The organism is Pseudomonas arcuscaelestis (assembly GCF_016881005.1).
In the GTDB taxonomy this organism is placed as follows: Bacteria; Pseudomonadota; Gammaproteobacteria; order Pseudomonadales; family Pseudomonadaceae; genus Aquipseudomonas; species Aquipseudomonas arcuscaelestis.
Map to the genome: position 1 here is coordinate 1 of NZ_JACOPV010000022.1, position 99,228 is coordinate 99,228.

At 59.2% G+C, this 99,228-nt stretch carries 76 protein-coding genes and 1 other RNA gene; 40 read left to right on the forward strand and 37 right to left on the reverse strand.

Going from position 1 to position 99,228, the window contains the following annotated elements:
- Positions 1-26: 26 nt before the first annotated feature.
- Positions 27-380 carry a transposase gene (locus H8F21_RS26500; protein WP_203585653.1) on the reverse strand — a complete coding sequence of 118 codons (354 nt, stop codon included), beginning with the start codon at positions 378-380 and terminating at the stop codon, positions 27-29.
- Positions 381-1,123: 743 nt separating this feature from the next.
- Positions 1,124-2,473, reverse strand: coding sequence for an NCS2 family permease (locus H8F21_RS26505; RefSeq protein ID WP_203585654.1), 1,350 nt, complete (start codon positions 2,471-2,473; stop codon positions 1,124-1,126).
- Between the two features lie 358 nt (positions 2,474-2,831).
- On the opposite strand from H8F21_RS26505, the gene H8F21_RS26510 reads away from it, so the two are divergent.
- Both H8F21_RS26510 and aqpZ read left to right on the forward strand, forming a co-directional pair.
- Entirely contained in the window at positions 2,832-3,599 is a 768-nt protein-coding gene (locus H8F21_RS26510) for a GntR family transcriptional regulator (protein WP_203481671.1), read from the forward strand.
- A gap of 151 nt (positions 3,600-3,750) precedes the next feature.
- Complete coding sequence (aqpZ, locus tag H8F21_RS26515) at positions 3,751-4,488, forward strand: aquaporin Z (protein ID WP_203481673.1); 738 nt, start codon at positions 3,751-3,753, stop codon at positions 4,486-4,488.
- Here the strand turns inward: aqpZ and guaD are convergent.
- The 4 genes from guaD to xdhA all read right to left on the reverse strand — a co-directional run bounded on the left by guaD (position 4,445) and on the right by xdhA (position 10,524).
- Complete coding sequence (gene guaD, locus H8F21_RS26520; protein WP_203585655.1) at positions 4,445-5,749, reverse strand: guanine deaminase; 1,305 nt, start codon at positions 5,747-5,749, stop codon at positions 4,445-4,447. The two genes, aqpZ and guaD, sit on opposite strands and share 44 nt — an antisense overlap.
- A gap of 10 nt (positions 5,750-5,759) precedes the next feature.
- The gene (xdhC, locus tag H8F21_RS26525; protein WP_203481678.1) at positions 5,760-6,605 is read right to left on the reverse strand and encodes a xanthine dehydrogenase accessory protein XdhC; all 846 of its coding nucleotides are present in this window, start codon (positions 6,603-6,605) and stop codon (positions 5,760-5,762) included.
- 75 nt (positions 6,606-6,680) lie between these two features.
- Positions 6,681-9,077 carry a xanthine dehydrogenase molybdopterin binding subunit gene (gene xdhB / locus H8F21_RS26530; RefSeq protein WP_203481680.1) on the reverse strand — a complete coding sequence of 799 codons (2,397 nt, stop codon included), beginning with the start codon at positions 9,075-9,077 and terminating at the stop codon, positions 6,681-6,683.
- On the reverse strand, positions 9,070-10,524 hold the full coding sequence (gene xdhA / locus H8F21_RS26535; protein WP_203544144.1) for a xanthine dehydrogenase small subunit: 1,455 nt from the start codon (positions 10,522-10,524) through the stop codon (positions 9,070-9,072). Before xdhA ends, xdhB begins: the two co-directional genes overlap by 8 nt.
- 270 nt (positions 10,525-10,794) lie before the next feature.
- On the opposite strand from xdhA, the gene H8F21_RS26540 reads away from it, so the two are divergent.
- The 6 genes from H8F21_RS26540 (at position 10,795) to ffs (ending at position 19,948) form a co-directional block, all read left to right on the forward strand.
- Entirely contained in the window at positions 10,795-11,454 is a 660-nt protein-coding gene (locus H8F21_RS26540) for a GntR family transcriptional regulator (protein WP_203481683.1), read from the forward strand.
- A gap of 2 nt (positions 11,455-11,456) precedes the next feature.
- Positions 11,457-14,945, forward strand: coding sequence for a chromosome segregation protein SMC (gene smc / locus H8F21_RS26545; RefSeq protein WP_203585656.1), 3,489 nt, complete (start codon positions 11,457-11,459; stop codon positions 14,943-14,945).
- 203 nt (positions 14,946-15,148) lie between these two features.
- The gene (gene zipA, locus H8F21_RS26550; protein ID WP_203585657.1) at positions 15,149-16,024 is read left to right on the forward strand and encodes a cell division protein ZipA; all 876 of its coding nucleotides are present in this window, start codon (positions 15,149-15,151) and stop codon (positions 16,022-16,024) included.
- Between the two features lie 126 nt (positions 16,025-16,150).
- Positions 16,151-18,505 (forward strand): NAD-dependent DNA ligase LigA, encoded by a 2,355-nt coding sequence (ligA, locus tag H8F21_RS26555; protein ID WP_203585658.1) that lies wholly within the window; start codon positions 16,151-16,153, stop codon positions 18,503-18,505.
- A 59-nt stretch (positions 18,506-18,564) separates the two neighbouring features.
- The gene (locus tag H8F21_RS26560) at positions 18,565-19,704 is read left to right on the forward strand and encodes a zinc-binding metallopeptidase family protein (RefSeq protein ID WP_203585659.1); all 1,140 of its coding nucleotides are present in this window, start codon (positions 18,565-18,567) and stop codon (positions 19,702-19,704) included.
- 147 nt (positions 19,705-19,851) lie between these two features.
- An RNA gene (gene ffs, locus H8F21_RS26565) (signal recognition particle sRNA small type) lies at positions 19,852-19,948 on the forward strand.
- Positions 19,949-20,724: 776 nt separating this feature from the next.
- On the opposite strand, the gene H8F21_RS29880 is transcribed toward ffs, so the two are convergent.
- The 3 genes from H8F21_RS29880 to H8F21_RS26575 all read right to left on the reverse strand — a co-directional run bounded on the left by H8F21_RS29880 (position 20,725) and on the right by H8F21_RS26575 (position 22,937).
- Positions 20,725-21,456: a hypothetical protein gene (locus H8F21_RS29880; protein ID WP_328824542.1), complete on the reverse strand. Its 732-nt coding sequence runs from the start codon at positions 21,454-21,456 to the stop codon at positions 20,725-20,727.
- A 4-nt stretch (positions 21,457-21,460) separates the two neighbouring features.
- Positions 21,461-22,189 carry a hypothetical protein gene (locus H8F21_RS29885; protein WP_328824543.1) on the reverse strand — a complete coding sequence of 243 codons (729 nt, stop codon included), beginning with the start codon at positions 22,187-22,189 and terminating at the stop codon, positions 21,461-21,463.
- A 316-nt stretch (positions 22,190-22,505) separates the two neighbouring features.
- Positions 22,506-22,937, reverse strand: coding sequence for a helix-turn-helix domain-containing protein (locus H8F21_RS26575; protein ID WP_203585660.1), 432 nt, complete (start codon positions 22,935-22,937; stop codon positions 22,506-22,508).
- An 81-nt stretch (positions 22,938-23,018) separates the two neighbouring features.
- Here H8F21_RS26575 and H8F21_RS26580 point away from each other — a divergent pair, with 81 nt between their 5' ends.
- Positions 23,019-23,513: a DUF2938 domain-containing protein gene (locus H8F21_RS26580; RefSeq protein WP_203585661.1), complete on the forward strand. Its 495-nt coding sequence runs from the start codon at positions 23,019-23,021 to the stop codon at positions 23,511-23,513.
- Positions 23,514-23,519: 6 nt separating this feature from the next.
- Here H8F21_RS26580 and H8F21_RS26585 read toward each other — a convergent pair whose 3' ends face one another.
- Positions 23,520-24,281 carry a substrate-binding periplasmic protein gene (locus H8F21_RS26585; protein ID WP_203481700.1) on the reverse strand — a complete coding sequence of 254 codons (762 nt, stop codon included), beginning with the start codon at positions 24,279-24,281 and terminating at the stop codon, positions 23,520-23,522.
- 129 nt (positions 24,282-24,410) lie between these two features.
- Here H8F21_RS26585 and dnaX point away from each other — a divergent pair, with 129 nt between their 5' ends.
- From dnaX to recR, 3 genes are all read left to right on the forward strand, one after another.
- A complete protein-coding gene (gene dnaX, locus H8F21_RS26590) occupies positions 24,411-26,456 on the forward strand; it encodes a DNA polymerase III subunit gamma/tau (protein ID WP_203585662.1) in 2,046 nt (681 codons plus the stop codon).
- Positions 26,457-26,525: 69 nt separating this feature from the next.
- The gene (locus H8F21_RS26595; RefSeq protein ID WP_028945400.1) at positions 26,526-26,852 is read left to right on the forward strand and encodes a YbaB/EbfC family nucleoid-associated protein; all 327 of its coding nucleotides are present in this window, start codon (positions 26,526-26,528) and stop codon (positions 26,850-26,852) included.
- Positions 26,853-26,948: 96 nt separating this feature from the next.
- The gene (gene recR, locus H8F21_RS26600; RefSeq protein ID WP_136477434.1) at positions 26,949-27,551 is read left to right on the forward strand and encodes a recombination mediator RecR; all 603 of its coding nucleotides are present in this window, start codon (positions 26,949-26,951) and stop codon (positions 27,549-27,551) included.
- A gap of 91 nt (positions 27,552-27,642) precedes the next feature.
- On the opposite strand, the gene H8F21_RS26605 is transcribed toward recR, so the two are convergent.
- From H8F21_RS26605 to ccoN (H8F21_RS26680), 16 genes are all read right to left on the reverse strand, one after another.
- Entirely contained in the window at positions 27,643-28,191 is a 549-nt protein-coding gene (locus H8F21_RS26605) for an adenine phosphoribosyltransferase (RefSeq protein WP_136477433.1), read from the reverse strand.
- Positions 28,192-28,246: 55 nt separating this feature from the next.
- Positions 28,247-28,981, reverse strand: coding sequence for a Crp/Fnr family transcriptional regulator FnrA (gene fnrA / locus H8F21_RS26610; RefSeq protein ID WP_136477432.1), 735 nt, complete (start codon positions 28,979-28,981; stop codon positions 28,247-28,249).
- A 179-nt stretch (positions 28,982-29,160) separates the two neighbouring features.
- A complete protein-coding gene (gene hemN, locus H8F21_RS26615; RefSeq protein WP_203481705.1) occupies positions 29,161-30,543 on the reverse strand; it encodes an oxygen-independent coproporphyrinogen III oxidase in 1,383 nt (460 codons plus the stop codon).
- A gap of 105 nt (positions 30,544-30,648) precedes the next feature.
- A complete protein-coding gene (locus H8F21_RS26620) occupies positions 30,649-31,332 on the reverse strand; it encodes a sulfite exporter TauE/SafE family protein (RefSeq protein ID WP_203585663.1) in 684 nt (227 codons plus the stop codon).
- Complete coding sequence (gene ccoS / locus H8F21_RS26625) at positions 31,325-31,537, reverse strand: cbb3-type cytochrome oxidase assembly protein CcoS (RefSeq protein ID WP_203585664.1); 213 nt, start codon at positions 31,535-31,537, stop codon at positions 31,325-31,327. The genes H8F21_RS26620 and ccoS overlap by 8 nt, the downstream gene beginning before the upstream one ends.
- A gap of 12 nt (positions 31,538-31,549) precedes the next feature.
- A complete protein-coding gene (locus H8F21_RS26630) occupies positions 31,550-34,003 on the reverse strand; it encodes a heavy metal translocating P-type ATPase (RefSeq protein ID WP_203585665.1) in 2,454 nt (817 codons plus the stop codon).
- A 77-nt stretch (positions 34,004-34,080) separates the two neighbouring features.
- Positions 34,081-34,620 (reverse strand): FixH family protein, encoded by a 540-nt coding sequence (locus tag H8F21_RS26635; RefSeq protein ID WP_203481713.1) that lies wholly within the window; start codon positions 34,618-34,620, stop codon positions 34,081-34,083.
- Between the two features lie 12 nt (positions 34,621-34,632).
- Complete coding sequence (gene ccoG / locus H8F21_RS26640) at positions 34,633-36,048, reverse strand: cytochrome c oxidase accessory protein CcoG (protein ID WP_203481715.1); 1,416 nt, start codon at positions 36,046-36,048, stop codon at positions 34,633-34,635.
- A 274-nt stretch (positions 36,049-36,322) separates the two neighbouring features.
- Complete coding sequence (gene ccoP, locus H8F21_RS26645) at positions 36,323-37,303, reverse strand: cytochrome-c oxidase, cbb3-type subunit III (protein ID WP_136477425.1); 981 nt, start codon at positions 37,301-37,303, stop codon at positions 36,323-36,325.
- The gene (locus tag H8F21_RS26650) at positions 37,300-37,497 is read right to left on the reverse strand and encodes a CcoQ/FixQ family Cbb3-type cytochrome c oxidase assembly chaperone (protein ID WP_010225992.1); all 198 of its coding nucleotides are present in this window, start codon (positions 37,495-37,497) and stop codon (positions 37,300-37,302) included. Before H8F21_RS26650 ends, ccoP (H8F21_RS26645) begins: the two co-directional genes overlap by 4 nt.
- Before the next feature lie 5 nt (positions 37,498-37,502).
- Positions 37,503-38,111 carry a cytochrome-c oxidase, cbb3-type subunit II gene (ccoO, locus tag H8F21_RS26655; protein WP_136477424.1) on the reverse strand — a complete coding sequence of 203 codons (609 nt, stop codon included), beginning with the start codon at positions 38,109-38,111 and terminating at the stop codon, positions 37,503-37,505.
- Positions 38,111-39,553, reverse strand: coding sequence for a cytochrome-c oxidase, cbb3-type subunit I (ccoN, locus tag H8F21_RS26660; protein ID WP_136477423.1), 1,443 nt, complete (start codon positions 39,551-39,553; stop codon positions 38,111-38,113). Before ccoN (H8F21_RS26660) ends, ccoO (H8F21_RS26655) begins: the two co-directional genes overlap by 1 nt.
- A gap of 487 nt (positions 39,554-40,040) precedes the next feature.
- A complete protein-coding gene (gene ccoP / locus H8F21_RS26665) occupies positions 40,041-40,988 on the reverse strand; it encodes a cytochrome-c oxidase, cbb3-type subunit III (protein ID WP_203481717.1) in 948 nt (315 codons plus the stop codon).
- The gene (locus H8F21_RS26670; RefSeq protein WP_136477421.1) at positions 40,985-41,182 is read right to left on the reverse strand and encodes a cbb3-type cytochrome oxidase subunit 3; all 198 of its coding nucleotides are present in this window, start codon (positions 41,180-41,182) and stop codon (positions 40,985-40,987) included. The genes ccoP (H8F21_RS26665) and H8F21_RS26670 overlap by 4 nt, the downstream gene beginning before the upstream one ends.
- Before the next feature lie 5 nt (positions 41,183-41,187).
- Complete coding sequence (gene ccoO, locus H8F21_RS26675; RefSeq protein WP_203481719.1) at positions 41,188-41,796, reverse strand: cytochrome-c oxidase, cbb3-type subunit II; 609 nt, start codon at positions 41,794-41,796, stop codon at positions 41,188-41,190.
- Positions 41,797-41,806: 10 nt separating this feature from the next.
- Positions 41,807-43,231, reverse strand: coding sequence for a cytochrome-c oxidase, cbb3-type subunit I (gene ccoN / locus H8F21_RS26680; protein WP_136477419.1), 1,425 nt, complete (start codon positions 43,229-43,231; stop codon positions 41,807-41,809).
- Between the two features lie 49 nt (positions 43,232-43,280).
- On the opposite strand from ccoN (H8F21_RS26680), the gene H8F21_RS26685 reads away from it, so the two are divergent.
- Entirely contained in the window at positions 43,281-43,982 is a 702-nt protein-coding gene (locus H8F21_RS26685) for an alpha/beta family hydrolase (RefSeq protein ID WP_203585666.1), read from the forward strand.
- 105 nt (positions 43,983-44,087) lie between these two features.
- Here the strand turns inward: H8F21_RS26685 and ppnP are convergent, their stop codons facing one another.
- Positions 44,088-44,372, reverse strand: coding sequence for a pyrimidine/purine nucleoside phosphorylase (ppnP, locus tag H8F21_RS26690; RefSeq protein WP_136477417.1), 285 nt, complete (start codon positions 44,370-44,372; stop codon positions 44,088-44,090).
- Between the two features lie 70 nt (positions 44,373-44,442).
- The gene (locus tag H8F21_RS26695; protein WP_203481727.1) at positions 44,443-44,994 is read right to left on the reverse strand and encodes a 3'-5' exonuclease; all 552 of its coding nucleotides are present in this window, start codon (positions 44,992-44,994) and stop codon (positions 44,443-44,445) included.
- A gap of 169 nt (positions 44,995-45,163) precedes the next feature.
- Between H8F21_RS26695 and H8F21_RS26700 the strand changes: the two genes are divergently transcribed.
- On the forward strand, positions 45,164-45,967 hold the full coding sequence (locus H8F21_RS26700) for a substrate-binding periplasmic protein (RefSeq protein WP_203585667.1): 804 nt from the start codon (positions 45,164-45,166) through the stop codon (positions 45,965-45,967).
- 59 nt (positions 45,968-46,026) lie between these two features.
- A complete protein-coding gene (locus H8F21_RS26705; protein WP_203585668.1) occupies positions 46,027-47,037 on the forward strand; it encodes a GNAT family N-acetyltransferase in 1,011 nt (336 codons plus the stop codon).
- Positions 47,038-47,095: 58 nt separating this feature from the next.
- Here H8F21_RS26705 and H8F21_RS26710 read toward each other — a convergent pair whose 3' ends face one another.
- Entirely contained in the window at positions 47,096-47,626 is a 531-nt protein-coding gene (locus H8F21_RS26710; protein ID WP_203481731.1) for an RNA polymerase factor sigma-70, read from the reverse strand.
- 335 nt (positions 47,627-47,961) lie between these two features.
- On the opposite strand from H8F21_RS26710, the gene H8F21_RS26715 reads away from it, so the two are divergent.
- Positions 47,962-60,930, forward strand: coding sequence for a non-ribosomal peptide synthetase (locus H8F21_RS26715; protein ID WP_203585669.1), 12,969 nt, complete (start codon positions 47,962-47,964; stop codon positions 60,928-60,930).
- 57 nt (positions 60,931-60,987) lie between these two features.
- Here H8F21_RS26715 and dsbG read toward each other — a convergent pair whose 3' ends face one another.
- Genes dsbG through dsbD form a run of 3 tightly spaced genes read right to left on the reverse strand, consistent with a single transcriptional unit; the run spans position 60,988 to position 64,297 of the window.
- The gene (gene dsbG, locus H8F21_RS26720; RefSeq protein WP_203481733.1) at positions 60,988-61,752 is read right to left on the reverse strand and encodes a thiol:disulfide interchange protein DsbG; all 765 of its coding nucleotides are present in this window, start codon (positions 61,750-61,752) and stop codon (positions 60,988-60,990) included.
- Positions 61,737-62,594 carry a TlpA disulfide reductase family protein gene (locus tag H8F21_RS26725; RefSeq protein ID WP_203481735.1) on the reverse strand — a complete coding sequence of 286 codons (858 nt, stop codon included), beginning with the start codon at positions 62,592-62,594 and terminating at the stop codon, positions 61,737-61,739. Before H8F21_RS26725 ends, dsbG begins: the two co-directional genes overlap by 16 nt.
- A complete protein-coding gene (dsbD, locus tag H8F21_RS26730) occupies positions 62,594-64,297 on the reverse strand; it encodes a protein-disulfide reductase DsbD (RefSeq protein ID WP_203585670.1) in 1,704 nt (567 codons plus the stop codon). The genes H8F21_RS26725 and dsbD overlap by 1 nt, the downstream gene beginning before the upstream one ends.
- A 172-nt stretch (positions 64,298-64,469) precedes the next feature.
- On the opposite strand from dsbD, the gene H8F21_RS26735 reads away from it, so the two are divergent.
- The 4 genes from H8F21_RS26735 to pvdP all read left to right on the forward strand — a co-directional run bounded on the left by H8F21_RS26735 (position 64,470) and on the right by pvdP (position 69,919).
- A complete protein-coding gene (locus H8F21_RS26735) occupies positions 64,470-65,153 on the forward strand; it encodes a response regulator (RefSeq protein ID WP_203544025.1) in 684 nt (227 codons plus the stop codon).
- A complete protein-coding gene (locus H8F21_RS26740) occupies positions 65,150-66,472 on the forward strand; it encodes an ATP-binding protein (RefSeq protein ID WP_203585671.1) in 1,323 nt (440 codons plus the stop codon). Before H8F21_RS26735 ends, H8F21_RS26740 begins: the two co-directional genes overlap by 4 nt.
- A gap of 183 nt (positions 66,473-66,655) precedes the next feature.
- A complete protein-coding gene (locus H8F21_RS26745) occupies positions 66,656-68,068 on the forward strand; it encodes an aspartate aminotransferase family protein (RefSeq protein ID WP_203585672.1) in 1,413 nt (470 codons plus the stop codon).
- Positions 68,069-68,296: 228 nt separating this feature from the next.
- Entirely contained in the window at positions 68,297-69,919 is a 1,623-nt protein-coding gene (gene pvdP / locus H8F21_RS26750; RefSeq protein ID WP_203585673.1) for a pyoverdine maturation tyrosinase PvdP, read from the forward strand.
- Between the two features lie 39 nt (positions 69,920-69,958).
- Here the strand turns inward: pvdP and H8F21_RS26755 are convergent, their stop codons facing one another.
- Genes H8F21_RS26755 through H8F21_RS26765 form a run of 3 tightly spaced genes read right to left on the reverse strand, consistent with a single transcriptional unit; the run spans position 69,959 to position 74,515 of the window.
- Positions 69,959-71,365, reverse strand: a complete 1,407-nt coding sequence (locus H8F21_RS26755; RefSeq protein WP_203544027.1) for an efflux transporter outer membrane subunit — start codon at positions 71,363-71,365, stop codon at positions 69,959-69,961.
- 3 nt (positions 71,366-71,368) lie between these two features.
- Positions 71,369-73,336 (reverse strand): MacB family efflux pump subunit, encoded by a 1,968-nt coding sequence (locus H8F21_RS26760; RefSeq protein WP_203585674.1) that lies wholly within the window; start codon positions 73,334-73,336, stop codon positions 71,369-71,371.
- On the reverse strand, positions 73,337-74,515 hold the full coding sequence (locus H8F21_RS26765) for an efflux RND transporter periplasmic adaptor subunit (protein ID WP_203585675.1): 1,179 nt from the start codon (positions 74,513-74,515) through the stop codon (positions 73,337-73,339).
- A 338-nt stretch (positions 74,516-74,853) separates the two neighbouring features.
- Here H8F21_RS26765 and H8F21_RS26770 point away from each other — a divergent pair, with 338 nt between their 5' ends.
- Positions 74,854-75,333 carry an ANTAR domain-containing protein gene (locus tag H8F21_RS26770; RefSeq protein WP_203585676.1) on the forward strand — a complete coding sequence of 160 codons (480 nt, stop codon included), beginning with the start codon at positions 74,854-74,856 and terminating at the stop codon, positions 75,331-75,333.
- Between the two features lie 106 nt (positions 75,334-75,439).
- On the forward strand, positions 75,440-76,750 hold the full coding sequence (locus tag H8F21_RS26775; RefSeq protein WP_203481749.1) for an MFS transporter: 1,311 nt from the start codon (positions 75,440-75,442) through the stop codon (positions 76,748-76,750).
- Positions 76,751-76,825: 75 nt separating this feature from the next.
- Here the strand turns inward: H8F21_RS26775 and H8F21_RS26780 are convergent, their stop codons facing one another.
- Complete coding sequence (locus H8F21_RS26780; protein ID WP_203481750.1) at positions 76,826-78,490, reverse strand: electron transfer flavoprotein-ubiquinone oxidoreductase; 1,665 nt, start codon at positions 78,488-78,490, stop codon at positions 76,826-76,828.
- A gap of 545 nt (positions 78,491-79,035) precedes the next feature.
- Here H8F21_RS26780 and H8F21_RS26785 point away from each other — a divergent pair.
- The 9 genes from H8F21_RS26785 (at position 79,036) to H8F21_RS26825 (ending at position 85,975) form a co-directional block, all read left to right on the forward strand.
- The gene (locus H8F21_RS26785) at positions 79,036-79,785 is read left to right on the forward strand and encodes an electron transfer flavoprotein subunit beta/FixA family protein (RefSeq protein WP_009396278.1); all 750 of its coding nucleotides are present in this window, start codon (positions 79,036-79,038) and stop codon (positions 79,783-79,785) included.
- Positions 79,786-80,715, forward strand: coding sequence for an electron transfer flavoprotein subunit alpha/FixB family protein (locus H8F21_RS26790; protein WP_203585677.1), 930 nt, complete (start codon positions 79,786-79,788; stop codon positions 80,713-80,715).
- 114 nt (positions 80,716-80,829) lie between these two features.
- Positions 80,830-81,654 (forward strand): substrate-binding periplasmic protein, encoded by an 825-nt coding sequence (locus tag H8F21_RS26795; RefSeq protein WP_236043241.1) that lies wholly within the window; start codon positions 80,830-80,832, stop codon positions 81,652-81,654.
- Between the two features lie 9 nt (positions 81,655-81,663).
- Positions 81,664-82,017, forward strand: coding sequence for a DUF4398 domain-containing protein (locus H8F21_RS26800; RefSeq protein WP_136477396.1), 354 nt, complete (start codon positions 81,664-81,666; stop codon positions 82,015-82,017).
- Between the two features lie 14 nt (positions 82,018-82,031).
- The gene (locus H8F21_RS26805) at positions 82,032-82,823 is read left to right on the forward strand and encodes an OmpA family protein (RefSeq protein ID WP_203481783.1); all 792 of its coding nucleotides are present in this window, start codon (positions 82,032-82,034) and stop codon (positions 82,821-82,823) included.
- 200 nt (positions 82,824-83,023) lie between these two features.
- Positions 83,024-84,469: an aminotransferase-like domain-containing protein gene (locus H8F21_RS26810; protein WP_203481754.1), complete on the forward strand. Its 1,446-nt coding sequence runs from the start codon at positions 83,024-83,026 to the stop codon at positions 84,467-84,469.
- Positions 84,470-84,597: 128 nt separating this feature from the next.
- Positions 84,598-84,954 carry a translation initiation factor 2 gene (locus H8F21_RS26815; RefSeq protein ID WP_328824407.1) on the forward strand — a complete coding sequence of 119 codons (357 nt, stop codon included), beginning with the start codon at positions 84,598-84,600 and terminating at the stop codon, positions 84,952-84,954.
- Positions 84,955-85,082: 128 nt separating this feature from the next.
- Positions 85,083-85,337, forward strand: a complete 255-nt coding sequence (locus tag H8F21_RS26820) for a YkgJ family cysteine cluster protein (protein WP_203481757.1) — start codon at positions 85,083-85,085, stop codon at positions 85,335-85,337.
- Between the two features lie 32 nt (positions 85,338-85,369).
- Entirely contained in the window at positions 85,370-85,975 is a 606-nt protein-coding gene (locus H8F21_RS26825; protein WP_203585678.1) for an START domain-containing protein, read from the forward strand.
- A gap of 119 nt (positions 85,976-86,094) precedes the next feature.
- On the opposite strand, the gene gltA is transcribed toward H8F21_RS26825, so the two are convergent.
- On the reverse strand, positions 86,095-87,384 hold the full coding sequence (gltA, locus tag H8F21_RS26830; protein ID WP_136477389.1) for a citrate synthase: 1,290 nt from the start codon (positions 87,382-87,384) through the stop codon (positions 86,095-86,097).
- Between the two features lie 350 nt (positions 87,385-87,734).
- Here gltA and sdhC point away from each other — a divergent pair, with 350 nt between their 5' ends.
- From sdhC to sucD, 9 genes are all read left to right on the forward strand, one after another.
- Positions 87,735-88,121: a succinate dehydrogenase, cytochrome b556 subunit gene (gene sdhC, locus H8F21_RS26835; protein WP_203481762.1), complete on the forward strand. Its 387-nt coding sequence runs from the start codon at positions 87,735-87,737 to the stop codon at positions 88,119-88,121.
- Positions 88,115-88,483 (forward strand): succinate dehydrogenase, hydrophobic membrane anchor protein, encoded by a 369-nt coding sequence (gene sdhD / locus H8F21_RS26840; RefSeq protein WP_128324478.1) that lies wholly within the window; start codon positions 88,115-88,117, stop codon positions 88,481-88,483. The genes sdhC and sdhD overlap by 7 nt, the downstream gene beginning before the upstream one ends.
- Positions 88,484-88,486: 3 nt before the next feature.
- Positions 88,487-90,259 carry a succinate dehydrogenase flavoprotein subunit gene (gene sdhA / locus H8F21_RS26845; protein WP_203481763.1) on the forward strand — a complete coding sequence of 591 codons (1,773 nt, stop codon included), beginning with the start codon at positions 88,487-88,489 and terminating at the stop codon, positions 90,257-90,259.
- 12 nt (positions 90,260-90,271) lie between these two features.
- Entirely contained in the window at positions 90,272-90,976 is a 705-nt protein-coding gene (locus tag H8F21_RS26850; protein WP_045188779.1) for a succinate dehydrogenase iron-sulfur subunit, read from the forward strand.
- A 246-nt stretch (positions 90,977-91,222) separates the two neighbouring features.
- Entirely contained in the window at positions 91,223-94,054 is a 2,832-nt protein-coding gene (locus H8F21_RS26855; RefSeq protein WP_203481764.1) for a 2-oxoglutarate dehydrogenase E1 component, read from the forward strand.
- Between the two features lie 42 nt (positions 94,055-94,096).
- Positions 94,097-95,323, forward strand: coding sequence for a 2-oxoglutarate dehydrogenase complex dihydrolipoyllysine-residue succinyltransferase (gene odhB, locus H8F21_RS26860; RefSeq protein WP_203585679.1), 1,227 nt, complete (start codon positions 94,097-94,099; stop codon positions 95,321-95,323).
- A 105-nt stretch (positions 95,324-95,428) separates the two neighbouring features.
- Positions 95,429-96,865 carry a dihydrolipoyl dehydrogenase gene (gene lpdA / locus H8F21_RS26865; RefSeq protein ID WP_203481766.1) on the forward strand — a complete coding sequence of 479 codons (1,437 nt, stop codon included), beginning with the start codon at positions 95,429-95,431 and terminating at the stop codon, positions 96,863-96,865.
- Between the two features lie 175 nt (positions 96,866-97,040).
- Complete coding sequence (gene sucC, locus H8F21_RS26870; protein WP_010224674.1) at positions 97,041-98,207, forward strand: ADP-forming succinate--CoA ligase subunit beta; 1,167 nt, start codon at positions 97,041-97,043, stop codon at positions 98,205-98,207.
- Positions 98,207-99,091 (forward strand): succinate--CoA ligase subunit alpha, encoded by an 885-nt coding sequence (gene sucD / locus H8F21_RS26875; RefSeq protein ID WP_203585680.1) that lies wholly within the window; start codon positions 98,207-98,209, stop codon positions 99,089-99,091. The genes sucC and sucD overlap by 1 nt, the downstream gene beginning before the upstream one ends.
- Positions 99,092-99,228: the final 137 nt, after the last annotated feature.

The following is a 99,228-nucleotide window of genomic DNA, read 5'->3' on the forward strand; positions in this document are numbered from 1 at the left end:
CCTGGGTCAAGTTTTTTGACGGGGACTTAGCCTCCAAAAAGCCAGCGACCACTGTCCAGAAATGTAAGTGTAGTACGTAGTGTTTCTATCCCAATGGGCCGCGGAGCGCCGGGGAGGCGGTTTTTTAGGATTTCACGCTCCATTTTCAGCTCAGCGACCTCGGCTCGCAGGCGTGCCAGCTCGCTGTCTTGCTTGGTGATGGGTTTGCGTTCAGGTGAGCTTAGCGGCTCGCCCCTGCGCATGGCATCGACCCAGTTATCGAGCGTCTTGACGGACATTTCCAGTTGGCGAGCAGCTTCGGTTCTACCAACGCTTTCAGCTAGCGCAACCGCTTGAGCTTTGAACTCATCGGTGTAGTTACGGCGAGTAGATGGATACATGGCAACCTCCAAGAGAACGATATGAGTATCGCTTCTTGGCGTCCGTTGTCACGGTACAGGCCCAGCAAAACCCCCTGTCCCTGCATTCGGCCCTACGCTGCGCTCCGGGTTCCCTCATTCCACCCTTGCTCCCGCGGGGACCGCGCCGAAGGGCCGTCCTGGCCCTGCGGCGCTCGCCGGCCATCCATGGCCGTCGCCCCACTGCGCAAGGGTTCCATTCGGCCTGCTGAAGGGACGATTTGTGGCGTCTGCACGATTTTTGTAGGTAGAAGCACAGCAGCGGCAACAGCAACACCAACAACAGCGAGGTGCTGGTGTGCAGCTTTTGCTTTTGATCTGGCTCTTCGTACATCGCCAGCCCAGACACCCTGGATCGTCCCTTCAGTAGGCCGAATGGAACCCTTGCGCAGTGGGGCGACGGCCATGGATGGCCGGCGAGCGCCGTAGGGCCAGGACGGCCCTTCGGTGCGGTCCCGACGGGAGCAATGCCGGAGCGAAGGGACCCGGAGCGCAGCGTAGGGCCGAATGCAGGGGCACACGGTTTTGGTTCCTTTTGCCAAGACAAAAGGGACCCGCCGTAAGGGCGGAAGGGGCCAACAGCGGCGCCGCATTGAATGGATAAGCTCACAGACTCAAATCCCAGCCCAGCCTAGACCAGCCCCAAGATCATGCCCCCGGGACTCCGTGAAGAACCAATAAAAAGCCCCACCCGAAGGTGAGGCTCTGTGTGGCAATTGCGCTACTTACAGGAATACAAACTTGGCAATGAAGATCGCGGTCAACACCCACAGGCTCGCCGAGATTTCGCTGAAGCGACCCGTACCGGCCTTGAGCACCACGTAGGTGATAAAGCCCAAGGCGATACCATCGGCAACCGAGAAGGTCAGCGGCATCATGATCGCGGTGACGATCGCCGGGATGCTGTCGGTGGCTTCATCCCAATTGATGTGGGCCATGCTGCCCATCATCAGCATGGCCACATAAATCAGTGCACCTGCAGTGGCGTAGGCGGGGATCATGCCAGCCAGCGGTGCGAAGAACATTGCGGCAATGAAGAACAAGCCAACGACAACTGCAGTGAGACCGGTTCGCCCGCCTGCGGCCACACCGGCAGCACTTTCCACGTAGCTGGTGACGGGCGGAACACCCACCACGGCGCCGAACACACTAGAAGCACTATCAGCCTTCAGGGCCCGCGAAAGGTTTTCGATGCGCCCGTCAGCTTTCACCAGGTTGGCCCGTTGCGCTACACCCATCAGGGTGCCGGCGGTATCGAACATGTGCACGAAGAGAAACGCGAACACCACGGCAATCATGCTGACGTTGAATACGCCTGCCACATCCATTGCCATCCAGGTCGGCGCCAGGCTCGGAGGCAGTGAGAACACACCACCATACTCGACCAGGCCCAGGCCCCAACCCGCCAGGGTAACGCTGATGATGCTGATCAGGATCGCGCCGAATACACGGTGGTAACTGAGCACTGCAATCATCAGAAAGCAGATTGCCGCCAGCAGCGGACCAGGTTCATGCAGGGAGCCAAGCTTGATCAGGGTGGCAGGGCTGTCGACGACAATCCCGGCAGTTTTAAGACCGATCAGTCCGAGGAACAATCCGACGCCGGCACCCATTGCATGACGCAAGCTTACGGGAATGCTGTTGAGCAGCCATTCACGCACGCGCGACAGCGTCAGCAGCATGAACAGCACTCCGGAGACAAACACTGCGCCCAGCGCTGCTTCCCAGGTGTAGCCCATGGTGCCAACCACGGTATAGGTAAAGAAGGCGTTGAGCCCCATGCCCGGCGCCAGGCCCACCGGCCAGTTGGCATAAAGGCCCATCAACAGACAGCCGAGGGCGGCGGCAATACAGGTTGCGACGAATGCAGCTCCATGATCGATGCCGGCATCGGCCATGATGTTGGGGTTGACGAAAATGATGTAGGCCATGGTGATGAAGGTGGTCAACCCGGCGATCATTTCGGTTTTGACGGTAGTGCCATGTAGCTTGAGTTTGAAAATCCGCTCCAGCCAACTCGTTTCGAGTGGTGGGGCAAGATCCAGCGTAGGGGCGTCGGATTTGCGGCTTTCCACAGCATGTACTCCTCAAGTCTTTTCTTGTTTTTCAGAGCCAGTCCTGCGCACGCACTGGGAAGCTCTGTGAGGCGGATGGGATGGCAGGCTACCGGACCTTTTGTTGACTTCTGAGTCAGGAAGTTGCACGGATGGATTATGCGTTTGTATACAAAGAATGCAAATAATGTTTTCGTTGCTGTGCGCAAATAATTTGCTTGAGCAGCTATAAAGGCCATCACCCCTGCAGAAATCGTTGCGCCTGTGTACAATGTGCCCATACCTTAATCGTTTAATTTTCTTATCAAGACTTGCCTTCGCCCCACTGGCTGGTATTACAGTCAGGGTCCGACCGGCCGATCCCTGTGCTCGAGTGCCCATGAACGAACAGCTGCAACCTCTCAAGAAACCAGTGCGTACCGGCAAGGCTGGACGCAGCGGAACCCAGGACGACATCGTCTACGCGCATATTTTCGAGGCCATTCTCGAGCAGCGATTGGCGCCGGGTACCAAGTTGAGCGAGGAAGCGCTGGGCGAGATCTTTGGCGTCAGTCGCACCATTATTCGTCGTGCGCTATCGCGTTTGGCTCATGAGAGCGTGGTGCTGCTGCGACCGAACCGCGGTGCCGTGGTGGCCAGCCCTACCGTTGAAGAGGCGCGCCAGGTGTTCTTCTCCCGACGTATGGTCGAGCGTGCGATCACCGAGCTTGCGGTCGAGCACGCCACCGCCGAGCAATTGAACGAATTGCGCCAGATGGTGCGCGATGAGCGCGACAGTTTTTCCCGGGGCGACCGTGGTGCTGGCATTCGCCTGTCTGGCGAGTTCCACCTGAAGCTCGCCGAAGCCGCTGGCAATGCACCCTTGATCAGTTTCCAGCGCAGCCTGGTATCGCAAACTTCCCTGATCATCGCCCAGTACGAAAGCGGCAACCGCTCGCACTGCTCCTACGATGAACACATGCAACTTATCGACGCTATCGAAGCCCGTGACGTCAACCAGGCGGTAAGCCTGATGATGCACCACATGGATCACATCGACAGCAAGCTCAACCTCGACGAAGACAGCGCCTCGGATGATCTGCATGCGGTGTTCTCGCATTTGCTGCAGACCAAGAAGCGCGGTAGCCCGGCACCGGTCAAGGGCTGATTTTTTTTTGGGGCTGCAGCGCAGCCCCATTGGATACTGGCACTTCGTCCAACCTCTGCTAGATTCTCAGCTGATCCACCCCCGCAAACCTTCATCAAGCAGTTGGGCTTGCGCGCATTGCGTGAAACGTCAACGACTTGAGGATAGGCACATGTCATCACCTCTAGGTACACGTATGGGTGCTGAGTTATTCGGCACGTTCTGGTTGGTGTTGGGCGGTTGTGGGAGTGCGGTGCTGGCGGCGTCTTTGCCCGCCGGAATCGGGCTTGTCGGTGTGGCCATGGCTTTTGGTCTCACCGTTCTGACCATGGCGTTCGCTATTGGTCATATCTCCGGATGTCATCTCAATCCGGCCGTATCGCTCGGTCTGGTCGTGGGTGGACGCTTTCCGGCCAAGGAGCTGCTGCCTTACATTGTCGCCCAGGTGGCTGGGGCGATCATTGCCGCAGGCGTCATCTATTTCATCGCCAGTGGCAAGGCCGGGTTCGATATTGCTTCCGGGCTGGCCTCCAATGGCTATGCCGAGCATTCCCCGGCGGGTTATTCGCTGGCGGCAGGCTTTGCCAGTGAAGTCGTGATGACCGCGATGTTCATCCTGATCATCATGGGCGCTACCGACCGTCGTGCACCTGCTGGTTTTGCCCCGATTGCCATCGGCCTGGCTCTAACCCTTATTCACCTGATTTCGATTCCGGTGACCAATACCTCGGTCAACCCCGCGCGCAGTACAGGCCCGGCGTTGTTTGTCGGTGGTTGGGCGTTGCAGCAGTTGTGGCTGTTTTGGGTGGCGCCGCTGATCGGAGCAGTGATCGGCGGCGCGTTGTACAAGGGGCTTTTCGAGGGGCTTAGCGCTGATGAACGCAGCGGCCGGCAGCAAAGGTCTGCTTGACGGTCCGGTCATCGCCCAGGGTCATCAGCACGAACAGCGTCTCGTCGATGCTGTTCGACTGCTGGATGCGGTAGTCCATCAGTGGTGTGGCCTTGTAGTCCAGCACCACGAAGTCGGCGTCATTGCCGGGCTTGAGGTTGCCGATACGATCGTCGAGATACAGTGCCTGGGCGCCGCCCAGGGTGGCGAGGTACAGCGACTTGAACGGACTCAGTCGTGCGCCTTGTAGCTGCATGACCTTGTACGCTTCGTTGAGCGTATTGAGCAGCGAAAAGCTGGTGCCTGCACCCACGTCGGTACCCAGGCCCACCTTGACTTTGAACTTCTCGGCTTGCGGCAGGTTGAACAGGCCGCTGCCGAGAAACAGGTTGGAGGTGGGGCAGAAGGCGACCGCCGATCCGGTTTCAGCCAGACGCTGGCATTCCTCATCGCACAGGTGCACACCGTGGGCGAACACGGAGCGCTTGCCGAGCAATTTGTAGTGATCGTAGACGTCCAGGTAACCGTCGCGTTCTGGGAACAACGCTTTGACCCAGTCGATTTCCTTGAGGTTTTCGCTCAAGTGGGTGTGCATGTACAGGTCAGGGTACTCACCCAGCAGTTGGCCGGCCAGGGCCAGTTGCTCCGGGGTGCTGGTCGGTGCGAAACGGGGCGTGACCGCATAGTGCAGGCGAGCCTTGCCGTGCCAGTGTTCGATCAGCGCCTTGCTTTGGGTGTAGCTCGATTCGGCGGTGTCAGTCAGGTAGTCCGGGGCATTGCGGTCCATCATCACTTTGCCGGCGATCATGCGAAGATCGAGGCGCTCGGCTTCTTCAAAGAAGGCGTTGACCGATTCAGGATGCACGCTGCCAAACACAAGGGCAGTGGTGGTGCCGTTGCGCAGCAGTTCCTCGACGAAGATTTTCGCCACCTTATCGGCATGCGCCTTGTCGGCAAACTGCTTTTCGCAGGGGAAGGTATAGGTGTTGAGCCAATCCAGCAGTTGCTCGCCGTAGGAGCCGATCATGCCGGTCTGCGGAAAGTGAATATGGGTGTCGATAAAGCCAGGGGTGATCAGCGCATCCTGATAATGCTGCACGTCGATGTCGGCTGGCAGGGCCGGCAGCAAATCGCTGGCGTGGCCCAGGGCGCTGACCTTGCCGTTGTCGACCAACAGCAGGCCATCTTCGAAATACTCGTAAGACGCTTCGATGCCTACCTCGGCAGGGTCGGCGACACTGTGCAAAATGGCGGCACGGTAAGCTTTGCGGGTTGCGCTCATAGGGCTCTCGTCATATGGCTTGGCTGCGCCGAGAGGGCGGCAGCAATTGGGCAATGGGGCCGGCGTTGACAGCAGTATCGTGCTGGCCAAAGCTGGCGTTGTAGGTGGCGATGATTTCCGCGGCGATGGAGACAGCGATCTCGATCGGTAGCTTACCTTTGACCTCGGCCAAGCCCATCGGGCAGCGCATGCGTTGCATGCGCTCCTCGGTAAAGCCGCGGTCTCGCAGGCGGTGTTCGAACTTGACCCGTTTGGTTTTCGAGCCAATCAAACCGAACCAACTGAAATCATTGCGCTTGAGGATTGCAGCGGTCAGTTCCAGGTCCAGTTGGTGGTTGTGGGTCATGACGATGCAATAACTGCCCGCGGGCAGGTCGTCGACTTCATCGACCGGCTCTTCGCTGACAATCTTGCTGACCCCGGCTGGAATATTTTCGGGAAATTCCTGCTCGCGCGAATCGATCCAGCGCACCCGGCAGGGCAGCGCGGCGAGCAAGGGTACCAGAGCGCGGCCGACATGACCTGCACCGAACACGGCGATTTGTGCCTGCACCTGGCCCATCGGTTCAAACAGCAACACGGTGGCGCCGCCGCAGCACTGGCCCAGGCTGGCACCGAGGCTGAAACGTTCAAGATGTGGCGATTCGCGACGCTCGGCGAGCATTTCGCGGGCGATCTTCATCGCCTTGTACTCAAGGTGTCCGCCGCCAATGGTATCGAACAGTTGCTCGGCGCTGACCACCATCTTCGAACCGGCATTGCGCGGTGTAGAACCGCGCTCTTCGATGATGGTCACCAGCACGCAGGCTTCGCCACGGGCTTGCAGGTCGGCGAGGGCATTGATCCAAGTGTGCATAGCTGATTTGCCTCTTTGATCGCGGGGCAAGCCTGCTCCCACCAGGTGGGAGCTCAATTGCCCCGCGACGCCACCTTACGGTGTGACGGTCTCGACCTCGGTAGCCGGCTGCTGCGCCGCCACCACCTTGCGCATCTGCTCGCAGCCCCACAGCACCCGCTCAGGCGTGGCCGGGGCGTCGACCTTTGGCTGCACGCGGTAGTCAGCAAGGCTGGCCACGGCGTCCTTGATCGCGCACCAGGCAGCAATCCCGAGCATGAACGGGGGTTCGCCGACTGCCTTGGAATGGAACACGGTGTCTTCCGGGTTCTTGCGGTTCTCCACCAGCTTGACCCGCAGGTCTATTGGCATGTCGGCCACTGCCGGGATTTTGTAGCTGGCCGGGCCGTTGGTCATCAACTTGCCCTTGGCGTTCCACACCAGCTCTTCGGTGGTCAGCCAGCCCATGCCCTGAATAAAGCCACCTTCGACCTGGCCAATGTCGATGGCCGGGTTAAGCGAGGCGCCAACATCGTGGAGGATGTCGGTGCGCAGCATCTTGTATTCGCCCGTCAGGGTATCGACGATCACTTCGGCGCACGCGGCGCCAAAGGCGAAATAATAGAAGGGGCGGCCACGGGCCTGGCTGCGGTCGTAGAAGATTTTCGGGGTTTTGTAAAAACCGGTGCTGGACAACGATACCTGAGCGAAATAGGCCTGCTGTACCAGTGCTTCGAAGCTGAGAATTTCGTCACGAACGCGCACATGGCCGTTACGAAATTCGACGTCCTCTTCGCTGACCTTGTAGTGACGAGCGGCAAATTCAGTCAAGCGCTTCTTGAGAATTTCGGCAGCGTTCTGCGCCGCTTTGCCGTTCAGGTCGGCGCCACTGGAGGCCGCGGTGGGGGAGGTGTTGGGCACCTTGTCAGTGTTGGTCGCGGTGATCTGGATACGCTGGAAGTCGACCTGGAATACTTCGGCAACCACCTGGGCAACCTTGGTATTGAGGCCTTGGCCCATTTCGGTGCCGCCGTGGTTCAAGTGAATGCTGCCGTCGGTGTAAATGTGCACCAGTGCGCCGGCCTGGTTGAGAAAGCTGGCGGTGAACGAGATGCCGAATTTTACCGGTGTCAGCGCCAGGCCTTTTTTCAGGATCGGGCTGTTGGCATTGAAGCGGCGGATGGACTCGCGGCGCTGCTGGTAGTCACTGCTGGCTTCCAGCTCTGCGGTGATTTCCTCGAGCATGTTGTGCTCGACGGTCTGGTAGTAGTGGGTGACGTTGCGTTCGGTCTTGCCGTAGTAGTTGGCCTTGCGCACAGCCAGCGGATCAACGCCAAGCTGGCGAGCGATATGGTCCATCACCTCTTCGATGGCGACCATGCCTTGCGGGCCGCCAAAGCCACGATAGGCCGTGTTGGAGGCAGTATTGGTCTTGCAACGGTGGCCATGGATAGTGGCATCGCCGAGGTAGTAGGCGTTGTCTGAATGGAACATGGCGCGGTCGACGATCGAGGCCGACAGATCAGGTGAGCAACCGCAGTTGCCGGCCAGGTCGAAGTTGATCCCGTGCAGGCGGCCGCTGTCGTCAAAGCCGACGTCGTACTCGATGTAGAAAGGGTGACGCTTGCCGGTCATCAGCATGTCTTCGACCCGCGGCAGGCGCATTTTGGTTGGCTGGCCGGTCAGGTGGGCGATGACTGCACACAGGCAGGCCGGGCTTGCGGCTTGGGTTTCCTTGCCGCCGAAGCCGCCACCCATGCGGCGCATGTCGACGACGATCTTGTTCATCGACACGTCGAGTACTTCGGCAACCAGCTTCTGTACTTCGGTGGGGTTCTGGGTGGAGCAGTAAACGATCATTCCGCCGTCTTCGGTAGGCATCACCGAGGAAATCTGGGTTTCCAGGTAGAAGTGTTCCTGACCGCCAATGTGCAAGGTGCCTTGCACGCGGTGCGGGGCGCTGGCCAGGGCGCTCACCGAGTCGCCGCGCTGGTGGGTGTGACTGTCGAGCACGAAGTGCTTCTTGCGCAGCGCCTCAACGACATCCAGCACCGGCTCCAGGTCTTCGTATTCGATGATGGCGGCCATCGCCGCACGACGTGCGGTATCCAGGTCACGTGCGGCAACGGCAACTACCGGTTGCCCGACGAACTCGACCTTGTCGATAGCCAGCAATGGATCACCCGGCAGTAACGGGCCGATGTCCTTGAGGCCGGGTATATCCTCGTGAGTGATGGCGATTCGCACACCCTCGAAGGCATAGCACGGGCTGGTGTCGATGCTCAGGACCCGGGCATGGGCGCGATCGGACAAGCGCGCGTAGACGTGCAACTGGTTGGGGAATTCCAGGCGGTCGTCGATATACGTGGCTTCTCCCGACACATGTTTGTCGGCGCTGTCGTGCTTCAGGCTGCGACCGACACCGGTGGTCAGGTCCTGGCTGAACAGTTCGGCCATTTGCGCCTGGCTTTTGGCGACGTGATGGTTAGACATAAGCGGTCACCCGAGTCTCGATGTGCGGCGTTTGCAATTCGATGAAGTATTTACGCAGCAGGTTCTGTGCGCTGAGCAGGCGATATTCCTTGCTGGCGCGGAAGTCCGACAGCGGGGTGAAGTCTTCAGCCAGGGCCTGGCAGGCGCGCTCGATGCTGGACGAGTTCCAGGCTTTGCCGATCAGTGCGGCCTCACAGGCGCGGGCGCGTTTGGGGATAGCGGCCATGCCACCGAAAGCGATGCGCGCAGCTTCGACCACACCGTTGTCGATACGCAGATTGAACGCGGCGCAGACGGCAGAAATATCGTCATCCAGGCGCTTGGATACCTTGTAGGCACGGAACGTCCAGGCGCTGCGGGCGCGCGGCACAATGATCTTCTCAATGAACTCGCTTTCCTGGCGTGCGGTGATGCGGTAGTCGATGAAATAGTCTTCCAGCGCCAGGGTGCGAGTGCTGTCGCCCTTGCGCAAGACAATTTGCGCATCCAGGGCAATCAACAGAGGCGGGGAGTCGCCAATCGGCGAAGCATTGCCGATATTGCCACCCAAGGTGCCCTGGTTGCGGATTTGCAGGGAGGCAAAGCGGTGCAGCAGTTCACCGAAATCCGGGTATTCGCGACTCAAAGCGTCGTAACAGTCGGTTAGCGGAGTGGCAGCGCCGATCTCCAGGTGTTCGGCGAAGCTATCGATGCGCTTGAGTTCGGCGACGTTGCCAACATAGATCATCACCGGCAAGGTTTTGTGAAATTGAGTTACTTCCAGCGCCAGGTCGGTGCCGCCGGCGAGCAGTCGGGCTTCCGGGTGCGACCCGTAGAGGTCGGCGAGATCGGCCACGGTCAGTGGCACCAGGCAGCGCTTGTCGCCGCTGTTGAGCTCACCGGTTTCACTTGGTGCAATGGCTTTGAGGCGAGCGATGGTCTGGCTCTGGTTGTTGTCGAACTGGTCAGGCTTGGCCTGGCAGCATGATTGCTCGGCGGCGGCGAGAATTGGGCGGTAGCCAGTGCAGCGGCAAAGGTTGCCGGCCAGTGCTTCCTGGGCCTTGTGCAGATCCGGTGCATCGCTGTTCTTTTGCAGGGCAAACAGCGACATGACAAAACCAGGCGTACAGAAGCCGCACTGAGAGCCATGGCAATCGGCCATGGCCTGTTGCACGCTGTGCAATTGGCCTTGATGCTTGAGGCCCTCGACGCTGATCAGTTGTTTGCCGTGCAGGGACGAGACGAAGGTCAGGCACGAGTTCAGGCTGCGGTAGCGAATGAGTTCGCGGCCGCTGTCGTCCGCGGCCAATTCGCCCACTACCACGGTGCAAGCGCCGCAATCGCCGCTGGCGCAGCCTTCCTTGGTACCGGACTTGCCCAAGTGCTCGCGCAGGTATTGCAGCACCGTCAGGTTGGGATCCAGGGCATGCTCACTGCGCAGCTCCTGGTTAAGAAGAAACTGGATCACGGAAGGCCTCACACGCGGTTTATTGTTGTTGAGCGGACTGTAAGCAGACTTGTTTTTTAGGTCAACAATTTTCTGACTTTCGGGTCAGGAAAAATCACGCAATGTATCCGACCACCACAGGCGCTCCTCCATTGAGCATAGTTGCTTGTGACGTTGGACATTTTTTTGCTTCATTTATGCCAACTTCTCGCTGCAGGCCCCTGCGCGGCGCAGAGGCAAGTGCGCTACAATTGCGCCCTTTGCACAGTTCAATGATTTTGAAGGAAAACCATGACGTTCAAGGCTCCGGACAGCCTCTCCGAGCAAATTGCCCACTACCTCGCCGAGCGCATCATTCGCGGTGAGCTCAAGCCTGCCGAGCGTATTCAGGAGCAAAAGGTCACCCAGGCTTTGAACGTCAGTCGTGGTTCCGTGCGCGAAGCACTGCTGATCCTTGAACGACGGCACCTGGTGACTATTCTGCCGCGCCGTGGTGCCCACGTGACCGAACTCGATGAGCACGGGGTGCGCAGCCTGTGCAACCTCATGGGTGAACTGTACATTCTGCTGGGTAATGCGGTAGCGCAGAACTGGCGGGTAGAGCGCGACTTGCTGGCCTTTTTGAATATTCAGCAGCGCCTTACCGTTGCCCTGGAGCGTCAGGACATCAAGGTATTTGTCGAAGAAAGCTTTTCGGTCATGCGCGCTGCCTACCCGTTTGCCAACAATCCTTACCTGGAAGAAACCGTCGAGAACTTGCACCCGGCCATGAGCCGCGCCTATTACCTGGCGCTGGATCAGCGCAAGGCCGAGATGAACGACTTTCTTGCGTTGTTCGCCAGCCTGCTGGAAGCCGTCGTTGCGCGTGATCTGGTGCGTATCCGTACGGTGCTGACTGAGTATTGCCAGCGCAGCTGCGAGCTGGTGCTGGCGGCACTGGCGTCTGCCTGAGCATGCGCCTCAAGTGCATTCGCCTGGCCGGGTTCAAGTCGTTCGTCGACCCCACCACGGTCAACTTCCCCAGCAACATGGCGGCGGTCGTCGGGCCCAATGGCTGTGGCAAATCCAACATCATCGATGCGGTGCGCTGGGTGATGGGCGAAAGTTCGGCAAAAAACCTGCGTGGCGAGTCGATGACCGACGTCATCTTCAACGGCTCCACCAGCCGCAAGCCGGTGAGCCAGGCCAGCATCGAATTGGTGTTCGACAATTCCGACAGCACGTTGGTCGGGGAGTATGCCGCTTACGCGGAAATTTCCATTCGCCGCAAAGTAACCCGCGACGCACAGAACACTTACTACCTGAACGGTACCAAATGTCGGCGCCGCGATATCACCGACATCTTCCTCGGCACCGGCCTGGGTCCGCGAAGCTATTCGATCATCGAGCAGGGGATGATCTCCAAGCTGATCGAAGCCAAACCGGAAGACTTGCGCAACTTCATTGAAGAGGCAGCAGGGATTTCCAAGTACAAGGAGCGCCGGCGCGAGACCGAGAGCCGTATCCGTCGTACCCATGAAAACCTCGAGCGCCTGACCGACCTGCGTGAGGAGCTTCAGCGTCAGCTAGAACGCTTGCATCGCCAGGCTCAGGCCGCCGAGAAGTACAAAGAGTACAAAGCCGAGGAGCGCCAACTCAAGGCGCAACTGGCCGCCTTGCGCTGGCAGGCGCTGGATCAACAGGTCGCTCAACGTGAAGTGGTGATCGGTGATCAGGAAGTGGCGTTCGAGGCGTTGGTGGCAGAGCAGCGCAATGCCGATGCCAATATCGAGCGCTTGCGTGATGGCCATCATGAGTTGTCCGAACGCTTCGGTCAGGTGCAGGGGCGTTTTTATTCGGTGGGTGGCGATATCGCCCGCGTCGAGCAGAGCATCCAGCATGGCCAGCAACGTTTGCGGCAGTTGCAGGATGACTTCAAGGAGGCCGAGCGTTCGCGCCTGGAGACCGAGTCGCACCTGGGCCATGACCAAACGTTGCTGGCGACCTTGGGCGAAGAGATTCAAATGCTTGAGCCCGAGCAGGAAATGACGTTGGCCGCCGCTGAAGAGTCGGCGGCTACCCTGGAAGAAGCCGAAGCTACCATGCACGGCTGGCAGGAGCAGTGGGACACCTTCAACACCCGCTCAGCCGAGCCACGCCGACAAGCCGAAGTACAGCAAGCACGCATCCAGCAACTTGAGCAAGCCCTCGAGCGCCTGGCCGAGCGCCAGCGCAAATTGGCAGAAGAACGTGACGTGCTCAGTGCCGATCCCGAAGATGCCGCCATTATCGAGCTTGGCGAGCAAGTCGCTGTCAGTGAGCTGGTACTTGAAGACCTGCAACTGCAAGAGCAGCAGGTAATCGAGCAGTCTGAAACCCTGCGTGAGCACCTGCAACTGGCCACCCAGGCACAGCAACAGGCGCAGGGCGAGTTGCAGCGCCTGGGCGGTCGCCTGGCCTCGCTTGAGGCCTTGCAGCAAGCAGCGCTAGACCCAGGCACCGGTACCGCGCAATGGTTGCGCGAGCAAGGCCTGGAGCAGCGCCCGCGCCTGGCTGAGGGGCTGCGTGTAGCGCCGGGCTGGGAGTTGGCAGTCGAAACTGTGCTGGGCGCCGATTTGCAGGCTGTGCTGGTCGATGACTTCAGTGACCTTGATCTGGCAGCGTTCAATCAGGGTGAGCTGCGTTTGCTTGACGGGAGCACCGACACCACGCGCGCACCGGGCAGTTTGCTCGACAAGGTGGAAGGGCGGATCGATCTGGCACCCTGGCTGGGTCAGGTGTTGCCGGTGGAAAACCTGGAGCAGGCCCTGGCTCGGCGCGGCAGCTTGAAAGACGGACAGAGCCTGGTTAGCCGCGACGGCTATTGGCTTGGGCGTCACTTTTTGCGGGTCTGCCGCGCCAGCGATGCCCAGGGTGGTGTGCTGGCCCGGGGGCAAGAGCTGGAGCGATTGGCGCTTGAGCGTCTGGAGCAGGAGGCGGCGCTGGAACTGCTGGAAGCGCAACTTCAGACCCAGCGTGAACAACTGCAAGCACTGGAAGAGCGTCGCGAGCAGCTGCGGCGCGACACTCAGGGCGAAGCGCGTCAGCAGAGCGATCTCAATGCGCGCCTAAGCGCCGTAAAGGCGCGGGCCGAGCAGTTGAGCCTGCGGCGCTTGCGACTGGAAGAAGAACTGGCGGAAGTGCTCGAACAACGCGCATTGGAAAGCGAGAACCTCGGTGAGTCGCGCTTGCAACTGCAGGATGCCCTGGAGCTGATGGCCCAGGACACCGAGCAGCGAGAGCTGCTTCTGGCTCAGCGCGACAGCCTGCGCGAGCGCCTTGATCGGGTGCGTCAGGAAGCTCGCCAGCACAAGGATCACGCCCATCAGTTAGCCGTACGCCTGGGTTCATTGCGCGCCCAGCACGACTCTACTCGTCAGGCCCTGGAACGTCTGGAGCAGCAGTCGGAACGCCTGACGGAAAAGCGCGAGCAGCTCAGCCTGAACCTGGAGGAGGGTGAAGCGCCCTTGGAAGAGTTGCGCCTCAAGCTTGAGGAGTTGCTGGAAAAACGCATGAGCGTGGATGACGAAATGCGTTTGGCGCGCTTGCATATGGACGAGGCCGACCGCGAACTGCGCGACGTGGAAAAACGTCGAACCCAGGCCGAGCAGCAAGCGCAATTGCTGCGCGGTCAGTTGGAGCAGCACCGGCTGGAGTGGCAGGGTTTGAATGTACGGCGCAACACGCTTCAGGAGCAGCTGCAGGCCGATGGCTATGACCTGCAAGGGGTGTTGGCTACATTGAACGAAGCGGCCAGCGAGCAAGAGGCCGAGCAGGAGTTGGAGCGCATCGATGCGCGCATCCAGCGCTTGGGTGCGATCAACCTGGCGGCCATTGATGAGTATCAGCAGCAGTCAGAGCGCAAACGCTACCTGGATGCCCAGAATGACGATCTGGTCGAAGCCCTCGATACCCTGGAAAACGTTATTCGCAAGATCGACAAAGAAACCCGTAACCGCTTCAAAGATACCTTTGATCAGATAAATGCCGGATTACAGGCACTTTTCCCAAAAGTTTTCGGTGGCGGCAGCGCTTATCTGGAACTGACGGGCGAAGATCTACTCGATACAGGGGTAACAATTATGGCGCGGCCACCGGGCAAGAAGAACAGCACCATTCACCTGCTCTCGGGCGGGGAGAAAGCGCTGACGGCCCTGGCCCTGGTTTTTGCCATTTTCAAATTGAATCCGGCGCCGTTCTGCATGCTCGATGAAGTCGATGCGCCGCTGGACGATGCCAACGTCGGACGCTACGCCCGACTGGTCAAGGAAATGAGTGAGACGGTGCAGTTCATCTATATCACCCACAACAAGATCGCCATGGAAATGGCGGACCAGTTGATGGGGGTTACCATGCACGAACCGGGTTGCTCACGTCTCGTAGCTGTGGATGTGGAGGAGGCAATGGCTATGGTCGACGCCTGATTCGAGGCGATAAGGCGTTAACCTGAGGTAAATGGCCCTGTCAGTTGCGACAGACGGTGTAAAGTTATCTTTGGTCGTGCTAGCTTAATGTCACTTATTTTTTGCGTGGGTAAAACGCCTGTCAGAACATAGAGTTGGCGCCACGTTTTAAAGGGGTTTAAACCCTTTATTTTTCAGCATTTTTTACAGAGGCACAGGATTACATGGAAATCGGTCTGCGCGAGTGGCTGATCGTCATCGGCATAATTGTCATTGCCGGTATTCTTTTTGACGGCTGGCGCCGTATGCGCGGCGGCAAGGGCAAGCTGAAGTTTCGCCTGGATCGCAGTTTTTCCAATGCGCCGGATGACGACAGCAGCGCCGAGGTAATCGGCTCGCCACGGGTATTGGACACCCACCAGGAGCCTGAGCTGGATGAGCGCGACCTGCCGTCGATGAGCGCGGGTCGCGAGCGTGACACCAACAGCAAGCCCAAAGCCTCCAAGCGCAAGCGTGGTAGCGAACCGCAGCAGGGCGACCTGAACCTGGCCGCTGAGCCGCGTGAGCGCGAGCCCGATCTATTCGCCAGCGTCGACGATGACTTTCCCGATGAAACGCGCAGTACCGGGACTGCCTTTGGCACCAGTGAAGCGCGTGATTTGCCACCGGTTGAAGAAGTGCTGGTAATCAGCGTGATCTCCCGTGATGAAAGCGGCTTCAAAGGTCCGGCACTGCTGCAGAACATCCTGGAAAGCGGTTTGCGTTTTGGTGAAATGGATATTTTCCACCGTCACGAAAGCATGGCCGGTAATGGCGAAGTCCTGTTCTCGATGGCCAACGCCGTCAAGCCGGGCGTGTTCGACCTGGACGACATCGACCATTTCAGCACCCGCGCGGTTAGCTTTTTCCTGGGGCTGCCAGGCCCGCGTCATCCCAAGCAAGCCTTCGATGTCATGGTGGCTGCGGCGCGTAAGCTGGCCCACGAGCTCAATGGCGAGCTTAAAGATGATCAGCGCAGCGTAATGACTGCCCAGACCATTGAGCATTACCGCCAGCGCATCGTCGAGTTCGAGCGTCGCGCCCTGACCCAGAAACGCTAAGGCATCGCGGGGCCAGCCCGCTCCCACAGGTAGGCGCGGGCTTGCCCCGTGATGAGGCCCAAAGGCCTGCCCCGAACACGCAAGAGCAGCCCAGGCTGCTCTTTTGCTTTGCAAGAGAATACGAAAATGACCGCCGAATCCCGAATCCTTGAACTGCGCACTGAGCTCGACCAGCACAACCACCGCTACTACGTGCTTGATGAGCCCAGCGTACCGGACGCCGAGTATGACCGTCTGTTCAATGAACTCAAGGCGCTGGAGGCCGAGCACCCTGAGCTGGTAACGCCTGACTCGCCGACCCAGCGCGTCGGCGGTGCGCCATTGTCGGCATTCAGTCAGGTGCGCCACGAAGTACCGATGCTCAGCCTGGGCAACGCCTTCGAGGAGAACGACCTGCGTGAGTTCGACCGGCGCGTGGTCGAGGGGCTGGACCTGCCGGCAGGAGACCTGTTCGGTGATGTTGCGGCAGTGGACTACAGCTGTGAACCCAAACTCGACGGCCTGGCTGTCAGTCTGCTGTATCGCGACGGGCAATTGGTGCAGGGCGCCACCCGAGGTGATGGCACTACGGGCGAGGATATCAGCGTCAATGTTCGCACCGTGCGCAACATTCCCCTGAAGCTGCAAGGTGAGGGCTGGCCTGCCGTGTTGGAAGTGCGCGGTGAGGTGTACATGTCCAAGGCCGGGTTCGAGCGCCTGAATCTGGCGCAGATCGAGGCGGGTGCCAAGACCTTCGCTAACCCGCGCAACGCAGCGGCGGGTAGTCTGCGTCAGTTGGATTCGAAGATCACTGCCAGCCGCCCGCTGGAATTCTGCTGCTATGGCCTTGGCCAGGTTTCGGCGCCACTTGCCGATACTCACATCGGTACCCTTGAACAGCTCAAGGCCTGGGGCTTGCCAATCAGTCGCGAGCTGCGTCATGCCGCAGGCGTGGCCGAATGCTTGGCGTACTACCGCGATATCGGTGCACGTCGTAACGACCTGCCTTACGAGATCGATGGCGTCGTGTTCAAGGTCAACAGCCTGGCGTCCCAGCGCGAGTTGGGTTTTCGTGCCCGCGAACCGCGTTGGGCCATCGCCTACAAGTTTCCGGCAATGGAAGAGCTGACTGAAGTGCTGGATGTTGAATTCCAGGTAGGTCGTACCGGAGCGGTAACGCCGGTAGCTCGGCTAAAGCCGGTGAAAGTGGCTGGGGTTACGGTCTCCAACGCGACCTTGCATAACATGGACGAAGTGGCGCGCCTGGGCCTGATGATCGGCGACACCGTTATTATTCGCCGCGCTGGCGACGTGATCCCTCAGGTCATGCAGGTAGTGACCGATCGACGTCCGGACGATGCGCGTCCCGTACACATTCCCACGCAGTGCCCGGTGTGTGGTTCGCAGGTTGAGCGTACCCAACTGATCAAGCGCAGCAAGGGCAAGGAAACCGTCAGTGAAGGGGCGGTGTACCGTTGTGTGGGGCGCCTGGCCTGTGCCGCGCAACTCAAACAGGCGATCATTCACTACGTTTCGCGACGGGCCATGGATATTGAGGGTCTTGGCGAAAAAAGCGTCGAACAACTGGTGGATGAAGGCCTGATTCGTTCTCCGGCAGACCTCTATCAGCTGACGTTCGAGCAGATTGTCGATCTGGAAGGATTTGCCGAACTGTCGAGCAAGAATCTGCTGGCAGCCATAGCCGCCAGCAAGCAGCCTGGCCTGGCCCGTTTCATCTATGCCCTGGGCATCCCTGATGTAGGCGAAGAGACAGCCAAGGTGCTAGCGCGATCCCTGGGCTCGTTGCAGCGGGTTATGGCGGCGTTGCCGCAGGTACTCACTTACTTGCCGGATATTGGCCTGGAAGTGGCGCATGAGATCCACAGCTTCTTTGAAGACGAACACAACCGCACCGTCATTGCGCAATTGCTTGAGCGTGGACTGCAATTGCAGGATGAAGGCGATTTGGCTGCCGAGTTTGCTGCAAGCACTACCCTGGCAGGCTTGATCGCCAAGCTGGATATTCCTTCGGTTGGGCCGACGGGCGCCGAGAAGCTGGTGGCCAAGCTCGACAGCCTGGAGAAGATCATCGCTGCCGATGGCATCGATCTACGCCAGGCATTGGCTGCCAAGCAGGCAGACGCGGTGCGCAACTATTTCCAGGTGCCGGCAAACGCAGCGCTGGCCTTGGCAATCGAGGCGCAGTTGCGTGACTTTGGCATGCACTGGACGAGCGAGAAGAAGATTGCTGCCGGCTTGCCGCTGGCCGGTCAGACCTGGGTGTTGACCGGCTCGCTGGAGCGCATGAGCCGCGATATCGCCAAGGACAAGCTCGAAAGCCTGGGTGCCAAGGTGGCCGGTTCGGTGTCGGCCAAGACTCATTGTGTGGTGGCTGGGCCTGGTGCCGGCTCCAAGTTGGCCAAGGCCAACGAGCTGGGTCTGAAGGTGTTGGATGAAGATGCATTCGTTATCTTCCTGGCCGAGCAGGGAATTGCTGTGTAAGCGTAGAAACTCGTGGCGGTACCTGTGGTCTAGTCCTGGTAGAAGCCAGGAGGGCCATCATGTACCGTTTTTTCGAGCAATTGAGCGGCAGGATCGCCGCCGTACTAGCCGGTCTCGAACAGCGCGCGGCTAGGGTTTGGCAGTGCCGTTGCGGGCAGTCGGTATTTTTTCGCAACAGCCGCTGTCTGGCGTGTCAGGCTGCATTGGGTTATTGGTCGCCAGACCATCAGGTCAGCAGCCTGACGGCGGGTGCTGGTGAAGGCCTCTGGTTGCTTGATGGTGTGCCTGAGGCGGGCGCTCAGCGCCGTTGTGCCAACCTCGATACCCCGGCGGCCTGCAACTGGTTGCTGAGCGCTGATGAGCCGCACAGTCTGTGCTTGGCCTGTCGCTTGACCCAAACACTTCCTGACTTGTCTATTGCCGGCAACGCAGCGCGCTGGTGCAAGCTGGAGATGGCCAAGCGGCGCCTGGTCGCGCAGTTGCTCGAGCTGGGCCTTGCGGTTACGCCGAAAAGCGCCAACCACGCGCAAGGCTTGGCGTTTGACTTCATTGGCGTCGACCTGGAGGGCAATGCGCCTACCACTGGTCACGCCGATGGGCTGATCACCTTGGACGCGCGTGAGGCCGATGATGACTGGCGCGAGCGGGTGAGGGTGCAGTTGCATGAACCCTATCGAACCTTGCTCGGCCATATGCGTCACGAAGTGGGTCACTACTACTGGGACCGCCTGATTGCACAATCGGACTGGCTGGAAGATTTTCGCGCATTGTTCGGTGATGAGCGCCTGAACTACGCCGAGGCGCTTGAGCGTCATTATCAGCAAGGCGCGCCCGCAGATTGGGCGCAAGCCCATGTCAGCGCCTACGCGACCATGCACCCCTGGGAAGACTGGGCAGAAACCTGGGCCCACTACCTGCACATGAGCGATGCCCTCGACACCGCCTTGGCACTGGGCATGAACGCCAAAAGTCTGGACCTTGACTATCCACCCTTCCAGCGAGAAGACCTGTATTGGCCAGACGACCCCAGCGCGGATTGCTTCCTGGCGTTTCTCAATGCCTGGGTCGAACTCTCGGCGATGCTTAATGAGCTGTCACGCAGCATGGGGCAGGCGGATTTTTATCCCTTCGTGTTGAGCAAGCCGGTGGTCGCCAAGCTGCACTTTATCCATCTGCGGATTGCTCGCGAGGCGCCGTGAACGCGGCACGGGGGTAGACTCGCCACTCACGAAACCGAGCCAAGTCATTGAGCGGCGATGGTTTTTTTTGAATTAATGGTTGTATCTTCACTTGATGCCGGTACAATGGCGCGGCTCGTCGCCAGATGAGCTGCGTTATGGTGACCCCATCGGTCCCCCCGCAACGATTACCCGTGAACCTGGTCAGATCCGGAAGGAAGCAGCCACAGCGGGAACATTGTGTGCCGGGGTGTGGCTGGTGGGGTCGCCACCTATCTCTAAGTCCTTGGTTCTACAAGGATTTCTCGCTCAAAAATTCGAAGTGGAACAGCGTCTGGGAATACCCGGTCGGGTAGCTCTTGGCTTGCGCATTGGGCGCTTGTTTTTTTGGCGTTTACTTTCCTGGCGGTAGGCACAGAGATACCCATGTTGGTATTGCGGTAGTCATGGCGCCAATCCTTTTTGTTGGCCCGAAAGGCTACTTGGAAAAGCTTCAAACTGATGGGTATTTCTGAAATTTCTAATGAAGCATGTTGGGACGCCAAAGGTTATTATTTCTGTCAGGTGTTAGAGCAGCGTTAAAGTGACACGTTTAGGTCGGCTTTTCCTGTGGTTGTCGCTATGAAAGATATAAGTGTCATCGCTCGCGGAGTCGTTATTTTAGAATGCCAGTTTTTCTAAAAGCAAAAAGTATTACTAGTCCTGCAAGAAGTACGATCGAGGCCCACTTCAAGGTTACTAGCTTTCGCTTTAAAGGGAGCGGAAGGTTTTGCAAGTCTTCGACGCTGATACCACCATGCTTTAGGTAATATCCAGGGAATGTGACAATTCCAGCTATCCATCCTGTCAGTAGAAGCTTTCCCCAAGGCCCGCCATTCCTAAGCGGGATCTGACTAACGACTGCGGGGCAATTTTTTAGATGCGCGAGGATCAAATTCATCTGGGTATAAGCCATATGAAGCGCAGTCCCAAGACAAATGATTATCCCAGAAAATTCGAGTATTCCTGAAGCTAAAAAGATCTTATCAGCAAGACTCAATGTCATTTGGAAGTCTCGTAAACAACTTCGCCAATTTCTTCCCCAAGTATTCCGCCAATAGCCCCAGAGGCAAACGAGCCAGTCCCAACCACTAGAATCCCGCAAGCCAAAGTGGCTAAACCGCCACTCGGCACACCAAGTGCCACGCATATCGTTGCAGTCGTTGATCCAGTAAGCGCGAAGCCAGCGATGGCACCTCCAGCGACGCCGCCGGCGAAGCTGCCGGACTCAGTGAATTTTACTTTTTTGCAAGCGTCAGTGCTTTCTCCGGCACATATGTCCTGAACCTTCATATATGAGGCGCTGCCTCCGACGGAAGTCCCGAGCCAACCACCGTACTTGAGGTATTTGGCAGCCTTGGCAACCCCTTCCATGTGCGTGGCATATCCGGGGATCTGATCTGGCGCACCGGCCTTCATCCAGCGGTGTACCAGGCTACGACTGGAGATCCCCAGTGCGCTTTTGAGCTTCGGGTGATCAGGAAAGCCGATTCCTTTTTTTGTCAGTTCTGTGAGCTGGATGTCGAGTTGGCTTAGCAGGCGCTTACGCTCGGCAAAAAACTCTGGCGAGCGCAGGTGCGGGTCACGCTGAAAAAATCGCTGATGGAGAGCCTCAATGTCGCGCAGCGCATCACTCACGCTCTGCAGGTTTTTGGCGAACATTGCTTCACCGACGCCTATGGCGGTGGAGCCGTGTGTGAGAAAGGACTCAATTTCGTCACGGTGGCTCGCCATGAAGTCAGCCTCTTCCGGTGTCAGGTTTTGGAGCGCAATCTACTTTTGCTGCTGCTGCCATTAACCGTGCCTCTTCAAGTGTGCATTGAAGGTTTTCCGGATCACTCAGCACGATCAGTTGCCCGGCTTTTACCTGACCCAAGTTCGGGTTGAGCGCTTTGAATTTGGCGATAACCGCGGGATTAGCGGAGGGGAATAAACGGGCCTCCAATTCCTCTGCTGTGGTGCTTTTGGGCACAATGTAAAACCCCGGCTCCTGTGGTTGTGGTCGGGGTTCGGGCCAGCGTTCGCGGGGGAAAAACTTCAGGTCGGGGGAGGGCCTTGGTGCAGGTGGAGCTTTGGCTGCGTTTTGAGAGTTTCGTTTCACCGTGAGATTTTGAGCATGGACGAACCGCAGTAACCGCTCTGGGTCGGCGCGGTATATGGGCTGGGTGATACTCATGAGGGAAAGGCGTTTCACTGTACGAGGGATTGGAGCATGGCGCGTCAAGGCTTTTGACTGATTCAAGAGGTCACGTTGCTCTTGCAAGATAGCCTGAATTCCCTGTTCAGGGGTTTTATGGCCTAGTGTGACATCATCAGCAATACGCTTGGCATAATAAGAAATTTCTCGATTAAACTGCATGCGTGTAGTTGCGTTCTTGAGATGCCGAGCGCTAATAGTGTGGGCTTGCCCAATAAGTTTGTTAGCTGCGCTGTTTACGTCCCAGATATCATAACTATTCGAATTCATCCTTTCGTTCCTTCCTTGATCGAAGTGGAGTGGAGTTTTTCCTGAGTGGCGGCGGCTTTCGATGTTGTGTTGGCCGCTGAAGTCAATCCTAAAGCATCACTTGCGAACAGCATTAAATGTGGGTAGTCGTAGTGCCACTCCTTTTTTGTTGGTCCGAAAGGCTACTTCAAAAAGGAACAGTCTTAATGTAGGGCATTTCTGAAATTTCTAATAAAGTATGTCGGGCCGCCGAAGGCTAGTATTTCTGTCAGGTGCTAGTGCGGCCCTGAAGCGACACGCTCATTGAATTTGGACAAAGCGAGCAGGCGGTATGCCCCTAGCCGACTGTACTTCCCTGGCCACTGATATTGGATTTCAGCTTCGCATTAGGCAACGCGCCTGCGGCGGCCAGCTTCAACAAGCGCTGAAACGTCGGGCAGTTCAAATGATCCTCCTGCGGACATTGAGCTGCATGGCGCAGGCCTTTGCTCATCGCCTGCAGGCGTCTGGCGTTGGCTTCGAGTTCTTCGGCCTTTTCCACCAGCATCTGTCGATCGACGCGCAGGTGGATCAGCATGCTGCTCACTTCGTCCAGGGAAAAGCCGGACGCTTGCCCCAGTGAAATCAACGCCAGGCGCTCGATGACATCGGCAGCGAATTGGCGGCGCTGGCCCGGGGCTGCCAGCGAGGTGATCAGCCCTTTTTTCTCGTAATAACGCAATGTCGAGGCGGGTACCCCGGTGCGTTTGGCGGCGTCGGCAATGTCCATGTCTGACCCTTGACTTGAAGTTGACTTCAACTTCTATGCTGCGTGGCATGTTCCATGACGTCAACAGCGCGAGGGTTTCACATGTCTGTTTCTACTTTTCTTAACGCAAGCTTAGTGATCGGTGCCGGGGCCACGCTGCTCATCGATCTCTGGGCGATGGTGCTTAGGCGTCTTGGGGTGCCTACGCTGAATTTCGCCATGGTAGGGCGTTGGGCGGGGCATCTGCTGCAAGGTAGATTGCGCCATGCTGCCATTGCCAAGGCCAAGCCAATTCGCGCGGAGCTTATGTGGGGCTGGATCATCCACTACGCCATCGGTGTGCTGTTCGCTGCCTTATTGCTGGCAGCGTGCGGCAGCGATTGGTTGCAGTCGCCGCTGCTGTGGCCTGCCCTGGTCGTTGGTGTGGGTTCGGTGGTGGCGCCGCTGTGTATCATGCAGCCGGCGATGGGGGCGGGGTTCGCGGCCTCGAAAACACCGACGCCATTGCGTAATTGTCTGCGCAGTCTGGTAACGCACACGATATTTGGCCTGGGCTTGTACCTGTCGGGATTGGGGTTTTCTGTGTTTGCGGCGTGAGCTGCGTCAGTTGGGTGGTAGGGGCGAGGTGGGCTGGCTGCCGTAGCGCTGGAAAATTCGCTCGATTTCTCCCGACTGTTTCATTTTCGCCAATGTCCGCAGCACGGTTTGTGTAGGGACCGGCGGGGCGTTGAGTACCATGCACCCCAGTTGTTGCTCCTCCAGTACCGCCAGCCCTTTCAGACGCTGCTCTGCGGGGAGTTGTCGATTGAACCAGTCCAGGCTCAGTTGGCTGCTCACCGCGTAGCTGTAGCGACCGGCCTGGAGTTTGTGCAGCACCTGTAGCTGGTTGCGCGCATCATCGCGCTCGAAGTGGCCATTATCGAATTGAGGCTGCAGCACGGGATATTTGAACCCAAGTACGGTACCGATAGCCTGCGGAGGTATTTGCGTCAGGTTTGTAGCCACGGCTTTTGGGTTCAGGGTAACCAGCAGGTCGCGCTGTTTGAACAGTGGCTTGCTCCAGCTGTAGTTGTTGTGTGCATCGTCGGCCCAGGCCGGCATGACAAAGCAGCGCACGTCTACGCTGCCGCGCTCCATGGCTATTGGCAGGCGCAAGCGGGGGATCACCACAAACTCGGGGCGATGCCCGGTATGCACGGCCAAAGCGTTCATCATGTCAAACATGATGCCGTCGACCGGTCGATTGTTCTCGATGTGTACCAGCGGCATGGTCCAGCTATCGGCAACGGCAAAGCGCAAAGGTGGTAACTCATCTGCCCCAAGCTGGCCGATGTACAGCATTAACAGGTTTAAAACCCAGCGCATCCACTTCTCCCTGTGTCGCCTCAGCATCCCGGCGAACAAAGCTTATACGTTAGGCCGCATAGCGGATGCAATTTCAGGGCTGCTCCGCTAGGATTAGCGGTCTTTGATCTAGCTATTTGACGGTTTTCGATGAGTTATCAGGTTCTTGCACGTAAATGGCGTCCGCGCTCGTTCCGCGAAATGGTCGGCCAGACCCATGTGCTCAAGGCCTTGATCAACGCGCTGGACAACCAGCGCCTGCACCACGCCTACTTGTTTACCGGTACCCGAGGCGTGGGCAAGACCACGATTGCGCGAATTATCGCCAAGTGCCTGAACTGTGAAACCGGGATCACCTCCACGCCATGTGGCACCTGTTCGGTATGCCGGGAGATCGATGAGGGTCGCTTTGTCGATCTGATCGAAATCGACGCCGCCAGCCGTACCAAGGTCGAGGATACCCGCGAGCTGCTTGATAACGTGCAGTACGCACCGAGCCGTGGTCGCTTCAAGGTCTACCTGATCGACGAAGTGCACATGCTCTCCAGCCACTCGTTCAACGCCTTGCTCAAGACCCTGGAAGAGCCGCCGCCTTACGTTAAGTTCATTCTCGCCACCACCGATCCGCAGAAGCTGCCGGCTACTATTCTTTCGCGGTGCTTGCAGTTTTCGCTGAAGAACATGACGCCAGAGCGTGTGGTCGAGCACTTGAGCCATGTGCTGGGCGCCGAAAACGTACCTTTCGAATATGATGCATTGTGGCTGCTGGGCCGTGCGGCTGATGGCTCGATGCGCGATGCCATGAGTCTCACCGATCAGGCTATTGCCTTCGGCGAAGGCAAAGTATTGGCCGCCGATGTGCGGGCCATGCTCGGTACGCTCGATCATGGGCAGGTTTATGGCGTACTGCAGGCGCTGCTTGAAGGTGATGCGCGGGCCCTGCTTGAAGCGGTGCGTCATCTGGCCGAGCAAGGGCCGGACTGGAGTGGGGTGCTGGCCGAGATGCTCAATGTGCTGCATCGCGTCGCTATTGCCCAGGCGCTGCCTGAAGCGGTCAACAACGGCCAGGGTGATCGTGACCGGGTACTGGCCCTGGCGCAGGCGCTGCCGGCCGAGGATGTCCAGTTCTACTATCAGATGGGGCTGATCGGTCGTCGAGACCTGCCATTGGCACCCGAACCGCGCAGTGGCTTCGAAATGGTCCTGTTGCGCATGCTGGCGTTCCGTCCGGCCGATACCGATGATGCGCCGACCCCGGTACTAAAGCCGGTGGGGATCAGCCAGGCCACAGCTGATTCGGCAAGAGCGGTGGCAGCACCTAGCGCAGTTGCGCCTGTGGTGACGCCTACAGCGGTTGTCGAGCCTGTTCCTGCAGTTGCGCAGTCGCTACCTGTTGCCGAGCCTGTACCTGAGGCCGAGCCCGCTGTGGTCGAAACCGAAGAAGAGGTGCCTGAGCCGGTAGTCGATCTGCCTTGGGACGATGCTACGTCGGTTGAGGCCGAAGCTGCGCCTGCTGCTCCCGAGCCGGCAGTCGAACCCCCGCAGCCTGAACCAGCGCCAGCGCCGGTACAGCCTGATGCCCGTCAGGACGAGCCGCCTCACAACGACCATATCGGCTACAGCCCGGCAGGTATGGATCGTGACGACGAGCCGCCGCTGGACGAAGATTACTACGAGCCGGAGATGGATCCGGCAAGTTACAGCTATCTGGACGAGCTGGCTATCGAGCATGTCCATGAGGACACCCCGGCCGTTGCCCCCGAACCCCTGCCGGCAGCCATGCCGGCCACTGGCCTGGCGTTGCAATGGCTGGAATTATTCCCGCAGTTGCCGATTTCCGGGATGACCGGCAGTATCGCCGCCAACTGTACGTTGATCGCCGCCGAAGGCGATGATTGGCTGCTGCACCTGGACCCGGCCCACAGTGCCCTGTTCAACGCTACCCAGCAGCGCCGCTTGAACGACGCCCTGAACCAGCATTTCGGGCGTGCGCTGAAGCTGTCTATCGAATTGATCCGCCCGGAGCAGGAAACCCCCGCTCAGGCGGCAGCGCGCAAGCGTGCAGAGCGCCAGGGAGAAGCAGAGGCGTCGATTGACGCTGATCCGCTCATCCAGCAGATGATCAAGCAGTTTGGTGCAATGGTTCGACACGATACCATTGAACCTGTAGACGCCCCGGTAACCCAGGGCGAATGACCGAATGACACAAGTGGCCCGGGCCGAGCCCGCGCCGCACCCCGTAAGTCTAAATTTGAGGTGATCCCCATGATGAAAGGTGGCATGGCCGGCCTGATGAAGCAGGCTCAGCAGATGCAGGAAAAAATGGCCAAGATGCAGGAAGAACTGGCCAATGCCGAAGTGACCGGCCAATCGGGCGCTGGCCTGGTGAGTGTGGTGATGACCGGTCGTCACGACGTCAAGCGCATCAGCCTGGATGACAGCCTGATGCAAGAAGACAAAGAAGTCCTGGAAGACCTGATCGCTGCCGCCGTCAACGACGCCGTGCGCAAGGTCGAGCAGAACAGTCAGGAAAAAATGGGCGGCATGACTGCTGGCATGCAGTTGCCACCTGGCTTCAAGATGCCATTCTGAGTCGATACCTGTAGTACCTTCGGTGGGAGCGCGACTGTAGGGTCGTTGCTCCCATCGTCGTTTTTCCCGCTTTTTTGAAATTTCAGGCTAACCACCATGAGCTTCAGCCCACTGATTCGCCAATTGATCGATGCCTTGCGCACCTTGCCCGGTGTCGGCCAGAAAACCGCTCAGCGCATGGCTCTGCAATTGCTTGAGCGCGACCGCAGCGGCGGTCTGCGCCTGGCCCAGGCGCTAAGCCAGGCCATGGAAGGGGTTGGCCATTGCCGTCAATGCCGAACCCTGACCGAGCAAGAGCTGTGCCCGCAATGTGCTGATCCGCGCCGCGACGATACGCTGCTGTGCGTGGTTGAGGGGCCGATGGATGTCTATGCGGTAGAGCAGACCGGCTATCGCGGTCGTTACTTTGTGCTCAAGGGGCACTTGTCACCGCTAGATGGCCTGGGGCCCGAGGCCATCGGCATTCCGCAGCTGATGGCGCGAATCGAGCAGCAAAGCGCCTTTACTGAGGTCATCCTGGCCACCAACCCGACGGTGGAAGGCGAGGCGACTGCTCATTACATCGCCCAGTTGCTGGCCGACAAGGGGCTTGTGGCTTCGCGCATTGCCCACGGCGTGCCATTGGGTGGCGAGCTGGAATTGGTGGATGGCGGTACGCTGGCGCATTCATTTGCCGGGCGTAAGCCGATTTCGTTGTGAGCTGCAGTTATTGATTGCGGGTCAATCCCGCTCCCTCTGCCGGTGGTCCAAGCGATGGGAGCGAGCTTGCCTGACGATGCGCTCTAAAGGATTACCGCTCGCTCAGCGAGAATTCGGTCAGGCAGAAGGTCGGCACGCCTGCAGCGTTCAGGCGCTGGGAGCCTTCCAGCTCGGGCAGGTCAATAATTGCCGCCGCTTCGAACACTTGTGCGCCCATGCGGCGCACCAGATTGGTGGCTGCCAGCAAGGTGCCGCCAGTGGCGATCAGGTCGTCGAAAACCAGCACCGAGTCGCCTTCGCACAAGCTGTCTGCATGCACTTCCAGGAATGCTTCGCCGTATTCGGTCTGGTAGCCTTCGGCAAGGACATCGGCCGGCAGCTTGCCCTGTTTGCGGAACAGAATCAGTGGCTTGTTCAGTTGGTGGGCAATGATCGAGCCGATCAGAAAACCGCGCGCATCCATGGCCCCGATATGGCTGAATTCAGCCTCGACATAACGTTCGATGAAGGCGTCGGCCACATGACGCAGGCCCCGTGGCGACTGGAACAGCGGGGTGATGTCTCGGAAGATTACACCGGCTTTCGGAAAGTCGGGAACCGGGCGGATAAGGGCTTTGAGGTCGAAAGTGTCGCTGTGCATGGGGGCGGGTGTCCTGAGAAACGAATACCCGCCAGTATACCTTTATCCTGCGGGCTCAGCTCTCTATAGCGCCGCCGGCCAGCGCACACAGCTGGATCGGATCAAGAATGTGGATTTCCTTGCCTTCGGCGGCGATCAGGCCGTTTTGCTGGAAACGGGTGAAAACGCGTGAAACCGTTTCCACGGCCAGGCCCAGGTAGTTGCCGATTTCGTTGCGCGACATGCTCAGGCGGAACTGGTTGGCCGAATAGCCACGCGCACGGAAGCGTGCGGACAGGTTGACCAGGAACGTCGCGATGCGCTCGTCCGCGGTTTTCTTCGACAATAGCAGCATCATTTGCTGATCATCGCGAATTTCGCGGCTCATCACCCGCATCAGCTGACGACGCAGTTGTGGTAGCTGCACCGACAGTTCGTCGAGGCGCTCGAAGGGGATTTCACAGACCGAAGTGGTTTCCTGGGCCTGGGCCGACACCGGGTAGGCTTCGGTGTCCATGCCGGACAGGCCGACCAGCTCGCTTGGCAGGTGAAAACCGGTGATTTGTTCTTCACCGCTGTCACTGAGGCTGAAGGTTTTCAGGGCGCCGGAACGCACTGCATAGACCGAAGCGAAATTGTCACCCTGGCGGAACAGAAACTCGCCTTTTTTCAGCGGACGCCCGCGTTTGACGATTTCATCCAGTGCGTCCATATCTTCCATGTTCAATGACAATGGCAGGCATAGAGGCGCCAGGCTGCAATCCTTGCAATGGGCCTGGTTATGAGGGCGCAGTTTGACTGGCTCGGACATTTCTTCATTCCTTGGTGTAAAGCACACATAAGCCGTAAGGGTAACTCAGGGCATGGGGTTTCGGCCAGCCCGCGCCTGGGTAAGGTGGGCTGGTTGAGGTGCGGCGTATCGTCCGACCTCACTCTGAACAATAGTGTGCTTAACAAGTATTACTGTAAACAGTACCCGCATTTGAACCGTCAGATCACCCGGGAAAAACGCTGTTGGTTGTGCATGCCGAGGTAGGCGTCGAACACCATGCACACCGAGCGTACGAGCAGGCGTCCGGCCGGACGTACCTCGATGCCCTGGTTGCTGAGGCTGATCAGGCCATCGTTGTGCATGGCTTGCAGCGCGGGCCATTGGTCCTTGAAGTAACCGCGAAAGTCGATGGTGAATTGCTGTTCGATGGTTTCGAAGTCCAATTCGAAATGGCAGATCAACTGTTGGATCACTGCGCGGCGCACGCGATCATCGCTCGTGCAGAGCAGCCCACGACTGGTGGCCAGCTGAGCCGTCGACAGTGTGTCCTGATAATTATTCAGGTCGCTGGTGTTCTGGCAGTACAGCTCGCCGATCTGGCTGATGGCAGACACGCCAAGGCCGATCAGGTCGCAGTGACCGTGGGTGGTGTAACCCTGGAAGTTGCGCTGAAGGGTCGATTCTTCCTGGGCGATGGCCAGTTCGTCATCAGGTAGTGCGAAGTGGTCCATGCCGATGTAGCGGTAACCTGCTGCTGTCAGCTGCTCGATGGTGTTGTGCAGCATCTCAAGCTTAGTGGCGGGGCTTGGCAAGTCATTGCTGTCGATGCGCCGCTGGGGCATGAAGCGTTCCGGCAAGTGCGCATAGTTGAACACCGATAGCCTGTCCGGTTGCAATTTGATGATTTCATCGACGGTGCGCGCGAAACCTTCCGGCGTCTGTTTGGGCAGGCCATAGATCAGGTCGACATTGATCGAACGAAATTGCAGCGTGCGCGCGGCCTCGACGATCGCCCGAGTCTGCTCCAGGGTTTGCAAGCGATTGATGGCGCGCTGTACCGCGGGATCCAGGTCCTGGACACCAAGGCTGACACGATTGAAGCCCAACTCTCGCAACAGACCCATGGTTGGCCAGTCGGCCTCTCGCGGGTCGATCTCGATGCCATAGTCACCGGAGTCGTCGTCCAGCAGGTTGAAATGCTGGCGCAAGTGAGCCATCAGTTGACGTAATTCAACGTGGCTTAGAAAAGTTGGCGTACCGCCACCAAAATGCAGCTGTTCGACAGTCTGCTTGGGGTCCAGGTGGCAGGCGATCAGCTGGATTTCCTGCTCCAGGCGCTGCAGATAAGGCTGGGCGCGAGCGCGATCCTTGGTGATGACTTTGTTGCAGGCACAGTAGTAGCAAATATTGGCGCAGAACGGCACATGCACATACAGCGACAACGGGCGTACCGCACGGCGGCTGTCTCGCAGAGCGTGCAGCAAATCGAAGGAGCCGACTTCGCTGTGCAGTTGCACTGCGGTCGGATACGAGGTGTAGCGTGGACCGGACAGGTCGTAGCGACGGATCAGGTCGGAGTCCCAACGGAGTGCGTCGAGCATGTGGGCAATCCCCAGAATAGGCAGCAATGGGCGAAGTCTAGGGGGTGGTGAATATGCCGTCTTGATTTGCATCAACGGCGTTTTTGTTTGCTTCTGGCAGGTGTGTCAGTGACCCATAAGCCAGTGCTGGTGCGGGCCGGGCAAGGTCCAGAGACCAAACATAATCACCAGCAAGCCTCCAGCGACACGCACGCCACGTTTGCGCAGCAGGGCATTGGTGCGTTCGGCGGCAAGGCCTGTGGCAAGCAACACCGGCCAGGTGCCAAGACCAAAGGCCAGCATCAACAGGGCACTGTTGCCGGCATTGCCCTGACTCGCTGCCCATAGCAGCGTGCTGTAGACCAGGCCGCAGGGCAGCCAGCCCCACAGGGCGCCAAGTAGCAGGGCGCGGGGCAGGCTGGAAACCGGTAGCAGCCGGTTGGCCACGGGCTGAATATGTCGCCACAGGCCGCGTCCCAGGCTTTCAATACGGGTTAGACCGCTCCACCAGCCGGCCAGGTACAAACCCATGCTGATCAGCAGTAGTGCCGCTACCACGCGCATGGCAACGGCAACCGGACTGTTGGCTACGGCCCAACCGGCCAGCCCGAGCAACAGGCCGGCCAGGGCGTAGCTCAAGATGCGGCCGAGGTTATAGGCCAGTAGCAAGCGAAAGCGGCTGCTGCGCTGTTCCTTGGGAATGGCCAGGGTCAGGGCGCCCATCAAGCCACCGCACATACCCAGGCAGTGGCCACCACCCAACAGGCCGAGGATCAGTGCCGAGCTGAGCAGAGGGAGCAGCTCAAGCACGAGGAGGCGCGCCGTCTTTGGGTTTCTTGTCGTCGGCTTCGTCCATGGCTGCAGTGTGCTGCGGGTCCTGGTCGTCGAACAGGATGCTGTGTGCCGGGCCGTCGAGGTCGTCGTACTGACCGCTGTCCACCGCCCAGAAGAAAATGAACACAGCAATGGCGACGATCAGCAACGCGGCCGGAATCATTACATATAACGCAGGCATGGAGGCTCCTGATCAGGCCGTGGCCGGGTGTGAGTCGCGGGCCGCTGCGTCGGCGGCTACGGGATCGCTGATACGGGTAAGGCGCAGCGCGTTGAGTACTACGATCAGCGAACTGACCGACATGCCCACGGCCGCCCATATCGGTGTGATCCACCCCAGGGCTGCAAAGGGCAACATCAGGCCATTATACAGCGCTGCCCAGAGCAGGTTCTCGATAATGATCCGGCGTGTGCGGCGCGCCAGGCTGAAGGCCTGGACCAGCGCGTCGAGGCGGTTGGACAACAGCACGGCGTCGGCGCTGGTCTTGGCCAGGTCAGTGGCCGAGCCCATGGCAATACTGATATCCGCAGCAGCGAGCACGGGCACATCGTTGACGCCGTCGCCGAGCATCAGCACTTTGCGTCCCTGCTGTTGCAGGGCCTTGAGCTTTTCCAGCTTGTCATCAGGGCGCAGGCCGCCAATGGCCTCGTCGATCTGTAGTTCGGCGGCGACGCTTTGCACCATCGGCGAACTGTCGCCAGACAGCAACAAGGTTTGCCAGCCACGGGCGCGGCATGCTGCGAGCAGGTCGGCAGCGTCACTGCGCAGGCGGTCATCAAGCACCAGCCAGGCCAATGGGCCCTGGCTGTTGCCGAGTAGCAACCATTGCCCGGGCTCGGCAGGCATCGGCGGAACCGGGGCTGCGCTCAGGGCGCAGACAAACCCGGGTTCGCCGATGCGCAGGCGCTGGCCTTGAACCAAGCCTTCGAGCCCCAGACCAGGTTCGGCCTGAACCTCTTCGGCGGCAACGCTGGCACGGCCAAATGCGCGAGCAATCGGGTGCTCGGAGCGATTCTCCAGCGCCGCGGCGAGCATCAGGCACTGATCGGCATCGCTGCTGGCCAGCGGGCGAATGGCGCGCAAGGTCAAACGACCTTCGGTAAGTGTGCCGGTCTTGTCGAAGATCACCGTGTCGATCTGGTTCAGGCCTTCAAGCACATGGCCGCGGGTCAGCAGCAGGCCGAGCTTGTGCAACGTGCCGGTGGCGGCGGTGAGTGCAGTCGGGGTGGCCAGAGACAGTGCGCATGGGCACGTGGCGACCAGCATGGCCAGGACAATCCAGAACGCACGTGATGGGTCCAGCTCCCACCACAGTAGGCCGATCGCGGCAGACGCAACCAGGGAGAACAACAGGAACCACTGCGAGGCGCGGTCAGCGATTTCAGCCAGGCGCGGTTTTTCCGATTGTGCGCGCTCCAGCAAGCGGACGATGGCGGACAGTCGCGTGTCCTGGCCTAGGGCCAGGACTTCGACAGTCAGCGCGCTTTCGACGTTGAGTGTGCCGGCTGTTACAGCGTCGCCCGGTTGGCGGGGCTGTGGCAGGTATTCACCGGTCAGCAGCGATTCATCGACACTGGATTGGCCGCTGACGATCCGCCCATCGGCGGGCACCACGTGGCCGGGCTGGATTAGCACGCTGTCACCCAGTTGCAGTTCTCGAAGCAGGATTCGCTCGCTCTGGCCCGCCGCGCCGAGGCGCAGGCATGAAGCCGGCAACAGGTTAACCAGTTGCGCCGTGGCCGCGGCGGTGCGCTCACGTGCACGGCGCTCCAGGTAGCGCCCTGCCAGCAGGAACAGCGCAAACATGCCCACCGCATCGAAGTACAGTTCGCCGCTGCCGGTGATCGCGGTCCAGATACCTGCGCCATAGGCGAGGCCGATGGCCAGCGATACCGATACATCCATGGTCAGGTGGCGCGTGCGCAAGTCACGGGCGGCGCCACGGAAGAAGGGTGCGCAGCTATAGAAAACGATCGGGGTGGTGAGGAACAGCGCGACCCAGCGCAGGATGGTATGCAGTTCCGGGCTGAGGTCGATGTTGAATTCCGGCCAGGTGGCCATGGTCGCCATCATGGCCTGGAACCACAACAGACCGGCCACGCCGAGTTGGCGCAAGGCTGTGCGGTTTTCTTTGGCCAGTTGTTCAGCTGCGCGGTCGGCTTGATAGGGGTGGGCCGCGTAACCGATGTGGCGCAACTCTGCCAATAGCTTGGACAGCGGCAGTTGGCTGTCGGCCCAGTTCACGTGAAGGCGGTGGTTGGACAGGTTAAGCCGGGCTTCGGCCACCCCAGGCAGGCTGCGCAGGTGTTTTTCGATCAGCCAGCCGCACGCCGCGCAACTTATGCCCTCGATCAGTAAAGTGGTTTCGGCCAGCTCACCGCTGTGGCGAACGAAGGGCTTCTGCACGTCGGCTCGGTCATACAGGGCCAGTTCGTCGACCAGTTGCTGGGGCAGCGCTTCGGGGTTGGCGCTGGCTTCACTGCGGTGCTGGTAATAGCTCTCCAGGTTGCCCGCGACAATGGCTTCGGCCACGGCCTGGCAGCCGGGGCAGCAAAACTCGCGGACCTGGCCGAGTACCACGGCGGTGAAATGGCTGCCGGCGGGAACGGGCAGGGCGCAGTGGTAGCACGGCGTGGGGCTGGTCATGGCAATCTATCGCAAGGTCTTGGGTGACTCTGATCGCGGGACTGTTGGAGCGGGCGTGCCCCGCGATCAGGGACGACTTATTTTTCGAGGTGTTCAGCCCCTTGCAGCGCTTCGTCGCCCAGCTGCAGGGTTTTGTCGTGACCGACTTGTTCTTCTTCGAACAGGCGCCATACATGCTCATCCTGGCTGCCGAGCAGTTCGACGAAGCGACGTCCTTCTACTTTGTCGTTGAGTTGACCAATGTAGCGGCCTGTCTCGCTTTCGCTCTGGGTCAGGACGATTTTACGGTCCTTTTCCGGTTGGGTCGGCGAGATCAGGTTCAGCTCAAGGGTTTTCGGCAGGCTGTCGCCAGTGAGGCGCAACTCGACTTCGCCGGTCAACTCATCGAGGTGCACGCTGGCCTTGAGGTTCAGGGTCTGGGCCAGCAGCTCGCGGTCCAATGCGCGGTTGATGCCTTTGCCAGCCTCGTAGTAGTTGTCGTTGACCAGGTTATCCGGATTGTTCACCGCGATAGTCACCATGGTCAGGCTCAGGGTCACCGAGGTGGCCAGCACCCCGATGATGATCCACGGCCAAAGATGCTTGTACCAAGGGCTTGCGGCGGTAGCGGAAGGCATAAAGGCAGTCTCTTATCTAATTTGTGGGCCAATGAATCGGCTCTTGGCTTCAACCTGGGTGGCGCTGTCATCGGCGTCCCTGAGGATGAAGGTAACTTCGTTGGTACTGGAAGGCAGTTTTTCCGGGGCCATCGACAGTTGTACCGGCAAGCTGACAATGTCACCGGCCGCTACACGGATTTCCTTCGCACCATCGAGCTTGAGGTCCGGCAGACCGGCAGCTTCAAGCACATACACGTGATCTTGCTGGTCTTTATTCATCACTTTCAGGCTGTAGACGTTTTCGATCCAGCCCTGGGCATTTTCGCGGTACAGGACGCGGTCTTTACTGACGTCGAAGCCTACCAGCGAGCGCATCACGAAGGCACTGGCGAGCAGGCCGATCATAGCCAGCAAGACCAACGCATAGCCGATCAGGCGCGGGCGCAGCATATGGGTTTTCTGCCCGGAAAGGTTGTGCTCGGTGGTATAGCTGATCAAACCTTTGGGGTAGTTCATCTTGTCCATGATGGTGTCGCAGGCATCGATGCAAGCGGCGCAGCCAATGCATTCGATCTGCAAACCATCGCGAATGTCGATGCCGGTCGGACAAACCTGGACACACATTGTGCAGTCGATGCAATCACCCAGGCCCTTGGCCTTGTAGTCGATGTCCTTTTTGCGCGGACCGCGGGTTTCACCACGACGGGGGTCGTAGGAAACGATCAGGGTGTCCTTGTCGAACATCACACTCTGGAAACGCGCATAAGGGCACATGTAGATGCACACCTGTTCGCGTAGCCAGCCGGCATTGCCGTAGGTAGCCAAGGTAAAGAAGCCGACCCAGAAATAAGCCCAGCCATCGGCCTGGCCGGTAAAGAACTCCACTACCAGTTCGCGAATCGGTGAGAAGTAGCCGACGAAGGTCATGCCGGTCACAAAGCCGATCAGCAGCCATAGGCTGTGCTTGGCCAGCTTGCGCAGGAATTTATTGCCGCTCATGGGTGCTTTGTCGAGCTTCATGCGCTGGTTGCGGTCACCTTCAGTGACCTTTTCGCACCACATGAAAATCCACGTCCAGACACTTTGCGGGCAGGTATAACCGCACCAGACACGACCGGCGAATACGGTGATAAAAAACAGACCGAAGGCTGCAACGATCAACAAGCCGGAAAGCAGGATGAAGTCCTGGGGCCAAATGGTGGCGCCAAAGATGTAGAACTTACGCTCTGGAAGGTTCCACCAGACTGCCTGGTGTTCACCCCAATTCAGCCACACCGTGCCGAAGTACAGGAGGAACAGGACGGCGCCGCCGACCATGCGCAGGTTACGGAAAATACCGGTAAAGGCCCGGGTATAGATTTTTTCCCGAGCGGCGTAGAGATCGACGCTGTTCTTGTCTTTATTGGCAGGCGGGGTGACATCATGTACTGGAATCTGCTTGCTCATCATTGAGTCCCACGGCAGTGGAATTACGCCGCGATCAGTGCGTGCCGACCGCAGTCAGAAGTTTATGCTGCTCTAGACCGGATGATACGCCTGTAGTGGCAGTATGGGGCATGGCTGCGACCTTTAGCCGCGTTGGGTTTGCCTGATGTTTAGTGTAGTGGGTGTGTCAATTGATCTGGGTCAAGCCCACGGCGCGCGGGCTTACGACCGCCTCAGTTGCTATAAAAAAAGCCCCGCCGTTTGCACGTGCAGGGCTTCGGGCTTGCCGTACGAATTACTTCGCGTCGGCAGTCTTTTCAGCCTGGTGTGACAGGCTGTAGACATAGGCGGCCAGCAGGTGGACCTTGTCGTTACCCTGAATCGCTTCCTGTGCAGGCATCTGGCCCTGGCGGCCGTAACGGATGGTCTGCTGCAGTTGGGCGAAGCTTGAACCGTAGATGAAGGCTTGCGGGTGAGTCAGGTTAGGCGCGCCCATCGCTGGAGTACCTTTGCCTTCTGGGCCGTGGCAAGCCACGCAGTTGGCAGCGAAGATCTTCTGGCCATTGGCTACGTCAGCTTTTGCACCCTCTGGCAGCTTGCGGCCATCGAGGTTGGTCAGTACAAACGCGGCAACGTCGGCAACGCCTTGCTCACCAATGACTTCCGACCAAGCCGGCATCACGCCATGACGACCGCCCATGATGGTGGCCTTGATGGTCTCGGGCTCGCCGCCCCAGCGCCAGTCATTGTCGGTCAGGTTAGGGAAGCCGTAGGAACCCTTGGCGTCGGAGCCGTGGCAAACCGAGCAGTTGGAGGCAAACAAGCGGCCGCCCATCTTCAAGGCTTGTGGGTCCTTGGCGACTTCTTCAATTGGCATCGAGGCAAACTTGGCGAAGATCGGACCAAACTTGGCGTCCGAGCGGGCCATTTCCTTTTCCCATTCGTGAACACCGGTCCAGCCTGGCTGACCGTTGGCGAATTCGGTCTTTTTCTCGTTATCTACGTACTGGTAGCCCGGCAATACACCTTTCCAGTTGCCCAGGCCCGGGTACAGCACCAGATAGCCCAGCGCGAAAACGATAGTGCCGACGAACAACCAGAACCACCACTGCGGCAGCGGGTTGTCGTATTCCTCAATACCGTCGTAGACGTGGCCCACGGTTTCATCGGTGATATCGCTGCGCTGGCCCTTGCGGGTGGACAGCAGCAGCCAGGTCAGGGCAAAAATGGTGCCCAGACTCAAAACGGTGACGTACAGACTCCAGAAGGTAGTCATTCGTTGTTACTCCTAGACGCTTTCGCTTGCGCTTGCTCGACGTGCTTGCTGGCTTCGGGATCATCCGCGAAGGGCAGCATGGTCGCTTCGTCGAACTCAGACTTGCGCCGAGAACTGAACACCCACAACGCTAGGCCGATAAAGGCCACCATCACCACGACGGTGCCCAGGCCACGAATCATCCCGATATCCATCAATATCACCGTTTGCTTTTGATGATGGTGCCCAGGCCTTGCAGGTAGGCCACCAGAGCGTCCATTTCAGTCTTGCCCTTGACCGCGTCGCGGGCACCGGCGATGTCTTCATCGGTGTACGGTGTGCCAAGGGTGCGCAAGACTTCCATCTTCTTGATCGTGTCTTTGCCGTCGAGCTTGTTCTCTACCAGCCATGGGTAGGCAGGCATCTTCGACTCAGGTACGACGTTGCGCGGGTTGTACAAGTGCGCACGGTGCCAGTCGTCGGAGTAGCGACCGCCGACACGGGCCAGGTCCGGGCCGGTACGCTTGGAGCCCCACAGGAACGGGTGATCCCAGACGCTTTCACCGGCGACCGAGTAGTGGCCGTAGCGTTCGGTTTCGGCGCGGAACGGACGAATCATCTGCGAGTGGCACTGTACGCAACCTTCGCGGATGTAAATGTCACGGCCTTCCAGTTCAAGTGCAGTGCGCGGCTTCATGCCCTCGACCGGCTTGTTGGTGACGTCCTGGAAAAACAGCGGGACGATCTGGGTCAGGCCGCCAATACTGACGGCAATGACCATGAAGAAGGCCAGCAGGCCGATATTCTTCTCGACTACTTCGTGCTTCATCAGTGGGCTCCAACTACAGCGATCTGTGCAGCAGCTTCAGCTTCGGCCGGCTTCGAGGCACGGACGGTACGGAACACGTTGTAGGCCATCAGCAACATGCCGGAGGCGAAGAACGCACCGCCCAAGGCGCGGACGATAAAGCCTGGATGGCTGGCCTGCAGGGCTTCAACGAAGGAATAGGTGAGGGTGCCGTCGTCGTTGATTGCACGCCACATCAGGCCCTGGGTGATGCCGTTTACCCACATCGAGGAGATGTACAGCACGGTACCGATGGTAGCCAGCCAGAAGTGCGCGTTGATCAGGCCAATGCTGTGCATCTGCTCGCGACCGTAGACTTTCGGGATCATGTGGTACAGCGCACCGATCGAGATCATCGCTACCCAACCAAGAGCGCCGGCGTGTACGTGCCCTACGGTCCAGTCGGTGTAGTGCGACAGCGAGTTGACGGTCTTGATCGCCATCATCGGACCTTCGAAGGTCGACATGCCGTAGAACGCCAGCGAAACCACGAGGAAGCGCAGGATCGGGTCGGTGCGCAGCTTATGCCAGGCGCCCGACAGGGTCATCATGCCGTTGATCATGCCGCCCCAGCTTGGTGCCAGGAGAATGATCGACATCGCCATGCCCAGCGACTGGGCCCAGTCTGGCAGCGCGGTGTAGTGCAGGTGGTGAGGACCGGCCCAGATGTACAAAGTGATCAGTGCCCAGAAGTGCACGATCGACAGGCGATATGAGTAGATCGGACGCTCGGCCTGCTTGGGTACGAAGTAGTACATCATGCCGAGGAAGCCGGTGGTCAGGAAGAACCCCACCGCGTTGTGGCCATACCACCATTGAATCATTGCATCGGTTGCGCCCGAATAAGCCGAATAGGACTTGAACAGGGTGACCGGCAGGGACGCATGGTTGACGATATGTAGCATCGCGGTAACCACGATGAACGCACCGTAGAACCAGTTACCTACATAGATGTGCTTGGTCTTGCGTTTGACGATGGTACCGAAGAACACCACACCGTAGGTAACCCAGACAATGGCAAGCAAAATGGCGATCGGCCATTCCAGCTCGGCGTATTCCTTGGTCGTGGTGTAACCCAGGGGCAAGGTGATGAGCGCACCCACGATGACCGCTTGCCAACCCCAGAAGGTGAAGGCCGCTAGGCTATCGGAGATCAGTCGCGCCTGGCAGGTACGCTGCACGACATAGTAGGAGGTGGCAAACAGCGCACAGCCACCGAAGGCGAAAATCACCAGGTTGGTGTGCAGTGGGCGAAGGCGTCCAAAGCTCGTCCATGGCAGGTCCAGGTTAAGCTGGGGCCATACCAGTTGCGAGGCGATGAAGACTCCAAGCCCCATGCCAAGGATCCCCCAGACCACCGTCATAATGGCGAACTGGCGGACGACCTTATAGTTATAAGCAGTCGGACTGATTGCTGTGCTCATTCTAAGGTTCCACGGTTTGGGTGTTTTTGTAGGTTAAAAAATCGGCGCAAGTATGTATAAACCGTGTGGTTATTGCAACGCGATGGCTGCAGTGCCGACCTTTGCCAAAGCCCGCTCCGACGCTGTTCCGAGCGCTTTCGGCGGGCAAAGTGTACACAATTATCTGGTTGATATGTGTACTGTTATTCATGTTTTCTTGTCCAATCGGTCAAGCTTGCTGTGATCTTTTTTTCGTGCAAAGAAGTTGAGATGAAGAGGTTGAGCCGGTCCCATCTACCTTTTCACGCATTCTTCAATAGCCACAGTCGGGCAAGGGAATTAACCGACCCCAGGTGGCGGTTGCCGTGGCAACAAGCTTAGTTCCGATCAGGGCAGGTGCAAGGTGGGGTGGTGGGGGAGGTGCGACACTTGGTCGCAAGGCGTAAACGGAACCGCCGCATCCAATGGGATGCGGCGGGTTGAGTCAAGGCTCAGTTACGCGAGGATTTTACTTGGCAGAAAGGTCATTGCTTTGGGTTGGCTCATCCTGGGACAGGCTGTAGACATAGGCCGCCAACAGGTGGACTTTGTCATTGCCCTGAATGGCTTCCTGTGCAGGCATTTGCCCCTGGCGACCATAACGAATGGTCTGTTGCAGCTGGGCAAAACTTGAACCGTAGATGAAAGCCTGAGGGTGAGTCAGGTCAGGTGCACCCATTGCGGGCATACCTTTGCCTTCCGGGCCGTGGCAAGCCACGCAGGTGGTTGCGAAGAGTTTCTCGCCGTTGCTGGCGTCGGCCTTGGTGCCCTCAGGCAGTTGGCGTCCATCAAGCTTGGTCAAGACAAATGCGGCAACATCGGCAACGCCTTGCTCACCAATTACCTCGGCCCAGGCCGGCATGACGCCGTGACGGCCGCCCATGATCGACTGCTTGATGGTTTCCGGCTCGCCGCCCCAGCGCCAATCTTTGTCGGTGAGGTTAGGGAAGCCATAGGCCCCCTTGGCATCGGAACCGTGGCAGACCGAGCAGTTGGACGCAAACAGACGGCCGCCCATTTTCAACGCTTGCGGGTCTTTCGCTACTTCTTCCACCGGCATGGCAGCGAATTTAGCGAAGATCGGTCCGAACTTGGCGTCAGCCTTGTCCATTTCCTTTTGCCATTCATTGACTTGGGTCCAGCCGTTTTGATAACCCGGTAGGATGCCTTTCCAGTTGCCCAGGCCCGGATACAGGATCAGGTAGCCGACCGAGAATACCAGGGTGCCTACGAACAGCCAGAACCACCACTTGGGCAGGGGGTTGTCGTATTCCTCGATGCCGTCGAAGCTGTGCCCCATGGTCTGGTCGCCAGCTCCGGGTTTTTCGCCCTTGCGCGTGGCCAGCAGCAGCCAGGTCAAGCCGATCAGGCTGCCAATGGTCAGTACGCAGATGTACGCACTCCAGAAGGTGGTCATTGCCCGTTACTCCTCGATGCGGGTTCGTTGGCGGCAGGTACGAGACGATCATCGGCAAACGGCAGCAAGCTTGCTTCGGCAAACTCGCGGTCACGCCGACCGTTGAACACCCACAGCGACAGGCCGATGAAGGCGATGGCCACCAGCAAGGTGCCCAGGCCGCGCAGTTGGCCTATATCCAGTGTGAAGTCCATGGCACTTACCTCTTGTTCTTGATCGCGGTGCCGAGCACCTGCAGGTAGGCAACCAAGGCATCCATTTCGGTCTTGCCCTTGATCGATTCCACTGCACCGCTGATATCCGCATCGGTGTAAGGCACGCCCAGGGTGCGCATGGTGCGCAACTTGGTTTCGGTATGGCTGCTGTCCACTGGAGCGGCCACCAGCCATGGGTAGGCAGGCATCTTCGACTCAGGCACGACGTTGCGCGGGTTGTACAAGTGCGCACGGTGCCAGTCATCGGAGTAGCGACCGCCGACACGGGCCAGGTCCGGACCGGTACGCTTGGAACCCCACAGGAACGGGTGGTCCCAGACGCTTTCACCAGCTACCGAATAGTGGCCATAGCGTTCGGTCTCGGCACGGAACGGACGAATCATCTGCGAGTGGCACTGCACGCAGCCTTCACGGATGTAGATGTCACGCCCTTCCAGTTGCAGCGCGGTATAAGGCTTCATACCTTCCACCGGCTTGTTGGTGACGTCCTGGAAAAACAGCGGGACGATCTGGGTCAGACCACCGATGCTGACGGCAAAGACCATCAACAGCATCAGCAGGAAGACGTTTTTCTCAATGACTTCGTGTTTCATCTGGATCTCCTCAGGCCAACTGCGCGGTGGCAGGGGCGGTCGCGGCCACTGGGGAACGCACGGTGCGCCAGGTGTTCCAGGCCATCAGGAACATACCGGTCAGGAAGATCGCTCCGCCGACAAAGCGCACGATGAAGCCAGGGTGGCTGGCTACCAGGGTTTCGACGAAGGAGTAGGTCAGGGTGCCGTCGGCGTTGACTGCGCGCCACATCAGGCCCTGGGCGATACCGTTGACCCACATCGAGGCGATGTAAAGCACAGTGCCGATGGTGGCCAGCCAGAAGTGAGCGTTGATCAGCCCCAGGCTGTACATCTGCTCGCGACCGAAGACTTTCGGAATCATGTGGTACAGCGCACCGATCGAGATCATTGCTACCCAGCCGAGAGCGCCGGCGTGTACATGGCCGATGGTCCAGTCGGTGTAGTGGGACAGGGCGTTGACGGTCTTGATCGCCATCATCGGACCTTCGAAGGTCGACATGCCGTAGAACGCCAGCGAAACCACGAGGAAACGCAGGATCGGGTCGCTGCGCAGCTTATGCCAGGCGCCCGAGAGGGTCATCATGCCGTTGATCATGCCACCCCAGCTCGGGGCCAGGAGGATCAGCGACATGACCATGCCCAGCGACTGGGCCCAGTCTGGCAGCGCGGTGTAGTGCAGGTGGTGAGGACCGGCCCAGATGTACAGGGTGATCAGCGCCCAGAAGTGCACGATGGACAGGCGATAGGAGTACACCGGGCGTTCGGCCTGTTTAGGCACGAAGTAGTACATCATCCCCAGAAAGCCAGCGGTCAGGAAGAAGCCTACGGCGTTGTGGCCGTACCACCACTGCACCATGGCGTCGGTTGCGCCGCCGTACAGTGAGTAGGACTTGGTCAGGCTGACCGGAATTTCCATGTTGTTAACGATGTGCAGGATCGCAACGGTGATGATGAATGCACCAAAGAACCAGTTACCCACATAAATGTGCTTGGTGGTGCGCTTCATCAGGGTGCCGAAGAACACCACGGCGTAGGCGACCCAGACAATGGTGATCAGGATATCGATCGGCCATTCCAGTTCGGCGTACTCCTTGGAGCTGGTGAAGCCCAGTGGCAAACTGACTGCCGCCAGTACGATCACCAACTGCCAGGCCCAGAAAGTAAAAGCGGCAAGGCGTGGAGAGAACAGGGTGGTCTGGCAAGTACGCTGGACCGAGTAATAGGACGCGGCAAACAGTGCGCAACCGCCAAAGGCGAAGATCACTGCGTTAGTGTGCAGCGGACGCAATCGCCCAAAGCTGGTCCAGGGGAGGTCGAAGTTGAGCGAAGGCCAGACAAGTTGCGCGGCAAGAAAAACGCCGAGCCCCATCCCGACGATTCCCCACACCACCGTCATAATGGCGAATTGGCGGACCACCTTGTAGTTGTAGGCGGTACTGCTGGTTGTGTTCATGTATGGGTTCCCATCCACGGTTATAGGCAGGCTAAATAGCGAGGCAAGCATGAGTAATGGGCAAGTGGCCGGTATTGACGGGGATCAATGGGCACGGTTGATCGAAAGCCGCGGCTGGCGCTGGAATGCCCCGCAAAATCAGGGGGATGGCAGCCATTCTGGGTGTCTGATTCTGGCGCATGGCGCGGGCGCACCAATGGACAGCGAGTTCATGGAGGAAATGGCGCAAAGACTGGCTGCACAAGGGCTGGGAGTATTGCGGTTCGAGTTTCCCTATATGGCTCAGCGGCGCCTGGATGGTGGCAAAAGGCCTCCGAATCCACAGGCCAAACTGCTGGAGTGCTGGCGCGAGGTGTACCAGCAAGTGCGACCTTTGGTCACTGGGACGTTGGCCATTGGCGGCAAGTCCATGGGCGGGCGCATGGCCAGCTTGCTGGCTGATGAGTTGGCTGCCGATGCGCTGGTGTGCCTGGGATATCCGTTCTATGCCGCCGGCAAGCCGGAAAAGCCACGGGTGGTGCATTTGGCTGAATTGAATACGCCGACGCTGATCCTTCAGGGTGAGCGGGATGCCCTGGGAAATCGGCAGGCAGTGCAAAGCTATGCACTTTCACCGGCAATAGAAATTGCCTGGCTGCAAGCGGGGGACCACGACCTGAAACCGTTGAAGGCGTCAGGATTCACTCACGGCGATCACTTGGCGACAGCAGCGCAGAAAGTTGTGGCGTTCGTGGATAAATCAGGGCGTTAACGATGCAAATTCCGTGGCAGTGCGCTCGCCCCACGATAACCCTGGGTGCGGAACCCGCGCTTTATGGCAGATCGCCGCGCAAGCCCGCTCCCATCGGCTAGCGTGTCAGCCGCGGTACTCGCACAGGTAAGCGGTATCGACAGCTACTTTTAGTTGGAACTTGCTGTTGGCTGGGACGTTGAACTGGCTGCCCGCAGAAAAGGTTTCCCAGTTGTCGCTGTCAGGCAGTTTTACGGTCAGTGCGCCGGAAACCACATGCATGATCTCGCGCTGCGCGGTGCCGAATTCGTACTCGCCAGGGGCCATTACGCCGACAGTGGCTGGACCTTCGGCGCTTTCGAATGCAATCGACTTGACCGTGCCATCAAAGTACTCGTTGACCTTAAACATGGGCGACTCCTGAAAAGGGGCTGAAAAGGCTGGCCAGTATGCCCAAGGCATCTGGCGCCGTCATCCGCTTTCAGGTGCCGCTGGCCGGGAGGCTCAACGGCAACAACCGCGCGGTGTTGCGTGCGTCTTCCAGGGCCCGATGCTGCTGCCCGCAAAACTGCAGGCCGGCCAGTTGCAGTGCACCGTTCAGGCCCAGCGGGCGCTGGAGTTGGCGGGCCTTGGCGAAACGCTGTTTGAGGTTGATGTGCGGCAGGTCGGCAAGCAAGCTGTGCATGTGATGCAACTGCCACTCCTGGACGAGTTGCTGGCGGTCGTAGTCGCCCCAACTGACCCAGGCTTGCAGGTGCTTTTGATGGTGACCGATCCAGCGCTCGAACTGTGTCCAGACTTCGGTGAACGAGGCCGCGGTATCAACGCTCGCTTGGCTGATGTGGGTAAGCTCGCGGCAGAAGGGGGTAAGCTGCGGGCGTCGCCGTGGTTTGATGAAACGCTGGAAATGATCGATTTCCCGACCCTGTCGATTGACCAGCGTTGCGCCAATTTCGATAACTTCCATATCTGTGACCGGCCAACCTCCGTCATCTGTGGTTGCTTCCAGATCGATCACCAGCCAATGCCCCATAGTAGGCTCCATTCCAAGAGTTGTTAGAGCGTAGCCAAACTTCAGCGTGGGCGGTATCCCCTGGCGAATTGCCTGTAAGCACCATTTGGCGCAATCGATGGTTGTGCAGCGCCCGGAAAACGCCTAGCTTAGGTTGATTCCGGTTAGAACCCGTAAAGAGTGTGTTGCTTTGACTCCAACGCCCATGCCGCAGGTCATGTCCTTGCTGTTGATGCTCGCCACGCTGTGGCTGGCGCCGTTGGCGCAGGCAATCGAGGTCGTCGAGGTCAAAGTCGGCGCTGCGCATTTCCCTCCCTATACCATGCGTCCCGAAAAGGGTGCTGACACGGGACTGTTGCCGCAACTGATCGAAGCGTTGAACAACGCTCAACAGCGTTACCACTTTGTGCTGGTACCAACTTCAATACCACGTCGATTTGGCGATTTTCGTCAAGGGCGTACCGATATGGCGATTTTCGAGAACCCAGAGTGGGGTTGGCAGGAGATCGACCACGAAGCAGTCGACATGGGGCTTGAAGATGCCGAGATATTCGTCACTCATGTTCAAGCGGACCGTGATGAGGGTTATTTTGCCAATCTCACGGGCAAGCGCCTGGCCCTGTACAGCGGTTATCACTATGCCTTTGCAGGTTTCAATCCCGATCCGCAGTACCTGGCCGAACGGTACAACGCAACGTTGACCTACTCACACGACAGCAACTTGCTGATGGTTCAGCGCGGCCGGGCAGATGTTGCCCTGGTGACCCGTTCCTACCTCAGCGAATTTCTCCAGCGTAATCCAGGCAGCGTTGGGCAATTGCTTACTTCTGAACGGGTTGATCAGGTCTACCGCCACTACGCTTTGTTACGTCCCGGTGCGCCGATCAATGCGGCGCGATTCGCCGAGTTGCTGCAGAAGTTATACGACAATGGTGAATTGCTGCGCATTTTTCAGCCCTATCGCATCAGCGTAACCTCGCCCCTGGCAAACTAAATTTGTGCACCCTGGCTACGTTCTGAAGGTTAAGCCTCTTTCCTTTTCGAGCCCAGACCATGCCCTTCGACATTGCTTCGCAAACGCTGCCATTACCCCGCTGGCACAGCCTGGAGGCCGATGAAAACGACGGTCGCCTGAGTCTTGAACTAGAGGGGCGCGCGCTGATACGCGTGCGATTGGTGCGTGGCGACAGCCTGGACGTTCATCTTGAAGCGTGTGATCAAGAGCGGCTCCAGCAAGCACTATGGGCGGCATGTTATTGGTTGTTTGCCCGCGATCCCGATTGCCAGCGTTTGACCTGGCACTTGAGTGCCGAGCCTGTTGAAGCGTTGGCAGATGGTCTGCTGATAGCGCAAGCCCAGGTGGGTGTGTACAGCTGTGAGAGGATGCAGTTCTGGCAACTGCCGCAGCCTTGGCTGTTGCGCGCAGTAAGCCATGTGTACCCGCAGCAGATGCAGCTCACCGAGGGCAAGCGGCATCCGCGTCGCGCACCCAAGCCGCGCGGGGAGGTGTACCGACGATTTGACCTACGCCTGGGCGTCTGGGTGTCATTGCGCGCCGTGGACATCGAGTCCGATCTAGAGCGGTTCAACCGTTGGCAGAACAATCCACGCGTACTGAATTTCTGGCAGGAAGGTGGCAGTCTTGAGCAGCACCGGGCCTACCTGAGCAAGCTGCAAGCCGATCCGCACAGCCTGACCTTGATAGGTTGCTTCGACGATCAGCCATTTGCCTATTTCGAAGCCTATTGGGCCAAGGAAGATCGTATCGCGCCGTTCTATGCGGTTGATGATTACGATCGAGGCATTCACATGCTTGTGGGTGAAGAACATCACCGCGGCCCGCACAAAGTCGCGAGCTGGATGTCGGCACTGGTGCACTACTTGTTTCTCGATGACCCGCGCACTCAGCGAGTGGTGGCCGAACCGCGTGCCGACAACAGCAAGATGATCGGCTACCTGCAAGCGCGGCGTTTCTACCGTGAAAAGGAATTCGACTTTCCACACAAGCGTGCGGCACTGATGGTGCTAGGGCGAGAGCAATTCTTCGAACCTTGCGAACTCTGAACTTCACCATTCAAGCTGCGAGTTGACCACGCCCAACTTGCAGCTTGCCGCTTGCCGCTCAAGTCCGTCGATTGGACACTTTGCGGCAATGCACCAGGGCATCGCGAATCATAAAGTTGACCAGGGTTGGGGAGACGCCCAACTCTTTGGCAATGTCCTTCTGCGCCACCCCATGCAGACGGTACATCTCAAACGCATAGCGAGTACGTTCCGGTAGTTCGTTCAGTGCGTCGGCAATGTTTTCCAAGGTGGCGAAATTCATGTGCGTGGCTTCGGGCGAGGCACCCTGGATCACCACATTCAGGCCTTCTTCCTCGCTACCGGAGTACCTGAGCTCCATGGACTGCTTGCGATAGTGATCAATCGCAAGGTTACGTACGATCTGGAACAGGTAGCTCAGTTGGGCCTTGAACGAGGAAGTAATCTGCGGCGCTGAACTGAGCCGGAAGAAGGCGTCCTGCACCACGTCTTCAGCGCGGGAGCGGCAGCCGGTGATGCGAGCGGCGATCTTGACCAGAATACTGCGGTTGTCGACAAACGCCTGGAGTAACGGTGAATCGCACTTACTTGTGGATTGTTGTTCCGCCATGGAAATCACCTTAGCTCTAAGAGGGAGGGGGAGCGCTCCTGTTGGGGAGGCTTCCTACGACGAGCGACAAATTATTCTTAATGATAATTATTGTCAAATGAGAAAAGTAATGTATATGCGGATATTTTGGTTATAAGCCGCAAAGTGTGATTGGCTTCAAAACCCCTCGGCCAAGCCCATTTGCTCGAAGCTGTCAGTCGCTAATTATTTGCCCGTTCCATCCGTTCCTCTGTGTACATCCCTGGGCGCTCGGCAAGCGCTTGGTGCTGCCGCTGAGCCGGTGCGCATCACTGCCGAGCCCTGATTTAACGCACAGACTCTGGCAGGAACCTCCCATGACGGACGCCTTCGAACTCCCGGTTACGCTGGTCCAGGCATTGGCACAGCGCGCTGCGCAAACGCCGCAGCGAGTTGCCTTGCGCTTTCTGGCCGACGACCCGCAACAGGAGGCCGTGCTGGATTATCGGGAGCTGGACTTGCGTGCGCGAACCATCGCCGCAGCACTGCAGGCACGTACCGACTTCGGTGACCGCGCTGTGCTGTTGTTCCCCAGCGGCCCGGATTACGTGGCGGCTTTTTTCGGCTGCCTGTATGCCGGCGTGATTGCGGTGCCGGCCTATCCGCCGGAGTCCTCGCGCCGTCATCACCAGGAGCGCCTGTTGTCGATTATCGACGATGCCCAGCCGCGCTTGCTGCTGACCTCCAGCGCCTTGCAGGACAGCCTGCAGGCATTGGAGGTGCTGAGTGAGGCAGCAGCACCGCAGTTGCTGGCAACCGATCGCCTGCCGGCAAACCTCGCCGACGCCTGGCAAGTACCCGCGCTCCAGGCGAACGACATCGCTTTCCTGCAGTACACCTCAGGCTCCACGGCATTGCCCAAGGGTGTGCAGGTTAGCCACGGCAACCTGGTGGCAAACGAGGTACTGATTCGCCAGGGCTTTGGTATTGATCTGAACCCTGATGATGTAATCGTTAGTTGGTTGCCGCTTTACCACGACATGGGCCTGATCGGTGGCTTGCTGCAGCCCATCTTCAGTGGGGTGCCTTGTGTGCTGATGGCGCCAGCCTATTTCCTTGCTCGACCGCAACGCTGGCTGCAGGCGATCAGTGATCATGGTGGCACCATCAGTGGTGGGCCCGATTTCGCCTATCGCCTGTGCAGCGAACGTGTCAGTGGTGCAGCCTTGGCCAATCTCGACCTCAGTCGCTGGCGGGTGGCGTACTCCGGGTCTGAGCCGATCCGCCAGGACAGCCTGCAGGCGTTTGCAGACAGATTTTCCAGCTGTGGCTTCAATGCCCAGAGCTTCTTTGCCAGCTATGGCCTGGCTGAGGCGACGCTGTTTGTCAGTGGCAGTAGCCGTGGCCAGGGAATTGGCGCGGTGAGCCTGGATGCCGCGGCGCTGGCGCGCAACTGTGCCGAGCCTGGCAACGACACGATGCAGATGAGCTGTGGGCGCAGCCAGCCGGAGCATGATGTGCAGATCGTCGATCCACAGCAGCTCACGGTGCTGGACGACAACCGCGTTGGCGAGATCTGGGCCCGTGGCCCGAGCATTGCCAGCGGCTACTGGCGCAACCCACAAGCGACGGCGCGTACTTTTGTCGAGCACGGCGGGCATACCTGGCTGCGTACCGGCGACCTGGGTTTTTTGCGGGGGGGAGAGCTGTTTGTAACCGGCCGCCTCAAGGACCTGCTGATTGTGCGTGGGCACAACCTCTACCCGCAGGACCTGGAAAAAACACTGGAGCGGGAAGTGCAGGTACTGCGCAAGGGGCGGGTGGCGGTGTTTGCCGTCGACAACCTGGGTGAGGAAGGTATCGGTGTTGCCGTCGAAGTCAGTCGCAATGTGCAAAAGACCACCACAGCACAGGGGCTGATCAACACCCTGCGCCAAGTGGTAGCCGACGCCTGTCAGCAAGCCCCGGCGGTGGTCTTGCTGCTCAATCCCGGCGCCTTGCCCAAGACCTCCAGCGGTAAGTTGCAGCGCTCGGCTTGTCGCATGCGAATGGACGACGGCAGCCTGGATTGTTATGCGCGCTTCCCTGAAACGCAGCCTGCGCCTGCGCCTGCGCTTGGCGCAGGCGTTCACGGGTCCCGGCTGCAGGGCTTGATTGCACGAGCGTGGTGCGAACACTTGGGTGTTGAACAGGTGGCGCAGGACGATCACTTCTTTCTGCTCGGCGGCAACTCGATTTCCGCCACTCAGCTAACTGCACAGCTGGTGGATGAACTGGGATTGCAACTGAGCGTGCAGTTGCTGTTCGAGTGCCCACAACTGGATAACTTCTGCAGCGCTGTGGCTGCACTGCAAAAGCAGGGGGGCGCGACACCTGGCGCCATCGAGCATCTTGATCGGGGCCAGGCGTGGCCACAGTCCCTGGCACAGCATCGCATGTGGCTGCTCTGGCAAATGGATATGCATAGCGCCGCCTATAACATTCCAGGGGCTCTGCGACTGCGCGGTGAGCTTGATCATGCCGCTGTGCAGTCGAGCTTCCAGTCACTGGTGGAGCGGCACGAGTCGCTGCGCACCGTATTCAGCGAGGTCGACGGGCAGGCGCTGCAGCAGGTGCTACCGGTGCTTGCACTCGACGTGCAGCATCTGGACTTGAGCGCGCTTGAGCGCGACCAAGTCATGCTTCGGCGCGAAGCCGAAGCACAGCAGCCGTTCGATCTGCAAACCGGCCCCTTACTGCGCGTGACCCTGGTGCGTCTGGCAGATGAGGAACATCAACTGTGGGTCACCTTGCACCATATTGTTACCGATGGCTGGTCGATGAACATTCTCATCGATGAGTTCTCGCGCCTGTACGCCGCGCACAGCCAGGGGCAGCAAGCTGAGCTGCCAGCGCTGAGGCTGGATTATCTCGACTATGGCAATTGGCATCGGCAGTGGCTGGTGGAGGGAGAGGCGGCGCGGCAACTGAATTACTGGAGAGCTCAGTTGGGCGGTGAGCAGCCTGTGCTCGATCTGCCCATCGATCATCCCCGCTCGAACCAACAGCGCAAGTTGGCCGAGCGCCTGAGCCTGCGCGTGCCAGCGGCGTTAAGTGAGGCACTGCGCAATACCGCCCGTCAGCATGACAGCACGTTGTTTATGATCTTGCTGGCCGGTTTCCAGAGCCTGCTGCATCGCTACAGCGGACAGCGCGATATTCGCGTCGGGGTGCCCAATGCCAACCGGGCGCGACTGGAAACCCACAGCCTGGTTGGGTTTTTCATCAACACCCAAGTATTGCGAGCCGAGTTGAATTCGCGCATGCCGTTCACCGAACTGCTGGCGCAGGTGCGCGAGACCACGGTGCAGGCCCAGGCCCATCAGGACCTGCCGTTCGAGCAACTGCTCGCAGCCTTCCCCGAGGCCCGTGAGCAAGGCTTGTTCCAGGTCATGTTCAACCACCAGCAACGTGACCTCGGCGCGTTGCGACGTCTACCAGGGCTGCTCGCTGAAGAACTGCCATGGCACAGCCGCGAGGCCAAGTTCGATCTGCAACTGCACAGCGAGGAAGATCACCAGGGGCGCCTGTCGCTGTCCTTCGACTACGCCAGTGAGTTGTTCGATGCTGACAGCGTGCAGCGTTTGGCAGCGCACCTGATCAGCTTGCTGGAGCAAGTGTGCGCAGCGCCGACCCTGACCATTGGCGACGTGCAGCTGCTCGATGCGCAAGGTCGCGAGCAGCTTCTAAAGTGGGGGCAGGCTCCGGCGCCGGCGGTACAACAGTGGGTGGTGGAACAGCTCAACGAGCAAGCCCGCACGACACCGCAGCGCGTTGCCCTGGTGTGGGACGGCGGCAGTCTCGACTATGCCGGCCTGCACCAGCAGGCCAATAGGCTGGCGCATTATTTGCGCGACAAAGGGGTCGGTCCGGATGTGTGCGTGGCGATTGCGGCTGAGCGTTCGCCGCAATTGCTCATTGGTATCCTGGCCATTCTCAAGGCGGGCGGTGCTTATGTGCCGTTGGATGTCGACTATCCGCCGGAGCGCCTGGCGTACATGCTTGCCGACTGCGGTGCCGGCTTGTTGCTCAGCCATAGCGATATGCTGCAGCGCTTACCGCACGTAGCAGGCGTCAGCATCCTTGCCATGGATCAGCTCAAACTCGATAGCTGGCCGTGCCAACCCCCGGGCCTGCACCTGCATGCCGAGAACCTCGCCTATGTGATTTACACCTCAGGCTCCACCGGACAGCCCAAGGGCGTGGGCAACACCCATGCAGCATTGGCTGAACGCCTGCACTGGATGCAGCAACGCTATGGGTTGGATGAAACCGATGTGCTGATGCAGAAAGCACCCATCAGTTTTGATGTGTCAGTCTGGGAATGCTTCTGGCCATTGGTCAATGGCTGCAGGCTGGTGCTGGCAGGTCCCGGTGAACACCGTGACCCGCAACGAATCGCGGCCTTGGTGCGTGAGCATGGCGTGACCACGTTGCACTTTGTTCCCGCCTTGCTGCAGGTGTTCATTCAAGAACCGCTGGCGGCCGCTTGCACTAGTCTGCGCCGATTGTTCTCCGGTGGTGAGGCGCTGTCTGGCGCCCTGCGCGACCGCGTGCTGCAGGTATTGCCAGAGGCAGCGCTGGATAATCGCTATGGCCCGACCGAAACGGCAATCAACGTTACTCATTGGCAGTGCAGCCAAGCCGATGGCGCACGGTCACCGATTGGGCGCCCGTTGGCCAACGTCGTGTGCCGGGTTATGGATGAGCAACTGCAACTCAGCGCCCCCGGCGTACCAGGCGAGTTGTACCTGGGCGGGGCGGGGCTGGCGCGAGGTTACCTTGCAAGGCCTGGGCTCACCGCCGAACGTTTCGTGCCGCAACCGGATGGGGATGGTCAACGGCTCTACCGCAGTGGCGACCGGGCACGTTGGGTGGCGTCACTGGGCGTCCTGGAGTACCTGGGTCGCCTTGATCAGCAAGTGAAATTGCGCGGTTTTCGTGTAGAGCCTGAGGAAGTCGAGGCCTGTCTGTTGGGGCAGCCGGGCGTGGACCAGGCTGTGGTTGTGATTCGTCAGACCGCTGCCGGCGCGCAGTTGGTGGGCTACTACAGTGGCAGTGAAAACAACGCCGGGCTGTTGACTGCGTTGGCCGAGCAACTGCCGTCCTACATGGTTCCGGCGTTGCTGATGCATATCGTCCAGATGCCCCTTGGCCCAAGTGGTAAGGTCGAGCGCAAGGCGCTGCCAGAGCCGGTCTGGGTCACTGGCGAGCATATCGAACCGCGCACTGCACTGGAGCAGCAGATAGCCGCGATCTGGCGTGAAGTATTGGGGGTGCAGCAGGTCGGTCTGCAAGACGACTTCTTTGCCCTGGGTGGGCACTCGTTGCTGGCTACGCAGATCATTTCCCGCACGCGTCAGGCCTGCAACGTCGAATTGCCGTTGCGGGTGCTGTTCGAGGCCAGTCAGTTGCGTGCATTTGCAGGCGAGATCGACGCCATCCAACGTAGCGGCTCACACAACCTGCAAGGCGCAATTGCTCGCGTTGATCGTCGCCAGGCAGTACCGCTTTCGTATTCCCAGCAGCGCATGTGGTTCCTCTGGCAGATGGAACCGGACAGCCCGGCCTACAACGTTGGCGGCATGGCGCGGTTGGGTGGCGTGCTGGATGTCAGTCGCTTCGAGCAGGCGCTGCAATCGTTGATCGTACGCCATGAAACCCTGCGCACCACTTTTCCGAGCATCGACGGGGTGCCGTACCAGTGTGTACACCGCGACAGTCAAGTGCAGATGGACTGGCAGGATTTTTCTGCGCACAGCCCGGCAGAGCGTGAATCGCTTCTACAAGCATTCGCTGACCAGCAAGCGCACCAGCCGTTCGATCTGGAACGCGGCCCGCTGCTGCGAGCCTGCCTGGCCAAGGCCGGTGAGCAAGAACACTACTTTGTGTTGACCCTGCACCATATCGTTACCGAAGGCTGGGCCATGGACATCTTTGCCCGCGAACTGGGCGAACTGTATGAGGCGTATGTCGATGAACGCGAGTCACCGTTGCAGGCGTTGCCGGTGCAATACCTGGACTACAGCGTCTGGCAGCGCCAATGGCTCGAAGGCGGGGAGGGGCAACGCCAGCTGGATTACTGGAAGACCAAGCTGGGCGCAGAGCATCCGGTATTGGAGCTGCCCACGGACCGCCCTCGGCCAGCGGTGCAGAGCCACCGTGGTGAACTGTATCGCTTTGACCTGAGCCCGCACCTGGCCGCGCAGGTACGTCAGTTCAATGCCGAGCGCGGCCTGACGCTGTTCATGACCATGACCGCGACCTTGGCAGTGCTGCTCTATCGTTACAGTGCCCAGCAAGACCTGCGTATTGGCGCGCCAGTGGCCAACCGAATTCGTCCGGAGAGCGAAGGGCTGATCGGTGCCTTCCTCAATACTCAAGTATTGCGTTGCCAGCTCGATGGGCACATGCGCGTCAGCGAACTGATCGACCAGGTGCGTCAGACGGTGATTGAAGGCCAGTCTCACCAGGACTTGCCGTTCGATCAACTGGTCGAAGCACTACAGCCTGCTCGCAGTACTGCCTACAACCCATTGTTCCAGGTGATGTGCAACGTTCAGCGCTGGGAGTTCCAGCAGAGCCGGCAATTGTCGGGTATGCAGGTGGATTACCTGGTCAATGATGCACGGGCAACCAAGTTCGATCTCAACCTCGAAGTCACCGACCTGGACCGTCGTCTGGGCTGCTGCCTGACCTACAGCTGCGACCTGTTTGATGAGCCACGTATCGCCATGATGGCTGAGCATTGGCAGAACCTGCTGGCGGCAATGCTGGATAACCCAGAGCAATACCTGTGCGAGTTGCCGATGTTGGCCAGCGGCGAGCAACACGCATTGCGAGCAAGCCTTGAAGGAGACCTTAAGGCGGACCTCAGCCAGACCATCGAAAGCTTGTTCAGCGCCCAGGCGTTGCGCGAACCGCAAGCCATTGCCCTGACTTTTGCTGGCGAGCATTTGAGTTACGCCGAACTGGATGCCCGATCCAATCAGTTGGCTCGGGTGCTGCGTGAGCGTGGTGTCGGTGCGCAGGTGCGCGTCGGCCTGGCACTGGAGCGCTCACTGGAAATGGTGGTGGGCCTCCTGGCGATTCTCAAGGCCGGGGGTGCCTACGTGCCGCTGGACCCGGAGTATCCGCCGGAACGTTTGCTTTACATGATCGAAGACAGCGGCATCAACGTGTTGCTGGGGCAGCGCAGTCTTTTCGAGGCATTGGGCGAATTGCCCGCCGGGCTTGGCTGCTGGTGCCTGGAAGATGAGGCGGCGACCCTGGCTGAGGTCAGTCGTGAGCCGCTGCGCGCCACCAGCCTGCCGGGGCATCAGGCCTACCTGATATACACCTCAGGTTCCACCGGCAAGCCCAAAGGCGTAGTCGTCAGCCGGGGTGAGATCGCCATGCATTGCCAAGCGGTGATCAACGACTTCGGCATGCGCAGCGATGACTGTGAACTGCATTTCTATTCAATCAACTTTGACGCTGCCACGGAGCGCCTGCTGGTGCCATTGTTATGCGGTGCGCGGGTGGTATTGCGGGCGCAGGGGCAATGGGACGCGCAAGAGATCTGCTCGTTGATTCGTGAGCAGCAGGTATCGATTCTTGGTCTTACCCCAAGCTACGGCAGTCAATTGGCCCAGTGGCTGGCCAGTCGCAACGAAACCCTGGCGGTGCGCATGTGCATCACCGGTGGCGAAGCACTGACCGGCGAGCACCTGCAGCGGATTCGCCAGGCGTTTACGCCACAGCAGTTTTTCAACGCCTACGGGCCAACCGAAACCGTGGTAATGCCCCTGGCGTGCCTGGCACCTGATCAGCTGCCAGCTGGGCTTGCCAGTGTGCCGATTGGTCGCGTGGTCGGTGCCCGGGTGGCGTACATTCTCGATGCCGATCTGGCCTTGCTGCCCCAGGGCGGCATTGGTGAGCTGTATGTCGGTGGCGCCGGTCTGGCCCAGGGCTACCATGCACGTCCCGGGCTGAGCGCAGAACGCTTTGTCGCCGACCCGTTCGCTGCTGATGGTGGACGTCTGTACCGTACAGGTGATCTGGTTCGTCAGGGTGCCGATGGGCTGGTCGAGTACATGGGCCGTATCGACCATCAGGTGAAGATTCGCGGCTTCCGCATCGAACTGGGCGAAATCGAAACGCGACTGCTGGAGTATCCGGCGATCCGCGAGGCAGTGGTGCTGGCGCTGGACACGGCCGCAGGTAAGCAACTGGCTGCCTACCTGGTCTGCGATCAGGCGCTGGCCGATGCTGCCACACAGGTTGCACTGCGTGATGCACTCAAGGCACATCTACGTGTGCACCTCCCGGACTACATGGTGCCAACCCACCTGATGTTGCTTGAGCAGATGCCCTTGATGGGCAATGGCAAGCTCGACCGAAGCGCACTACCGCCAGCGGATCTGGAGCAAGCGCGTGAGCACTACCAGGCACCGCGCAGTGAGCTGCAATTACAGTTGGCCAATCTCTGGCAGGATGTCCTGAATGTGCAACGCGTCGGCCTACAGGACAATTTCTTCGAGCTGGGAGGTGACTCTATCCTGTCGATCCAGGTGGTCAGTCGCGCGCGTCAGTTGGGGCTGCATTTCACCCCGCGTGACCTGTTCCAGCACCAGACAGTCCAGACCTTGGCCACGGTGGTTCGGCGCAGTGACGATAGCCAGGTCGATCAAGGCCCCTTGAGCGGTCGTGCGGCGTTGACACCCATCCAGCAGTGGTTCTTCGACAGCGATGTGGCGCAACCGCAGCACTGGAACCAGGCGGTGTTGCTGGCACCGACCGAGCGTCTGCTAGCCAGGTTGCTGGAGCAGACCTTGCAGCGACTGGTCGAGCATCACGATGCATTGCGCTTGCGCTTCACTGCGCTGGAAGGCCAATGGCAGGGCGACTACGTGCAGGGCGGCAGCCGCGAATTGCTCTGGCAGGTATCGGTGAGCAGTTTTGCCGAATGCCAGGCGTTGTACAGCGATGTTCAGCGCAGCCTCGACCTGCATAACGGGCCGCTGCTGAGGGCCTTACTGGTTGAAGACAGCAGCGGCGAACAGCCTTTGCTGCTGGCAATACATCACTTGGTGGTCGACGGTGTGTCGTGGCGGGTACTGCTGGAAGATGTGCAGGCGCTGTATCGCGGGGAGACGCTGGCGCCCAAGACCCGCGCCATGAGTGATTGGGCCGCGCGTCTGCAGACGTACGCCAGCAGTGACTCCCTGCGTGATGAGCAAAGCTGGTGGCAGCGCCAACTGGGCGCGGCCCACCTGGAGCTGCCGTGCGACCACCCACAAGGGGCGAACCTGCACAAGCAGGCCCGTACCCTGAGTGTGCGCCTGGACTCGAACCAGACCCGACAACTGCTCAAGGACGCACCGGCGGCCTACCATACCCAGGTCAATGACCTGCTGTTGACGGCACTGGCCCAGGTATTGTGCCGCTGGAGCGGTCAGCCGTCGGTGCTGGTGCAGCTTGAAGGCCATGGCCGCGAACACCTGTTCGACGACATGGACCTGACCCGCAGTGTGGGTTGGTTCACCAGCGCTTATCCCTTGAGCCTGAGCCCTTCGACGGCTGAAGGTGAAGCCGGGCAGGGGGCCTCGATCAAGGCCATCAAGGAGCAATTGCGCCAGGTACCGCACAAGGGCCTGGGTTATGGGGTGCTGCGCTACCTGGGCGATCCGTCGGTACGCGAAAGCATGGCCGCCTTGCCACAGGCGCGGATTACCTTCAATTACCTCGGCCAATTCGACCAGCAGTTCCAGGACGATGCCCTGTTCATGCCAGTGGATGAATCGGTCGGCGAGGCCCATGACCTGGAGGCGCCACTGCCGAATTGGATGAGTATCGACGGTCAGGTGTACGGGGGTGAACTTCAACTGCGCTGGACGTTCAGCATCGAACGCTACGACGAGCGCACCATCGAACATCTCGCCCAGGCTTACAAAGCACAACTGCTTGGCCTGATCGCGCATTGCCTGGACGACAACAACACAAGCTTCACGCCTTCGGACTTCCCGCTTGCGCAACTGTCCCAGGAGCAGATCGACAACCTGCCCGTGCCGGCGGCACACATCGAAGATGTGTACCCACTGACGCCGATGCAGGAAGGCTTGCTACTGCACACCTTGCTTGAACCCGGCACCGGCATTTACTACATGCAGGACCGCTATCGGATCAACAGTGCCCTGGATCCCCAGCGCTTTGGCCAGGCCTGGCAGGCCGTGGTTGGGCGTCATGAAGCACTTCGCGCGTCGTTCAGTTGGAATGCTGGCGAAGCCATGTTGCAGATCATTCATAAACCCGGCACTGCCACGCTCGACTATCAAGACTGGGCCGACCTTGGCGATAACGAACAGGAAGCGCGCTTGCAGGCCTTGCACAAGCAGGAGCGTGAAGCCGGTTTCGATCTACTGCAGCAGGCACCGTTCCACCTGCGCCTGATCCGCGTGGGTGCAGACCGGTACTGGTTCATGATGAGCAACCACCACATCCTCATTGATGCCTGGTGTCGCTCGCTGTTGATGAATGATTTCTTCGAATTGTATATGGCCCTGGGTGAGGGTCGCGACGCCCAACTGGCGGTAGCGCCGCGCTACCGCGACTACATCGGCTGGCTGCAACATCAGGATTTGGATGAAGCGCGCCAGTGGTGGCGGGAAAACCTCCACGGCTTTGAACGCAGCACGGCGGTGCCGAGTGATCGTCCACTGCTTCGGGATCACGGCGTCGAGAACGCCGGGATGCTCGTTGGCGATTGTTACACCCGCCTGGATGCAGCCGACGGTGCACGCTTGCGGGAGCTGGCCCAGGCCCACCAACTGACCATCAACACGTTCGCCCAGGCGGCGTGGGCGCTGGTATTGAGCCGCTACAGTGGCGAGCGTGATGTGCTGTTTGGCGTCACCGTAGCCGGTCGTCCGGTCAGCATGCCGCAGATGCAGCGCACCGTAGGTTTGTTTATCAATAGCATCGCCTTGCGCGTGAAGTTGCCAGCGGCGGGTGCGCATTGCAGCGTGCAGCAATGGCTCAAGGGCTTGCTCGAACACAACATGCAATTGCGCGAGTATGAATACCTGCCATTGGTGAGCATTCAGGCGTGCAGCGAGCTACCGAAAGGACAGCCGCTGTTCGATAGCCTTTTTGTGTTCGAGAACGCCCCCGTAGAAGTCTCGGTGCTGGATCGGGCACAAAGCCTCAATGCCAGCTCCGACTCGGGCCGTACCCACACCAACTTCCCCCTGACTGCGGTTTGTTACCCGGGTGATGACCTGGGCCTGCACCTGTCATTCGATCAGCGCTATTTCGATACCGCCACGGTCGAGCGCATGCTGGCCGAGTTCAAACGGCTGCTGCTGGCCCTGGCCGATGGTTTCTTCGCCGACATGAGCGAGCTGCCATTGCTCGGTGAGCACGAACGGCGCTTTTTGCTCGATGACTGCAACCGTAGCGAACAGGTCTACCCCCTGGAGCAGAGTTATGTGGCGCAGTTCGAAGCAAGGGTTGCGGCCCATCCGCAGCGCACGGTGGCGCGCTGCCTTGAGGCGACGCTCAGCTATGCCCAACTCAATCAGCAGGCCAACCGTCTTGGGCATGCCTTGGTTGCAGCCGGGGTAACGCTGGACCAACCGGTGGCGCTGTTGGCAGAGCGTGACTTGCCATTGTTGGGCATGATCATCGGTAGCTTCAAGGCCGGTGCCGGTTACTTGCCGCTGGACCCTGGCCTGCCAACGGCGCGCCTGCAACGCATTGTCGAACTCAGCCACACGCCCGTTCTGGTGTGCACCCAGGCTTGCGCCGAGCAAGGTCGAGCGCTGCTGGATGAACTGGTGTGTGCGGGGCGTCCGAAACTGCTGATCTGGGAGCAGGTGCAGAGCGCGCAGGGGGCGGACCTCAACCCGGGTATCTATAGTGATCCGGACAACCTTGCGTATGTGATCTACACCTCAGGCTCCACCGGCTTGCCCAAGGGCGTGATGGTCGAGCAGCGCGGCATGCTAAACAACCAACTGAGCAAGGTGCCGTACCTGCAATTGGACGAGCAGGATGTGATCGCCCAGACCGCCTCGCAGAGTTTCGACATCTCGGTCTGGCAATTCCTCGCCGCGCCGTTGTTCGGCGCGCAGGTGGCGATTGTGCCCAATGCCATTGCCCATGATCCCCAAGGACTGCTTGAGCACGTCCAGGCCTGTGGCGTTACGGTGCTGGAAAGCGTGCCGTCGCTGATTCAAGGCATGCTCGCCAATGAACACCGGCAACTGGACGGTCTGCGCTGGATGCTGCCGACCGGTGAAGCGATGCCGCCGGAGCTGGCTTGGCAATGGCTGCAGCGTTACCCACAGGTTGCATTGGTCAACGCTTATGGCCCGGCTGAATGCTCGGATGACGTCGCCTTTTTCCGTGTCGATGCTGATTCGACCCGTGGCAGCTACTTACCCATTGGTACGCCAACCGACAACAACCGTTTGTACCTGTTGGATGACGATCAGGCCTTGGTGCCGCTGGGGGCTGTGGGTGAGCTGTGCGTTGCGGGTACCGGTGTTGGTCGAGGCTATGTCAGTGATCCGTTGCGCACGGCCCAGGCGTTTGTTCCCCACCCGTTCGGCGCGCCTGGGGAGCGTTTGTACCGCACTGGCGACCTGGCGCGTCGACGCGTGGATGGCGTGCTTGAATACGTGGGGCGCATCGATCACCAGGTGAAGATTCGCGGCTATCGCATTGAGCTGGGTGAAATCGAGGCGCGCTTGCATGAGCAGGCCGAGATTCGCGACGCCGCAGTGGGTGTGCAGGAAGGCGGCAACGGCAAGCACCTGGTGGGTTACCTGGTGGCCAGTGATGCAGGCGCCAACCTTGCGGCCGTGCTGGAGCGGATCAAGCAACGTCTACGCGCCGAGTTGCCTGAGTACATGGTTCCGTTGCACTGGACCTGGCTCCAGCAGTTGCCGCTCAATGCCAACGGCAAGCTGGATCGCAAGGCATTGCCGCGTATCGACTTTGCTGCTCAGCAGCGTCAGGACTACCTGGCACCGCGCAGTGAACTGGAGCACACCCTGGCGCTGATCTGGGCCGACATACTCAAGGTTGAGAGGGTGGGGGTGTGTGACAACTTTTTCGAGTTGGGTGGTCATTCCCTGTTGGCGACCCAGATTGCCTCACGGGTTCAGAAGACACTGCAATTGAATGTGCCGTTGCGGGCGATGTTCGAGTGCAGCACGGTCGAGGAGCTGGCCATCTATGTGGACGGTCTCAAGGCCAGTGAGCTGAGTGATGACAAGGTCGACCGCTTGAGTGATCTGATGGCGGAGCTGGAAGCGCTGTAGGGGCTGAAAACCATCGCGGGGGCAAGCTTGCTCCCGCGATAGCGCTCGCTGAAACCCTCAGCGTTTGCCCAGAATTTTCCCCAGCATCTCTGGCCGTGGCGCGCCTTGCTGCGACTGCATTTGCTGTTGCTCATCCAGATAGAAAATTGCCGGCGTTGCCGACAAGCCCAATTCCTCCATCAACGCCAGGTTGGCGTCGAGTTTGGCTTGCACCGCGGCGGGAATCTTATCGAGTGCCTTGAGGGTGCTGGCCTTGCCGGCGCTCTCATGCTTGTGCAGGGCCTGCACCGGATCATTGCTGGCCATCAGCGCTGCAGATTTGCCTGGGCTGTCTTCGCGAATGATACCGACCATGATGTGACGCAACTGTACTTTACCCGACTCCACCCATGGCCGGGCCTGCTGCCAGAACATGTTGCAGTACGGGCAATTGGGGTCGCTGAACAGGTAGACAATGCGTGGCGCATCAGCCTTGCCGTCGGCGATCCAGGCGGTCTTTTCCATTTTCGCCCAGGCCTCCTTGGCCATCGGCGCATACACCAGCTTTTGCAGCGGTGCTTCACTCAGGTCCTGGCCTTGTTCATTGAACAGACTGCCGACCAGTACATGCTTGCCGTCGGGCGTCAGGTACAACGCCATGCCGCGGTTCTGATATTCGGCGGCGTATCCGCGCAGGCCGTTGGGAGCATCGAAGCTGCCTTTGACTTTTACACCCTTGGCTTCAATTTGCTGCACAGCCTTGGGCAGCGGTTCGGCCGCGATGACCTGGCTGGCCAGCAGGCCGAAAGTGAGGGTAACAGGCAGTTTCAACAATGAGTGCATGCGTCGTTCCTTGAGGAGTTGGAGGCGGCGGGCGCAGGAGCGCGCTCGAAGGATTCCAGTGCGTGACTGAGGCTGGCGCGCGACAGTTCGCCCAAATGGCTGCCGACCAAACGGCCGTCGGCGTTGTAGAACAGTGTGGTAGGAAGCGCCATGGAGCCGACTTTCTGCGCCAGTTGGCCACCGCCATCAAACAGCACATGTGACAGGTTGAGCCCGGTGGTGGCGAGAAAGGTGCTGACGGTCTGTGGAGTTTCTCCCTGGTTGACGAACAGGAAGGTAATGTCCGGGTGTTCATGTTGCGCTTGTTGCAGTACCGGCATTTCTCGTCGACACGGTGGGCACCAGGTAGCCCAGAGGTTGATAACCAGCGGCCGGCCACTGTAGGTGGTGAGTTGCACCGCTTCGCCGTTGGCTTTCTTCAGGCTGACTTCGGGCAACTGCGTGCCTTGTTCGTAGAGGTGGCTGGCCAGGCTGCCAAGCAGCCAGAACAAGGCGCCGCTGAACAAACCCCAGCCCAACGGCCGGCGTAGCGCGTTGCGGCGCCAGCCTTGCCACAGGGCACCCATGATAACCACCAGCAGACCCGGCCAAAGCAGGAAGCCGCCATCACGCAGGTCGATGATCTGCAGGGGATCTTCGCGGTACATCGACCAGTAGCTCAGTACAAAACCCAGGCGAGCCCCCAGCAGGCCGAGCAGGAACAGGCTGAACAGCACCGACTCCGGGTTGTCACCGCCGCGCTTGGCTACCCGCCAGCCAACCACGGTGGCCAGGGTCAAGGCACAGATAAGCAGCAAATGGTCGACGGCCATGGTCAACGGCCCGAGATTAACGGTCAGCATCAGCCTTGACTCCGGGTCTGGGCCCACTGTTCGAGAAAGTTTTTCGCGTCGATTTCGCCGGTGATACGGCGGCTGCGGCGCTCGTTACCTTCCGGTCCGATCCAGATAATGGTCGGTGGGCCGGGCACCTGGTAGCGTTGCAGCAATTGGCGGCTGGACGCGGCATCGGCGGTCACATCCAGACGCAGCAAGCGTATGCCGTCCAACGCGCCTAGCACATCGGCGCGACCGAACACTTGTTTTTCCATGACTTTGCACGACACACACCAATCGGCATAGTAGTCGAGCATCACCCACTGGCCTTGGGCTTTGGCGCTATCGAGTTCGCGTTGCAGGTCGGCCGGTTGAGTGACGGTGATGAAGGCATCCGCGTGGACCGCACTGGCAACGGTGCCGGCGCCCGCTCGGAAGGGTTGCAGGGGCTGCCAGGGATCACTGCCGCCCGCGGCTGCGCCGATCACCAGCAGACTGCCCCACAAACCCAGCAGCACTGGCAGGGCGCGCATTGGCCGCAGCCCATGCAATGCAGGCCATGCGGCCCAGGCCAGAGCGATCAGCCAGGCCCCGCCCAGGCCCAGCCACAGGGAAGGTTCGAGCACCGTGCGCAGGGTATACAGCGCCATCGCCAGGAACACGAAACCGAACAGGCCTTTGACCAGATTCATCCACGGGCCCGGGCGCGGCAGGTAGCGATTGCCCAGGGTAACCAGGAGCAACAGCGGCAAGCCCATGCCAATGCCCAGCGTGAACAGCACCAATGCACCCTGAACAGCGTTGCCGCTTTGGGCAATGTACAGCAAGGCCCCGGCCAGGGGCGCGGTCATGCACGGGCCCATGAGCAGGCCAGAAAGGGCGCCGAGCAGGGCTGCCCCGTAGACATTGCCGCCACGCGTGCCGTGCCCTGCACGTTCCAGGCGGTCGCGCAGCCACGCGGGCAACTGCAGTTCGAAGGCACCGAACATCGGCAAGGCGAGCAAGATGAACAGGCCCGCCAAGGTGCCGAGTAGCCAGGGTTGTTGCAGCCAGGCTTGCAGGCTTCCACCCAGCAACGCGGCGACTACACCGAGTGCGGCGTACACCAGGGCCATGCTCAGGACATAGACACAGGCCAACAACCAGCCGCGCCGCGCACTGACGCCGTTACCCAGGACCAGTCCGGCGAGAATCGGCAGCATCGGAAGTGAACAAGGTGTGAACGCCAGCAGCAGGCCCAGGCCGAAGAAGGCCAGCAGGCTCCAGGCCAGGGTCGATTGCTGCAGGTTACCCGCCAAGGCCTGGTCGCTGGCTTGCTCATCCACAGGGATGTCGCTCAGACTGACCAGATTGGTCTGCGGCGGATAGCACAGACCGGCATCAGCGCAACCTTGCCAGCCCATGCGCAGTTGGCCACTGGCGTCTGCCGGCAGTATCAACTCAAGCTCACCTCGGTATACCTGGGTATCCCCGAAGTACTCATCATGATAAGGCAAGGCTTGCGGCAGGGCCGGATGCTGTTCAGCCGGCAGACCGTCGAACTTCAGGCGCTTCTGATACAGGTAATAGCCATCGGTTATTTTCCAGTGCAGGCGCATCTGGCCCGAATCCAGCCGCTCACTGCTGAATACAAATGCCTTTTCTACTGGCAGGAAGTCGCTTTGGGTAAAGGGATTGGCCTGAGCCAGAGCGCTGAACAGAAGCATCAGGGCAATCAATAATCTACGCATGTCGAAGCCTTGGCAGTGCAATAAGTGTTCGATCCTGGCCGAGCGCGATTAACCGAGTGTTAACCCATGAGCGTCAATTGTCGCCCCGGCCGCGACGATCCGGCGCCGGCGCGGCATAATCCTGAGTTAATCCGCCTGCGCTTCACTGTCACTTTTAGTATTGAGACCCATCATGCACGTATTGCTCTGCGAGGATGACGACCTGATTGCCAGCGGCATCGCCGCGGGCCTGACCGCTCAGGGCATGACTGTGGACAGGGTGGCCACGGCGGCTGCGGCGCAAGCCATGCTTCAGGCGGCGACTTTCGATGTCATGGTGCTGGACCTGGGACTGCCCGATGAAGATGGGCTCAAGTTGCTGCAACGCCTGCGCCAGCAAGGTGAGAGTCTGCCGGTACTGGTGCTCACCGCGCGCGATGCAGTCACCGACCGGGTCGACGGCTTGCAGGCGGGTGCCGATGACTACTTGCTCAAACCCTTTGACCTGCGTGAGCTGGCCGCACGCTTGCATACCTTGCTGCGCCGGAGCGCAGGTCGGGCGGTGAATACCATCGAGCACGGCCCGCTCAGTTACGACCCCAGCAGTCGTGAAACCTGCCTTGGCGGCATACCGGTCGACCTGTCGCGCCGTGAGCAGGCACTGTTGCAGGCGCTTTTGCATAACCGCGGCCGGGTACTGTCCAGCGAGCAGTTGAAAGACAGCGTCTATGGCTTCGGTGACGAGGTGGAAAGTAATGCCCTGAACGTGCATATCCATCACCTGCGGCGCAAGTTGGGCAACGGTATCGTCGAAACCGTGCGCGGGCTGGGCTATCGCCTGGGGCCGGCGCAGTTGCCTGAGGACGTGCAGCGATGAGTTTGCGCGTACGCCTGACGCTGATACTGGGCACCGCTTTTGTGCTGATCTGGGCGCTGGCGGCAGCCTGGATGCTGCGCGACCTGCGTTATCAAATGATGTTCTCCCTGGACCAGCGTCTGGTGGCTTCGGCACGCATGGTTGCCGGCCTGATCGATCAGTTGCCACAACCACTGGTTGCCAAGGGCGAAGGCACGCAACTGAGTGCCGATCAGCTCAGCGTCCCGGATGGCATGGCCTGCCAGGTCAGTTCGCTGCGCGGTGAGATCATTGCCCGCAACCACGGTCAGGAACACGCCCTCAACGACGACCGCAGTGGCTTTCGTGACCAGACTATCGAAGGTGCGCGGTGGCGCACCTTTACCTATTACCGTGGTGATGTGCGTATAACAACGGCTGACCGTCATCAGGAGCGCGAGGCTTTGAACCGCTCGATCCTGCTGGCAGCATCGGCACCAGTATTGGTGGCATTGCTCGGCAGTCTGGGGTTGCTATGGATCGGCATCGGCAAGGGGCTGGCGCCGCTCAACCGTATGCGCGATGCCTTGCGCCGCCGCCGGCCCGATGCGCTGGAGCCTTTGCAAGTGCGTGCCTTGCCCAGTGAACTGCAGCCGCTACTGGACACCCAGAACCAGTTGTTCCTGCGCATTGCCCAGACCATCGAACGCGAACGGCGCCTGACCGACGATGCCGCCCATGAGCTGCGCACCCCGTTGACCGCTATCAAGACCCACCTGCAGGTAGCGCGGATGACCGACGGCGCCACGCGCGAGCAAGCTCTGGAACACGCAGAGCAGGGTGCCGATCGCTTGCACCGGACCTTGGAGCAGTTGCTCTTGCTGGCCCGGGTCGAAGGCAGTCTGTCTTTCGAAGACGGCGTGCAGTGCAGTGCCGAGCAGGTGGCACGCCAAGCCATCCAGGACACCGGCTTGGGTGATTCGCAGCGCATTGCCCTGCAATTGGCCCCCGAGGCTGCCCGGGCATACCTGGATATGCCTTCACCCTTGGCCGTGACGGCCTTGCGCAACTTGCTCGACAATGCGTTGCGCCATACCCGTGGTCCCGAGCCTGTGGAGCTGGCGGTGCAGATGGAAAAAGGACAGGTGGCCTTCCAGGTGCGCGACCACGGCGCGGGTATTGCCGAACAGGATCTGGAGCGGCTCACCGAGCGTTTCTGGCGCAATGGACAAAGCGGCGGTTGTGGTCTGGGCCTGGCCATTGTCCAGGCCATTGTCCAGCGGTGCGCTGGCTCGCTGCACTTCGACAATCGCAGCGACGGCCTACGGGTGCAGTTGAATATCCCTACGCGCGCTGTGTAACCCACCGGAGGCAGGGCTGATTGACGCTTCATCGCTGAAGCGATCACACAGCCCCGTGATAAAAGTATTTTTTTGGCCTAAATCCACTCGCACCTGAAGCGTTTTCCAAGCGAAAACACCCCGACACACCTCTGCGAGCAGGCGCGTGACGGGTACATCCGCTTGCTTGCGAGGGTTTCCCCGATGTCAGTCGCTATCAGCCTTGCCCAGCCGTTGCCGGTGTCTTCAGACATGGCCGCGGTCGAAACGCTTTATCACTTCCAAGAGTCGCCCTTGCTGACCCGCCAAAATCAGCAGGAATCCAATGCCCGCAGCTACCCGCGACGCATCCCCCTGGCGTTGAAAAAAGCCCGCGGCCTGTATGTTGAAGACGTTGAAGGCCGGCAGTTCATCGATTGTCTGGCCGGCGCCGGGACCTTGGCCCTTGGGCACAATCATCCGGTGGTGATCGAGGCCATTCAGCAAGTGCTGGCCGATGAACTGCCCCTGCATACCCTCGACCTCACCACACCGGTCAAGGATCAGTTTGTCCAGGATCTGTTCGGCCTGTTGCCAGCAGCCTTGCGTGATGAGGCAAAGATTCAATTCTGCGGACCGACCGGTACCGATGCAGTGGAAGCGGCGCTGAAACTGGTGCGCACTGCCACCGGGCGCACCACGGTGCTGTCGTTTCAGGGCGGATATCACGGTATGTCCCAGGGTGCGTTGAGCCTGATGGGCAGCCTGGGGCCGAAAAAACCCTTGGCGGCACTGTTGAGCAATGGCGTGCAATTTTTGCCTTATCCTTACGACTACCGCTGCCCGTTCGGCCTGGGTGGCGAGGCGGGGGTCAAGGTCAACCTGCATTACCTGGAAAACCTGCTCAACGATCCGGAAGGCGGTGTGCAACTGCCGGCGGCGGTGATAGTTGAGGCTGTGCAAGGCGAAGGCGGGGTCATTCCCGCTGATCTGCAATGGCTGCGCGGGGTGCGACGCATTACCGAGAAAGCGGGCGTGGCATTGATTGTCGATGAAATCCAGAGCGGCTTTGCCCGCACCGGGAAAATGTTTGCCTTCGAGCACGCCGGAATCATTCCTGACGTCGTGGTGATGTCCAAGGCTATCGGCGGCAGTCTGCCGCTGGCCGTAGTGGTCTACCGCCAGTGGCTTGATACCTGGCAGCCAGGCGCGCATGCCGGTACCTTCCGCGGCAACCAGATGGCCATGGCCGCAGGTTCGGCTGTGATGAAGTACATCAAAGAGCATGACCTGTGCGCTCACGCCCAGGCGATGGGGGAGCGCCTGAGTGGGCATTTGCTGCGCCTGCAGGAACGCTTTGCACAGTTGGGGGACATCCGGGGTCGCGGCCTGATGCTGGGTGTCGAATTGGTCGATCCGGCAGGTGCGAAGGATGCTCAAGGGCATCCCGCAGCATGTGCGCAATTGGCTCCCCTGGTTCAGCGCGAATGCCTCAAGCGTGGCTTGATTCTTGAGTTGGGTGGTCGCCAGGGTGCTGTTGTGCGCTTCTTGCCGCCTTTGGTGATCACCGCTGAACAGGTTGACGAAGTGGCCGCTCGATTCGAGCGTGCGCTGGGCGCGGCGGTGGCGAGTCTGTAGTTGATCGCGGGTCAAGCCCGCACCTACCCAGCTGTGCACAACCGGTAGGTATGGGCCTGCTCCCGAACTTGAGAATCTGCTGGTCGATGTCCTCGTCTAGAAAGAATTTACCTTGGAAACCCATGCTCGCGTGTATGGATTAGCTGTCACCCCGGCGCTTAAATTTCCTTCGGCTCGATACGTTCTAGCTTGGATACCGCCTGCTTTATGGCGCAAACGGGTAGGACAATGACGATATCGCGGCGAGGTTTCATGGCGGGGCTGGCAGTAGCAGGTGCAGCGGTGCCCGCAGCCTACTATGCGCACAAGGAACTGACCCACGATCCTGAGGACGATATCGTTACCCCAGGTGAGGCCAGTGTCGAATTGGCCGACCTTGCCGGCCAGCAACTGGCAGATCAGTTGCGTGGTGTGTGGGACTTGCGCCTGTCCGGCAGCCAGGGCGCGATTGCAGGCTTACCCGAACAAGGCCTGCAACTTTATCTGGACGTTGCCACCAAAGGACGGGGTTTGCGCGGCTTCGTCGATGAAAAGAGCCGCCTGGAAGGGCCGGGTCCCGTGGCTTACCGAGTGCTGGGCGATCTTGTTGGCGCCTCCAGTGCGCAGATTCGTTGGCGCTTGTTGAGCAATCAGGGCGGCCCAGGCTACGAGTGTGTCGCCAGTCTGGATGAAGTGTGGGGCAACTTCGCCAATGCCGGCAGCGCCAGCTTGAGTGGTCGCCTTCAGCCGCTGCAGTGTTCCCTGGCGTTGCCGCTGCTGGACAGCCATTTCGTCGCGGTCAAACGGCAATTCCCCGAGGCCCGCGAGCGTCTACCCTATACCCCGGAACTCCAGGCTTGGGTGATCAGTGCCGAGCATCGCTTGTTTCACCAGCTCTGGCATGCAACGCGTGACAAGTGGCACAACCTTTCTGAACGAAAACAGGGGGCCTTGCGCGGGCTGGGATGGCAGCCCGGGCCGCGCGACCATGAGCGCGATGCCCGCGGGCCGCGTAAGCATCGCAATGGCTCGGGTATCGATTTTCTGTTCATGCACCGGCATATGCTCGGTACCGCGCGCACTCTGCAGGACCTGCCATCCTGGCCACATTTTCCCAGGCCAAGGCCTGCGGTCGAGCAAGACCGCCAAGGTTTCGCTCGTTACTTTGACAACCATGACGGAAATTGCGTACCGCCCACCTGGCTTGCGCCGGACGATGAGGCGTATGGGCAATGGGTGTCTGCGATCAAAGCGGGGGAAACCTACTGCAGCAATTTTCAAGTCTGGGAATCCCAGTACCAGGATCCGCACTACCTGTCGAAGCTGACGCTCGGTGCGTTTGGTTCTGAGCTGGAGATGAACCTGCATGACTGGTTGCACATGTGCTGGGCCTCAGTGCCCCGTGATCCAGTCAATGGTGCGCCGGTACCGTTTGCGCGTGATCCTTCCGATTTCGGTTCACGTTGGTTCGGCGCGCAGAACGACTTTCTCGGCGATCCGTTTTCGTCCCATGTGAGCCCGGTGTTCTGGGGCTTCCATGGCTGGATCGATGATCGTATCGACGACTGGTACCGCGCCCATGAACGGCACAACCCAGGCCAGGTGCAGAGGCTTGAGGTCAATGGTGTGCAATGGTTTGCCCCAGGGCGTTGGGTCGAGGTGGAAGACCCGTGGCTTGGGCCCGTGACCCATGGCTGCAGCACTGTGCCAGGTGCGTTCCCGGGCAAGTCGGTGGAGATGGATGTGGAAACCATGAAGCTTGCCTTGCGCATCACCTTTGGCGATGAAGACAACATTGGTAATTGGGTCCGGCGTGTGCCGCAGCGGCCGTGGTATGCCCGCCATCTGTCACTGCGCGGGATCGTTTCCTGAAGCCATTGCGGGGCAGAGGGCTTGCCCCGCGAAAGCCTGTCAGCGACTGACTTGCCAACCGCCTCCCAGTGCTTTGTACAGCGCTACGCTGCCCTGCAATCGTGCCAGGCGCAATTGCACTTGTTGGTCCTGCGCCTGGTAGAGCGTGCGCTGCGTTTCCAGAACGGTCAGCAAGGTTTCGGCGCCGGCCTGATAGCGGCTTTCTGAAAGCGTGAAGGCGGTGCGAGCCTGTTCGACTTCCTGATCCTGCCACTGGCGCTGCTCGTCTACCCCGCTAATGCCATTGAGCGCCTTCTCGACGTCGGCAAAGCCTGCAACGATGCTGCTGCGATAGTCCTGCAACAACTCCTCCTGCCTGGCGCTGGCCTTTTCCCGCTCGGCGCGCAGGCGACCATTGTTGAAGATCGGCGCAGCCACGCCCGCGGTCAGGGCGTAGTAGGGGCTGCGTAGAATCTGCGAAAAGGTTTCGGCTCCCGAGCCTAGGTCGGCACCCAGGGTAAGGCTGGGCAGCATGGCTGCGCGTGCCACCTGGACATTGGCCTGGGCTGCGGCCAGGCGCGCTTCGGCTGCGGCGATATCGGGCCGGCGTGCCAACAGTTGGCTGGGAACGCCGCTCCCAATTTCGGGCCAGCGCACGGCGTGCAATGACTCCTGGATCGGTGACAACTCTTGCACAGGCTCGCCAAGCAGCGTGGCCAGGGTGATGCGCGCTTCTTGCAGTTGCTGCTCGAACAACGGTACCTGACGCGCTTGACCGGCCACCAGGCTGCGTTGCTGGGCCAGTTCCAGAGCCGTCGCCGAACCCGAGTCGTAGCGGGTCTGCACCAGGCGCAGCACGTCCCGGGCGTTGGCCAGGTTGAGCTGGGCAATACGCACTTGTTCGGTCAGTGCCAAGCTCTGCAGGTAACTTTCTGCAACGCCGCTGAGCAGGGTCAGTTCAACCGTCTCACGGTCGTATTGGCTGGCATCCAGATCGAGCAGGGCGCTGTCGCGTGCGGCGACTTTGCCACCCCAGAAGTCGACTTCGTAACTGGCACTCAGGCGAGTGCTGAAGGTGGTGCTGGTACGTTCACTGTTATTACCGTCGGCCTGGTTGAAATCCGTGCCGCGCATCTGGTGCTGGCGACGGCCATCCAGGCCAAACTTGACCTCCGGCAGCAGCGGTGCGCCCGCGATAACCGCGGAGGCCTGGGCTTGACGAACCCTGGCCACTGCGGCGGCAAGATCGAAGCTGTTGTGCCGCGCTTGTTCAATCAGTTGGTTGAGCGGGGCGCTGGCGAATTGCTGCCACCAATCCTGTTGCGGCAGTGACTGCAGCAGATTGCTGCTGGAGCCTTGCCATTGTTTGGGTGCCTCCAGGCCGCTTTGCGGCGGTGTGCGGTTGTAGCTGCAGGCAGTAATAAGCAAGCTGATGGACAACACACTGAGGCGGCTGGGCAGGTTCATTGATTATTCGCTGGTAAGGGCTTTGACTGGGTCGAGACGGGCGGCCTTGCGCGCCGGCATAAAGCCGAACACCACACCGGTGAACACTGCGCAGGCAAAGGCGCCGAGTACGGCCGCCAGGGAAAAGGCCACGGCAATGTCGCCAAGCAGCAACACGCCTCCAATCATCAAGGCAAGGGCAATGCCGGTAATGCCGCCGACCATCGACAGCAGTACGGCCTCGCTGAGGAACTGACGCAGAATGTCACGCTGCCTGGCGCCCGTGGCCATGCGGATACCGATCTCACGCGTGCGTTCGCGCACGGTCATCAACATGATGTTCATTACACCAATACCGCCAACCAGCAGCGAAATCGCGGCAATCGAGCCGAGCATCAGCGACAGGGTGTTCTGGGTTCGCGCTTCAGCCTGGATCAGTGCTGCGTCGTTGCTCAGTTCGTAGTCGTGCTTGCCGTTGTGCAGCTTGCGCATCAGTTTGTTGATTGCCGCTTCGGTTTGCGCAACGCGTTGGGAGTCGCTGGCAGCAATCGTGACGTATTCCGGATTACGGCTGCCGAACAGGCGAATGGCCGCCGCGGAGTAGGGCACCACGATACGTTCGTCGCTGTCCTGATCACCGGAACTGGCGCCTTTGCCTTTGAGGATGCCCACGACCTGGAACGGTACGTTCTCCACCAGGATGTACTGGCCGATCGGGTTGATCTGCGTACCGAACAGCTTCTCTTTGACCTTCTGGCCGATAACGGCGACAGCGGCAGCGGCGCGTTCATCGGCCTCGGTAAAAAAGCTGCCCTCGACCACCGGCCAGTTGAATATCTCGCAGAAGTAGGTGTTGTTGCCACCCACATAAAACTGTTGGTTATTGTTGCCGTAACGCACCATCAGGGTGTTGCCGATCACTGGCATGATCATCTTGACCTGGGGCAGGCTGCCAACTGCAGCGACATCGTCGAGGGTAACGATGCCGGCAGGTTCGCGCAGGGTCGGTGCGCTGCCACTGAGGTAGAGAATGTTGGAACCAAATGCGGCCATTTGCGCCATGACCTGACGCTTGCTTCCTTCGCCAACGGCGAGCATGACTACAACCGAGGCTACACCGATAACGATGCCGAGCAAGGTCAGCGCGGTACGGAAGCGATTGATCCACATGACCCGCCAGGCGGCTTGCAGTGACTCGAGCAGCTCGCCTTTCCAGGCACCGCTGTAAGTTGCACCTTGATCCAGGCGTTGGCGCAGGTCTTCGGCCTGCAAGCCTGTGTGCTGTTCCTGGGCACTGGCGTTTTCACTGGCCGAGTCGCTGAGGATCAAGCCATCACGGATCTCGATGACCCGCTTGGCCCGTGCCGCCACTTCTCGATCGTGGGTAATGAGGATAACCACATGGCCTTGGCTCGCCAGTTCATCCAGTAACGCCATGACCTCGGCACCGCTCTGGCTGTCGAGGGCGCCGGTAGGTTCGTCGGCAAGAATGATGTGGCCGCCGTTCATCAGTGCCCGCGCAATAGAAACCCGTTGCTGCTGACCGCCTGAGAGCTGATGTGGACGGTTGCCGGTACGGCTGGCCAGGCCCAGGCGTTCGAGCAAGGCTGCTGCGCGAGCGTGACGCTCATCGGCGGGGGTGCCGGCGTAGATGGCCGGCATTTCGACATTCTCTTGCGCCGAGCCCGAGGCAATCAGGTGGTAGCCCTGGAAGACGAAACCGAATGCTTCGCGGCGAAGCCACGCCAGTTCATCGCTGTCCAGTTCGGCAACGTCCTTGCCGGCGAACAGGTACTGACCTGAGGTCGGCCGATCAAGACAACCGAGAATGTTCATCAGCGTTGACTTGCCGGAGCCGGAGGCGCCGACAATGGCGACGAACTCTCCAGGATGGATGGCCAGGCTGATGCCGCGTACCACCTCGACCTTGGGCGTATCGACGCCTCCGTAGGATTTACGGATGTCGCGCAGTTCGATCAACGGGGTGCTCATTCAACCTCCGCTGGCAGCAGGTGCGCCGATCAATAGCCGCTCACCTTCGCTCAAGCCCTCAAGCACCTGCACGCGCAGACGGTCGCTCAGGCCCGTGCGAACCTGGCGTTGTTCGACCTTGCCGCTGGCATCCAGCACCTGGGCAATCTGCAGGTTCTCATTGTTGGCGTCTTCGTCGAGGGCTGCCACCGGTACGGTCAGCACTTTGCTGGCACGACCGGCAACAAAAAATACCTGGGTGGTCATTTCCGCCATCAGTGCGTTGTCGGGGTTCTCGACATCCAGCAGCACGGTGTAAAGCACCACTTTACCGCCGGCGCTACCACCGCTGGCGCTGGCCGGGCTGCCGCCGCCTTGATTGGACTGGTCCAGGGGTTTGGGCGGCACGGGTAAAATCTGGCGTACGGTGCTGGTCCAGCGACGCTTGCCGCCAGCGAGGGTGGTGAAATAGGCAGACATGCCGGCTTTGACATGGCCGATATCGGCTTCAGAGACTTCGGCCCAAACAGTCATTGGCGACAATTTGGCAATACGCAGTATCAGCGGGGTCTGCTGCTGGGCGTTGAGGGTTTGACCCTCGCGGGCATCGACAGCGACAACGGTGCCGGACATCGGTGCATAGATTCGTGTGTAGCCCAGCTCGGCCTCGTCACTGCGCAGGCTGGCCTGGGCCTGGCGGATCTGCGCGCGGTACATGTCGATACGCGCTTGGGTCACCTTGAGCTGAGCCTGAGCACTTTGCACATCTTCTTCGCGGGTGGCGCCACCGGCAGCGAGATTGCGTTGGCGCTTGTACTGTTGCTCGGCGAGCAGGTACTGGGCTTGCTGTTCTGCAAGTTGCGCCTTGAGGTTGTCGATCGAGAAGCGCCCGGCATCGAGCCTGGCCTGCTGGGTAGAAGGATCGATTTCGACCAGAAGCTGGCCAGCTTTGACCTGGTCGCCCACCTCTACATGTAATTTGCGGATCTGGCCGGAAGCCTGTGCACCGACGTCAACATAGCGCCGAGGTTGCAAGGTGCCCAAGGCTGTAACACTGCTTTCGATGTCGTTGCGCGTCACGCTGACAGTGCTGAGCGGATCAGCGCTGGAACTGAAGGTTTTCCAGGCAAGCAAGGCGCTCAGGCTGAGCAGGCCGAGGCCGCAGAGTACCAGCCGGCGTTTTTTTGAGGGACGTCTCATGCAGAGTTCCAGCCAAAGGGATGGGTCGTGGCGTCGCGCTGCCAGGCAAATACGACATACACGCAAGGCTTCAGGTAAACGAGATTCTCGCGGCAGAATTTACCGCGGCGGGAAGGTGCGACAGTGAGGCTTGTTTACGAATAATTATAATTTGTATTTGAGTTTAGTGCCATCACTCAAAATTCCCTCTCGGCTGTCCTTGATTTATGCCGGTTTCCCTACAACTATCAATGAACACCTTGTATCTGGCGAAGTGCCTGCCACCAGCCTGAAGTTGATTTATTGGCGCAGTACGGTCGAGGAGTGCCTTTAACGCTTATTTGCCTTGGTCAATGACGATGCCAGACAAATCCCTGCGGATACTGATTGCCGATGAGCATCCGATGCAATTGATGCAGTTGGAGAAAATGCTCAACGGCATGGGCTACTACCGCATAGCACCCGTGGAGTCTTTCGAAGACTTGCAGCGATTGGTACAAGGCGCGTTGCTGCCATTCAACTTGTTGGTTGGCAATATCGACCTTGCCAGCCATGTAGGGGTCGATCTTGAGCGTTATTGCCAGGTCAATTCGCAGATTCAGCACGCCCTGCTTTATGAGTCTCAGCACCTGAAGGTTCCGGCCATTCCCAGCGGTCAGCGCCAGTCGGTAAATGTCAGCCTGCCCAAAGTGCCGGACAACGAAACCATGCAGAGCTTCATGGCAATCATTGATATGCCCAGAGTGATCGGGCAGTTGCCGGGGGTATACGAGCATGGAAACCACCGCGGCTATGCACCGCGGCGAGCTAGCTTCGCCCATTCGATTTTCTCTCGCTGATCGCTAGCCTCAGCCAGCACACGCCAATGGGGTGTTTTGCTATCCTCTTGCGTTTGCCCACACGCCAGCAAGCGTGCTGATGCCTATCGATTGACGGATTGCTTCTATGACAGCCACTTCGCCTGCGCCTGCTTTACGCCTCACGCGCAGTGATCACAAGACCCTGAGCCTGGCAGCATTGGGCGGCGCGCTGGAAATCTACGATTTCATTATCTTCGTGTTTTTTACCCTGACCCTGAGTCAATTGTTCTTCCCGCCAGAAATGCCGGAATGGCTGCGTTTGCTGCAGAGTTTCGGGATTTTCGTCACCGGCTACCTGGCGAGGCCATTGGGCGGAATTCTCATGGCGCATTTTGCAGATCATTTGGGGCGCAAGAAGGTCTTCAGCTTGAGCATCCTGATGATGGCGCTGCCTTGCCTGCTGATCGGGGTGATGCCTACCTATGCTGAAATTGGCTATTTCGCACCGCTGATTTTGCTGGCATTGCGTATTTTTCAGGGCGCGGCGGTGGGCGGTGAGGTGCCAAGCGCCTGGGTGTTCGTTGCCGAGCATGCTCCGGCCGGACGCCGCGGTTATGCGCTGGGTTTTCTCCAGGCAGGGCTGACCTTCGGCTATTTGCTCGGCGCCCTGACTGCCACGCTGTTGGCACAGATGTTCACGCCACAAGAAATCCTTGATTACGCCTGGCGCTTTCCGTTCCTGTTGGGTGGGGTGTTTGGCGTGATCGGGGTGTGGCTGCGTCGCTGGTTGAGTGAAACCCCGGTTTTCCTGGCCATGCGTGACCGCCGCGAACAGCCGGCGGCCTTTCCGCTGCGTACGGTGTTGACTGAGCACCGCCGTGCTTTGCTTCCAGCGGTGCTACTCACCTGCGTGCTGACATCGGCGGTGGTGGTGTTGGTGGTGATAACCCCGACCGTAATGCAGCAACGCTTTGGCATGAGCGCTGGGCATACCTTCGCCTTGAGCAGCATAGGGATTGTCTTTTTGAATATTGGCTGTGTATTGGCCGGGCTGCTGGTGGATCGCATCGGTGCATGGCGGGCACTGATGATTTACAGCCTGCTGTTGCCGCTGGGTATCGCGGCTATGTACACGAGTCTGGTGAGTGGCTGGCAGTGGCCTGGGTTGGCTTATGCGGTAGCCGGCCTGGCTTGCGGGGTGGTGGGGGTGGTGCCTTCAGTGATGGTCGGGTTGTTTCCGGCGCCGATTCGCGTGTCGGGCATCTCCTTTACCTACAATATTGCCTATGCACTATGGGCCAGTACTACACCGCTGATGCTGATAGCGCTGATGCCCTGGAGCCCCTGGGTATGCGTTGGGTTCAGCCTGGTCATGGGCGCCGTGGGACTGTTCACGGCATGCTACTTTGCGGCGCGAGAAACATTGGGCTGCGAGGCAGACGCGGTACGTTGCTGAGTAAATGGGCGTAAAACGCAGTCATTAAAAAGCCCCCTGGCCGTAAGACGAGGGGGCTTTTTGTTGGCTGCTGACTTACATGTTCGGGTAAGTCGGGCCACCAGCGCCTTCCGGCGTTACCCAAGTGATGTTCTGCGAAGGGTCCTTGATGTCACAGGTCTTGCAGTGCACGCAGTTCTGGGCGTTGATCTGGAAACGCTTGTTGCCGTCTTCCTGGGTCACTACCTCATACACTCCTGCCGGGCAGTAGCGCTGGGCGGGTTCGTCGTAGAGCGGCAGGTTGGTGCCGATCGGAATCCCAGCATCGGCCAGTTTCAGGTGGCACGGCTGCTCTTCTTCATGGTTGGTGCTGGAGAGGAATACCGAGCTGAGTTTGTCGAAGCTGAGCTTGCCGTCCGGCTTGGGGTAGTCGATTTTCTTCGAATCGGCGGCAAGCTTCAGGCAGGCGTAGTCCGGCTTGGTGTCGTGCAGAGTGAACGGCAGCTTGCCACCGAACCAGTTCTGGTCGAGGTAGTTGAACGCAGCACCGAGCATTGGACCGAACTTGTGCATTGCCGGGCCAAAGTTGCGGCTGGCGAACAGTTCGTCATGCAGCCAGCTGGCTTTGAAAGCCTCGACGTAGCTGTTGAGCTGATCGCCGCCTTCATTGCCGGCGAGCAATGCATCGGCCACCGCTTCAGCCGCCAGCATGCCGGATTTCATTGCGGTATGGCTGCCCTTGATCTTGGCCACGTTCATGGTGCCCAGGTCGCAGCCGATCAGGGCGCCGCCGGCGAAGACCATTTTCGGCAGCGAGTTCAGGCCGCCTTTGGCCAGGGCGCGAGCGCCGTAGCTGATGCGCTTGCCGCCTTCGAGGTACTGGCTGATCACCGGGTGGTGCTTGAGACGTTGGAATTCGTCGAACGGCGACAGGTAGGCATTGCTGTAGGACAGGTCGACGATCAGACCCACTACAACCTGGTTGTTTTCCAGATGATAGAGGAACGAGCCACCGGTGTTCTCCTTGGCCATTACATCCAACGGCCAGCCAGCGGTGTGCACAACCAGGCCTTGCTCGTGCTTGGCCGGATCGATTTCCCAGATTTCCTTCAAGCCGATGCCGTAGTGCTGAACGTCGGAGTCGCTGTCCAGGTTAAAGCGCTTGATCAGTTGCTTGCCCAAGTGGCCGCGGCACCCTTCTGCAAACAGGGTGTACTTGCCGCGCAGCTCCATGCCTGGGGTGTACAGGCCGTCTTTGGGATTGCCTTCACGGTCGACACCCAGGTCGCCAGTGATGATCCCGCGCACGACACCGTTTTCGTCGAACAGCGCTTCCTGGGCGGCGAAGCCTGGGTAGATTTCCACACCCAGGTTTTCGGCCTGCTGGGCCAGCCAGCGGCACAGGTTGCCCAGCGAAATGATGTAGTTGCCTTCGTTGTGCATGGTCTTGGGCACGAACAGGTCAGGAACCTTGACCGAGCTGCCGGCATCCTTTAGCACGTAGATGTCGTCGCGTTTGACTTCGGTGTTGAGCGGGGCGCCTAGTTCTTTCCAGTCCGGGAACAGTTCGTTCAGGGCGCGCGGTTCGAACACCGCGCCGGAAAGAATGTGGGCACCGACTTCCGAGCCTTTCTCGACCACGCAGACGCTGATTTCGTTACCGGCTTCGGCGGCCTTCTGCTTCAGTCGGCAGGCGGCGGACAGGCCAGCCGGGCCAGCGCCGACGATGACCACGTCGAATTCCATGTATTCGCGTTCCACAGGTTCTCTCCTACTCAAGGCTCATCGGTTTTTCTTTGTTGGCGGGTGTCAGGCGGTCATTATTCGGTACGCTTGAGCTGTAGCTCGAGTGCTGACGGACTACACCGCTTTCTCTTGGCCGCGCATTATATCTACACCACTGACGGGGTCCAATACAAACGTTTGTTTGAATTTGCCGCAGGCCAGTAAAATCAAAGACGCGCGGCGTGAATCTGGCCGGATTGCCGTATTGACCGGATTGGGCGTTACGGTCAAGATACGAGCGGTTTTGCGCTCGCCGTAGGCTGACCGCAGGATGCAGGTACACCCCTAAAAACCAGGCGAAAAGCAGGGCAGCAGGGCTTCGGCCCGCTTTGTAGTGGAGTTTACACGCCACGACAGAAAATGACCCATGGGTTTTGCTGCTACATGGTCGAATTGAGACTGCTGGGTCAGGGTTAAATTCTATCGGCTGCAATCGTTTTTAGAGGTGCCCTTGTACCCACGCGCAATCGCCGGGTTTGCCCCAGGCGACATTCTTTTCACCGGAGAGTAACGAGGAATCCATGAAGGTTCTTGTAGCTGTCAAACGAGTGGTCGACTATAACGTCAAGGTTCGCGTCAAGGCGGACAACTCCGGCGTCGACCTTGCTAACGTCAAGATGTCCATGAACCCCTTCTGCGAAATCGCCGTAGAAGAAGCCGTACGCCTGAAAGAAAAAGGCGTTGCCAGCGAGATCGTCGTCGTTACCGTCGGCCCTGCCACTGCCCAGGAGCAACTGCGTACTGCCCTGGCTCTGGGTGCTGATCGTGCGGTGCTGGTCGAGTCGGCAGAAGAGCTGACCTCGCTGGCCGTGGCCAAGCTGCTCAAGGCTGTCGTCGACAAGGAACAGCCTCAGTTGGTGATCCTTGGCAAGCAAGCCATCGACAGCGACAACAACCAGACCGGCCAGATGCTGGCTGCGCTGACTGGTTTCGCCCAGGGTACTTTCGCCTCCAAGGTTGAAGTCGCTGGCGACAAGGTCAACGTCACCCGTGAAATTGACGGCGGCCTGCAGACTGTAGCGCTGAACCTGCCTGCGATCGTCACCACCGACCTGCGCCTGAACGAGCCGCGCTACGCGTCGCTGCCGAACATCATGAAGGCCAAGAAGAAGCCGCTGGAAACCGTTACTCCAGACGCCCTGGGCGTTTCCACCGCCTCCACCAACAAGACCCTGAAAGTCGAAGCGCCAGCTGCACGCAGCGCGGGTATCAAGGTCAAGTCGGTTGCTGAACTGGTCGAGAAACTGAAGAACGAGGCGAAGGTAATCTAAATGACTATCCTGGTTATCGCTGAACACGAAAACGGTGCCGTAGCCCCGGCCACTCTGAACACTGTTGCTGCCGCCGCGAAAATCGGTGGTGATATCCACGTACTGGTCGCAGGCCAGAATGTGGGTGGTGTTGCTGAATCCGCCGCGAAAATCGCTGGTGTTGGCAAGGTGCTGGTCGCCGACAACGCTGCCTACGCGCATCAACTGCCAGAAAACGTCGCGCCACTGGTCGCCGAATTGGGCAAGGGCTACAGCCACGTACTGGCACCTGCCACCTCCAACGGCAAGAACATCCTGCCGCGCGTCGCCGCGCTGCTGGACGTTGACCAGATTTCCGAGATCATCGCGGTTGAATCGGCCGACACGTTCAAGCGTCCGATCTATGCCGGCAACGCCATTGCCACCGTGCAATCGAACGCTGCGGTCAAGGTCATCACTGTGCGCGCCACCGGTTTCGACGCCGTTGCTGCCGAAGGTGGTTCGGCTGCGGTCGAGGCTGTTGCTGCTGCTCACGACGCTGGCAAGTCGGCGTTCGTTGGTGAAGAACTGGCGAAGTCCGATCGTCCTGAACTGACTGCTGCCAAAATCGTCGTTTCCGGCGGTCGTGGCATGCAGAACGGCGACAACTTCAAGCATCTTTACGCACTGGCCGACAAGCTGGGCGCGGCAGTGGGTGCTTCGCGCGCCGCGGTCGACGCCGGTTTCGTACCGAACGACATGCAGGTCGGGCAGACCGGCAAGATCGTTGCGCCACAGCTGTACATCGCCGTCGGTATCTCCGGCGCGATCCAGCACCTGGCCGGCATGAAAGATTCCAAAGTGATCGTTGCGATCAACAAGGACGAAGAAGCGCCGATCTTCCAGATTGCCGATTACGGCCTGGTCGCTGACCTGTTCGAAGCAGTACCTGAGCTGGAGAAGCTGGTTTAATCCAGCCGCTTCACTTATAAAAGAGCCCGATCCATTCGGGCTGTGTGAGCCAGCCTTGCACAGCCCGGTCGATCGGGCTTTTTAATTCAGGGAAAAAAAGTAGGGAGTTGTTGCATGGGATGGCTTGGCCGAATGACCCCGGCACTGATGGTCGCTGCGCTGCTGACGCCATTGCAGGTTTGGGCGGTAGGTAAATGCGAGCGTCTGGTGGCCACTGGGAGTCCGGATGCTCCGCCTTATTCATGGCGCGACCCGCAAGACCCCAAGCACCTGATCGGCGCCAATGTCGACCTTTTCAAGCAAGTCGCCAGCGAACTGGGCCTGAAGGTTGAGGTGCTCGACAGTGGTACGCGCAGTGATGCGCTGGAAGAGGTGCGCAGCGGGCGCATGGACCTGCTGATTGATTCGCCTTTTGCGGTTGCCGAGCTCACTGCTGTGGATTACATCCACCCCTCGCTGCTGAGCAACGAGTATGTGGTCTGGACCCGCCACGATTCATCGGTTGTCTACGATACGTTGTCCGACCTGCAGCAATATCAGGGCAGTGTTTCGGAAAAAGCGCGCATGACCCCCGAATTCTCTGCCTATGCCAAGAGCCAGCTCAAGCTTGCGCCGGCGCAGAACCTGACCCAGGCCTTCCAGCAACTGTTGCTGGGCCAGGTCGACTACGTATTGGCCGGACGCTACGCCGGTATGGCAATGGCCCAAAGTCTGGGCATGAGCAATGCGTTGATCGCTCGCGGTTTACCTTTGGATCGACCAGGGCTGTATTTGGCGCTGTCGCACAATTCCGCGTGCAATGACGCTTGGTTGCGCGGACAACTGGCAAAAAAGCTGACAGAATTGCCGGCCTCCGGCGTGTCCCAGGCGGTACTGCAACGCAACGTCGAGCGCTGGAAGGCGCAGATGCAGGCACCGCTGGATGCCCCTAAACAGTAGGAAGATTGTGTGAGAATTCATTCACTATTTGCCGCCGTGGCGCTGCTGGCCCTGGCTGGATGTGCCAATGACCCGGCTCCTAATGAACAGTTGCGCCTCTCTGAGCAGGCACTGGCGCAAGCCAAGGCTGTCGGAGCGACCGATGAGGTGCCAGAGCTGAAGATGGCCGAAGACAAAATGGCCCGGGCTCAGGTCAACATGAGTAACGAATCCTATCGCGATGCGCGCATGCGCGCGGAGCAGGCCGAGCTCGATGCGCGCCTGGCCGAAGCGCGGGTGTTGACCAGCAAAAGTAAAGAGCAGCTCGATCTCCTGCAGTCACGGGTCAATCGCCTGCGTAAACAGTTGGGAGAGCAGCCGTGAATGCAATCAAACCTATGGTCGCCTTGCTGCTGGTCGGGCTCGTTGGCCTGCAGGGTTGTGCCAGCCAGCGCAGCGAGTCGGCGCTGGACGAGGCAGCGGCAAAATTCCAGACGGTCAAGGATGATTCCGATGTCTTGCGCAGTGCGCCGCGTGATGTCATTCGTGCCGGTGAGTCTCTGGCGCGGGCAGATCGCTTGTCCACTTATCTGGGAACAGGGTCGGATGTCCGGCACTATGCCTACTTGAGCCAGCGTTACAGTGATATCGCGCGTGAGCACAGCAACCTGGTACTCAATCAGGAGCGCCTGGCCAAGCTTGAGCTGGAGCGTCAGCGCCTGCAGTTGGCGTTGCGCGAAGCCAAGCTTGCCAGTGTCCAGCAGCAGGGCAAGTGGTTGGAGGCGCAGATCGTCAGTCTGGCGACCACCCAGAGTGATCGCGGGCTGGTCATGACACTGGGTGACGTGCTGTTTGATACCGGTCGTGCGGAGTTGAAAAACTCGGCCAATCGCACCGTCCTCAAGCTGGTGCAGTTCCTGCAACTCAACCCTAAGCGCGTTGTGCGCATAGAAGGGTATACCGACAGCACCGGCGCTTCGGACGACAACCTCAAGTTGTCCCGGGACCGTGCGCAGGCTGTCGCCGATATGCTGGTCGATCTTGGCGTGGACGAGAAGCGTATCCAGGTTGAAGGGTACGGCGACCAGTACCCGGTCGAGGCCAACGCTTCGGAGCGGGGTAGGGCGCAGAACCGCCGAGTGGAAATCGTTTTTTCCGACGAAAAGGGCAAGCTCGGCGCCGCACGCTGAAACCCTTGAAGAACCCGGTGAGCTTTCCCTCACCGGGTTTTTTTATGGGCGTGCGAAAGGAACAGCGGGGGCTGTCACGCAACTGTATTGTCGACTATTCTGCAATCTGTCCCCGTACACTTTGCAACTGTTCCGGTATTCTGGCTTGATATTCGAGTCATACAAAAATAACTACATCGTCTGCGTGTCGAGAACCGATCATGACCAACCTGCTGCTTTATCAGCGTATCGCCCAGCAACTGGCCGAAGATATTCGGCGTGGCGTCTACCAGCCGGGTGAGCGGGTGCCGTCAGTGCGAAAAATGAGTTCGCAGCTCAATGTCAGTCACGCCACGGTGCTGCAGGCATACGCGAACCTTGAGGATCAGGGGCTGATCCGTGCTCGTCCGCAGTCTGGTTATTACGTTCACCAGACGCCCGCATTGACTGCGCAGACCCCGGACATCGCCCGCGTTGAGCGTCCAGGTCTGGTCACGCGCAGCAGCATTATCCAGCAAGTATTGGCTGAAGCGCGGCGCGACGGTGTGTTTCCCTTCGGTGCTGCGGTGCCTCACGTTGACTATTTGCCGGTGCGAGCGCTGCACCAGCAGTTGGCCAAAGTCACCCGGTTTCACAGTCCTCGGGCCTTCAGCTATATGTTCAGCCCTGGGTTCGAGCCGCTACGCCGGCAGATCGCCATTCGTATGCGCGATGCAGGTGTGGTGGTCGACCCCAGCGAAGTGGTGGTAACTCACGGCTGTGTCGATGCGCTGCAGATGTCGCTGCGGGTGTTGACCAAGCCAGGTGACCTGATTGCTGCCGAATCGCCAACTTATTATGGTCTGTTGCAACTGGCCGATCTTCTCGGGCTTAAGGTCATCGAGATTCCAAGTGATCCATCCACAGGGATCAGCTTGGAGGCTTTGCAATTGGCGGCCAATCAGTGGCCGGTCAAGGCATTGGTGTTGACGTCCCGGTTGAGCAATCCGCTGGGTGGAACTATTCCTGAAGATCGGCAGAAGCAATTGCTGCGGCTGGCGTCGGATTTCGACATTCAGATCGTGGAAGACGACATTTACGGCGAACTGATGTTCGAGCAGGGCAAGACCAAGTCCCTCAAGGCATTCGATCGATTGGGCCGGGTGATCTATTGCTCAAGTTTCTCCAAGACGTTGTCGCCTGGGGTGCGCATCGGCTGGATGATCGCGGGCAAATACCAGGCGGAAATCCAGCGCTTGCAGACGTTCACAACACATTCCGCCTGCAGCGTTACCCAGATGGGTGTTGCCTCCTACCTGGAGAATGGAGGCTACGACCGACACTTGCGGTATATCCGACAGGAGTACCGGAAAAACCTCAGTGCCTATCAATTGGCGGTGCAGCAGCACTTTCCTGAAGGTACACAGATGACCCGACCAACAGGAGGCTTCATTCTGTGGGTCAGCCTGCCTGGTCGGGTCAATACCCAGGAGCTGCATGTGCGCGCGCTGCAGCAAGGCATCAGCATTGCACCCGGGCTGATTTTCAGTAATACCGAACAATTCAACCACTGTATTCGCCTGAACTGCGGTATTCCCTGGAATCGTGAGGCGGAGCGAGCCCTGATGACCCTGGGTATGTTGGCCAGCCAGCTGTGTCAGGAGTCGGGTGCGGCCAATTATTTCTAGGCTTGCCAGCCCTCTCGGGAACTAGGAGCATATGCATATTTTGCGGATGATGTTCGGTAACTATGAAAGCCTTGCCTCGGGTTGTCCTCCTTTGTCTGCTGGGGCTTATGCCTTGCGCCGGGGCTGTGATGGCCCAGACCCCGCCTGCTGACGGGGTCACGAAACACGCAAGCACTGCAACCAAAGCCAAGCCTGCCCACCATAAAGCGGTAAAGAAGGGCAAGACGGCTCCAGCGCCGTTACCAGAGGCAAAACTCGATCTGCGTTTACCGACTGAGATGGTCAAGGACCTCAAGCCGGTAACCCAGGATGCGGTGACCACGCCCAAGCCACTGCTGCCGTACCTGTTTGGCGAGAAGCCGCCTTCAGACAGCCCGTTCCAGCTCAACGGCAGGCTGCTTAGTAACGAAATGCAGCTGCAGTTGCGTAACGATGCCCGCCAGGATATCGAAGGTGCTGCAATCGAATTCGAGTTCCGCCAGTAGTTGCCGAACTGACTCGTTGGTCATGAATATCGGCGTGATTTTTCATCTTGCCAGCAATTTCAAACGATCGTTTAAGCGGGTACTATCCGGGTTCATTCATCATTTGCTGTACCGAGGATTCTGTTTTCATGAACTGTCGTGAAGGGTGCGGCGCTTGCTGCATCGCGCCGTCCATCAGCTCTCCGATTCCGGGTATGCCCAAGGGCAAGCCGGCCGGGGAGCGCTGTCTGCATCTGTCCGTCGTCAATCTTTGTGGGTTGTTCGGCAAGCCCGAGCGCCCTGCGGTGTGTGGCGGCTTCAAGGCCGATGTGGATGTCTGCGGCAGTGATCGCGATGATGCGATAAGAATTCTTGGGTGGTTGGAGCAAGTGACGGCAGCTTGAAACGCAGATCTTCGACAATAAGGAACAATACAATGGGATCGTTTAAGCGCATTGCAGTGGTTTTCGGGTTGAGCGCTATGCTCGCGCCTATGGTTCAGGCCGAAGATTGGAAGGTGGCCAAGGACGAAGACGGCATCAAGGTGTCCCTGGGCGAAGTTGCCGGTTCCGAATACAAGGCGTATCGCGGCGTGACGCTGATCAAAGCGCCATTGGCAAAAATCAAAGCGCTGCAGGAGGATGTCGTAGGTGCTTGCGCCTGGATTCACGAGTGCAAGTCGCAAAAGCTGCTCAAGACCGAGGGTGACCAGAGCTGGACCTACACTCAGTTCAACACCCCATGGCCGGTTACGCCGCGCGATTCCATTTTGCACGTCACCACCACCGAAGACGCCGATGGCAGCTTGACCCGCAAGCTTGAAGGGGTGCCCAAGTACCTGCCGGAAGAGAAAGGTTTCGTGCGAGTTTCCAAGGTCGAAGGCTTTTGGAAGTTGACGCCCAAGGACGGTGGAACCGAGGTGACCTACCAGGTTCACACAGAGCCAGGTGGTAGCGTGCCTTCAATGGTAGCGAACAAGTTCGTCGTGGATGCGCCGTTCAATACCTTGAAGGCGTTGAAGGCCAAGGCTGAGAAGCCGTAAGCTTTTGAGTACAGTTCAGGATTTTTGTAGCGATTTGGCAACTGTTTATATTAATGGCATTTTGCTCCAATAAAAAAGGCTGCCTCCGAGGGCAGCCTTTTTCGTGTTCGGCGCAGGGCTTACTTACGGTCTTCCAGCTTGACGATGTCGCGTTGCTCGTAGCCGGTGTACAGCTGGCGAGGACGGCCAATCTTGTACGGGCTGGAGAGCATTTCTTTCCAGTGCGAGATCCAGCCCACGGTACGTGCCAGGGCGAAGATCACGGTGAACATGCTGGTCGGTATGCCGATAGCCTTGAGGATGATCCCCGAGTAGAAGTCGACGTTCGGGTACAGCGAGCGTTCGATGAAGTAAGGATCGGTAAGGGCGATCTCTTCCAGGCGCATGGCCAGTTCCAGCTGCGGATCGTTCTTGATGCCCAGCTCGCGCAGGACTTCGTCGCAGGTCTGCTTCATCACGGTGGCACGTGGGTCGCGGTTTTTGTAAACGCGATGACCGAAGCCCATCAACTTGAACGGATCGTTCTTGTCCTTGGCCTTGGCGATGAACGTGTCGATGTTCGAGACATCGCCGATTTCATCGAGCATGGTCAGTACTGCTTCGTTGGCACCGCCGTGAGCAGGGCCCCAGAGAGCAGCGATGCCGGCAGCGATACAGGCGAACGGGTTGGCACCCGAGGAGCCGGCGAGGCGCACGGTGGACGTCGAGGCATTCTGTTCGTGGTCGGCGTGGAGGATGAAAATCTTGTCCATCGCCTTGGCCAGCACCGGGCTGATCGGTTTGATCTCGCACGGGGTGTTGAACATCATGTGCAGGAAGTTTTCTGCGTACGACAGGTCGTTGCGTGGGTACATCATGGGTTGACCCATGGAGTACTTGTAGACCATCGCTGCCAGGGTCGGCATCTTGGCGACCAGGCGGACCGCGGAAATTTCACGATGCTGCGGGTTATTGATGTCCAGCGAGTCATGGTAGAACGCCGAAAGTGCGCCAACCACGCCGCACATGACGGCCATTGGGTGGGCGTCGCGGCGGAAGCCATTGAAGAAGGACTTCAATTGCTCGTGCACCATGGTGTGATTTTTCACGGTGCTGACGAACTGGGCCTTTTGCTCGGCATTCGGCAGTTCGCCGTTGAGCAGCAGGTAACAGGTCTCGAGGTAATCGGATTGTTCGGCAAGTTGCTCGATTGGATAGCCGCGATGCAGCAGGATACCCTTGTCGCCGTCGATATAAGTGATCTTCGACTCGCAGGATGCGGTCGCCATGAAACCAGGGTCGAAAGTGAAGTGACCCGTGGCCCCCAACCCTCTAACGTCGATAACATCGGGACCAACGGTGCCGGTTAAAATGGGCAGCTCGACGGGGGCTGCGCCCTCGATGACCAACTGCGCTTTTTTGTCAGCCATGTGGCCTCCTATTAATGCTTGAAATCATCAGACAGACCCCCCACGCAGGGCCCGCACCACTATAGTGAGATAAATTCGAATGTCAATTTGCCTAAAGCACGGTTGTATTGGGGCTTTGGCGTGGTTTTTCCTCGAAATTGCCGCCCGTTTACGCCTTTTATCAGCTAAAGGCAATGCGCTATTTGGGCTAGGGGCTTGCGTTGTCATTAGTAGCCTAACTGTCTATAATCGGCACCCGACCGCCAGGGGCTTGCAAGCCCGTGTTGCTGGGGTCGTCACTCCCTGGGTGGTGGGTACCTGACCAGTACACTTACCAACAACTTTGCCCTGCTTGCTAGGGGCTCTTCAGTGTGAAAAAAGCCGTGAAAAGCCAACGACCTGTAAACCTAGACCTAAGGACCATCAAACTCCCCATTACCGGCGTTACGTCATTTCTTCACCGTGTTTCCGGCATCATCCTCTTCCTGGGCCTGGCCATCATGCTTTATGCATTGGGTCAATCCCTGGCTTCCGAGGAAGGTTTTGCCGAGGTGAAGGCGTGCTTGACCAGTCCGCTGGCCAAATTCGTTGCATGGGGCCTCCTGTCCGCTTTGCTGTATCACTTGGTAGCCGGTGTGCGCCACTTGATCATGGACATGGGCATCGGTGAAACGCTGGAAGGCGGAAGACTGGGCTCGAAAATCATCATCGCCATTTCTGTGGTGCTGATCGTGCTGGCAGGAGTTTGGATATGGTAACCAACGTCACGAACCTCTCGCGTTCGGGCCTCTATGACTGGATGGCGCAGCGTGTTTCTGCGGTCGTTCTCGCGGCTTATTTCATTTTCCTGATCGGATACCTCGCCGCGCACCCGGGCATCGACTATGCCCAGTGGCACGGTCTGTTCTCCAACAACGCGATGCGTATTTTCAGTCTGCTGGCACTCGTTGCCCTGGGCGCTCACGCCTGGGTCGGCATGTGGACCATTGCTACCGACTACCTGACGCCGATGGCGCTGGGCAAGTCGGCGACTGCTGTACGTTTCCTGTTCCAGGCGGTATGTGGTGTCGCGATGTTTGCGTACTTCGTCTGGGGTGTGCAGATTCTCTGGGGTATCTGATTCATGGCTAACATTCCTACGATTTCATTCGACGCCATCATTGTTGGTGGCGGCGGTGCCGGCATGCGCGCTGCGCTGCAGCTGGCTCAGGGCGGTCACAAGACTGCCGTGATCACCAAGGTCTTCCCGACCCGTTCGCACACTGTATCGGCACAAGGTGGCATCACCTGCGCCATCGCTTCGGCCGACCCGAACGATGACTGGCGCTGGCACATGTACGATACCGTCAAGGGCTCCGACTATATCGGTGACCAGGACGCTATCGAATACATGTGTCAGGAAGGCCCGGCTGCGGTCTTCGAACTGGACCACATGGGTCTGCCGTTCTCGCGTACCGAAACCGGCCGTATCTACCAGCGTCCATTCGGTGGTCAGTCCAAGGACTTCGGTAAAGGTGGCCAGGCTGCCCGTACCTGTGCCGCATCCGACCGTACCGGTCACGCATTGCTGCACACCCTGTACCAGGGCAACCTGAAGGCAGGCACTACGTTCCTGAACGAGTACTATGCGGTTGACCTGGTGAAAAACCAGGAAGGCGCGTTCGTCGGTGTGATTGCAATCTGCATCGAAACCGGCGAAACCCTGTACATCAAAGCCAAGGCCACCGTATTGGCTACCGGCGGTGCAGGTCGTATCTACTCGTCCACCACCAACGCCCTGATCAACACCGGTGACGGTATCGGCATGGCCCTGCGTGCAGGCGTTCCGGTCCAGGACATCGAGATGTGGCAGTTCCACCCGACCGGTATCGCCGGCGCTGGTGTACTGGTTACTGAAGGTTGCCGTGGTGAAGGTGGATACCTGATCAACAAGCACGGCGAGCGTTTCATGGAGCGTTATGCGCCCAACGCCAAAGACCTTGCAGGTCGCGACGTTGTGGCCCGTTCCATGGTTAAAGAGATCATCGCCGGCAACGGTTGTGGCCCTAACGGCGACCACGTGATGCTCAAGCTTGATCACCTGGGTGAAGAAGTACTGCACAGCCGCCTGCCAGGTATCTGTGAGCTGTCCAAGACCTTCGCTCACGTCGACCCTGTCGTCGCTCCGGTTCCTGTTGTTCCAACCTGCCACTACATGATGGGCGGCGTCGCCACCAACATTCATGGTCAGGCGATGACCCAGGACGCCGACGGCGTAGACCAGATCATTCCTGGTCTGTTCGCGGTAGGTGAAGTAGCGTGCGTATCGGTTCACGGTGCAAACCGCCTGGGCGGCAACTCGCTGCTCGACCTAGTTGTTTTCGGTCGTGCTGCTGGTCTGCACCTGGAAAAAGCGCTGAGCGACGGTATCGAGTACCTTGACGCCAGCGACACCGACATTGATGTTGCCCTGAGCCGTTTGAACAAGCTCAACGAGCGCAACACTGGCGAAGACGTGGCTACCTTGCGTCGCGAGCTGCAAAGCTGCATGCAGAACTACTTCGGTGTATTCCGTACTGGCGAATACATGCAGAAGGGTATCGAGCAGCTGGCCCAACTGCGTGAGCGCATTGCCAACGTCAAGATCAACGACAAGTCCCAGGCCTTCAACACCGCGCGTATCGAAGCGCTGGAGCTGCAGAACCTGCTGGAAGTTGCTGAAGCCACTGCAATCGCTGCAGAAGTTCGTAAAGAGTCCCGCGGTGCTCATGCCCGTGAAGACTTTGAAGACCGTGACGACGAAAACTGGCTGTGCCATACCCTGTACTTCCCGGGCGAGAAGCGTGTTACCAAGCGCGCCGTTAACTTCGCACCGAAAACCGTACCGGCGTTCGAGCCAAAAGTCCGGACTTACTAAGGGGTGGTCGCTATGTTGCAAGTCGAAGTCTATCGTTACAACCCCGATACCGACTCTGCGCCGAAAATGCAGACGTTCCAGGTCGATACCGGTGGCAAAGACCTGATGGTGCTGGATGTCTTGGCACTGATCAAAGAACAGGATGAAGGTTTCTCGTATCGTCGTTCTTGCCGCGAAGGTGTTTGCGGCTCCGACGGTATGAACATCAACGGCAAGAATGGTCTGGCCTGCATCACGCCGCTGTCGGCCGTGGTCAAGCGCAACAAGCTGATCATCCGCCCGCTGCCTGGATTGCCGGTCATTCGTGACCTGGTCGTTGATATGAGCATCTTCTACAAGCAGTACGAGAAGGTGAAGCCATTCCTGCAGAACGACACGCCGGCTCCGGCCATCGAGCGTCTGCAGTCGCCGGAAGAGCGTGAAAAGCTGGACGGTCTGTACGAGTGCATCCTGTGCGCTTGCTGCTCGACTTCCTGCCCATCGTTCTGGTGGAACCCTGACAAGTTCCTCGGTCCAGCTGCACTGCTGCAGGCCTATCGTTTCCTGGCCGACAGCCGTGACACCAAGACCCAGGAGCGTCTGGCTTCGCTGGACGATCCGTTCAGCGTATTCCGTTGCCGCGGAATCATGAACTGCGTAAACGTTTGCCCTAAAGGTCTGAACCCGACCAAGGCAATCGGTCACGTACGTAACATGTTGCTGCAAAGCGGTACCTGATTTTAAAAGTGTTGTACCCGTAGCACGCCGAGGTGCGGGCCCTTGCCCGCACCAAGGTGAAACCCGAGCGAAGGCCCAAAAAGCCCAAGCTTTTACCTATGAAGATATGAGACCAGCAGGGGCTTCCGGGCTGGTACCCGGAAAATCTGTGAGATTCTTGGTGGCTTGGTTCGGTCGCTGCATTCGGACTTTTCCAGGCGCGCTGTGGTTCTCGCCGATCCGTCCCCTAATCGAGGGTGACCAAGCATGCAAGAAAGCGTGATGCAGCGCATGTGGGAAAGCGCCCACCTTTCAGGTGGTAACGCTGCATATGTGGAAGAGCTCTACGAGCTCTACCTGCACGACCCTAACGCTGTGCCAGAAGAGTGGCGCACTTACTTCCAGAAGTTGCCCGCCGAAGGCAGCACCGCTACCGATGTATCGCACTCGACAATCCGCGACCATTTCGTACTGCTGGCAAAGAACCAGCGCCGCGCCCAGCCGGTTTCCGCCGGAAGCGTGAGCAGTGAACACGAGAAGAAGCAGGTTGAAGTACTGCGACTGATCCAGGCCTACCGTATGCGCGGCCACCAGGCTGCCAAGCTTGACCCCCTGGGGTTGTGGCAGCGCCCTGCGCCAGTAGACCTGTCGATCAATCACTACGGCTTGACCAATGCCGATCTTGATACGACCTTCCGTGCCGGCGACCTGTTCATCGGCAAAGAGGAAGCGAGCCTACGCGAAATTTTCGACGCTTTGCAGCAGACATATTGCCGCACCATTGGCGCCGAGTTTACCCACATCGTCGATTCCGAGCAGCGCAGCTGGTTCCAGCAGCGTCTGGAGAGCGTTCGTGGTCGCCCGGCAGTCTCTGCGGATGTCCAGAGTCACCTGCTTGAGCGCGTAACGGCAGCAGAAGGCCTGGAGAAATACCTGGGCACCAAATACCCGGGCACCAAGCGGTTCGGCCTGGAAGGTGGTGAAAGCCTTATTCCAATGCTGGACGAGCTGATTCAGCGTTCCGGTTCCTACGGTACTAAAGAAGTTGTTATCGGCATGGCCCACCGTGGCCGTCTGAACGTGCTGGTAAACACCTTCGGCAAGAACCCGCGCGACCTGTTCGATGAGTTCGAAGGCAAGAAAAAGGTCGAACTCGGTTCCGGTGACGTTAAGTATCACCAGGGCTTCTCGTCCAACGTTATGACCGCTGGCGGTGAAGTTCACCTGGCCATGGCGTTCAACCCTTCGCACCTGGAAATTGTCTCGCCAGTGGTTGAAGGTTCGGTACGCGCCCGTCAGGACCGTCGTAACGACAGCGTTGGTGACAAGGTTCTGCCGATCTCGCTGCACGGTGATGCTGCATTCGCCGGTCAGGGCGTGGTCATGGAAACCTTCCAGATGTCGCAGACCCGCGGTTTCAAGACCGGCGGTACCGTGCACATCGTGATCAACAACCAGGTTGGTTTCACCATCAGCAACCCGTTGGACTCGCGTTCCACCGAGTACGCCACCGACGTTGCCAAGATGATTCAGGCGCCAATCCTGCACGTCAACGGTGATGATCCGGAAGCAGTACTGTTCGTGACCCAGTTGGCCGTCGATTACCGCATGCAGTTCAAGCGTGACGTGGTTATCGACCTGGTCTGCTACCGTCGTCGTGGTCACAACGAGGCCGACGAGCCGAACGGCACCCAGCCGTTGATGTACCAGCAGATCGCCAAGCAGCGCACCACTCGCGAGCTTTACGCCGAAAGCCTGATCCAGGCTGGTCGATTGGATGCCGAGCGCGTCCAGGCCAAGGTTGACGAGTACCGCAATGCGCTGGACAACGGCCTGCATGTAGTGAAGAGCCTGGTCAAAGAGCCGAACAAAGAGCTGTTCGTCGACTGGCGTCCGTATCTGGGCCACGCCTGGACTGCGCGTCACGACACTCGCTTCGATCTGAAGACCCTGCAGGAACTGTCGGCCAAGCTGCTGGAACTGCCAGAAGGCTTCGTGGTTCAGCGTCAGGTTTCGAAGATCTACGAAGATCGCCAGAAGATGCAGGCCGGTGGCTTGCCAATCAACTGGGGCTACGCCGAAACCATGGCTTACGCCACCCTGGCATTCGAAGGTCACCCGATTCGCATGACGGGCCAGGATATCGGTCGCGGCACCTTCTCTCACCGCCATGCGGTGTTGCACAACCAGAAGGACGCCAGCACTTATATCCCGCTGCAGAACCTGTACAAGGGCCAGCCACGATTCGACCTGTACGATTCGTTCCTGTCCGAAGAAGCGGTCCTGGCTTTCGAATACGGTTACTCGACTACCCAGCCAAACGCGCTGGTTATCTGGGAAGCTCAGTTTGGCGACTTCGCCAACGGTGCCCAAGTAGTTGTCGACCAGTTCATCACCAGTGGCGAGCACAAGTGGGGCCGTCTGTGCGGTCTGACCATGCTGCTGCCTCACGGTTATGAAGGGCAGGGGCCAGAGCACTCCTCGGCACGTCTGGAGCGTTACCTGCAGCTGTGCGCTGAGCACAACGTTCAGGTTTGCGTACCAACTACGCCGGCTCAGATCTACCACCTGCTGCGTCGTCAGGTTATTCGTCCGCTGCGCAAGCCGCTGATCGTTCTGACACCAAAGTCGCTGTTGCGCCACAAGCTGGCCATCTCGACGTTGGAAGATCTCGCCGAAGGCTCGTTCCAGACTGTGATCCCGGAAATCGATACCCTCGATCCGAAAAACGTCACTCGCCTGGTCCTGTGCAGCGGCAAGGTCTACTACGATCTGCTGGAAAAACGTCGCGCCGAAGGCCGTGAAGACATCGCTATCGTGCGTATCGAGCAACTGTATCCGTTCCCTGAGGACGATCTGGTCGAGATCCTCGCGCCGTACACCAATCTCAAGGATGTGGTGTGGTGCCAGGAAGAGCCGATGAACCAGGGCGCTTGGTACAGCAGCCAGCACCACATGCGTCGTATCCTGACCCGCCACAATAAAGAGCTGGTTCTGGAATACGCCGGTCGTGATGCTTCGGCAGCGCCTGCTTGTGGTTACGCTTCGATGCACGCCGAGCAGCAGGAAAAACTGCTGCAAGATGCCTTCACTGTTTAATGCCATCGCGCACTAGAAACCGAATTTAAGGAACCACTGATAATGGCTATCGAGATCAAAGCCCCTACTTTCCCGGAATCGGTTGCCGATGGCACCGTTGCCACTTGGCACAAGCAACCGGGTGAAGCCGTCAAGCGTGACGAGCTGATCGTCGACATCGAGACCGACAAAGTCGTTCTGGAAGTCCTGGCAACTGCCGACGGCGTACTGGGCGCTATCGTCAAGGGCGAGGGCGAAACCGTCCTGTCCGACGAAGTCCTGGGTTCGATCGAAGAAGGTGGTGTTGCTGCCGCTGCTCCAGCCGCTGCCGCTGCCGCTGCACCTGCACAGGCTTCTGCTGCTCCTGCCGCGGCTTCGGACGAAGACGCCATTGGCGCTCCAGCTGCCCGCAAGCTGGCCGAAGAAAACGGCATCGCGTTGAACAGCGTGAAGGGCACCGGTAAAGACGGTCGCATCACCAAGGAAGACGTAGTTGCTGCCATCGAAGCGAAGAAAAACGCTCCGGCTGCCGCTCCTGCTGCCAAGCCTGCCGCCGCCGCCGCTGCGCCGATCGTTGCTACTGGCGATCGTACCGAGAAGCGCGTGCCGATGACCCGTGTACGTGCAACCGTGGCCAAGCGCCTGGTTGAAGCACAGTCGAACATGGCCATGCTGACCACCTTCAACGAAGTCGACATGACCGAAGTCATGGCGCTGCGTTCGAAGTACAAGGATCTGTTCGAGAAGAGCCACAACGGCGTACGCCTGGGCTTCATGTCGTTCTTCGTCAAGGCAGCTACCGAAGCACTGAAACGCTTCCCGGCTGTCAACGCCTCGATCGACGGTTCTGACATCGTCTACCACGGTTATGCGGACGTCGGCGTTGCCGTCTCCAGCGACCGTGGTCTGGTGGTTCCGGTTCTGCGTAACGCCGAACTGATGAGCCTGGCTGAAATCGAAAATGGCATCGCCACCTTCGGCAAGAAGGCACGTGACGGTAAGCTGTCGATCGACGAAATGACCGGTGGTACTTTCACCATCACCAATGGTGGTACCTTCGGTTCGATGATGTCGACTCCAATCGTCAACCCGCCACAGGCTGCTATCCTGGGCATGCACAACATCATCCAGCGTCCTATGGCCGTTAACGGTCAGGTCGTTATCCGTCCGATGATGTACCTGGCACTGTCCTACGATCACCGCCTGATCGACGGTAAAGAGGCAGTGACCTTCCTGGTGACCATCAAGAACCTGCTGGAAGACCCAGCTCGTCTGCTGCTGGATATCTGATTGAGCAGCTGCAAGCTGCAGGCTACAAGCGCCAAGCCTGTAAGGTATGCGCTTTAGCCTGTGGCTTGCAGCTTACTGCTTGCCGCTTGAAAGAGGATTTTTTGAATGTCGCAAAAATTTGACGTTGTGGTGATTGGTGCAGGTCCTGGCGGCTACGTAGCTGCCATCAAGGCTGCGCAACTCGGTCTGAGCACTGCCTGTATCGAGAAGTACACTGACGGTGAGGGCAAACTGGCCCTTGGCGGCACCTGCTTGAACGTGGGTTGCATTCCGTCCAAGGCGCTGCTGGACAGCTCCTGGAAGTACAAGGAAGCCAAAGAAAGCTTCAACGTCCACGGCATCTCCACCGGCGAAGTCAAAATGGACGTCGCTGCGATGGTTGGCCGTAAAGCTGGCATCGTCAAGAACCTGACCGGCGGTGTTGCCACCCTGTTCAAGGCTAACGGCGTTACTTCGATCCAGGGTCACGGCAAGCTGCTGGCTGGCAAGAAAGTCGAAGTCACCAAGGCTGATGGCACCACTGAAATCATCGAAGCCGAGAACGTAATCCTGGCTTCCGGCTCGCGTCCGATCGACATTCCGCCGGCGCCAGTCGACCAGAACGTTATCGTCGACTCCACCGGTGCTTTGGAATTCCAAGCCGTACCTAAGCGCCTGGGTGTTATCGGTGCCGGTGTTATCGGTCTGGAGCTGGGTTCGGTCTGGGCTCGTCTGGGTGCAGAAGTTACTGTCCTGGAAGCGCTGGACACCTTCCTGATGGCTGCTGATGCTGCCGTTTCCAAGGAAGCGCTGAAAACCCTGACCAAGCAGGGTCTGGACATCAAGCTGGGCGCTCGCGTTACCGGCTCCAAGGTCAACGGCGAAGAAGTCGAAGTGACCTATACCGATGCCAACGGCGAGCAGAAGATCACCTTCGACAAGCTGATCGTTGCGGTCGGCCGTCGTCCAGTGACCACTGATCTGCTGGCAGCTGACAGCGGCGTAACCATCGATGAGCGTGGTTTCGTTTTTGTTGATGATCATTGTGCGACCAGCGTACCGGGCGTTTTCGCCATCGGCGACGTCGTTCGTGGCATGATGCTGGCCCATAAAGCCTCGGAAGAGGGCATCATGGTTGTCGAGCGCATCAAGGGCCACAAAGCCCAGATGAACTACGACCTGATTCCATCGGTTATCTACACTCACCCGGAAATCGCGTGGGTAGGTAAAACCGAACAGTCCTTGAAGGCTGAAGGCGTTGAGGTTAACGTGGGCACCTTCCCGTTCGCGGCCAGCGGCCGTGCGATGGCTGCCAACGATACCGGTGGTTTCGTCAAGGTTATCGCCGATGCCAAGACCGACCGTGTTCTGGGTGTACATGTAATTGGCCCATCGGCTGCCGAACTCGTGCAGCAGGGTGCAATCGCAATGGAATTCGGCACCAGCGCCGAAGACCTGGGCATGATGGTTTTCTCCCATCCGACCCTGTCCGAAGCGCTGCATGAAGCCGCACTGGCAGTGAATGGCGGTGCCATTCACGTAGCCAACCGTAAGAAGCGTTAAACAATAAGAAACCACGGCGGGTGGCCCGTCGTGAGTCTTGCGTGCATGACTCACCGCGGAAAGTCCGCCGGACTCGAACTCCCGGAGCATACCGGGGGCATGTGGTCACAGGTGGCGCGGCACTCCAAAAGAGCGCAGCGCCGAAGCGCAGTACCTAACGAAGACGGTAAAAAGCATGAATCTTCACGAGTATCAGGGTAAGCAGCTGTTCGCTGAATACGGCCTGCCAGTTTCCAAGGGTTTCGCAGTCGACACCCCAGAAGCTGCCGCAGAAGCCTGCGACAAAATCGGTGGCACCGAGTGGGTTGTCAAAGCCCAGGTTCACGCCGGTGGTCGCGGTAAAGCGGGCGGCGTCAAGCTGGTTCGCAGCAAAGAAGACGCCAAGGCGTTCGCTGCGCAGTGGTTGGGCAAGCGTCTGGTAACCTACCAGACCGACGCCAACGGTCAGCCAGTGACCAAGATCCTGGTTGAATCCTGCACTGACATCGCCAAAGAGCTGTACCTGGGCGCTGTAGTAGATCGTTCGAGCCGTCGTATCGTATTCATGGCCTCCACCGAAGGTGGCGTGGATATCGAGAAAGTCGCTCACGAGACTCCTGAGAAGATCATCAAGGCTACTATCGATCCACTGGTTGGCGCTCAGCCATTCCAAGGTCGTGAACTGGCTTTCCAGTTGGGTCTGGAAGGCAAGCAAGTTGCACAGTTCGCCAAGATTTTCGTCGGCCTGGCCAAGCTGTTCAAAGAACACGACCTGGCCCTGCTGGAAGTAAACCCGCTGGTCATCAAGGCCGACGGCGACCTGCACTGCCTCGATGCCAAGATCAACATCGACGCAAACGCCATGTACCGTCAGCCTAAGCTGAAAACCTTCCACGACCCGTCGCAAGACGATCCTCGTGAAGCTCACGCTGCCAGCTTCGAGCTGAACTACGTGGCCCTGGAAGGCAACATCGGCTGCATGGTCAACGGTGCTGGCCTGGCCATGGGTACCATGGACATCGTCAACCTGCACGGCGGCAAGCCAGCCAACTTCCTCGACGTAGGTGGTGGTGCTACCAAAGAGCGCGTTACCGAAGCCTTCAAGATCATTCTGTCCGACAGCAATGTCGCGGCCGTACTGGTCAACATCTTCGGCGGCATCGTTCGTTGCGACATGATTGCCGAAGGCATCATCGGCGCTGTGAAAGAAGTCGGCGTTAAGGTACCGGTTGTTGTTCGCCTGGAAGGCAACAACGCTGAACTGGGTGCTAAAGTACTGGCAGAAAGCGGTTTGAACATCATTGCTGCAACCAGCCTGACCGACGCTGCTCAACAAGTTGTCAAAGCTGCGGAGGGCAAGTAATGAGCGTCCTGATCAATAAAGACACCAAAGTTATCTGCCAGGGCTTCACCGGCTCGCAGGGTACTTTCCACTCCGAACAAGCCATTGCCTACGGCACCAAGATGGTTGGCGGCGTGACTCCAGGCAAAGGCGGCACCACTCACCTGGGCCTGCCAGTGTTCAACACCGTCAAGGAAGCCGTTGAGGCTACCGGTGCTGATGCTTCGGTTATCTACGTTCCGGCTCCTTTCTGCAAAGATTCGATCCTGGAAGCTGCGTTCGGCGGTATCAAGCTGATCGTCTGCATCACCGAAGGCATTCCTACCCTGGACATGCTGGATGCCAAGGTCAAGTGCGACGAGCTGGGTGCTACCCTGATCGGCCCTAACTGCCCAGGCGTCATCACTCCGGGCGAGTGCAAGATCGGCATCATGCCAGGTCACATTCACTTGCCAGGCAAGGTCGGCATCGTTTCCCGTTCCGGCACCCTGACCTATGAAGCGGTCAAGCAGACTACTGACGCCGGTTTCGGTCAGTCCACCTGCGTTGGAATCGGTGGTGACCCGATCCCGGGTTCGAACTTCATCGACATCCTGAAGCTGTTCCAGGAAGACCCGAAGACCGAGGCGATCGTCATGATCGGCGAGATCGGCGGTTCGGCTGAAGAAGAAGCTGCTGCCTACATCAAGGCTAACGTGACCAAGCCTGTGGTTTCCTACATCGCTGGTGTTACCGCTCCTGCGGGTAAGCGTATGGGTCACGCCGGTGCAATCATCTCCGGCGGCAAGGGCACTGCAGACGAGAAATTCGCTGCGCTGCAAGACGCTGGTGTGAAAACCGTGCGTTCGCTGGCAGACATCGGCAAGGCCCTGGCCGAGCTGACAGGCTGGGAAGCCAAGAAGTAATAGCTTCTCAGTGTCTAGTCCTGAAGTAGGTTTACACCTTTTCAGGTAGGCCACCAGGCCTCAAAACGCCCGATGCACCGCATCGGGCGTTTTGTTTTTCAGGGCCATATGGGGCCGCTCTGTGTTGTAGATCTGCA

What these genes read in the sequence shown, in the direction of transcription:
- xdhB (WP_203481680.1), bottom strand. Translation starts at nt 9,077, where the DNA reads ATGTCTAACCATCACGTCGCCAAAAGCCAGGCGCAAATGGCCGAACTG.
- recR (WP_136477434.1), top strand. Translation starts at nt 26,949, where the DNA reads ATGAGCTTCAGCCCACTGATTCGCCAATTGATCGATGCCTTGCGCACC.
- hemN (WP_203481705.1), bottom strand. Translation starts at nt 30,543, where the DNA reads ATGCTCGACGCACTCCGTTGGGACTCCGACCTGATCCGTCGCTACGAC.
- ccoO (WP_136477424.1), bottom strand. Translation starts at nt 38,111, where the DNA reads ATGAAGCACGAAGTAGTCGAGAAGAATATCGGCCTGCTGGCCTTCTTC.
- smc (WP_203585656.1), top strand. Translation starts at nt 11,457, where the DNA reads ATGCGCCTCAAGTGCATTCGCCTGGCCGGGTTCAAGTCGTTCGTCGAC.
- lpdA (WP_203481766.1), top strand. Translation starts at nt 95,429, where the DNA reads ATGTCGCAAAAATTTGACGTTGTGGTGATTGGTGCAGGTCCTGGCGGC.
- H8F21_RS26820 (WP_203481757.1), top strand. Translation starts at nt 85,083, where the DNA reads ATGAACTGTCGTGAAGGGTGCGGCGCTTGCTGCATCGCGCCGTCCATC.
- H8F21_RS26585 (WP_203481700.1), bottom strand. Translation starts at nt 24,281, where the DNA reads ATGCGCTGGGTTTTAAACCTGTTAATGCTGTACATCGGCCAGCTTGGG.
- H8F21_RS26500 (WP_203585653.1), bottom strand. Translation starts at nt 380, where the DNA reads ATGTATCCATCTACTCGCCGTAACTACACCGATGAGTTCAAAGCTCAA.
- ccoP (WP_203481717.1), bottom strand. Translation starts at nt 40,988, where the DNA reads ATGACCACCTTCTGGAGTGCGTACATCTGCGTACTGACCATTGGCAGC.
- fnrA (WP_136477432.1), bottom strand. Translation starts at nt 28,981, where the DNA reads ATGTCCGAGCCAGTCAAACTGCGCCCTCATAACCAGGCCCATTGCAAG.
- H8F21_RS26745 (WP_203585672.1), top strand. Translation starts at nt 66,656, where the DNA reads ATGTCAGTCGCTATCAGCCTTGCCCAGCCGTTGCCGGTGTCTTCAGAC.
- H8F21_RS26560 (WP_203585659.1), top strand. Translation starts at nt 18,565, where the DNA reads ATGTACCGTTTTTTCGAGCAATTGAGCGGCAGGATCGCCGCCGTACTA.
- H8F21_RS26770 (WP_203585676.1), top strand. Translation starts at nt 74,854, where the DNA reads ATGCCAGACAAATCCCTGCGGATACTGATTGCCGATGAGCATCCGATG.
- xdhC (WP_203481678.1), bottom strand. Translation starts at nt 6,605, where the DNA reads ATGCACACTTGGATCAATGCCCTCGCCGACCTGCAAGCCCGTGGCGAA.
- H8F21_RS26540 (WP_203481683.1), top strand. Translation starts at nt 10,795, where the DNA reads ATGACGTTCAAGGCTCCGGACAGCCTCTCCGAGCAAATTGCCCACTAC.
- sdhD (WP_128324478.1), top strand. Translation starts at nt 88,115, where the DNA reads ATGGTAACCAACGTCACGAACCTCTCGCGTTCGGGCCTCTATGACTGG.
- pvdP (WP_203585673.1), top strand. Translation starts at nt 68,297, where the DNA reads ATGACGATATCGCGGCGAGGTTTCATGGCGGGGCTGGCAGTAGCAGGT.
- zipA (WP_203585657.1), top strand. Translation starts at nt 15,149, where the DNA reads ATGGAAATCGGTCTGCGCGAGTGGCTGATCGTCATCGGCATAATTGTC.
- sdhA (WP_203481763.1), top strand. Translation starts at nt 88,487, where the DNA reads ATGGCTAACATTCCTACGATTTCATTCGACGCCATCATTGTTGGTGGC.
- H8F21_RS26810 (WP_203481754.1), top strand. Translation starts at nt 83,024, where the DNA reads ATGACCAACCTGCTGCTTTATCAGCGTATCGCCCAGCAACTGGCCGAA.
- H8F21_RS26790 (WP_203585677.1), top strand. Translation starts at nt 79,786, where the DNA reads ATGACTATCCTGGTTATCGCTGAACACGAAAACGGTGCCGTAGCCCCG.
- H8F21_RS26755 (WP_203544027.1), bottom strand. Translation starts at nt 71,365, where the DNA reads ATGAACCTGCCCAGCCGCCTCAGTGTGTTGTCCATCAGCTTGCTTATT.
- H8F21_RS26650 (WP_010225992.1), bottom strand. Translation starts at nt 37,497, where the DNA reads ATGGATATCGGGATGATTCGTGGCCTGGGCACCGTCGTGGTGATGGTG.
- H8F21_RS26685 (WP_203585666.1), top strand. Translation starts at nt 43,281, where the DNA reads ATGAGTAATGGGCAAGTGGCCGGTATTGACGGGGATCAATGGGCACGG.
- ccoG (WP_203481715.1), bottom strand. Translation starts at nt 36,048, where the DNA reads ATGAGCAAGCAGATTCCAGTACATGATGTCACCCCGCCTGCCAATAAA.
- H8F21_RS26760 (WP_203585674.1), bottom strand. Translation starts at nt 73,336, where the DNA reads ATGAGCACCCCGTTGATCGAACTGCGCGACATCCGTAAATCCTACGGA.
- ccoN (WP_136477423.1), bottom strand. Translation starts at nt 39,553, where the DNA reads ATGAGCACAGCAATCAGTCCGACTGCTTATAACTATAAGGTCGTCCGC.
- H8F21_RS26805 (WP_203481783.1), top strand. Translation starts at nt 82,032, where the DNA reads ATGGTCGCCTTGCTGCTGGTCGGGCTCGTTGGCCTGCAGGGTTGTGCC.
- H8F21_RS29885 (WP_328824543.1), bottom strand. Translation starts at nt 22,189, where the DNA reads ATGAATTCGAATAGTTATGATATCTGGGACGTAAACAGCGCAGCTAAC.
- H8F21_RS26725 (WP_203481735.1), bottom strand. Translation starts at nt 62,594, where the DNA reads ATGCTGACCGTTAATCTCGGGCCGTTGACCATGGCCGTCGACCATTTG.
- sucC (WP_010224674.1), top strand. Translation starts at nt 97,041, where the DNA reads ATGAATCTTCACGAGTATCAGGGTAAGCAGCTGTTCGCTGAATACGGC.
- H8F21_RS26735 (WP_203544025.1), top strand. Translation starts at nt 64,470, where the DNA reads ATGCACGTATTGCTCTGCGAGGATGACGACCTGATTGCCAGCGGCATC.
- H8F21_RS26795 (WP_236043241.1), top strand. Translation starts at nt 80,830, where the DNA reads ATGGGATGGCTTGGCCGAATGACCCCGGCACTGATGGTCGCTGCGCTG.
- H8F21_RS26855 (WP_203481764.1), top strand. Translation starts at nt 91,223, where the DNA reads ATGCAAGAAAGCGTGATGCAGCGCATGTGGGAAAGCGCCCACCTTTCA.
- ccoP (WP_136477425.1), bottom strand. Translation starts at nt 37,303, where the DNA reads ATGACTACCTTCTGGAGTCTGTACGTCACCGTTTTGAGTCTGGGCACC.
- H8F21_RS26670 (WP_136477421.1), bottom strand. Translation starts at nt 41,182, where the DNA reads ATGGACTTCACACTGGATATAGGCCAACTGCGCGGCCTGGGCACCTTG.
- H8F21_RS26510 (WP_203481671.1), top strand. Translation starts at nt 2,832, where the DNA reads ATGAACGAACAGCTGCAACCTCTCAAGAAACCAGTGCGTACCGGCAAG.
- dsbD (WP_203585670.1), bottom strand. Translation starts at nt 64,297, where the DNA reads ATGCGTAGATTATTGATTGCCCTGATGCTTCTGTTCAGCGCTCTGGCT.
- dnaX (WP_203585662.1), top strand. Translation starts at nt 24,411, where the DNA reads ATGAGTTATCAGGTTCTTGCACGTAAATGGCGTCCGCGCTCGTTCCGC.
- H8F21_RS26825 (WP_203585678.1), top strand. Translation starts at nt 85,370, where the DNA reads ATGGGATCGTTTAAGCGCATTGCAGTGGTTTTCGGGTTGAGCGCTATG.
- H8F21_RS26575 (WP_203585660.1), bottom strand. Translation starts at nt 22,937, where the DNA reads ATGGACATTGCCGACGCCGCCAAACGCACCGGGGTACCCGCCTCGACA.
- gltA (WP_136477389.1), bottom strand. Translation starts at nt 87,384, where the DNA reads ATGGCTGACAAAAAAGCGCAGTTGGTCATCGAGGGCGCAGCCCCCGTC.
- H8F21_RS26715 (WP_203585669.1), top strand. Translation starts at nt 47,962, where the DNA reads ATGACGGACGCCTTCGAACTCCCGGTTACGCTGGTCCAGGCATTGGCA.
- H8F21_RS29880 (WP_328824542.1), bottom strand. Translation starts at nt 21,456, where the DNA reads ATGGCGAGCCACCGTGACGAAATTGAGTCCTTTCTCACACACGGCTCC.
- sucD (WP_203585680.1), top strand. Translation starts at nt 98,207, where the DNA reads ATGAGCGTCCTGATCAATAAAGACACCAAAGTTATCTGCCAGGGCTTC.
- dsbG (WP_203481733.1), bottom strand. Translation starts at nt 61,752, where the DNA reads ATGCACTCATTGTTGAAACTGCCTGTTACCCTCACTTTCGGCCTGCTG.
- ppnP (WP_136477417.1), bottom strand. Translation starts at nt 44,372, where the DNA reads ATGTTTAAGGTCAACGAGTACTTTGATGGCACGGTCAAGTCGATTGCA.
- H8F21_RS26595 (WP_028945400.1), top strand. Translation starts at nt 26,526, where the DNA reads ATGATGAAAGGTGGCATGGCCGGCCTGATGAAGCAGGCTCAGCAGATG.
- H8F21_RS26850 (WP_045188779.1), top strand. Translation starts at nt 90,272, where the DNA reads ATGTTGCAAGTCGAAGTCTATCGTTACAACCCCGATACCGACTCTGCG.
- H8F21_RS26580 (WP_203585661.1), top strand. Translation starts at nt 23,019, where the DNA reads ATGTCTGTTTCTACTTTTCTTAACGCAAGCTTAGTGATCGGTGCCGGG.
- aqpZ (WP_203481673.1), top strand. Translation starts at nt 3,751, where the DNA reads ATGTCATCACCTCTAGGTACACGTATGGGTGCTGAGTTATTCGGCACG.
- ccoN (WP_136477419.1), bottom strand. Translation starts at nt 43,231, where the DNA reads ATGAACACAACCAGCAGTACCGCCTACAACTACAAGGTGGTCCGCCAA.
- ligA (WP_203585658.1), top strand. Translation starts at nt 16,151, where the DNA reads ATGACCGCCGAATCCCGAATCCTTGAACTGCGCACTGAGCTCGACCAG.
- ccoO (WP_203481719.1), bottom strand. Translation starts at nt 41,796, where the DNA reads ATGAAACACGAAGTCATTGAGAAAAACGTCTTCCTGCTGATGCTGTTG.
- H8F21_RS26605 (WP_136477433.1), bottom strand. Translation starts at nt 28,191, where the DNA reads ATGCACAGCGACACTTTCGACCTCAAAGCCCTTATCCGCCCGGTTCCC.
- H8F21_RS26775 (WP_203481749.1), top strand. Translation starts at nt 75,440, where the DNA reads ATGACAGCCACTTCGCCTGCGCCTGCTTTACGCCTCACGCGCAGTGAT.
- H8F21_RS26695 (WP_203481727.1), bottom strand. Translation starts at nt 44,994, where the DNA reads ATGGGGCATTGGCTGGTGATCGATCTGGAAGCAACCACAGATGACGGA.
- H8F21_RS26815 (WP_328824407.1), top strand. Translation starts at nt 84,598, where the DNA reads ATGGCCCAGACCCCGCCTGCTGACGGGGTCACGAAACACGCAAGCACT.
- H8F21_RS26705 (WP_203585668.1), top strand. Translation starts at nt 46,027, where the DNA reads ATGCCCTTCGACATTGCTTCGCAAACGCTGCCATTACCCCGCTGGCAC.
- H8F21_RS26785 (WP_009396278.1), top strand. Translation starts at nt 79,036, where the DNA reads ATGAAGGTTCTTGTAGCTGTCAAACGAGTGGTCGACTATAACGTCAAG.
- H8F21_RS26740 (WP_203585671.1), top strand. Translation starts at nt 65,150, where the DNA reads ATGAGTTTGCGCGTACGCCTGACGCTGATACTGGGCACCGCTTTTGTG.
- H8F21_RS26765 (WP_203585675.1), bottom strand. Translation starts at nt 74,515, where the DNA reads ATGAGACGTCCCTCAAAAAAACGCCGGCTGGTACTCTGCGGCCTCGGC.
- ccoS (WP_203585664.1), bottom strand. Translation starts at nt 31,537, where the DNA reads ATGCCTGCGTTATATGTAATGATTCCGGCCGCGTTGCTGATCGTCGCC.
- H8F21_RS26710 (WP_203481731.1), bottom strand. Translation starts at nt 47,626, where the DNA reads ATGGCGGAACAACAATCCACAAGTAAGTGCGATTCACCGTTACTCCAG.
- guaD (WP_203585655.1), bottom strand. Translation starts at nt 5,749, where the DNA reads ATGAGCGCAACCCGCAAAGCTTACCGTGCCGCCATTTTGCACAGTGTC.
- H8F21_RS26630 (WP_203585665.1), bottom strand. Translation starts at nt 34,003, where the DNA reads ATGACCAGCCCCACGCCGTGCTACCACTGCGCCCTGCCCGTTCCCGCC.
- odhB (WP_203585679.1), top strand. Translation starts at nt 94,097, where the DNA reads ATGGCTATCGAGATCAAAGCCCCTACTTTCCCGGAATCGGTTGCCGAT.
- H8F21_RS26635 (WP_203481713.1), bottom strand. Translation starts at nt 34,620, where the DNA reads ATGCCTTCCGCTACCGCCGCAAGCCCTTGGTACAAGCATCTTTGGCCG.